Source organism: Acidovorax sp. AC410, from assembly GCF_979253235.1.
Genome location: NZ_CEEDCG010000001.1, coordinates 1437501 through 1549044, shown reverse-complemented (window position 1 = coordinate 1549044; position 111544 = coordinate 1437501). Strand labels below are relative to the sequence as shown.

The 111544-nt window shown below is 67.8% G+C and carries 108 protein-coding genes (2 of these 108 only partly in view); 67 read left to right on the top strand and 41 right to left on the bottom strand.

Annotated elements, in window-relative coordinates; genetic code table 11:
- Together AC0IZS_RS07205 and AC0IZS_RS07200 are read left to right on the top strand one after the other, a co-directional pair.
- Positions 1-294: the 3' portion of a glutathione S-transferase family protein gene (locus tag AC0IZS_RS07205; protein ID WP_471635000.1), read on the top strand. Its footprint begins 351 nt before the window's first position; the window shows 294 of its 645 coding nt (coding positions 352-645); its start codon lies off the left edge, out of view; its stop codon occupies positions 292-294.
- Entirely contained in the window at positions 291-1262 is a 972-nt protein-coding gene (locus tag AC0IZS_RS07200) for a flavin-nucleotide-binding protein (RefSeq protein ID WP_471634999.1), read from the top strand. Before AC0IZS_RS07205 ends, AC0IZS_RS07200 begins: the two co-directional genes overlap by 4 nt.
- On the opposite strand, the gene AC0IZS_RS07195 is transcribed toward AC0IZS_RS07200, so the two are convergent.
- The 9 genes from AC0IZS_RS07195 to AC0IZS_RS07155 all read right to left on the bottom strand — a co-directional run bounded on the left by AC0IZS_RS07195 (position 1231) and on the right by AC0IZS_RS07155 (position 10877).
- Entirely contained in the window at positions 1231-2091 is an 861-nt protein-coding gene (locus AC0IZS_RS07195; RefSeq protein ID WP_471634998.1) for a TIGR03915 family putative DNA repair protein, read from the bottom strand. The genes AC0IZS_RS07200 and AC0IZS_RS07195 overlap by 32 nt on opposite strands.
- Positions 2092-2103: 12 nt before the next feature.
- Complete coding sequence (locus tag AC0IZS_RS07190) at positions 2104-3381, bottom strand: putative DNA modification/repair radical SAM protein (RefSeq protein WP_471634997.1); 1278 nt, start codon at positions 3379-3381, stop codon at positions 2104-2106.
- 71 nt (positions 3382-3452) lie between these two features.
- On the bottom strand, positions 3453-4415 hold the full coding sequence (locus AC0IZS_RS07185; protein ID WP_471634996.1) for a Csu type fimbrial protein: 963 nt from the start codon (positions 4413-4415) through the stop codon (positions 3453-3455).
- Positions 4412-6799 carry a fimbria/pilus outer membrane usher protein gene (locus tag AC0IZS_RS07180; RefSeq protein WP_471634995.1) on the bottom strand — a complete coding sequence of 796 codons (2388 nt, stop codon included), beginning with the start codon at positions 6797-6799 and terminating at the stop codon, positions 4412-4414. The genes AC0IZS_RS07185 and AC0IZS_RS07180 overlap by 4 nt, the downstream gene beginning before the upstream one ends.
- Entirely contained in the window at positions 6768-7523 is a 756-nt protein-coding gene (locus AC0IZS_RS07175; protein ID WP_471634994.1) for a fimbrial biogenesis chaperone, read from the bottom strand. Before AC0IZS_RS07175 ends, AC0IZS_RS07180 begins: the two co-directional genes overlap by 32 nt.
- 65 nt (positions 7524-7588) lie before the next feature.
- Positions 7589-8134 carry a spore coat protein U domain-containing protein gene (locus AC0IZS_RS07170; protein ID WP_471634993.1) on the bottom strand — a complete coding sequence of 182 codons (546 nt, stop codon included), beginning with the start codon at positions 8132-8134 and terminating at the stop codon, positions 7589-7591.
- A gap of 157 nt (positions 8135-8291) precedes the next feature.
- Complete coding sequence (locus tag AC0IZS_RS07165; protein WP_471634992.1) at positions 8292-8903, bottom strand: Csu type fimbrial protein; 612 nt, start codon at positions 8901-8903, stop codon at positions 8292-8294.
- Positions 8904-9218: 315 nt separating this feature from the next.
- Positions 9219-9776: a response regulator gene (locus tag AC0IZS_RS07160; RefSeq protein WP_471634991.1), complete on the bottom strand. Its 558-nt coding sequence runs from the start codon at positions 9774-9776 to the stop codon at positions 9219-9221.
- A gap of 207 nt (positions 9777-9983) precedes the next feature.
- A complete protein-coding gene (locus tag AC0IZS_RS07155; protein ID WP_471634990.1) occupies positions 9984-10877 on the bottom strand; it encodes a gamma-glutamyl-gamma-aminobutyrate hydrolase family protein in 894 nt (297 codons plus the stop codon).
- A 304-nt stretch (positions 10878-11181) separates the two neighbouring features.
- Between AC0IZS_RS07155 and AC0IZS_RS07150 the strand changes: the two genes are divergently transcribed.
- The 3 genes from AC0IZS_RS07150 (at position 11182) to AC0IZS_RS07140 (ending at position 17231) form a co-directional block, all read left to right on the top strand.
- Positions 11182-14796 carry a TonB-dependent receptor domain-containing protein gene (locus AC0IZS_RS07150; RefSeq protein WP_471634989.1) on the top strand — a complete coding sequence of 1205 codons (3615 nt, stop codon included), beginning with the start codon at positions 11182-11184 and terminating at the stop codon, positions 14794-14796.
- Positions 14777-16756: a CHASE2 domain-containing protein gene (locus AC0IZS_RS07145; protein WP_471634988.1), complete on the top strand. Its 1980-nt coding sequence runs from the start codon at positions 14777-14779 to the stop codon at positions 16754-16756. Before AC0IZS_RS07150 ends, AC0IZS_RS07145 begins: the two co-directional genes overlap by 20 nt.
- A 124-nt stretch (positions 16757-16880) precedes the next feature.
- Complete coding sequence (locus AC0IZS_RS07140) at positions 16881-17231, top strand: HPF/RaiA family ribosome-associated protein (protein WP_322591096.1); 351 nt, start codon at positions 16881-16883, stop codon at positions 17229-17231.
- A gap of 5 nt (positions 17232-17236) precedes the next feature.
- Here the strand turns inward: AC0IZS_RS07140 and AC0IZS_RS07135 are convergent, their stop codons facing one another.
- Together AC0IZS_RS07135 and AC0IZS_RS07130 are read right to left on the bottom strand one after the other, a co-directional pair.
- Positions 17237-18205, bottom strand: coding sequence for a PDR/VanB family oxidoreductase (locus AC0IZS_RS07135; protein ID WP_471634987.1), 969 nt, complete (start codon positions 18203-18205; stop codon positions 17237-17239).
- Entirely contained in the window at positions 18202-19233 is a 1032-nt protein-coding gene (locus AC0IZS_RS07130) for a Rieske 2Fe-2S domain-containing protein (RefSeq protein WP_471634986.1), read from the bottom strand. Before AC0IZS_RS07130 ends, AC0IZS_RS07135 begins: the two co-directional genes overlap by 4 nt.
- Positions 19234-19496: 263 nt before the next feature.
- On the opposite strand from AC0IZS_RS07130, the gene AC0IZS_RS07125 reads away from it, so the two are divergent.
- From AC0IZS_RS07125 to AC0IZS_RS07095, 7 genes are all read left to right on the top strand, one after another.
- Positions 19497-20273: a GntR family transcriptional regulator gene (locus AC0IZS_RS07125; RefSeq protein ID WP_471634985.1), complete on the top strand. Its 777-nt coding sequence runs from the start codon at positions 19497-19499 to the stop codon at positions 20271-20273.
- Positions 20274-20408: 135 nt separating this feature from the next.
- A complete protein-coding gene (locus tag AC0IZS_RS07120; RefSeq protein ID WP_436176047.1) occupies positions 20409-21593 on the top strand; it encodes an ABC transporter substrate-binding protein in 1185 nt (394 codons plus the stop codon).
- 171 nt (positions 21594-21764) lie between these two features.
- On the top strand, positions 21765-22637 hold the full coding sequence (locus tag AC0IZS_RS07115) for a branched-chain amino acid ABC transporter permease (RefSeq protein WP_471634984.1): 873 nt from the start codon (positions 21765-21767) through the stop codon (positions 22635-22637).
- On the top strand, positions 22637-23608 hold the full coding sequence (locus tag AC0IZS_RS07110) for a branched-chain amino acid ABC transporter permease (protein ID WP_471634983.1): 972 nt from the start codon (positions 22637-22639) through the stop codon (positions 23606-23608). The genes AC0IZS_RS07115 and AC0IZS_RS07110 overlap by 1 nt, the downstream gene beginning before the upstream one ends.
- Positions 23605-24390 carry an ABC transporter ATP-binding protein gene (locus AC0IZS_RS07105; RefSeq protein ID WP_471634982.1) on the top strand — a complete coding sequence of 262 codons (786 nt, stop codon included), beginning with the start codon at positions 23605-23607 and terminating at the stop codon, positions 24388-24390. Before AC0IZS_RS07110 ends, AC0IZS_RS07105 begins: the two co-directional genes overlap by 4 nt.
- Complete coding sequence (locus tag AC0IZS_RS07100) at positions 24383-25108, top strand: ABC transporter ATP-binding protein (protein WP_471634981.1); 726 nt, start codon at positions 24383-24385, stop codon at positions 25106-25108. The genes AC0IZS_RS07105 and AC0IZS_RS07100 overlap by 8 nt, the downstream gene beginning before the upstream one ends.
- A 28-nt stretch (positions 25109-25136) precedes the next feature.
- On the top strand, positions 25137-26063 hold the full coding sequence (locus AC0IZS_RS07095) for an NAD(P)-dependent oxidoreductase (protein WP_471634980.1): 927 nt from the start codon (positions 25137-25139) through the stop codon (positions 26061-26063).
- Here the strand turns inward: AC0IZS_RS07095 and AC0IZS_RS07090 are convergent.
- On the bottom strand, positions 26048-26980 hold the full coding sequence (locus AC0IZS_RS07090; RefSeq protein ID WP_471634979.1) for a LysR substrate-binding domain-containing protein: 933 nt from the start codon (positions 26978-26980) through the stop codon (positions 26048-26050). The two genes, AC0IZS_RS07095 and AC0IZS_RS07090, sit on opposite strands and share 16 nt — an antisense overlap.
- Before the next feature lie 174 nt (positions 26981-27154).
- On the opposite strand from AC0IZS_RS07090, the gene AC0IZS_RS07085 reads away from it, so the two are divergent.
- From AC0IZS_RS07085 to AC0IZS_RS07045, 9 genes are all read left to right on the top strand, one after another.
- Entirely contained in the window at positions 27155-27814 is a 660-nt protein-coding gene (locus AC0IZS_RS07085; RefSeq protein ID WP_471639475.1) for a substrate-binding domain-containing protein, read from the top strand.
- A gap of 33 nt (positions 27815-27847) precedes the next feature.
- Entirely contained in the window at positions 27848-28882 is a 1035-nt protein-coding gene (locus tag AC0IZS_RS07080; protein WP_471634978.1) for an amidohydrolase family protein, read from the top strand.
- A 1-nt stretch (position 28883) separates the two neighbouring features.
- Positions 28884-29567 (top strand): 4-carboxy-4-hydroxy-2-oxoadipate aldolase/oxaloacetate decarboxylase, encoded by a 684-nt coding sequence (gene ligK, locus AC0IZS_RS07075; RefSeq protein ID WP_471634977.1) that lies wholly within the window; start codon positions 28884-28886, stop codon positions 29565-29567.
- A 101-nt stretch (positions 29568-29668) separates the two neighbouring features.
- Positions 29669-30664, top strand: coding sequence for a Bug family tripartite tricarboxylate transporter substrate binding protein (locus AC0IZS_RS07070; RefSeq protein ID WP_471634976.1), 996 nt, complete (start codon positions 29669-29671; stop codon positions 30662-30664).
- A 23-nt stretch (positions 30665-30687) separates the two neighbouring features.
- Positions 30688-31611, top strand: a complete 924-nt coding sequence (locus AC0IZS_RS07065; RefSeq protein WP_471634975.1) for an amidohydrolase family protein — start codon at positions 30688-30690, stop codon at positions 31609-31611.
- Positions 31612-31615: 4 nt separating this feature from the next.
- Entirely contained in the window at positions 31616-32056 is a 441-nt protein-coding gene (gene ligA / locus AC0IZS_RS07060) for a protocatechuate 4,5-dioxygenase subunit alpha (RefSeq protein ID WP_471634974.1), read from the top strand.
- 2 nt (positions 32057-32058) lie between these two features.
- Positions 32059-32925, top strand: coding sequence for a class III extradiol dioxygenase subunit beta (locus AC0IZS_RS07055; protein ID WP_471634973.1), 867 nt, complete (start codon positions 32059-32061; stop codon positions 32923-32925).
- A gap of 1 nt (position 32926) precedes the next feature.
- Positions 32927-33889 carry a Gfo/Idh/MocA family oxidoreductase gene (locus tag AC0IZS_RS07050; protein WP_471634972.1) on the top strand — a complete coding sequence of 321 codons (963 nt, stop codon included), beginning with the start codon at positions 32927-32929 and terminating at the stop codon, positions 33887-33889.
- Positions 33890-34089: 200 nt separating this feature from the next.
- Positions 34090-35097, top strand: a complete 1008-nt coding sequence (locus AC0IZS_RS07045; protein WP_471634971.1) for an aldo/keto reductase — start codon at positions 34090-34092, stop codon at positions 35095-35097.
- Positions 35098-35136: 39 nt separating this feature from the next.
- On the opposite strand, the gene AC0IZS_RS07040 is transcribed toward AC0IZS_RS07045, so the two are convergent.
- The 4 genes from AC0IZS_RS07040 to AC0IZS_RS07025 form a co-directional block, all read right to left on the bottom strand.
- Positions 35137-35517, bottom strand: coding sequence for a DUF4398 domain-containing protein (locus AC0IZS_RS07040; RefSeq protein WP_471634970.1), 381 nt, complete (start codon positions 35515-35517; stop codon positions 35137-35139).
- A gap of 340 nt (positions 35518-35857) precedes the next feature.
- Positions 35858-36799: an OmpA family protein gene (locus AC0IZS_RS07035; RefSeq protein WP_471634969.1), complete on the bottom strand. Its 942-nt coding sequence runs from the start codon at positions 36797-36799 to the stop codon at positions 35858-35860.
- A 66-nt stretch (positions 36800-36865) separates the two neighbouring features.
- Complete coding sequence (locus AC0IZS_RS07030; RefSeq protein WP_179683045.1) at positions 36866-37249, bottom strand: DUF4398 domain-containing protein; 384 nt, start codon at positions 37247-37249, stop codon at positions 36866-36868.
- Between the two features lie 228 nt (positions 37250-37477).
- Positions 37478-38509: a LacI family DNA-binding transcriptional regulator gene (locus tag AC0IZS_RS07025; protein WP_471634968.1), complete on the bottom strand. Its 1032-nt coding sequence runs from the start codon at positions 38507-38509 to the stop codon at positions 37478-37480.
- 118 nt (positions 38510-38627) lie between these two features.
- Between AC0IZS_RS07025 and AC0IZS_RS07020 the strand changes: the two genes are divergently transcribed.
- The 6 genes from AC0IZS_RS07020 to AC0IZS_RS06995 all read left to right on the top strand — a co-directional run bounded on the left by AC0IZS_RS07020 (position 38628) and on the right by AC0IZS_RS06995 (position 45866).
- Entirely contained in the window at positions 38628-39431 is an 804-nt protein-coding gene (locus tag AC0IZS_RS07020; RefSeq protein ID WP_471634967.1) for an SDR family NAD(P)-dependent oxidoreductase, read from the top strand.
- 301 nt (positions 39432-39732) lie between these two features.
- Entirely contained in the window at positions 39733-40770 is a 1038-nt protein-coding gene (locus AC0IZS_RS07015; protein WP_471634966.1) for a TRAP transporter substrate-binding protein, read from the top strand.
- Positions 40770-42641, top strand: coding sequence for a TRAP transporter large permease (locus AC0IZS_RS07010; RefSeq protein ID WP_471634965.1), 1872 nt, complete (start codon positions 40770-40772; stop codon positions 42639-42641). Before AC0IZS_RS07015 ends, AC0IZS_RS07010 begins: the two co-directional genes overlap by 1 nt.
- A gap of 73 nt (positions 42642-42714) precedes the next feature.
- Positions 42715-43266: a VOC family protein gene (locus AC0IZS_RS07005; protein ID WP_471634964.1), complete on the top strand. Its 552-nt coding sequence runs from the start codon at positions 42715-42717 to the stop codon at positions 43264-43266.
- A gap of 4 nt (positions 43267-43270) precedes the next feature.
- Positions 43271-44557 (top strand): ribulose-bisphosphate carboxylase large subunit family protein, encoded by a 1287-nt coding sequence (locus AC0IZS_RS07000; RefSeq protein WP_471634963.1) that lies wholly within the window; start codon positions 43271-43273, stop codon positions 44555-44557.
- A 7-nt stretch (positions 44558-44564) separates the two neighbouring features.
- On the top strand, positions 44565-45866 hold the full coding sequence (locus tag AC0IZS_RS06995; protein WP_471634962.1) for a four-carbon acid sugar kinase family protein: 1302 nt from the start codon (positions 44565-44567) through the stop codon (positions 45864-45866).
- Positions 45867-45910: 44 nt separating this feature from the next.
- Here the strand turns inward: AC0IZS_RS06995 and AC0IZS_RS06990 are convergent, their stop codons facing one another.
- The 4 genes from AC0IZS_RS06990 to tkt form a co-directional block, all read right to left on the bottom strand.
- The gene (locus AC0IZS_RS06990; RefSeq protein WP_471634961.1) at positions 45911-46615 is read right to left on the bottom strand and encodes a hypothetical protein; all 705 of its coding nucleotides are present in this window, start codon (positions 46613-46615) and stop codon (positions 45911-45913) included.
- Between the two features lie 212 nt (positions 46616-46827).
- The gene (gene gap / locus AC0IZS_RS06985; RefSeq protein ID WP_471634960.1) at positions 46828-47826 is read right to left on the bottom strand and encodes a type I glyceraldehyde-3-phosphate dehydrogenase; all 999 of its coding nucleotides are present in this window, start codon (positions 47824-47826) and stop codon (positions 46828-46830) included.
- Positions 47827-47853: 27 nt separating this feature from the next.
- Positions 47854-48558: a hypothetical protein gene (locus AC0IZS_RS06980; protein ID WP_471634959.1), complete on the bottom strand. Its 705-nt coding sequence runs from the start codon at positions 48556-48558 to the stop codon at positions 47854-47856.
- 155 nt (positions 48559-48713) lie between these two features.
- Positions 48714-50771 carry a transketolase gene (gene tkt / locus AC0IZS_RS06975; protein WP_471634958.1) on the bottom strand — a complete coding sequence of 686 codons (2058 nt, stop codon included), beginning with the start codon at positions 50769-50771 and terminating at the stop codon, positions 48714-48716.
- Positions 50772-50906: 135 nt separating this feature from the next.
- Between tkt and AC0IZS_RS06970 the strand changes: the two genes are divergently transcribed.
- The gene (locus AC0IZS_RS06970; protein ID WP_471634957.1) at positions 50907-51299 is read left to right on the top strand and encodes an S-adenosylmethionine decarboxylase family protein; all 393 of its coding nucleotides are present in this window, start codon (positions 50907-50909) and stop codon (positions 51297-51299) included.
- Positions 51296-52054 (top strand): nucleotidyltransferase family protein, encoded by a 759-nt coding sequence (locus tag AC0IZS_RS06965; protein WP_471634956.1) that lies wholly within the window; start codon positions 51296-51298, stop codon positions 52052-52054. The genes AC0IZS_RS06970 and AC0IZS_RS06965 overlap by 4 nt, the downstream gene beginning before the upstream one ends.
- Before the next feature lie 12 nt (positions 52055-52066).
- Here the strand turns inward: AC0IZS_RS06965 and AC0IZS_RS06960 are convergent, their stop codons facing one another.
- Genes AC0IZS_RS06960 through AC0IZS_RS06940 form a run of 5 tightly spaced genes read right to left on the bottom strand, consistent with a single transcriptional unit; the run spans position 52067 to position 56510 of the window.
- The gene (locus tag AC0IZS_RS06960) at positions 52067-52885 is read right to left on the bottom strand and encodes a hypothetical protein (RefSeq protein ID WP_471634955.1); all 819 of its coding nucleotides are present in this window, start codon (positions 52883-52885) and stop codon (positions 52067-52069) included.
- 57 nt (positions 52886-52942) lie between these two features.
- Entirely contained in the window at positions 52943-54655 is a 1713-nt protein-coding gene (locus AC0IZS_RS06955; protein WP_471634954.1) for a flotillin family protein, read from the bottom strand.
- A gap of 49 nt (positions 54656-54704) precedes the next feature.
- On the bottom strand, positions 54705-55337 hold the full coding sequence (locus AC0IZS_RS06950; RefSeq protein WP_471634953.1) for a YqiJ family protein: 633 nt from the start codon (positions 55335-55337) through the stop codon (positions 54705-54707).
- Positions 55334-55999, bottom strand: a complete 666-nt coding sequence (locus AC0IZS_RS06945) for a PspA/IM30 family protein (protein WP_471634952.1) — start codon at positions 55997-55999, stop codon at positions 55334-55336. Before AC0IZS_RS06945 ends, AC0IZS_RS06950 begins: the two co-directional genes overlap by 4 nt.
- Before the next feature lies 1 nt (position 56000).
- Positions 56001-56510: a hypothetical protein gene (locus AC0IZS_RS06940; protein WP_471634951.1), complete on the bottom strand. Its 510-nt coding sequence runs from the start codon at positions 56508-56510 to the stop codon at positions 56001-56003.
- Positions 56511-56657: 147 nt separating this feature from the next.
- Between AC0IZS_RS06940 and AC0IZS_RS06935 the strand changes: the two genes are divergently transcribed.
- A complete protein-coding gene (locus AC0IZS_RS06935; protein WP_471634950.1) occupies positions 56658-58055 on the top strand; it encodes an aminopeptidase P N-terminal domain-containing protein in 1398 nt (465 codons plus the stop codon).
- Positions 58056-58088: 33 nt separating this feature from the next.
- On the opposite strand, the gene AC0IZS_RS06930 is transcribed toward AC0IZS_RS06935, so the two are convergent.
- Positions 58089-58994 (bottom strand): LysR substrate-binding domain-containing protein, encoded by a 906-nt coding sequence (locus AC0IZS_RS06930; RefSeq protein ID WP_471634949.1) that lies wholly within the window; start codon positions 58992-58994, stop codon positions 58089-58091.
- 105 nt (positions 58995-59099) lie between these two features.
- On the opposite strand from AC0IZS_RS06930, the gene AC0IZS_RS06925 reads away from it, so the two are divergent.
- The 3 genes from AC0IZS_RS06925 to AC0IZS_RS06915 are packed head-to-tail and all read left to right on the top strand — an operon-like array spanning position 59100 to position 60247.
- Positions 59100-59654 (top strand): flavodoxin family protein, encoded by a 555-nt coding sequence (locus AC0IZS_RS06925; protein WP_471634948.1) that lies wholly within the window; start codon positions 59100-59102, stop codon positions 59652-59654.
- 12 nt (positions 59655-59666) lie between these two features.
- Positions 59667-59870: a tautomerase family protein gene (locus AC0IZS_RS06920; protein WP_471634947.1), complete on the top strand. Its 204-nt coding sequence runs from the start codon at positions 59667-59669 to the stop codon at positions 59868-59870.
- Positions 59867-60247, top strand: a complete 381-nt coding sequence (locus tag AC0IZS_RS06915) for a nuclear transport factor 2 family protein (RefSeq protein ID WP_471634946.1) — start codon at positions 59867-59869, stop codon at positions 60245-60247. The genes AC0IZS_RS06920 and AC0IZS_RS06915 overlap by 4 nt, the downstream gene beginning before the upstream one ends.
- 110 nt (positions 60248-60357) lie before the next feature.
- On the opposite strand, the gene AC0IZS_RS06910 is transcribed toward AC0IZS_RS06915, so the two are convergent.
- Positions 60358-60651: a DUF4148 domain-containing protein gene (locus AC0IZS_RS06910; protein ID WP_471634945.1), complete on the bottom strand. Its 294-nt coding sequence runs from the start codon at positions 60649-60651 to the stop codon at positions 60358-60360.
- Positions 60652-60973: 322 nt separating this feature from the next.
- Here AC0IZS_RS06910 and pyk point away from each other — a divergent pair, with 322 nt between their 5' ends.
- A complete protein-coding gene (pyk, locus tag AC0IZS_RS06905; protein ID WP_471634944.1) occupies positions 60974-62410 on the top strand; it encodes a pyruvate kinase in 1437 nt (478 codons plus the stop codon).
- Positions 62411-62424: 14 nt separating this feature from the next.
- Here pyk and AC0IZS_RS06900 read toward each other — a convergent pair whose 3' ends face one another.
- Positions 62425-63159, bottom strand: coding sequence for a phosphatase PAP2 family protein (locus AC0IZS_RS06900; protein WP_471634943.1), 735 nt, complete (start codon positions 63157-63159; stop codon positions 62425-62427).
- Between the two features lie 60 nt (positions 63160-63219).
- On the opposite strand from AC0IZS_RS06900, the gene AC0IZS_RS06895 reads away from it, so the two are divergent.
- The 10 genes from AC0IZS_RS06895 (at position 63220) to AC0IZS_RS06850 (ending at position 73525) form a co-directional block, all read left to right on the top strand.
- Positions 63220-63927, top strand: a complete 708-nt coding sequence (locus tag AC0IZS_RS06895) for a response regulator (RefSeq protein WP_471634942.1) — start codon at positions 63220-63222, stop codon at positions 63925-63927.
- Positions 63924-65309 carry a histidine kinase dimerization/phospho-acceptor domain-containing protein gene (locus tag AC0IZS_RS06890; protein WP_471634941.1) on the top strand — a complete coding sequence of 462 codons (1386 nt, stop codon included), beginning with the start codon at positions 63924-63926 and terminating at the stop codon, positions 65307-65309. The genes AC0IZS_RS06895 and AC0IZS_RS06890 overlap by 4 nt, the downstream gene beginning before the upstream one ends.
- A gap of 81 nt (positions 65310-65390) precedes the next feature.
- On the top strand, positions 65391-66455 hold the full coding sequence (fba, locus tag AC0IZS_RS06885) for a class II fructose-bisphosphate aldolase (RefSeq protein ID WP_471634940.1): 1065 nt from the start codon (positions 65391-65393) through the stop codon (positions 66453-66455).
- A 184-nt stretch (positions 66456-66639) separates the two neighbouring features.
- Positions 66640-67755 carry a Re/Si-specific NAD(P)(+) transhydrogenase subunit alpha gene (locus tag AC0IZS_RS06880; RefSeq protein ID WP_471634939.1) on the top strand — a complete coding sequence of 372 codons (1116 nt, stop codon included), beginning with the start codon at positions 66640-66642 and terminating at the stop codon, positions 67753-67755.
- Positions 67752-68465 carry a hypothetical protein gene (locus tag AC0IZS_RS06875; protein ID WP_471634938.1) on the top strand — a complete coding sequence of 238 codons (714 nt, stop codon included), beginning with the start codon at positions 67752-67754 and terminating at the stop codon, positions 68463-68465. Before AC0IZS_RS06880 ends, AC0IZS_RS06875 begins: the two co-directional genes overlap by 4 nt.
- 28 nt (positions 68466-68493) lie before the next feature.
- A complete protein-coding gene (locus tag AC0IZS_RS06870) occupies positions 68494-69039 on the top strand; it encodes a phenylacetic acid degradation protein (RefSeq protein WP_471634937.1) in 546 nt (181 codons plus the stop codon).
- A 30-nt stretch (positions 69040-69069) separates the two neighbouring features.
- Positions 69070-69396: an NAD(P) transhydrogenase subunit alpha part 2 gene (locus AC0IZS_RS06865; protein WP_471634936.1), complete on the top strand. Its 327-nt coding sequence runs from the start codon at positions 69070-69072 to the stop codon at positions 69394-69396.
- Positions 69393-70817, top strand: a complete 1425-nt coding sequence (locus AC0IZS_RS06860) for an NAD(P)(+) transhydrogenase (Re/Si-specific) subunit beta (RefSeq protein ID WP_471634935.1) — start codon at positions 69393-69395, stop codon at positions 70815-70817. Before AC0IZS_RS06865 ends, AC0IZS_RS06860 begins: the two co-directional genes overlap by 4 nt.
- Positions 70818-70957: 140 nt before the next feature.
- On the top strand, positions 70958-72637 hold the full coding sequence (locus AC0IZS_RS06855) for a long-chain-fatty-acid--CoA ligase (RefSeq protein WP_471634934.1): 1680 nt from the start codon (positions 70958-70960) through the stop codon (positions 72635-72637).
- 144 nt (positions 72638-72781) lie between these two features.
- Positions 72782-73525: a 5'-methylthioadenosine/adenosylhomocysteine nucleosidase gene (locus AC0IZS_RS06850; RefSeq protein WP_471634933.1), complete on the top strand. Its 744-nt coding sequence runs from the start codon at positions 72782-72784 to the stop codon at positions 73523-73525.
- A gap of 164 nt (positions 73526-73689) precedes the next feature.
- On the opposite strand, the gene corA is transcribed toward AC0IZS_RS06850, so the two are convergent.
- From corA to AC0IZS_RS06825, 5 genes are all read right to left on the bottom strand, one after another.
- A complete protein-coding gene (gene corA / locus AC0IZS_RS06845) occupies positions 73690-74676 on the bottom strand; it encodes a magnesium/cobalt transporter CorA (protein ID WP_322591147.1) in 987 nt (328 codons plus the stop codon).
- Positions 74677-74873: 197 nt separating this feature from the next.
- On the bottom strand, positions 74874-75674 hold the full coding sequence (locus AC0IZS_RS06840; protein ID WP_471634932.1) for a uracil-DNA glycosylase family protein: 801 nt from the start codon (positions 75672-75674) through the stop codon (positions 74874-74876).
- 10 nt (positions 75675-75684) lie between these two features.
- On the bottom strand, positions 75685-76164 hold the full coding sequence (rimI, locus tag AC0IZS_RS06835; RefSeq protein WP_471634931.1) for a ribosomal protein S18-alanine N-acetyltransferase: 480 nt from the start codon (positions 76162-76164) through the stop codon (positions 75685-75687).
- A gap of 13 nt (positions 76165-76177) precedes the next feature.
- Positions 76178-76894 (bottom strand): tRNA (adenosine(37)-N6)-threonylcarbamoyltransferase complex dimerization subunit type 1 TsaB, encoded by a 717-nt coding sequence (gene tsaB, locus AC0IZS_RS06830; protein WP_471634930.1) that lies wholly within the window; start codon positions 76892-76894, stop codon positions 76178-76180.
- Between the two features lie 19 nt (positions 76895-76913).
- Complete coding sequence (locus tag AC0IZS_RS06825; RefSeq protein WP_471634929.1) at positions 76914-77906, bottom strand: DMT family transporter; 993 nt, start codon at positions 77904-77906, stop codon at positions 76914-76916.
- Between the two features lie 60 nt (positions 77907-77966).
- Here AC0IZS_RS06825 and dacB point away from each other — a divergent pair, with 60 nt between their 5' ends.
- The 4 genes from dacB (at position 77967) to AC0IZS_RS06805 (ending at position 82919) form a co-directional block, all read left to right on the top strand.
- Positions 77967-79445, top strand: a complete 1479-nt coding sequence (gene dacB, locus AC0IZS_RS06820; RefSeq protein ID WP_471634928.1) for a D-alanyl-D-alanine carboxypeptidase/D-alanyl-D-alanine endopeptidase — start codon at positions 77967-77969, stop codon at positions 79443-79445.
- 146 nt (positions 79446-79591) lie between these two features.
- Positions 79592-80896 carry a lipase family protein gene (locus AC0IZS_RS06815; RefSeq protein WP_471634927.1) on the top strand — a complete coding sequence of 435 codons (1305 nt, stop codon included), beginning with the start codon at positions 79592-79594 and terminating at the stop codon, positions 80894-80896.
- 165 nt (positions 80897-81061) lie between these two features.
- Positions 81062-82207, top strand: a complete 1146-nt coding sequence (locus tag AC0IZS_RS06810; RefSeq protein ID WP_471634926.1) for an SGNH/GDSL hydrolase family protein — start codon at positions 81062-81064, stop codon at positions 82205-82207.
- 40 nt (positions 82208-82247) lie between these two features.
- Positions 82248-82919 (top strand): OmpW/AlkL family protein, encoded by a 672-nt coding sequence (locus AC0IZS_RS06805; RefSeq protein WP_471634925.1) that lies wholly within the window; start codon positions 82248-82250, stop codon positions 82917-82919.
- 76 nt (positions 82920-82995) lie between these two features.
- Here the strand turns inward: AC0IZS_RS06805 and AC0IZS_RS06800 are convergent, their stop codons facing one another.
- The 4 genes from AC0IZS_RS06800 to purE form a co-directional block, all read right to left on the bottom strand.
- Positions 82996-83952, bottom strand: a complete 957-nt coding sequence (locus AC0IZS_RS06800; RefSeq protein WP_471634924.1) for an SGNH/GDSL hydrolase family protein — start codon at positions 83950-83952, stop codon at positions 82996-82998.
- A gap of 85 nt (positions 83953-84037) precedes the next feature.
- On the bottom strand, positions 84038-85054 hold the full coding sequence (locus tag AC0IZS_RS06795) for an L-threonylcarbamoyladenylate synthase (RefSeq protein ID WP_471634923.1): 1017 nt from the start codon (positions 85052-85054) through the stop codon (positions 84038-84040).
- An 18-nt stretch (positions 85055-85072) separates the two neighbouring features.
- Positions 85073-86170, bottom strand: a complete 1098-nt coding sequence (locus AC0IZS_RS06790) for a 5-(carboxyamino)imidazole ribonucleotide synthase (RefSeq protein WP_471634922.1) — start codon at positions 86168-86170, stop codon at positions 85073-85075.
- Positions 86171-86237: 67 nt separating this feature from the next.
- The gene (purE, locus tag AC0IZS_RS06785; RefSeq protein ID WP_057200768.1) at positions 86238-86735 is read right to left on the bottom strand and encodes a 5-(carboxyamino)imidazole ribonucleotide mutase; all 498 of its coding nucleotides are present in this window, start codon (positions 86733-86735) and stop codon (positions 86238-86240) included.
- Between the two features lie 154 nt (positions 86736-86889).
- Here purE and trxA point away from each other — a divergent pair, with 154 nt between their 5' ends.
- Entirely contained in the window at positions 86890-87795 is a 906-nt protein-coding gene (gene trxA, locus AC0IZS_RS06780; protein WP_471634921.1) for a thioredoxin, read from the top strand.
- Positions 87796-87856: 61 nt separating this feature from the next.
- On the opposite strand, the gene AC0IZS_RS06775 is transcribed toward trxA, so the two are convergent.
- A complete protein-coding gene (locus AC0IZS_RS06775; RefSeq protein WP_471634920.1) occupies positions 87857-88777 on the bottom strand; it encodes a phosphoribosylaminoimidazolesuccinocarboxamide synthase in 921 nt (306 codons plus the stop codon).
- A 203-nt stretch (positions 88778-88980) separates the two neighbouring features.
- Here AC0IZS_RS06775 and AC0IZS_RS06770 point away from each other — a divergent pair, with 203 nt between their 5' ends.
- From AC0IZS_RS06770 to hprK, 4 genes are all read left to right on the top strand, one after another.
- Positions 88981-90216, top strand: a complete 1236-nt coding sequence (locus AC0IZS_RS06770) for an MFS transporter (RefSeq protein WP_471634919.1) — start codon at positions 88981-88983, stop codon at positions 90214-90216.
- 242 nt (positions 90217-90458) lie between these two features.
- Entirely contained in the window at positions 90459-90794 is a 336-nt protein-coding gene (gene hpf / locus AC0IZS_RS06765) for a ribosome hibernation-promoting factor, HPF/YfiA family (RefSeq protein WP_007857535.1), read from the top strand.
- Positions 90795-90902: 108 nt separating this feature from the next.
- Entirely contained in the window at positions 90903-91370 is a 468-nt protein-coding gene (locus AC0IZS_RS06760; protein ID WP_007857534.1) for a PTS sugar transporter subunit IIA, read from the top strand.
- Between the two features lie 37 nt (positions 91371-91407).
- Positions 91408-92364, top strand: a complete 957-nt coding sequence (gene hprK, locus AC0IZS_RS06755; protein ID WP_305744518.1) for an HPr(Ser) kinase/phosphatase — start codon at positions 91408-91410, stop codon at positions 92362-92364.
- A 32-nt stretch (positions 92365-92396) separates the two neighbouring features.
- Here the strand turns inward: hprK and fur are convergent, their stop codons facing one another.
- On the bottom strand, positions 92397-92819 hold the full coding sequence (gene fur, locus AC0IZS_RS06750) for a ferric iron uptake transcriptional regulator (RefSeq protein ID WP_471634918.1): 423 nt from the start codon (positions 92817-92819) through the stop codon (positions 92397-92399).
- Between the two features lie 85 nt (positions 92820-92904).
- On the opposite strand from fur, the gene AC0IZS_RS06745 reads away from it, so the two are divergent.
- The 6 genes from AC0IZS_RS06745 to AC0IZS_RS06720 all read left to right on the top strand — a co-directional run bounded on the left by AC0IZS_RS06745 (position 92905) and on the right by AC0IZS_RS06720 (position 98839).
- Complete coding sequence (locus tag AC0IZS_RS06745) at positions 92905-93477, top strand: outer membrane protein assembly factor BamE (protein WP_471634917.1); 573 nt, start codon at positions 92905-92907, stop codon at positions 93475-93477.
- 60 nt (positions 93478-93537) lie between these two features.
- Complete coding sequence (dapB, locus tag AC0IZS_RS06740; protein WP_471634916.1) at positions 93538-94368, top strand: 4-hydroxy-tetrahydrodipicolinate reductase; 831 nt, start codon at positions 93538-93540, stop codon at positions 94366-94368.
- Between the two features lie 19 nt (positions 94369-94387).
- Positions 94388-95089, top strand: coding sequence for a MotA/TolQ/ExbB proton channel family protein (locus tag AC0IZS_RS06735; RefSeq protein ID WP_471634915.1), 702 nt, complete (start codon positions 94388-94390; stop codon positions 95087-95089).
- A complete protein-coding gene (locus AC0IZS_RS06730) occupies positions 95086-95526 on the top strand; it encodes an ExbD/TolR family protein (RefSeq protein ID WP_471634914.1) in 441 nt (146 codons plus the stop codon). Before AC0IZS_RS06735 ends, AC0IZS_RS06730 begins: the two co-directional genes overlap by 4 nt.
- Before the next feature lie 98 nt (positions 95527-95624).
- The gene (gene leuS / locus AC0IZS_RS06725) at positions 95625-98336 is read left to right on the top strand and encodes a leucine--tRNA ligase (protein WP_471634913.1); all 2712 of its coding nucleotides are present in this window, start codon (positions 95625-95627) and stop codon (positions 98334-98336) included.
- Between the two features lie 2 nt (positions 98337-98338).
- Complete coding sequence (locus tag AC0IZS_RS06720) at positions 98339-98839, top strand: LPS-assembly lipoprotein LptE (RefSeq protein WP_471634912.1); 501 nt, start codon at positions 98339-98341, stop codon at positions 98837-98839.
- Positions 98840-98841: 2 nt separating this feature from the next.
- On the opposite strand, the gene rocF is transcribed toward AC0IZS_RS06720, so the two are convergent.
- Entirely contained in the window at positions 98842-99711 is an 870-nt protein-coding gene (rocF, locus tag AC0IZS_RS06715; RefSeq protein WP_471634911.1) for an arginase, read from the bottom strand.
- A gap of 319 nt (positions 99712-100030) precedes the next feature.
- On the opposite strand from rocF, the gene holA reads away from it, so the two are divergent.
- The gene (gene holA, locus AC0IZS_RS06710) at positions 100031-101086 is read left to right on the top strand and encodes a DNA polymerase III subunit delta (RefSeq protein WP_471634910.1); all 1056 of its coding nucleotides are present in this window, start codon (positions 100031-100033) and stop codon (positions 101084-101086) included.
- 18 nt (positions 101087-101104) lie between these two features.
- Here the strand turns inward: holA and AC0IZS_RS06705 are convergent, their stop codons facing one another.
- Positions 101105-101386 carry a hypothetical protein gene (locus tag AC0IZS_RS06705; RefSeq protein ID WP_471634909.1) on the bottom strand — a complete coding sequence of 94 codons (282 nt, stop codon included), beginning with the start codon at positions 101384-101386 and terminating at the stop codon, positions 101105-101107.
- A 284-nt stretch (positions 101387-101670) separates the two neighbouring features.
- Between AC0IZS_RS06705 and AC0IZS_RS06700 the strand changes: the two genes are divergently transcribed.
- The 7 genes from AC0IZS_RS06700 to AC0IZS_RS06670 form a co-directional block, all read left to right on the top strand.
- Positions 101671-103245: an RCC1 domain-containing protein gene (locus AC0IZS_RS06700; RefSeq protein ID WP_471634908.1), complete on the top strand. Its 1575-nt coding sequence runs from the start codon at positions 101671-101673 to the stop codon at positions 103243-103245.
- Positions 103246-103381: 136 nt separating this feature from the next.
- Entirely contained in the window at positions 103382-104662 is a 1281-nt protein-coding gene (locus AC0IZS_RS06695) for a glutamate-5-semialdehyde dehydrogenase (protein ID WP_471634907.1), read from the top strand.
- Positions 104663-104731: 69 nt separating this feature from the next.
- A complete protein-coding gene (gene trkA / locus AC0IZS_RS06690; protein ID WP_471634906.1) occupies positions 104732-106186 on the top strand; it encodes a Trk system potassium transporter TrkA in 1455 nt (484 codons plus the stop codon).
- A 5-nt stretch (positions 106187-106191) separates the two neighbouring features.
- Positions 106192-107658: a TrkH family potassium uptake protein gene (locus tag AC0IZS_RS06685; protein ID WP_471634905.1), complete on the top strand. Its 1467-nt coding sequence runs from the start codon at positions 106192-106194 to the stop codon at positions 107656-107658.
- 89 nt (positions 107659-107747) lie between these two features.
- Entirely contained in the window at positions 107748-109043 is a 1296-nt protein-coding gene (gene gshA / locus AC0IZS_RS06680; RefSeq protein ID WP_057205271.1) for a glutamate--cysteine ligase, read from the top strand.
- Between the two features lie 296 nt (positions 109044-109339).
- Entirely contained in the window at positions 109340-111208 is a 1869-nt protein-coding gene (locus AC0IZS_RS06675; RefSeq protein ID WP_471634904.1) for a potassium transporter Kup, read from the top strand.
- A gap of 79 nt (positions 111209-111287) precedes the next feature.
- Positions 111288-111544, top strand: the beginning of a protein-coding gene (locus AC0IZS_RS06670; RefSeq protein WP_471634903.1) for a benzoate/H(+) symporter BenE family transporter. 931 nt of this gene lie beyond the right edge of the window; the window shows 257 of its 1188 coding nt (coding positions 1-257); it begins with the start codon at positions 111288-111290; its stop codon lies beyond the right edge, outside the window.

The following is a 111544-nucleotide window of genomic DNA, read 5'->3' as shown; positions in this document are numbered from 1 at the left end:
CGCTTCGCGGCCATCACGGGCCGCGAACCGAGCGAGGCGGCGCTGGCCATCGGCCGCCGGCTGTTCGACTTCATGGAGCCCGCGCTCGAAGGCCGTGACTGGCTGCTGGGTGGCGCAGCCCCCACGCTGGCCGACATCGCCATGGTGAGCTACACCTCGCAGGCGCCGATCGGCGGGCTCTCGCTGGCCGCCTACCCGCGCATCGCCGCCTGGGTGGCGCGCATGCAAGCCCTGCCGGGCTATGTGCCGCTGGCCGACCGCCTGCCAGCCCCTGACGCCGTGGTGCCGGCATGAGCGCCGCGCCCGCCGCCGCCTTCCACGTGGGCGAGCAGGCCCTACAGGAGCGTGTGGGCGTGCGCGAGCGCATGGCCGCCGTTGGCCCCGTGGTGTTGCGCGACCACATGCCCGACCAGCACCGCGAACTGTTCGAAAAGCTGCCCACGCTGCTGCTGGGCGCGCTCGACGACCAGGGCCAGCCCTGGGCCACGATGGTGGCCGGGCCGCCCGGGTTCGTGCAGACGCCCGATGCCGGTGCCATGCACCTGGCCGTGGCGCCCGATGCGGCCGACCCGGTGCTGGCCCGGCTGGTACCCGGTGCGCCGCTGGGCGTGCTCGGCCTGGAGCCGCACACGCGCCGGCGCAACCGCATGAACGGGCGGGTGGCGGCCTTCGGTGCCCACGGGTTGGAAGTGGGCGTGGTGCAGAGCTTCGGCAATTGCCCCAAGTACATCCAGGCCCGCTTGCCCGGCCTGCGCGCGGTGGTGACGCCCGCCGCGCCGGCGCAGGTGCTGGGCGCGGGGCTCGATGCCGCGGCGCTGGGCCTGATCGCGCGCAGCGACACGATGTTCATCGCCAGCGCCTCGGCCGCACACCCGGGCACACGGCGCAACGAAGGCGTGGATGTGTCGCACCGCGGCGGCGAGCCGGGCTTCGTGCATGCCGAACACTCGGAGCAGGGACTGGTACTGACCCTGCCCGACTACCCCGGCAACCTGTTCTTCAACACCCTGGGCAATCTCGCGCTGCACCCGCAGGCCGGGCTGCTGTGGGTGGACTACGAGGACGGCGGCCTGCTGCATGTGGCCGCCCGCGCCGAGCTGCTCTGGGACGAGGCGTCGCGTGCGCGCTGGCCCGGCGCGCAGCGCGTGCTGCGGCTGCAGGTGCTGGGCGGTGTGTGGCGTGCCAATGCGCTGCCCTGGCGCTGGACGGTGGCCGAGCCCGCACCGCAGTTCAGTGCGATGCGTGCGCGTGCGACGGGATGAGCGGCGCGATGGCCTTGCGTGGTGTGGTGGGCTCGGCCTGCACCATGCGCGCGCTGCGTTCGTGGGCGCCCCGGGTCAGCTCGGTGATCAGGGAGGCTTCGGGCAGGTTGTGCCAGTAGCGTTGCGGCATCTCCTTGCGCATCATGTCGGTCTTCAGGCGCGCGGGATTGAAGATGTGGCGGTAGTAGGTGAGCCACAGGGCCTCGCCCGCATCGGGCGGCGGCGCATCGCTGCGCTGGCCGCCCGGTCCGGTGTGCAATTGCGTGCCGTCCCAGCGCACGCTGGCATCGGGCGTGAGGATGGCCCAGTGCATCTGTGTGAAGCGCCGCACGAAGAAGCCGGCATTGGCCTCGGTGATGAAGTGGTCGGGCTCGAACCAGGCCACCTGCACCGTCCGCCCCTCGCTGTCGGTCACCGGGCGAAAGCGCACGAAGGCGTGCATCTTGTGCATGTCGCGCGCCACGGCACGCACCATGTGGTGGGCCTGCATGCGGTCGGCATCGAGCGGGTCGTGGCGCAGGCCGCGCTCATGTGCGAGGCGCCACAGCAGCCGGTACATGAGTGCAAAGCGCGCCGGGTTGCGGTGCAGCACCAGGCGTTCGCACAGGCGCAGGAAATCCTCGGGCACCCGCGGTGCCGGACCGGCTGCCGGCTGTGACTGCGGGTCCGGTGAGGGGGATGGGGCGCCGAACAGGTCCTGTCCGGCCTCTTGCGGGGTGAACCACTCCACGTCCTGCGGCGGCACACGGGTCTGCACCAGCGTGCGTGCGGCCTGGCGAAAGCCTGCCCAGTCGGTGGCGTGTGCGAGGGTGACGGTGTGCTGGCCCATGGGATCTGCCTCTCAGTCGAACAGCCCGCGCTGCGCGGGAGGCGGGGCCATGCGGGCGGCCAGGTCGGCCGCATCCAGCGTGCGGCCCGGCCGATAGTCGGCCGCCTCCACGAAGGGCAGCACCTTCTTGAGCGGCACGCGCAGCCGCGCCAGGTCGGCATGGCGCAGGCGGCGCACACGGCGCGCAGCCAGCAGGCGGTCCACGGTCTGCACGCCGAAGCCGGGCACGCGCAGCATCAGCTCGCGCGGCGCGGTGTTCAGGTTCACGGGGAAGCGCTCGCGGTGCGCAATCGCCCAGGCGAGCTTGGGGTCCATGTCCAGCGCCAGCATGCCGTCCTGGCCGGCGGGCACGATCTCGCCGTGTGCGAAGCCGTAAAAGCGCATCAGCCAGTCGGCCTGGTACAGGCGGTGCTCGCGCACGGTGGGCGGTGCGACCAGCGGCAGCGCGCGCGCCGCATCGGGAATGGGGCTGAAGGCCGAGTAGTACACGCGCCGCAGCCGGTGTACGCCATACAGCCCGGCGCTCGTGGCCAGGATGGTGCGGTCGTCGGTGGCGTCGGCGCCGACGATCATCTGCGTGCTCTGGCCGCCCGGCGCAAAGTGCGGGGCCGGGGCCCGGCGGGTGCGCGCCGAGGCAGGCATGGACACCGCCTTGGTGGCCGCCTGCTCCTTGCGCGCCTGCCGCGCGTCCTCGATGTGTACCGCCATGCGCGCCATGGAGCGTGCGATGGCCGCCCCGTCCTTCTGCGGCGCCAGGGCCGTGAGCCCTTCGGGCGTGGGCAGTTCCACGTTGATGCTCAGCCGGTCGGCATGGCGGCCCGCGCGCTCCATGAGCTCGGGCGAGGCATCGGGAATGGTCTTGAGGTGGATGTAGCCGCAGAAATCGTGCTCCTCGCGCAGCACGCGCGCCACCTCCACCACCTGCTCCATGGTGTAGTCGGGGCTCTGGATGATGCCGCTGGAGAGGAACAGCCCCTCGATGCAGTTGCGCCGGTAGAAGTCCAGCGTAAGGTCCACCACTTCCTGCACCGTGAATCGGGCGCGCGGCACATTGCTGCTGAGCCGGTTCACGCAGTACAGGCAGTCGTACTGGCAGAAATTGGTGAGCAGGATCTTGAGCAGCGAGATGCAACGCCCGTCGGGTGCATAGCTGTGGCAGATGCCCATGCCCTCGGTCGAACCCATGCCGCGCCCGCCCACGGAATCGCGCGGCGCGGCGCCGCTCGACGCGCAGGAGGCGTCGTACTTGGCGGCGTCGGCCAATATGGCCAGTTTGGATTGCAAGATCACTGGATGAATTTACAGTGATTTGCAGGGTTTGACCAGTGCAGGGGTATTGCGGCCTCCCCCGGCGGTGCGGTTCAGAACTCCACGTCCACCTTTACGCTGTCGGTGTAGGTGCCCACGGGCACGTTCGGCTGGTCCGCATAGACGCTCGCGCTGTAGGGCATCACCTGCAGCGTCTGGCCGTCGGCCACGCCCAGGCCTGCAGCGCGCGCCGTGCCGACGCTGCCCCAGACACTGGTGTCGGGCTTGAAGATGTTGTATTGCAGCCGGTTGCTGCCACTGGCCATCTGGCGCCGTGTGCCATTGGCGTGGCCGCCCATGTCCAGCCCCACCGAGTAGGTCATGCCCTTGGTGCACAGCAGGGAAATGCTCTGCGAGACGGTGCTGAAACCGCTGGGCAGGGGGGCCGAGCCGAAATGGATGTCCGGCGCCGTGATGGTGCAGTCGTTGATGACCACCAGCGTCACGGTCAGGGTGCGGTCCTCATTGCCGTTGCGCACATTGCCCACGCAGGCGGAGCCCACGGCAATGCCTTCGCAGATGTTTGCATAGGTCCAGTTGACGGTGATGCTGTCCGTGTAGGTGCCTGCCGGCACGTTGGCGCCCGCCAGCGTGCTGATCTTGATGCCGATGGTGGCGCTGTTGTTGCTCAGCAGCGAAACCGCGTTGATGCCGTTCAGGTCGATGATCAGCAGTCCCGAATTGAAGGTGCCGCCGCCCACCGGGCTGATCTCGTAGGGAATCGTGATGGCGGTGTTCAGGGTGTTCTTCAGGGCCAGGCCCGAGGTGGCGGAGGTGATCTTCGCCTTGAGCGTGGGCGTTGCAAACAGCGCCAGCACCACCGCTCCGCAGCCGAGCTTGAAGTCCGCCGTGGTGGTGATGGGCGAGCCGCTGCGCACCCGCTGCGAGGGGTGGGTGCCCAGTGCGCCGCTGGTCTCGGAGGTGGCGCAAATGGCAAGCGCCTGCATCGGGCAGCAGGCCAGCACGAGGCAGGCCCACAGGCGGCGCCAGCACCGCAGTGGGAGAGGGGTTGTCATCGCACGGCTCCTTCCTGGGGGCGGGACGCGGCAGGCAGGCACCGGACGATCAGGTCGCGCGCCGATGCATACGCTGCTTCGGAAAAATCGGCCCTGCAGGTAGCACCCTCGGGCGTGCGCACCTGCAGGGCGTTCTGGGGGCGCAGCACGGTGAGGTACACCACACCGTCCCAGCCCACCACGGTCTGCATGTTCCCCGGTGTGTGGAGCACGGCGCTACCGGCCTTCACGGGCGTGCCCTGCGCATCGACCAGCGTGATGGTGGCCGTGCGCAGCTTGAGCACTGGCAGCTCCACCAGCATGCCCGCATTGCGCGAGACGGACATGCGCCGCTCCAGTGCCGGAATGTCCACGTCCGCCGGCAGGGTGAGCGGGTCCACTGCGTAGCGCCCCGGGTAGTAGGCGGGTACGCTGGGCACCAGCAGGTAGCCCTGGGCGTTGGTGTGGCCGGCCAGCTGGTTCTCGTACAGGATGGGCACGCCGGGCATACCCTGGGTGGAGACAAGCGCGAAGCCATCGTAAACGCGATTGGCCGCAAACAGGTGGCCGTCGATACTGCCCAGCGAGCCCGACAGCGTGCCCCACTGCAAAGTCTGTCCCGGGCTGGCGCTCACGCCCCCTTCCATGCTCAGCGTGCTGTTGCGGTACTGCAGCGCGGCCTGGCTGTAGCGCTGCGGGCCGCCCGAGAGCGTCTGGGCAACATTCCAGCCATAGCCGCCTTCGGTGGGCATGGTGCGCTGGTAGCTGGCGTAGGTCCGGGTGGTCTCGCGGTTCTTCGACGTGGCCAACTGGGCCGTCGAGCGGTCACCGAGGAAGTAGGTGAGTTGCAGCCGCAACTGGTTTTCCCCGGTTTCCACGGTGCGCCCCGCGGTGACCGACAAGAAGGCGTTGGTCGTGACCGGCATGTTGTAGCTCGCGAAGGCCAGGCGGCTGCGCTCGTTCCTGGCATTGCGCAGGTCCAGCCAACCGCCCGTGACCGAGCCCGTGCCCAGGTTCCAGCTCACGCTCAGCTGGCGCGAGCGCCGGGGCAGCTGGTAGCCATCGTCGGCATAGGTGCTGGCATCGCCGAAACGCGCGTCGCGCCCGGTCTGCTGAAAGGAGACGCCGGCGCGCGGCGTGTTGTACTGCCATCCTGCGGTGTACTGCCAGCCGCTGCCCACGCTTGCCGTGGTGCCGCGCGTGAGCGACGCGTTGGCAAGGCCCAGCATGCCCAGGCCGGCCATGCCACCGATGCCCGCCACGCCCAGCCCCTTGCCCAACTGGGCGTGCGCTTCGATGGTGAAGCGGTCCGACAGGCCCTGCCGGTACACACCCGTGGCAATGGGCCGGCCGTACGCAAAGCTGCGCAGCCCGTAGGCCCGCCGCAAGGCGCCGAGCGAAACCGAATAGTCGGTCCAGCCGGGGCGCAGCAGCTCCCGGTTCACATAGAACGGAATGGTGGCGTAGACCTGCCGGCCCAGGGCATCCGTGGTCACCACGGATGCCGTACCGGCACCGCTGACCACGGGCAGCTCGCCCAGCGTGAACGGGCCTGGGGCCACACGGTGGCTGGCGGCCTTGAAGCCGTTGACGAACAGGTCCACGGCCGAGGGCAGGGCCGCCTGGCCGGCGAACTCGGGCAGCGGGTAGGTGATGAGGTCGGGGCGCACGCCGAAGTTGCGCGCCCATTGCACGCCGGCCATGCGCACGGACGTGGTCCAGGGCAGCGAGTCGCTCACCAGGTCTCCGTAAGTGGTTTCCGTGGCTTGGGCCGTATCGGCGCTGGTCCAGCGCGTGTCATGGCGCAGGTAGCCCCGGGTGCCACCGGTCGACTGCAGGCGCACGATGCCAGTGTTGGAGATCACGCCGCGAGGACCGAAATAGCGCTGCTCGGACCACAGAGAGGTGATCGACTGCACGCGCGAGTGGCTGGTGTAGAGGTCATAGTTGAACAGCATGCCGCTGCCCGCAGCGCTGGTGGGCGTCTCTTCGGGTGTCTCATCGGCCAGGCGCTGCATGGGCAGCCACTGCGCGGGCACCGACAGGCGCAGCCGTTGGCCCAGGGCGTCGTAGTCGGCCGTGACACCGGGCAGTGCATCCACCGCGACCCGCGAACCCGCGGGCTGGCCGTTTTGCACATGCATCTGGCGCAGGGTCTGCGCCTCGATCTCGAAATGCGGCCCGCGCTGCTGCACCTCCACCAGCGCCCCGAAAGCCTGGCCGTTGACCTCGACGTCGAGGTACAGCACCGTGGGTTCCAAGACTGCGGGCGGCGCCGGTGGCGGCGATGGATAGGTGCCAGCGGACAGCTGCGCAGGGAGGAAGGCGCCGAGCACCAGGGCACGGCCAGCGCGGGTCCAGAAGCCAGGGCGTTCATCGCGGCGCACGGGGAACCAGGGTTTCAACCCCGTTGATCGTGGCCTTGAGCTCCGGGTTGGCCGGCGGCGGCGCCTCCAGCGCCCACTGCATCTGGCTGCCGGGCAGCACATAGCCCATGAGGCCTTCGTTGATGGGGATGGCGCCTCGGCTGCCGGCGTTCCATTGCACGGAGGTCAGGCGGGCGTGGCCTGTCCCCTGGTTGCGCACCACAAGCTGATGCCGGTGGCCCTGTTTCGTGGCATGCCAGGTGAGGGAGGGTGGCAAGGGCTTGCCCTTGCCACCGGCGAGCAGGGGCTTGGTCGGCCGAAACGGCTGCGCCCCCTCGCCATAGACGAACAGCGGGATGGCGTAGCGCACGTTCAGGCGGATGCCCATGCCGGTCTCGGTGCCGGTGGGCTTTTGCGCCGAATCGTCGGGGGCGGGCAGCTCGTCGATCACCACCCGATAGGCCTCCTCCAGGCCCATGGGAGGGCGCCGGGCGGCGATCAGGCGCACCATCTGCCGCTTGCCGGCCGGCACCACGCTGATGGGCGGGCTGGCCACCACGTCCTTTTGCGCCGAGAAGAATTCCTCGCCCTCGTTCTGGCTCCAGTCCAGCACCCGGACCTGCAGGGAGACGGAGGCGGTGCCGCGGTTCTCCAGCCAGACGGCCACGGCCTGCTGTTCCTCGGTGATCACGGGATCGACCGGCCAGATCATCAATGGGGTCGCCGCCTGCGCCCAGCCGGCGCAAGCGGCGAGCGTGAACACCACACGGCTTGCGGTGCGAAGCAGCCGGGCAGCTGCAGAAGGAAAAGCCGGGAAGTGGTGCGCCCTCACCATGTCACGGTCACCTGCACCGTGTCCACATAGGTTCCGGCCATGGCGGCGGAGCCGGGCAGGACCAGGTCGCCCCGGATGGGCAGGGCCGTCGGGGCCGTGCCCATGGTGATGCCGACCGGCACATTGGGTGCGAGGGCGGTCACCGTGCCGGCCACCAGTGACAGCGTGTAGGGAATGAACTGGCCGCCCCCGTTGGACAGGCGGCGCTGTGCGCCCTGCAGATTCAGGCCACCGTTCACGCTGACCTGCACCGCCGTGCCGGCCGTACACACCAGCTTGGCCTGCATGCCCATGTCGTTGCTGGCCACGGCGGTGACCGTGCCGGTGCTGACCGCAGAGTGCGCACCGAAGTTGACGGAACCGAAGGGCACACCCGCCACCTGCGACGAGTTGCCTGACACGATGCAGCCGCTCACGACGGAGGCGTTCACCGCAAAGGAGGGACTGGTGGGCACCGTTGCGGCCATCGCTGCCAGCGAGGTGCATAGCAATGACAGCGCGATGGCCGCCTGCGGGTGGGCCCGTCTTTCGGCGCGCAAACCTCTACCTGCACGTGCATGCATTTCTTGAACCATTGATGATGCTCCCTCGGCCGCCCGCCACGGCCTGGTGTGAGCGCTCCCGCGCTCTTTGCACACCCCCTCCCTGCTGCCTCTGTCTCCTGGTGGTTGCGGCCGGTGGTCCGGCGCCCGGAGATCAGTAGGTCAGCGTGATCTGCAGCGTATCCGTGTACATCCCCGCCGGCAGCGCCGAGGGGTCTGACTTGTTGATCTGGCCATAGATGGGCAGCGCAAAGGCCACGCCATTGGCCGGCACCGTGATGCCCGTGACCGCCGCCCCGGTCGGGTAGGCCTGGCTGTGCCCCGCGTCGCGGAACACGTCATACGGGATGTAGGCGGCCGTGGTGCCGTTGCGCATGGCACGGTTGCCTGAGCCGATGGAGCCTCCCTGGCCGGCATACGAGCCTGGGCCCACCTGGATGCTGATGCCCAGCACGTCGGGCGAACACACGATCTGTGTGGGGCCCGAGACGCCTTCGCCGCCCGATGCCGTGGCAGTGACGATGCCCGTGAAGGTGCTGGGCCGCGTGCCGAAGTCCAGCGTACCGAAGTTCACCCCGGCAGCGTTGCCCGAGCTTCCCGCGATCACGCAGCCCGCCGTGAGCTGTATCTGCGACTGCAGTGTGCCGGTGAGCGTGCCTGCCAGCGCCGGCCAGGCCAGCATGCCGGCCGCCAGGGCCAGCGCCGCTGCGTACCGCTTTCGATGGGACAGGGGCCCGCTGGCAGGGGATGGGCGCAGGTCCTCCATCGGGTGTCGCCTCTGTCGCTTTCGCAAGGTTGCTCGCATGGTGTCCTCCTCTCAAAGCCGGAAGAAAAGCAAAGGACGCCGTGCTGGGGGCCCCCTTTTGCCGAAGCTACGGGGCAACCTTGCACGGTTGTTGGGCGAACGTCCAGTTTTTTTTGACCCGGTGGGAATGACGGTACGTGAGAGGCACGCGCGCTGCTGTTCCTCCAAGGACGACGCATGCGATCTGAGGGTTTTGAGCAGCCCGGGGTTCTTGGTCGGCTGTGGCGACCGCCAGAGCCGTCAGAGCCAGGCGGGTGGCTCAGTGCTGCTGAGGGATCAGAAAGGGGCGGGTGGCCCGTCTGCCGCAGCGCCGCCCGGCGCGCCACCGCTGCGCCGGGGAATGAGCTGCGCGTCGAGCAAGGCCTCGATGCGGGCGAAGATCTCATGGCGCGAGAACGGCTTCTTCATGAAATCGTCTGCGCCGATCCGATTGGCATAGAACTGTTCGGTGGCGTGCTCGTTGCCGCTGATCATGATCACCGGGATGTGCTGCGAGGCAGGCGTCCTGCGAATGGCGCGCAGTGCATTGAACCCGTTCATGCCCGGAAGGATGATGTCGAGAAAGATCAGTTCGGGCGGTTCCTCGGCGATCAGCGCCAGGCCCTGCTCGGCATCCAGCGCCTCGCGGGTTTCATAGCCCGCCGACACCAGCGTCTTGCGCAGGACGGCGACCACGGTCGGCGAGTCGTCAATGATCAGCACCCTGGTGCCTTTTCGCGCATTGACACGCCTGTGCTTGCGCCGCTCCAGAGGGTCTGCGGCACGCGCAGGGGGTGCGTCGGGACGGTCCGTTGTCTTGCGCATGCCGCCCAGAAGGCGGTCGAAGATACTCATGGTGCGGGCTCGCTTCTCGCTGGATGGGGGCTCAACAAGCGCCAAGTATCCAGGATGTTGGGCTGGGGCAGAAGATGCGGGCGTTTCGCACGCCTCACCCCGGGAGGCCATCAGGCGCTTTGGCTGCTTTTCAGCGCCTGGTGGCGATGGGACGTTGTTGCCGTCGTGACCACTGGTGCTGCCGCACCACGCGTGCAAGGCACTGCCTCACGACTGTGACTCCCCGGCCTTCTGCCGGTCCTTGCGCAACGCCCGCTGCAGCAGCCGGGTGGCGCGGTCACGCAAGGGTGAAACACGGTGCTCCATGGGGGCCTGCGCCTTGGCCTTGGTGCATGCGGCGAGAAAATCCTCGAGGATGGCGGTGTCGTCCAGTGTGTCCGAGCCCACTTTGTGGAACTCGGGGTGCCATTGCGTTGCAGCAATGTAGCCGCGCCCCGGAGCGGGTTTGAGGCGGATGGCTTCGGGCACGCCATCCGGTTCGCTCAGGGCCTCCACTTCGAAGTCCGGTGCCACCCGCTTGATGCCCTGGTGGTGGATGCTGTTGACCCTTGCGCGCGGGCTGTCGGGGTACAACTGGGCAAGGCGTGAGCCGGGCACGATGTGGATGTCGTGGAAATGCTGGTCGTAGGTCGTGGCGTTGCGGTGCTGCTGCGCGCCAGGGTGCTGGAATTCGATGTCCTGGTACAGCGCACCGCCGAAGGCCACGTTGATCAACTGCAGGCCCCGGCAAACGCCGAAGATGGGCTTGCGCACTTCGGCGAACGCCTTGACCACGGCCAGGTCGTACAGGTCGCGCACGCGGTCGCCGACCCATTCTTCGCGCAGCGGCTCCTCGCCGTAGTTGCCCGGCCAGACGTCCGCACCGCCGTGCATCACCACGCCATCGAGCCATTCGGCATAGTGGGCCAGTGTGACGTCGCCGCGTGCGGTTTCACCCGTGGGGCAGGGCACCATCACCACCATGGCCCCGGCCGACATGAGCCAGTGCGCGATGGACTGCTCGACATACTGCAGGGTCTTGTTGGTGAACAGGGAGCGGGTGGGGTCGGCATGCTGAAAACAGGCGGACAGGCCGATCTTGAGGCGGGGGGCGGCGGACATGGGTGGGAGCTCCATAGGCATGCGAATGAAGGGCTGCGCATGCAAGGCAATAGGTATTTACGTTGTAGCACCCGCTCCCGGTGCCGTCTGTAGGAAAGGGCCGTGCATGCCTGTGGCTGCGCCACGTGGTGCTATGAAATGTGGCTTTCTTCATGAAATGGCAGGGTGGTGTGGAGGTGCCGTGCCCTGCGCTCAGCCTTGCTCACGATAATTTCGGAAACCGGGTGTGACGGGCTGCGGGTCGCCCGTTGTGGGCCGCCCACGCGTCGGCCGCTGCCCGCTCCACCGTTAACAAGGCACCTCCATGCGCCACCCCTCGATGCACCTTTCTGCCTTGGCAGCGCTCATGGCGCTGGCCTGGCCCTGCAGCCATGCCGCCGTACCGCCGGGCGCAGCGGCCGAGATCGTGGGGCTGCAGGGACCCGGCGATCAGCGCGCAGCCAGCGTGCAGGACTGGAAGCCCGCGCGCCAGGCGCAGGCATTGGCCGCGGGTGATTTCGTGCGCACGCGCGAAGCCGCACGCATGGCCCTGCTGTTTGCCGACGACACCCAGCTGCGCCTGCACCAGAACACGGTGCTGCAGGTCAAGGCCGTGGCCACACCCGCGCAGCCGGTGACCACGCTGATGCTCAGCGCCGGCCGTGCCTGGACGCAGACGCGCCGCGCCGACGGCAGCCGCCTCACGCTGGAAACACCCGCCGCCACGGCCGCGATCCGTGGCACGGACTGGGACATCGAGGTCGCTGGCGACGGCCGCACGCTGATCACCGTGCTCTCGGGCACGGTGGAGTTCGGCAATGCCCAGGGGCAGGTGTCGGTGGCGGCCAACGAGGCCGCCTACGCCGATGTGGGCCAGGCACCGGTGAAGATGGTGCTCACCCAGCCGCGCGACCGCATCCAGTGGGTGAATGCGCTGCGCGCCGACCCGCTGCCTTCGCTCGCGGCGCAGGGCAATACCGATGGTGGCATGTCTGCCGCGCTGGAACCGGTGCGACGCGCTCTGGCCGCCCGCAATGCGGCTGCTGCAGCCACTGCCCTGGCGCAGGCGCGCAGCCAGGTGCCCGCAGGCTGGGCCGCTGCCATGGAGTCCGCCGTGGCACTGCAGGCGGGCGACCTGCAGGCGGCACGCAGCCAGCTGGCGCGCCAGATCGGGGACGCTGGCCAGCCGCCCGTGCTCGCCGCCTGGCTCATGCAGTCGGATCTGCAATTGCTGGACGGCGATGGGCCCGCCGCCGTGAACACCCTGCGCGCCGCGCTTGCACGGCACTGGCCTGCGCACCCGGCCCTGGTGGCCCAGCTGGCGCGCGTGCAGTTGCTCACCGAGCGGGTGGACGAAGCGCAGGCCACGCTGGCGGGCGCCGGCACGGGCGATGGGGGCCTGGCGCTGGTGCGCGCCGAGCTGTCCCGCCGCCAGGGCGATGGGCCGGCGGCCATTGCGGCCTACACGGAGGCCACGGTACGCATGCCCGGCGACGCGCGGGCCTGGCAGGGCCTGGGCAGCGCGCACGTGGAGCGCGAGGAGACAGGCCCCGCGCGCAAGGCACTGGGCCAGGCGCTGGCGCTCGATGCGCAGGCGCCGGGGGCACAGGGCGAGCGGGGCACGCTGGCGACCTTCGTCAACCAGTTCACCGAGGCGGGGCAGGCGTTCGAGACCGCCCTGCACGACAACCCGGCCGACTACGTCGCGCTGACCGGGCAGGGGCTGATGCACCTCAAGCAGGGCCAGCCGCAGGCCGCGCTCGACGACTTCCTGCGCGCGGGCGTGATGGAGCCGCGCTATGCCCGGGCCAAGGTCTGGACGGCGGTGGCCTACTACCAGCTCGGGCGCACGCCCGACGCGCTGGCCACGCTGCGCCAGGCCAGCGCCCTCGACGACAAGGACCCCTTGCCCTACCTGCTGCTGGCGCAGATCCAGACGGATCTGTTCCAGCCCGGGGATGCCGTCGCCTCCGCGCGCGCGGCCCTGCAGCGCATGCCCTACCTCAAGTCGCTCAACCAGGTGGCCAATGACCAGAAGGGCAGCGCCAACCTGGGTGCCTCGCTGGCCTTCTTCGGCATGGAGGACTGGGCGCTGGAGCTGGCGCAAAAGAGCTTCTCGCCCTACTGGGGCGGCAGCCACCTGTTCCTGGCGGACCGCTACCGCGGCGAGTTCAACAAGAACTCGGCGCTGTTCCAGGGCTTCCTGACCGACCCCATGGCCTTCGGCGCCAGCCAGCTGCACTCTTCGCTGCTGCAGCGCCCGGGCAGCCATGGCGCCCTGGGCCTGCTGCTGGACCGCGACTTCTACCGCATGCGCGCGCCCTCGGTCACGCTCAACGGCATGGACAACAGCCGCCTTCCGGTGTCGTGGTTCCTCAAGGCACAGAGCGCACGGGCCAAGCGCTCCCCGATCGACGTCGGGGTGTTCAATGCGCCGGCTTTCCACGATCCCTCGGGGACCGGGGACATCGGCGCCGACGTGCTCACCTTCGGCCTGGGGCTGCAGCCCAGCGAGCGCCTGAACCTGTTCGCCTACGCCAACCAGTACGACGTGTCCCTTCGGGGCCGCAACCAGCTCGACCTGTGGGGCGATGGCTCCGAGGTGCGGCAGACCACCGCAGACAACCGGGCGCGCCTGGGCGTGGCCGGGCTGTCGTACCGCTGGAGCCCGGTGGAGCAGACCTGGCTCAAGATCGGGCGCAGCCGGGAGAGCAACCGCGCCGACAACTTTCCCACCCTGTTCCTCTTTCCGCCGCTGGCAGCCCTGGGCGGGCTGCAGGCCTCTCCCGAGAAGGCCTTCACCGATCTGCAACTGCGCCACAGCGTGGACCCGCAACCCGGGCAGCGCTGGAGCGTGGCCCTGGAGCATGTGGCAGAAAAGCAGTCCAGCGAGGTGAGCGGCTACGGCCCCCTGATCCGCCAGGACAGCGGCGCGGTGCCGGACATCCTGGTATTCGCCGGCGTCAACGAGATTGACCGGCGCTACACCGGCCTGACCCTGGCGGGCAGCCAGCAGTTCACGCCCGACCTGCTGCTCGATGGCGCCCTGGGGCTGCAGCAGATCCGCCACCGGGTGCGCGGCGGCAATGCGGTGGGCCTGCTGATCCGGGACGTGAGCGAATCGAGCCAGGCCCGGCGCACCGACACGGAAAGGGTGGTGACCCCGCGCGTGGGCGTGGTGTTCAGCCCCGCGGCGGGGACCACGCTGCGCATGGCCTACCAGGACTGGTTGCGCCCGCTGAGCGCGTCCACCCTCACCAGCGTGGAGACGGCCGGCATCCCCGTCGAGGACCGCATGGTGGAGGCCGGCGGGCGCCATCGCCGCACGGTGGCGCAACTGGGCATGGAGATCGACGGGCACACCTTCCTGAGCCTGCGCGCCGACCACCTGCGCGTGCGCAACCCCGGTGTGATCGGGGTGGACCTGCGCACACCGAGCATGCCTTTTCTGGAAGAGATGCGCAACGCGCAGCTCATCAACCTCTCGACCACCGACGTGCTCGAAGGCACGCCGGGCTTCGAGGAAGGCACGCTGCAGGCCCTGGGGGCCGGCCTCAACCGCATGTTCAGCCGCCAGTGGTCGGGCTATGCCAAGTACCTGTACCAGCACAGCAGCAGCCAGTACCTGGACAGCACCAGCAACAGCATGGTGCGCGACCTGCGCATCCCCTACATCCCGCGCCATACCGCCGTGATCGGGGCCACCTGGGCCAGCGCGCAGCGCGTGTACCTGAGTGCCCGCGCGGTCTACCGGTCCGAGCGCTTCGAGGATAAGCAGAACCTCACGCGCCGCCCTGCGGGCTGGAACCTGGACCTCGTGGGCTACTGGGAGACACAGGACAAGCACTGGGTGGTGGGCGCCGGGGTGCTGAACCTGTTCGGAGACCGGACACCGCGCCAGACGGTCCGGTACGTGATCGATGCGCGCTACCGCTTCTAGGGGCTTCTGGCGCGAATCGGTGCTGGCGCTGGCGGCCAGCGCGCTGGTGCTGCTGCTGGCCTGGGCTGCCACGTTCACCCGGCCCTGGCATGCGCTGGAGTTCAAGACCTTCGACGTGCTCACGGCGCTCTCGGCGCCCCGGCGGAGCGTCTATCCGGTGGTGATCCTTGCGATCGACGAGCCCAGCTTCCAGGAGCTGCAGCAGCACTGGCCTTTTCCACGCAGCCTGCACGCACGCCTGATCGAGCGCGTGCATGCCGATGGTGCGGCGGTGATCGGCATGGACGTGGTGTTCGCCGACCCGAGCGGTGAGGAGGAGGACGCTGCGCTGGAGCGTGCGGTGGCCACGGCCGCGCCGGTGGTGCTGGCCTCGGCGCGCGAGAAGATCGACAGCGGCAATGCCACGCTGTGGACCGAGGTGCCGCCGCTGCAGCGGCTGCTGGCCGCGGGTGGCCAGGCGGGCAGTTCGCTGGTACAGCCGGACGACGACTTTGTGGTGCGCCGTGCATTTGGCGACGAGGACAGCCTGGCCATGCACATGGCGCGGCGCGTTGCGGGCGTGGGGGCCAAAGACCTGCGATCGGCCGAGTGGCTGGCCTACCGCGGCCCGCGCGGCAGCTTCGACACACGCTCGTACTACCAGGCACTGGAGCCGGGGCTGCTGCCGCCCGGCTTCTTCAAGGACAAGATCGTGCTGGTGGGACGCTCTGCGCTGAGCGCCTCCGACCTGGAGAGCCGGCGTGCCGACATGTTCAACTCGCCCTTCGGTTCCGCTGGGGGGGATCGCCTGTTTCCCGGTGTGGAACTGCAGGCCACGCAGGTGGACAACCTGCTGGCAGGCGATGGCCTGCGCAGTGCGCCAGGGCACTGGACTCCCGTGCTGCTGCTGCTGATGGTGCCGCTGGTGATCCTGGCCGGTCGACGCCTGCACACGGGCTGGGCGGTCGTGCTGATGGCGGCCCTGGTGGCGGCCATGGCGCTCGCCTCGTGGCTGTTGTTCGCCCACGCACGGCTGTGGTGGCCGCCGTTGATGCCCATGGCCGCGGCCCTGGGGTTGACGGGCGCCACCGCACTGGTGATCTACGCCACGGTGCGCCAGCGGGCCCAGCAGACCCGGGCCATGTTCGCCCAGTATGTGCCGCCCGAGGTGGTGGCACGCCTGGTGGCTGAGCCCGAACTCATGCGCCTGGGCGGCGAGGTGCGTGAGGTGACCATCATGTTCACCGACCTGGCCAACTTCACCACCCTGTCGGAACAGCTCAGCGCCGAGCAGACGGTGGAACTGCTCTCCGGCTACTTCGACGCCATGACGCCCATCATCCACGCCAGCGGCGGCACGGTGGACAAGTTCATCGGCGATGCCGTGATGGCCTTCTGGGGCGCGCCGCTCGACGATGCCCAGCACGCCGAGCATGCGGTGCATGCGGCGCTGGACATGCAAAAGGCCATGGAACCGCTGGTGGCCGCCCTGCGCGCGCGCGGCCTGCCGCCGCTGCAAATGCGCATCGGCTTGCACACCGGTCGGGTGGTGGTGGGCAACGTGGGCTCGCAGCAGCGTTTTTCGTACACGGTGATCGGCGATGCGGTGAACCTTGCGGCGCGCCTGGAGGGCGCGAACAAGGCCTTCGGCACGGGCATCCTGCTGTCGCAAGCCACGGCGCGGCAACTGCCGCCCGTCCTGCTGGTGCGCGTGCTGGACGAGGTCATCGTCAAGGGCCGGGCCGAGCCGGTGCGCGTCTTCACGCTCTGCGCGGACCACGAGGTCTGCGCGCTGTCTGCCGCAGCCCTGGATGCCTTCCACGGGGGCGATGCGGCCACGGCCGCGGCTCTCCTCGACCAGTTGCTGCAACGCTGTCCCGGCGACCCGGCCGCCCTGCGCTTGCAGAACCGCGTGGCCGAGGCGGCGGCGCTGCCTTCGGGCATGCCCTGGCCCACCGCCGTCGCGCTGGACAAGTTGTAAGAACCTGTGTTTAACAGGTTCTTACCCGGCCGATTCGCGCTGTGGCGGCTTTGGTGCCACCATGGAGCCATGGCTGCGGTCCTGCACCGCCGCCTTTCTCTCGCAACCACCCAAGGAGCCCAGCATGCAAGTACAAGTCAACACCGACGACCACATCAACGGCAGCGAATCCCTGGCCCAATGGGTGACCGACGAAGCCAAGAGCCGGTTGGCGCGCTTCCAGGACCATGTGACGCGGCTGGAAGTGTTCCTGTCCGACGTCGACGCAGGTAAATCGGGGGCCAAGGACAAGCGCTGCCGCATCGAGGCGCGCGTGACCGGTCGCCAGCCCGTGACGGTGACGGACGAGGCCGACAAGATGGCCAACGCCTTCATCGGCGCCACCGACAAGCTGGCGCGCGCGCTCGACACGGACCTGGGCCGCGCCAAGGACCGCCATGGCCGCGACACCATCCGCACGGCCGAAGCGGAATAGATCGCCTAGAGATCCAGCACCAGCAGCTTGCCCTTGGCCCGTGAGCAGCAGGGCATGCACTGCTCGTTCGACGCCTTCTCCTCGTCGGTGAGGTACATGTCGCGGTGGTCCACCTCGCCTTCGAGCACGCGCGTAAGGCAGGTGCCGCACACGCCTTGCTCGCATGAGGTCATGATGTCCACGCCCTGGGTGCGCAGCGCATCGACGATGGAGATGTCGGCCGGTATGGTGTAGGTGCTGCCGGTGCTGGCAATGCGCACCTCGAACGCGCCGTCGCCCGAGGTGTCCTGCGCGGGCGCGCCGAAGTATTCGAGGTGGATGCGGTCCGCAGGCCAGCCCAGGTTCTTCGCGGTGTTCACCACATGGTCGATGAACCCGGCGGGGCCGCAGACGTACAGGCGCGCATCGGGCGCGATGTCGGCCAGCACGGCCATGAGGTCGAGCTTCTGCTCGGGCCCGCCTTCGTCGGTATGCACCTGCACGTGGGGGGCCATGGCCGATGCCGCAATCTCCTCGGTGAACGCCGTGCGCGCCAATGAACGCGTGCAGTAGTGCAGCGTGAAGTCGGCGCCGGTGTGGGCCAGGCGTTCGGCCATGCACAGCAGCGGCGTCACACCGATACCACCCGCCAGCAGCAGGGTGCGCGGCGCGGGGTGCAGTTCGAAATGGTTGCGCGGCGTGCTGATGGTGAGCGTGTCGCCTTCATGCACGGCGTCGTGCATGCCGGCCGAGCCGCCGCGCGAGGCCGCGTCGCGCAGCACGGCGATGCGGTAGCGGTGCTGCTCGCTGGCGCTGTTGCACAGAGAGTACTGGCGTGTGAGTCCGCCGGGCACATGCACGTCGATGTGCGAGCCGGCGCTGAACGCGGGCAGCGGCGCGCCGTCGGTGCGGGCCAGTTCGAAGCTGGCAATGCCCTCGGCCTCGGCGTGCTTGCGCACCACGCGCACCTGCAGGGTTTCCTGCGCGGTTGTCATGCTGCCTGCTCCGCCGCCAGGGTGCGGTCGATCACCTTGCGCGACTGCACGCCGCCGGCGTCGATGTTGAGCATGAGCAGCTTGCGCTCGGGGTGGCGCAGCAGGTTCAGCTGCTGCAGCTCCAGCATTTCGCGGTCTTCGGAAAAGATCTTGCCCTGGCCTTCGCGGATCTGCGCGGTGAGGGCCGGATCCTCGGGCTTGAAGTGGCGCGCCATGCCCCAGAAGTAGTGGATCGAGGTCTCGGTCTCGGGCGTGATGAAGTCCACCACGATGCTCGATGCCTTCTTGTCGGCCGGGGCTTCATAGCCCCCATGGCCGGCAAGCGCCACGCCGACCTCGATCAGCACGTGGCTTGGCGGCGTGAAGTGGCAGATCTGCCAGCGGTCCACGGGCTGGTCGTCGGGCAGGCCGTTCATGCGCAGCGCCATCTGCCAGAACGGGGGCGCCTGGATGCCCTCCATGAAGCGGCTGGTGATGACCTCGTCGCCCTCGACCCGGGTCTTGCACGGCACCTCGTCGATCTCCTTTTGGCCGATGCTGTTGGAATGCACGTAGGTCTCGTGCGTCAGGTCCATCAGGTTGTCGACCATCAGCCGGTAGTCGCAGGCAATGTGGTACAGCCCGCCGCCATAGGCCCACTCGGGGCTCTCGGCCCATGCGAGGTGGTGGATCTTGGCGGGGTCGGCCTGTGCGGCATCGCCGGGCCAGACCCAGATGAAGCCGTAGCGCTCGACCACCGGAAAGCTGCGTGTGCGCGGAAAGCCCTGCACCCGCTGGCCCGGCATCGAAACGGCCTTGCCGTCGCAGCCCACGCGCAGGCCGTGGTAGCCGCACATCAATTGGCCATCGCAGACGGTGCCCAGCGACAGGGGCGCGCCGCGGTGGGGGCAGAAGTCGTCGAGGGCGGCGACCTGGTCGGGTGCCGGGCGGTAGAAGACCATCTTCTCGCCGCAGATGGTGCGGCCCAGGGGTTTGTCGGCAATCTCGTCGGGGGTGCAGGCGACGTACCAGGCGTTCTTGGGGAACATGATGCTTGTCTCTCTCCGTGGGGGAAGGATGTGTCGCGCCGCAGGCTTGTATACAGCCAGCCTGCGAATCGCTGTATTTGCAGGGGGATTGTGCGAAAAAGCCAGATTCCTGTATACATAAAAAAGCCATAAACCAGTTATCGCGTGCTGGCATATCCCGTAAGCTGTTGTTTTGTATGGAGCGAGGCCCGTCATGGGATGGAGGTTCGGCTGATTTCTGTATACATTCGGCCATACGCCAGAACTCCCGCTCCGCACCAACCATGAACCATCCCGAACCCCAGGCCCTGGCCGCCCTTGGCGACGCTGCAGAAGCTGGCGCCTCGCAGTCGGTCAAGGCCCAGTTGCGGCTGCGCGAGATGATCCTGGCCGGCGAACTGGCCGGTGGCGCGCGCATTGCCGAGCTGCCGCTGGTGGAGATGCTTGGGGTCTCGCGCACCCCCATCCGGGCCGCACTGATGCGGCTGGAGCAGGAAGGGCTGCTGCACCGCCTGCAAGGTGGCGGCTATGCCGTGCGCACCTTCTCGGAAACCGACGTAGCCGATGCCATCGAACTGCGCGGCACCATGGAGGGGCTGGCCGCGCGGCTGGCGGCCGAGCGCGGCGTGGACGCGGGCGTGATGGCCGAAAGCGTGCAGTGCCTGGACGAGATCGACGCCGTGCTGGCGCCGCGTTCGCTCGACGACGAAGGCTTTTCGGCCTATGTGGCGCTGAATGCGCGATTTCACCACCTGCTCAGCCGCATGGTGGGCAGCGAGGTCATCGTGCGCGAACTCGACCGGGTCAAGGGCCTGCCGTTCGCCTCGCCCTCGGCCTTTGTGGTGGTGCAGACGCATTCGCCCGCCGCGCGCGACATGCTGGTGGTGGCGCAGGACCAGCACCGGCAGGTGCTCGATGCCATCGAGCGGCGCGAGGGCGCGCGGGCCGAGGCCATCATGCGCGAGCACTCGCGCATCACACGGCGCAACCTGCTCGCGGCCGTGCAGGCATCTCAAGGTCAGGGTTTACCCGGGGTACAACTGATCAGGGAAAGCGCCTGACCCATAACTGTTGCAAGTTATCACAATCGGCGATATCTAAAAGTCCGAAATCCCGCTTGTGCGTTGCCCTGCGCCGTACCAGACTCCGGCCAGCACACGCTGTATACAACGACATTCCACAGGAGACTAAGCACCATGCACAAACGCCACCTTCTGCGCGCCTCGGCCGCTGCCGCCCTGACCCTGGCCGGCGGCCTGGCGGCCCTGCCGGCCGCGGCCCAGGACAACGTCTTCAAGATCGGCCTGGTTCTGCCCATGACGGGGCAGCAGGCGACCACCGGCCGCCAGATCGAGGCCGCCGCGCGCCTGTACATGGCGCAGAACGGTGACACGGTCGGTGGCAAGAAGGTGCAGCTCATCGTCAAGGACGACACCAGCCTGCCGGACGTGACGCGCCGCCTGGCCCAGGAGCTGGTGGTGAACGACAAGGTCAACGTGCTTGCCGGCATGGGCATCACGCCTTCGGCCATGGCCACGGCACCACTGGCCACGCAGGCCAAGACCCCGCTGGTGGTGATGGCTGCCGCCACGTCCAGCATCACCGAGGCGTCGCCCTATGTGGTGCGCACCAGCTTCACCTTGCCCCAGGTGTCGGTGGCCCTGGCCGACTGGGCGCCCAAGAACGGCATCAAGAAGGTCGTGACGCTGGTGAGCGACTACGGCCCGGGCATCGATGCCGAGAAATTCTTCAACCAGCGCCTGACTTTCAACGGCGGCCAGGTGACCGAGGCTTTGCGCGTGCCGCTGCGCAACCCGGACTTCGCCCCCTTCCTGCAGAAGGTGCGCGACGCCAAGCCCGATGCGCTGTTCGTCTTCGTGCCCTCGGGCGCGGGCGCGGCGGTGATGAAGCAGTTCCTGGAGCGCGGCATGGACAAGGCCGGTATCAAGCTCATCGCCACCGGCGACGTGACCGATGACGACCAGCTCAACGACATGGGCGACGGCGCGCTGGGCGTGGTCACCTCGCACCACTACTCGGCCGCGCACCCCTCGCCGTTGAACAAGAAGTTCGTCGAGGCCTTCGAGAAGGCCAACAAGGGCCTGCGCCCCAACTTCATGGCCGTGGGCGGCTACGACGGCATGCGCGTGATCTACGAAGCGCTCAAGACCACCAAGGGCGCGGGCGGCGGCGACGCCCTGCTGGCCGCCATGAAGGGCCAGGTCTTCGAGAGCCCGCGCGGCCCGGTGTTCATCGACGCGCAGACCCGTGACATCGTGCAGAACGTGTACCTGCGCAAGGTCGAACGCGTCAACGGCCAGCTCTACAACGTGGAGTTCGACGTGATCAAGGACGTCAAGGATCCGGGCAAGACGAAATAGGTAACCCCCTGAGTCGCTTCGCGCCATCCCCCTAGAGGGGGACGCCACCCCTGGCCTGGCGAAGCCAGTTCCACGGTGGCGCTGGCGTCGGGCACGCCAGTATCGAAGACGGGTGTTCCTCTGGCCAGTGGACGGCGCCGTGCCCGTGCTGTGTTCTATTGAAGTGATTGCATGCTGACCATTCTTTTCGACGGTGTTGCCTACGGCATGCTGCTGTTCATCCTGGCGGTGGGGCTGGCCGTGACCATGGGGCTGATGAACTTCATCAACCTCGCGCACGGGGCCTTTGCCATGGCCGGCGGCTACATCACCGTGCTGCTGATGCAGCGGCTGAACGTGCCCTTTCTGTGGTGCCTGCCGCTGGCCTTCATCGGCACGGCGCTGCTCGGGGCGGTGCTCGAACGCACGCTGTACCGCCCGCTGTACCACAAGGCCCATCTGGACCAGGTGCTGTTCTCCATCGGCCTGGTGTTCATGGCGGTGGCCACGGTGGACTACTTCGTGGGCTCCACGGGGCAGATCATCCAGCTGCCGGCCTGGCTCAAGGGCCGCACCGAGATCGGCAGCGGGGCCTTCATGCTCGGCATGGGGCACTACCGGCTGTTCATCATCGCGGTGTGCGCGGCCCTTACCGTCGGCCTGCAGTACGTGCTCACGCGCACGCGCTTTGGCAGCCGGCTGCGCGCCTCGGTGGATGACCAGCGCGTGGCCGCCGGCATGGGCATCAACGTGAACATCGTGTTCCTGTCCACCTTCGCCTTCGGTTCGGGCCTGGCCGGCCTGGGGGGTGCGCTCGGGGCCGAGGTGCTGGGGCTTGATCCGAGCTTTCCGCTCAAGTTCATGATCTATTTCCTGATCGTCGTGGCCGTGGGCGGCACCTCGTCCATCACCGGGCCGCTGCTGGCCGCGCTGCTGCTCGGCATCGCCGACGTGGCGGGCAAGTACTACATCCCCAAGCTCGGCGCCTTCATCGTCTACAGCCTCATGATCCTGATCCTGATCTGGCGGCCCCAGGGCCTCTTCGTGCGCAAGGGGGGCAAGTGATGGACCGCTCCTCCCGCTCCAATGTGCTGCTGCACAGCCGCCGCATGCGGCCCTGGGAGCCTGTGCTGTGGCTGCTGGCCTTCGCCGCGCCGGCGGCCCTGCCCAGCCATGCACTGATCATCAACGAGATCGCTATCGTGGCGCTGTTCGCGATTTCGCTGGACCTGATCCTGGGCTACACCGGCATCGTCTCGCTCGGCCACGCGGCCTTCTTCGGCATGGGCGGCTATGCGGCGGCCCTGTTCGCCAAGCACGTGATGCCCGACCCGCTGGTCGGCCTGGCAGTGGGCATCGCCGCTGCCACGGTGCTGGGCGCGGTGGCCTCGTTCACCGTCATGCGCGGTACGGACCTCACGCGCCTCATGGTCACGCTGGGCGTGGGCCTGATCATGCTGGAGCTGGCCAACAAGCTCGACTGGCTGACCGGCGGTGCCGACGGGCTGCAGGGCGTGGTCATGGGCCCGGTGCTTGGCAAGTTCGAGTTCGACCTGTTCGGGCGCACGGCGGCCTGGTACTCGATGAGTGTGCTGCTGGTGCTGTTCCTGCTCGCGCGGCGCGTCGTGCAGTCGCCCTTCGGCGCCACGCTCAAGGCCATCCGCGACAACCGGCTGCGCGCCATGGCCATCGGCATCCCGGTGACGGCCAAGCTGGCCCAGGTGTACACCCTGGCGGCCGCGCTCGCGGGGGCGGCGGGCGCCCTGCTCACGCAGACCACGGGCTTTGCCTCGCTGGACCTGTTCGAGTTCCACCGCTCGGCCGACGTGATGCTGATCCTGGTGATCGGCGGCGTGGGCTGGCTCTATGGCGGCGTGGTCGGTGCCATTGGCTTCAAGCTGCTGCAGGACGTGATCTCTGCCGTGACGCCGCAGTACTGGACCTTCTGGATCGGCCTGTTCCTGGTGGTGCTGGTGCTGGTGGGGCGCGAGCGCCTGATCCGCCCCTGGACCTGGTTCGGAGGGCGCAAGGCATGAACACCGCCGCAACCCACAACGACGCTCCCGTCGTGCTGGCCGCGCACGGCCTGGTCAAGCGCTTCGGCGGCATCACCGCCACCAACAATGTCACGCTGAACCTGCGCCAGGGCGCACGCCACGCGCTGATCGGGCCCAACGGCGCGGGCAAGACCACGCTGATCAACCTGCTCACGGGCGTGCTGGAGCCTACCGAGGGCTCCATCGTGCTCGAAGGCCAGGACATCACGCGACTGGCACCGCACCTGCGTGTGCAGCGCGGCATGGTGCGCACTTTCCAGATCAACCAGTTGTTCGACTCGCTCACGCCGCTGGAGACGCTGGCGCTCACCGTTTCGCAAAAGCAGGGCCTGGGCGGCAAGTGGTGGCAAAAGCTCGGCGCGCGCAACGCCGTGAACGAGCGCTGCGAGCAGTTGCTCGAACAATTCCACCTCACGGCCGTGATGGCCGAGCCCACGCGCGTGCTGGCCTACGGCAAGCGCCGCCTGCTGGAGATCGCCATCGCCCTGGCCTGCGAACCGCGCGTGCTGCTGCTCGACGAGCCCGTGGCCGGCGTGCCTGCAGGCGAGCGCGAAGAGTTGCTGCAGACCGTGGCCGCCCTGCCCGCCGATGTCTCGGTGCTGTTGATCGAACACGATATGGACCTGGTTTTCAGCTTTGCCAAGCGCATGACGGTGCTGGTCAACGGCACCGTGCTCACCGAGGGCGACCCCGACACCATCGCCCGCGACCCGCAGGTCAAGGCGGTGTACCTGGGGCATCGGGAGGATGCGCATGTCTGAGCTTTTGCGCATTGAAGGACTGAGCGCGGGCTATGGAGAGGCGGTGGTGCTGCAGGGTGTATCCCTGGCGCTGGCCGAGGGCGAGACGCTGGCCCTGCTGGGCCGCAATGGCACCGGCAAGACCACGCTGATCAACACCCTGGCCGGCGCCACGCGCCAGCATGCGGGCACGGTGGCTCTGGGCTCCGTGCAACTGCACCGCCTGCCGTCGCACGAGCGCGCGGCCGCCGGCATCGGCTGGGTGCCGCAGGAGCGCAACATCTTCAAGTCGCTCACGGTGCATGAGAACCTGACTGCCGTGGCGCGGCCCGGCCGCAAGGGCGCCACGGCGGCGCCGTGGACACCCGACAAGGTCTACGCCATGTTCCCGCGCCTGGCTGAGCGCAAGACCAACCTGGGCACGCAGCTGTCCGGTGGCGAGCAGCAGATGCTGGCCGTGGGCCGCGCGCTGGTGCTCAACCCGCGGCTGCTGCTGCTCGACGAGCCGCTGGAAGGCCTGGCGCCCATCATCGTCGAGGAACTGCTGCGCGCCATCCGCCGCATCACGCGCGAAGAGGGGCTCTCGGCCATCATCGTCGAGCAGCACCCGCAGGCCATCCTGGCCATCTCGGACCATGCCGCGGTGCTGGACCGGGGCACGGTGGTGCATACCGGCACCGCAGAGGATCTGCGTGCTCAGCCCGAACTGCTCGACCGGCTGCTGGGTGTGGCCCGGTAGCCAGCGATCCCCACCACCGAGGCTCACCATGGACCTGCAGCACATCGGCCTGATCGGCTACGGCGAAGTCGGCAAGACCTTTGCCCTGGGGCTGCAGTCGCAGCCCGGCGTCACTGGTGTCGGCGCATGGGACCTGAAGTTCGCGCAGGCCACTACGCGCGATGCCGAGCGGGCGCATGCCGCGCAGCACGGGGTCACGGCCCACGCTTCTGCGCAAGCGCTGTGCTTGGCCAGCGACCTGATCATCTCGGCCGTCACCGCATCGCACACGCTGGAGGTGGCGCAGCAAGCAGCTGCCTACCTGCGCCCTGGCACGGTGTTCCTGGACCTCAATTCGGCCTCGCCCGGCACCAAGCAGCAGGCCGCTGCGCTGGTCGAGGCGTGCGGCGCGCACTATGTGGAGGCGGGTGTCATGACCTCGGTGCCGCCCTATGGCATCCGCGTGCCCATGCTGCTCGGGGGCGCTCAGGCGCAGGCCCTGGCGGCGGTGCTGCAGGCCTGGGGCATGGATGCCACGCCGGTCAGCGAGAAGCTCGGCGTGGCCAGCGCCATCAAGATGTGCCGCAGCGTGATGATCAAGGGGCTCGAAGCCCTGGTGATCGAAAGCTATGCCACCGCTCGGCAGTACGGTGTGGAGGCACATGTGCTGCCCACGCTGGCCGAGACCTTTCCCTCCATCGACTGGGAAAGGCAGGGCAGTTACTTCTTCAGCCGCGTGGTGCAGCACGGCCAGCGCCGCTCCGAAGAAATGCACGAGGCCGCGCGCACTGTGCGCGAGGCCGGCGTGGAGCCGTTGATGGCCAGCGCCATTGCGCACAAGCAGTCGGCGGTGGCGGCCCTGGCGCGCGAGGGCGTGTTCGCGGGCCTGCCCAAGGATGCGCCCTGGCAGGACTACGCCGACCGGCTGCTGGCGCACCTGGATGCTGCACCGAAGAGGGATCAAGGCGCCTTGTAGATCGTCTGCAAGGTAGTGCGGATGAGCTCTGCCATGGCCTGCTGCGTCAGCGTGGCCGGGCGCTGCGAGCTCACGGCCATCGACAGCTTGCTGCGCAAGCGGGGCTCGCCGGCCTGACCGATGGGCCGGGTGCCGAACACCTCGGGCTTGCCCGAGGTGGTCACCGCATTCATCGGCAGCACCGCGCTGCCCGCGCCATCGGCCACCAGGTCCAGGATGGCGGCCACGCCGTCGATCTCCAGGCTGATCTGCGGGCGCAGGCCGAGCGCGGCCAGTTCCGACTCAACCAGCATGCGGATGGAGTTGGGCCGGGTGGGGATCACCAGCGCAAAGCGCGTGAGTTCCTCCAGCCCCACGGGCTGCCGTGCCTGGGCATCGGCCTCGGCGTCGCTCTGGCCCACGGGCCGGCGCTGCACCAGGAACAGGTCTTCCTCCAGCAAGGGCGTGATCTCGATGCCCGGCGAGGCCGGCGTGTTGTAGAGCAGCGCGATGTCCAGCAGCCCGGTGGTCAGCGATTCGCGCATGGCCACCGTGAGCCCTTCGCTGATGGCCAGGGCCGCATCGGGCATCTGCACGCGGAAGGCGCGCGTGAGCGGCACCGTGAGCACCTTGGCCATGGTGGGCGGCAGGCCGATGGCCACGCGCCCCGCCAGCGCCCCGCGCACGCGCCCGAGCTCCTCGCGCGCACGCTCCACCTGGTGCAGGATGCCGCGGCCATGCTCCAGCAGCAGCTTGCCCGCCTCGGTCGGTATGGCCCCGCGGCCATTGCGCACCAGCAGGTTCTGGCGCAGCTCCACCTCCAGCAAGCGCACCTGGCGGCTCAGGGCCGGCTGGGCGATGTCCAGCACCACCGAGGCGCGGGTGAAACTGCCCAGTTCGGCCACGCGCACAAAGTACTCGATCTGCTTGAGGTCCATGGGGGTGTGCTCTCTGCTATTTGCAATAGCTCCAATTCGACAATAGAAGAATGATATATCTGGTAGTGCCCCTGCCGGCTTTATGTCGCGCCCGGCACTGCCCACAATCGGCGGCATGTATACAGCGACTGCCAACCTCCCATGAGTGCATCCACCCTTCGTGGAATCTCGTCCATGGCCACGCGCCAGGTGCTGGCCGAACTGTTGGCTACCTACGAGCAGCAGACCGGCCAGCGCGCGGTCATCGAAGCCGTGGGCGGCGTGGACGCCGCCAAACGCGTGCAGGCCGGTGAGGCCTTCGACGTGGTGGTGCTGGCCTCCGACGCCATCGACAAGCTCATCGCGGCCGGTGCCATCGACCCCGCGAGCAAGACCGACTGGGTGCGTTCCGGCGTGGCCGTGGCTGTGCGCGCGGGTGCAGCGCTGCCCGACATCGGCTCCGAAGACGCAGTGCGCAGTGCCGTGCTGGCCGCGCACAGCATCAGCTACTCCACCGGCCCGAGCGGCGTGGCGTTGGCCAGGCTGTTCGAGCGCTGGGGCATTGCCGACGAGGTGGCGGGCCGCATGGTCCAGGCCCCGCCGGGCGTTCCCGTGGGCTCGCTGGTCGCGCGCGGTGACGTGGAACTCGGTTTCCAGCAACTGAGCGAGTTGCTGAACGTCGAGGGCATCACCGTGGTGGGCCCGCTGCCGCCCGCCATCCAGATCACTACCATCTTCTCGTCGGGCGTGGGCACTGCCAGCAAGCAACCCGTGGCTGCAAAGGCGCTGCTCGACTTTTTGGCCTCCTCAGCTGCCACCGAGGCCAAGCAACGCCAGGGCATGGACCCCGCCTGATTCCGCATACCAAGATCCAAGGAGCACACCACAATGAGCCTCATCATCGACTGCCATGGCCACTACACCACGGCACCCAAGGCGCTGGAGAACTGGCGCAACCAACAGATCGCCGGCATCAAGGACCCGGCCGCCATGCCCAAGGTGGCGGACCTCGTGATCAGCGACGACGAGCTGCGCGAATCCATCGAGACCAACCAGCTGCGCCTGATGAAGGAGCGCGGCAGCGACATCACCCTGTTCTCGCCGCGCGCGAGCTTCATGGCCCACCACATCGGTGACTTCAACGTCTCCAGCACCTGGGCGGCCATCTGCAACGAGCTGTGCCACCGCGTCTCGACGCTGTTCCCCGAGCACTTCGTGCCTGTGGCCATGCTGCCGCAAAGCCCGGGCGTGGACCCCGCGACCTGCATTCCCGAGCTGGAAAAGTGCGTCAAGGAATACGGCGCCGTGGGCATCAACCTGAACCCCGATCCCTCGGGCGGCCACTGGACCAGCCCGCCGCTGACCGACCGCCACTGGTATCCCATCTACGAAAAGATGGTGGAGTACGACCTGCCCGCCATGATCCACGTGAGCACCAGCTGCAATGCGTGCTTTCACACTACGGGCGCGCACTACCTGAACGCCGACACCACGGCCTTCATGCAGTGCATCCAGGGCGACCTGTTCAAGGACTTCCCCACGCTCAAGTTCCTCATCCCGCACGGCGGCGGTGCCGTGCCCTACCACTGGGGGCGCTTCCGTGGCCTGGCGCAGGAGATGAAGAAGCCGCTGCTCGAAGACCACCTGCTGAACAACATCTTCTTCGACACCTGCGTGTACCACCAGCCCGGCATCGACCTGCTGAACACCGTGATCCCGGTAAAGAACGTGCTCTTCGCCTCGGAAATGATCGGCGCGGTGCGCGGCATCGACCCCACCACCGGAAACTACTACGACGACACCAAGCGCTACATCGAGGCCAGCAAGATCCTGAGCGGCGACGACAAGCACCAGATCTATGAAGGCAACGTGCGCCGCGTGTTCTCCCGACTCGATTCACGCCTGAAGGCAAAGGGGCTCTGACATGTATGAACTAGGCGTTGTCTACCGCAACATCACCCGCGCCGACCGCAGCGCCGCCGACGGCCTGGCCGCGCTGGGCTCGGCCACCGTGCACGAGGCCATGGGCCGCGTGGGCCTGCTCAAGCCCTACATGCGGCCCATCTACGCCGGCCAGCAGGTCTCGGGCACGGCGGTCACGGTGCTGCTGCAGCCCGGCGACAACTGGATGATGCACGTGGCGGCCGAGCAGATCCAGCCCGGCGACGTGGTGGTGGCGGCCGTCACCTCCGAATGCACCGACGGCTATTTCGGCGACCTGCTGGCCACCTCGTTCCAGTCGCGCGGTGCGCGCGCGCTCATCATCGATGCCGGCGTGCGCGACGTGAAGACGCTGCAGGAGATGAACTTCCCGGTGTGGAGCCGCGCCATCTCGAGCAAGGGCACCATCAAGGCCACGCTGGGTTCGGTCAACATCCCTGTGGTCTGTGCCGGCATGTGGGTCACTCCGGGCGACGTGATCGTGGCGGATGACGATGGCGTGGTTTGCGTACCTGCCGCACGCGCCGCCGAAACGCTCGAAGCCGCGCGCAAGCGCGAGAGCTTCGAGGGCGAAAAGCGCGCCAAGCTCGCCTCGGGCGTGCTCGGCCTCGACATGTACAACATGCGCCCCGGGCTCGAGAAGGCCGGGCTCAGGTACATCGACTGAGCGCCACCACGCGTTAACCGCCCCAGTGACGTCTGCCGTGCGGCGGATGTCATACCGCTGCGCACGGCGCAGCACCTATTTTGATATTGACGATACCTACCATGCGCCTTCTTTCTTCCTCCCTCTCCCGCCGCGCCGCCCTGGCACTGGGCCTGGCCGCCGCCGGCATGGCGCCGCAGTTCGCGGCCGCCCAGCAGTTCCCCACCAAAGCCGTGCGCATCATCACGCCCTTCCCGGTGGGCGGCGGCCCGGACGGCGTGGCCCGCATCGTGGCCGAGAAACTCGGCCGTGCCTGGAACCAGCCCGTGGTGGTGGAGAACCGCCCCGGCGGCAATGGCTTCATCGCCATCGACGCGTTCAAGCGCGGCGCCAAGGACGGCCATGACCTGCTCGTGCTCGACAACGTACACCTGGCCGCCTACCCCAGCCTGTTCAAGAAGCTGCCCTACGACGTGGCCAAGGATTTCGACACGCTGCTGCCGCTGTTCAAGACCCACTTCTTCTTCACCGTGGGCACGGACAGCAAGTACAAGACCGTGGCCGACATCGTGGCCGATGCCAAGGCCCGCCCGGGCAAGCTCAACTACGGCTCGTGGTCCGTCGGCAACCCCGTGCACCTGGGTTCGGAGCTGTTCGAGTCCGCCACCGGCACGCAGATGGAGCATGTGATCTTCAAGGAGACCACGCAGCTCTACACCTCGGTCGCCACGGGCGAGATCGACTTCGCCCTGGGCAGCGCCGCCACGGCAGGCCCGCTGTACCGCGCTGGCAAGCTGCGCCTGCTGGCCTTTGCAGGCCCCAAGCGTTCGGCCGAATTCCCCGACGTGCCCACCGTGGCCGAAGCGGGTGGCCCGAAGGACTTCGCCGTCACCGGCTGGAACGCCATTGCCGTGCCGCCTGGCCTGCCTGCTGCCGTCACCGACAAGATCAAGCGCGATATCGAGCAAGCGCTGACGGGCGCCGACGTGGCCGAGAAGTTCAAGACCTTCGGCTACGAGCAGTTCCCGACCACGCGCGCGCAGTTCTCGCAGTTCGTGAAGGACGAGAGCCAGCGCTTTGGCGACGTGATCAAGAAGGCCAACGTCTCGCTGGACTGAGCAGCCAGACAAGGAGCACGCACATGAGCGAATTTACCAAGACCCCCGGCTGGCTCGACTGGTACGCCGGCCCGAGCAAGCCCCGCTTCCAGGTGCCTGCGGGTGCCGTGGACGCGCACTGCCACGTGTTCGGCCCGGGTGCCGAATTTCCCTACGCGCCAGAGCGCAAGTACACCCCGTGCGATGCGAGCAAGGCCCAGCTCTACGCCCTGCGCGACCACCTGGGTTTCGCCCGCAACGTGGTGGTGCAGGCCACCTGCCACGGCGCGGACAACCGCGCCATGGTCGATGCGCTGGTGCACTCGGGCGGCAAGGCGCGCGGCGTGGCCACCGTGCGCCGCTCGGTGAGCGACGAGGAGCTGCAGGCCATGCACGACGCCGGCGTGCGCGGCGTGCGCTTCAACTTCGTCAAGCGCCTGGTGGATTTCACGCCCAAGGATGAGCTGATGGAGATCGCCGCGCGCATCCACAAGCTGGGCTGGCACGTGGTGATCTACTTCGAGGCGGTGGACCTGCCCGAGCTGTGGGACTTCTTCACCGCACTCCCCACCACCGTGGTGGTCGACCACATGGGCCGTCCCGACGTGTCCAAGCCCGTGGACGGGCCCGAGTTCGAGCTGTTCCTGAAGTTCATGCGCCAGCACCCCAACGTGTGGAGCAAGGTCAGTTGCCCCGAGCGCCTGAGCGTGGCCGGCCCCAAGGCCCTGGATGGCGAGCAGGCTGCCTACCGCGACGTGGTGCCGTTCGCGCGCCGTGTGGTCGAGGAGTTCCCCGATCGCGTGCTCTGGGGCACCGACTGGCCGCACCCCAACCTCAAGGACCACATGCCCGACGATGGCCTGCTCGTGGACTTCATTGCGCACATTGCGACGACGCCCGAGTTGCAGCGCAAGCTGCTGGTGGACAATCCCATGCGGCTGTACTGGCCGGATGAAGCAAAAGGCTGACGCCATGTCCCTCGACAAACCCTACCTGGACGTGCCCGGCACGACCATCTTCGACGCAGAGCAAAGCCGCAAGGGCTACTGGCTCAACCAGTTCTGCATGAGCCTCATGAAGGCCGACAACCGCGCCCGCTTCAAGGCCGATGAGCGTGCCTACCTCGACGGGTGGGCCATGACCGAGGAGCAGAAACAGGCCGTGCTCGCGCGCGACCTCAACTGGTGCATCCGCCTGGGCGGCAACATCTATTTCCTGGCCAAGATCGGCGCGACCGACGGCAAGAGCTTCCAGCAGATGGCCGGCTCCATGACCGGCATGACGGAAGAGGAATACCGCAACATGATGATCGGCGGCGGCCGCTCGGCCCAGGGCAATCGCGTGGTCGGCGAAGACGGCGATGCCCAGGCGCACCGCCAGCCGCAGGGTGCTGCGGGAAAGAAAGGAAACTGAACATGGCGCGTATCACCGCCTCCGTCTTCACCTCGCACGTGCCCGCCATCGGCGCCGCGCTCGACCTGGGCAAGACGCAAGAGGACTACTGGAAGCCGCTGTTTGCCGGCTACGACTTCTCCAAGCAATGGATGAAGGACAACCAACCCGACGTCGTCTTCCTGGTCTACAACGACCACGCCACGGCCTTCAGCCTGGAGATGATTCCGACCTTTGCCATTGGCACCGCGGCCGAGTACCTGCCGGCCGACGAAGGCTGGGGCCCGCGCCCCGTGCCCAAGGTCATCGGCCACCCGGACCTGGCTTCGCACATCGCGCAGTCGGTGATCCAGCAGGACTTCGACCTGACCATCGTCAACCGCATGGACGTGGACCACGGCCTCACGGTGCCGCTGTCGCTGATGTGCGGCCAGCCGGACCCGGTGGCCGGCGCCTGGCCTTGCCCGGTGATACCGTTCGCGGTGAACGTGGTGCAGTACCCCGTGCCCAGCGGCCGGCGCTGCTACAACCTGGGCCAGGCGATCCGCAAGGCCATCGAGAGCTACGACGAAGACCTCAACGTACACATCTGGGGCACGGGCGGCATGAGCCACCAGTTGCAGGGCCCGCGCGCGGGCCTGATCAACAAGGACTTCGACAACGCCTTCCTTGACAAGCTCATCAGCGACCCCGAGGCCGCCGCCAGCATCCCGCACATCGACTACGTGCGCGAGGCGGGCAGCGAGGGCATCGAGCTCGTGATGTGGCTCATCGCACGCGGCGCCATGGCCGACGTGGCCGGCGGCAAGCCGCCCAGGCTCATGCACCGCTTCTACCATGTGCCTGCGTCCAACACGGCCGTGGGCCACCTGATTCTGGAGAACTCCTGACATGACTGCGAACAACAAGACCATCAAGGTCGCCCTGGCGGGCGCCGGTGCCTTCGGCATCAAGCACCTGGACGGCATCCAAAATATCGACGGCGTGGAAGTCGTCTCGCTGATCAGCCGCGACCTCGACAAGACCAGGGAAGTGGCGGCCAAGTACGGCATCGGCCATGTCACCACCGACCTGGCCGACAGCCTGGCCCTGCCCGAGGTGGACGCCGTGATCCTGTGTACGCCCACGCAGATGCATGCCGAGCAGAGCATCGCCTGCATGAAGGCGGGCAAGCACGTGCAGGTCGAGATCCCGCTGGCCGACAGCCTCAAGGGTGCGCAGGACGTCGTTGCGCTGCAGAAAGAGACGGGTCTGGTGGCCATGTGCGGCCACACGCGCCGCTTCAACCCCAGCCACCAGTACGTACACAAGAAGATCCAGGCCGGCGAGTTCAACATCCAGCAGATGGATGTGCAGACCTACTTCTTTCGCCGCACCAACACCAACGCGCTGGGCCAGGCACGCAGCTGGACGGACCACCTGCTGTGGCACCATGCAGCGCACACCGTGGACCTGTTCGCTTACCAGGCCAATAGCCCTATCGTGAAGGCCAATGCCGTGCAAGGCCCGATCCACCCTGTGCTGGGCATTGCCATGGACATGAGCATCCAGCTCAAGGCGGCCAATGGTGCCATCTGCACGCTGTCGCTCTCGTTCAACAACGATGGCCCGCTGGGCACCTACTTCCGCTACATCGGCGACACTGCGACCTACCTGGCGCGCTACGACGACCTGTACAACGGCAAGGATGAGAAGATCGACGTAAGCCATGTCGACGTGTCGATGAACGGCATCGAGCTGCAGGACCGCGAGTTCTTCGCCGCCATCCGCGAAGGCCGCGAGCCCAACTCCAGCGTGGCCCGCGTGCTGGCCTGCTACCAGGTGCTGCACGACCTGGAGCAGCAGCTTCAGTAAGAGCGGCTAACAAAACTCTTCTGGCGTCGTTGCCGCGTCTTGTCGTATTGCTCGTACTGCCTGCAATGCATCCGACGTATAGCGCCTAGCCAGAACCGCTTCGCTGAGTTTTGTTATCCGCTCTAAGATCATCCCGATCAACCAATCAATCCGCCCGCAGACGGAACGCTGTGGGCGTTTTTCATGGAGCAATGACCCGCATGCAGACACGCAAAATTGGCCCCTTCGATGTCAGCGCCATCGGCCTGGGGTGCATGAACCTGAGCCACGCCTATGGCGCCCCGGTCTCGCCCGAGCAGGGCGAGCGCGTGCTGCTGGCCGCACTCGACGCGGGCGTGACCCTGTTCGACACGGCCACGCTCTACGGCTTCGGCGCCAACGAGAGCCTGGTGGGCCGCGTGATGAAGCCGCACCGCCAGCGCTTCACCCTGGCCAGCAAGTGCGGCATGCAGGGCGTGGACCTGGTCGGCGACGGCAAGCTGGTGCGCGTGATCGATGGCCGCCCCGCCACCCTGCGCCAGACCTGCGAGGACAGCCTGCGCCGCCTGCAGACCGACGTGATCGACCTGTACTACCTGCACCGCTGGGACAAGCAGGTGCCTATCGAGGACAGCGTGGGTGCGCTCGCGGACCTGGTGCGCGCGGGCAAGATCCGCAGCATCGGCCTGTCCGAGGTATCGGCCGCCACGCTGCGCCGTGCGCATGCGGTGCATCCCATTGCCGCCGTGCAGACCGAGTATTCGTTGTGGACGCGCAATCCCGAGATCGCGGTGCTCGAAGCCTGCCGTGAGCTGGGCGTGGCCTTCGTGGCCTTCAGTCCGGTGGCACGCGGCTATCTGTGCGGCGATCTCACGGATGTGTCGGCCCTGGATGCCAAGGACATCCGCCGGGCGATGCCGCGCTTTGCCCCCGAGGCCTATGCGGCCAACCTGGCGCTACTGGACCGCTACTTTGCGATAGCCCGCCAGGTCGGCTGCAGCCCGGCGCAGCTGGCGCTGGCCTGGCTGCTGCACCAGGGTGAGCACATCATCCCCATCCCGGGCACGACCAGCGTGGAGCATCTGCACGACGACCTGGGTGCTGCCCGCGTGCAGCTCGACGCGGAGACCATGGCCGCACTCGACAGTGTCATCGGCCAGCACAACGTCGTGGGCCCCCGCTACAGCGCCCAGAGCGCCAGCGAGGTGGATACCGAGACGTTTGCCTGAAACAATGCAACGCCCTGCACCATCGCAGGGCGGGTCGCATCAGCGGCGCGTCTGGGCGTCGGTGTGCAGGCTGATCTGGGCGGTGCCGGAGTTGGCGGTGCGGATGTTGGCCGCCAGCATGCGCGTGCGTGCCGCAGCCGTGGCGGCTTCGGCTTGCAAGGCTGCCATGTAGGCGATGTGGTTGGTTTCCGCCTCGTCGCTGGTCTTGCTCCAGATGCTGTTGGCCTGGGCCAGGGCATCGGTGGCCTGCTTCAGTTCCAGGGCCGCGTGCCGGGCGACAGCCGGATCGGCGCTGGCGGTGCTGACCGCCGTGCGGGCCCTTTCGAGGGCCATGGACGGAGCAGTGGCGCAGGCGGACAGAAACCCTGCGGCCATCGCGCTGATGGCGAGAACGGTGGTGCTGCGGAGCATGGGATGCATGGTGGCTGTTTCCTTCAAGACGCTGGTAGGCGTGGTCTGCATCGGCTCCATATGTAACAGATGCATGTGACCCGCCCGTGGCAGAAATTGAACAGCAAAAGCTGTGCCGCCCCGCATGGGGCTTACCCTGGTGGGGTATTGGTGTTACCAGCGCGCAGTGCCTGCACCATTCCAATGCACCATAGGCAAAGCGAAAAATGTTACATGTGGGTGACCGCTTACTTAGACGAGTCCACCTTGTAGTTGAGGTGGTCCAACGGCAGGCATGCAAAAGACCGCACGGTGTCAACGGTGCGGTCCTGGTGAAGGCCGAAGCGGCGAGCCGCTCCAGAAACGGGCGTCAGCGGCCCTTGAGATTGCCCTTGTCGTCGGCGATCACGATCTCCACACGGCGGTTCATGGCGCGGCCCTCGGGCGAGGCGTTGTCGGCCACCGGGTAGACCTTGCCGTAGCCACGCGCCGCGATGCGGCTGGTGTCCACGCCCCGCGCCACCAGCGCATCGCGCACGGCGCCGGCACGGCGTGCCGACAGTTCTTGGTTGTACACGTCCGAGCCCACGCTGTCGGTATAGCCCTCGATCAGCAGCTTGCGCTCGGGAAACTGCTTGAGGAAATCGGCCAGCTTGTCCAGGCGAGGCCCGGCTTGCGCAGACAGCTCGGCCTTGTTGAAGGCGAACAGCACGTCACCCAGGGTCACGAGCAGGCCGCGTTCGGTCTGCTGCGCCTCCATCTCGCGCAATTGCGCTTCGAGCATGCGCACGCGGTCCTGTGCGGCGCTGGCCTGGGCCAGGGCGGCATTGGCCTGTGCCTGCTGTTGTGCAGCGCGTTGTTCGGCGCTCAGGGCCTGGGCCTGGGCGATCTGGGCGTTGCGGGCCTGGGCGTCGGCACGCAAGCGCGCTTCGTCGGCCTCGCGGGTGCGTGCCTGCAGGCGGATGCGGTCGGCTTCGGAACTGGCGCTCTGGATGCTAGCATCGAGCATGCGTGCCCTCGCCGCATTGTTGGCGATCTCGGCGCGCTGGGTGGCGATATAGGCCAGGTGGTTGGTCTCGGCCTCATCGTGCTTGTCGGCCCAGAAACGGTCGGCACGGGCCAGGGCATCGCTGGCCTGTTTGAGCTCCAGGGGGGCGTATTGGGCCACCGCAGGGTCCGTGCCGGCACGGCTCACTGCCGTGCGGGCTTGCTCCAGTGCGGCGGACGGTGCGGTACTGGCGCAGGCGGCCAGCAGGCCCGCAGCGATCAGGCTGGTGGCCAGGGCAGTGGTACGGCGAAGAATGGGGTGCATGGTGGGTATTCCTTCAAGATTCGGGGTCACGGGGGCGTGACAGCAGGCGCAGTGGGGCTGAGGCGATCAGCGGGTGGGCGCGGCGCGGCGGTTGATTTCTTCCTGCAGCGCGCGGATACCGTCCTGCACCTGGGCCAGGCTGGCGGCATTGCGCTCGGCATCGGCGCGGGTTTCTGCCACACGGGCGTCCACTTCCGCCTCGGCGGCCAGGCGGCGGGCGGCGGTGTAGTCTTGCGCCCCCATGGCCTTCTCGGCGGCCATGAGCTTGTCGCGGGCACGCTGCAGTTCGACGGGTGCCGTCGCGGTCACGCTGGGTGCTGCGGACACGCGGGTCAGCGTGGTGCGGCTCACGGCCATCTGTTCCGTGGGCGGTGGCGTGGAGGAGCAGGCGGCCAGGGCGCCCAGGGCGAGGACGGCGATGGCAAGACGGATGGGTGCGGATGAAGGCATGGTGTTCTGAACTCCTGTGGAGGGGGATGGGATCTGCCCTCCCCGATGCCGGTATGCCGGGCGAGGGGGCGACCAGGAGACGGTGCTGGTACAGGTGCATTGTTCGTGCGGGGACCTTCAAGCCGCGTAGTCCCTGCCTCAGTTCGCCTGTGGGCCAGGTCTTACATCGGCTTACGTGTCAGGGGCCGCAGCGGGCCGCCGCAGGCCAGGGTCCCGCTGGCACCAGAGTCAGGGCAGGTTCTCGCGAAAGACCACCTGGCTGCGCGTGGTCTCCACCCCGGACAAGGCGGGCCGCCCGTCGCGCAGATTGGCGAAGATGCGCACGCAGCTGGTGATGGTGACCAGGGGGTTCTGCGTGATCACTGCGTCCATGCTGCCGTCGATGAGCTGGGCGCGCGTGTCGGGCGTCAGGCCATGGCCGATGAACACCACCTTGTGCTGCATGCCGCACTCCTGCAGTGCGCGGGCGATGCCGTCGGAGGCGCCACCGATGTTGTAGATGCCGGCCAGGTCCGGGTGGCGTTCGAGCAGGGTGCGTGTCTGGCGGTAGTTCTTCTCGGTGTCGTCGAGCCCCTCGCGCAGGCCGACCACGGTGAGCTGGGGGAACAGCTCTTCGAGCACGTGCAGGAAGCCGGCCTCGCGTTCCTGGTGCGCCGCATAGCGCAGGCTGCCCGCAACCAGCGCCACCTTGGCATCGCGCGCACCGATGAAGCGGCCGATCAGGTAGCCGGCTGTGCGGCCCGCAGCCCGGTTATCCAGGCCCACGTAGCCCACGCGCTGCGAGTTGCCCAGGTCCGAGATCACCGTGACCACGGGCACGCCGCGCCCGGCCAGAGTGGCCACGGCCTCGCGCACCTGGGGGTGCTCCAGCGCCATCATCACCAGGCCGTCGCAGCGCTTGCCATGGTGCAGCAGCGCCTGGGCCAGGGCCTCGGGGTTGAAGCTGTCCACCGTCTCGGCGCGGCACTTGACGTGGAAGGGCGCCCAGTGCTCCTGCGAGTAGCTGACCATGTCGCCCAGCATGGTGAGGAAGCGGCTGGTATTGCGCGGCAGCAGGAACATCACGCGCAGGGGCGCAGGCGCCAGCGTGGCGGCCAGGCCGTCCGCCGGCAGGTAGCCCAGCTCGCCTGCGGCCTGCACCACGCGCTGCGCGGTGGCCTGGCGCACGCCGCCGCGCCGGTTGAGCACCCGGTCCACGGTGGCAGTGGACACGCCGGCCCGTGCGGCGACTTCGGCCACGCCGGGCAGGGCGCGGCTCACGGCCGCCCTCCGAAACCATCAAAAACCATCACGTTTGGCGATTGGTGTATCACGGGCCCGAGGCTATCGTAAGTGCCTGCAGCGTGCCAGAGGGGCGCGGCCCAGACAAGGAACAATGATGGAGACAAACAACAAGCGGCTCACGGGCCGCGTGGCCCTGGTGTTCGGTGCCGGGTCCGACGGGGACGGCTGGGGCAATGGCAAGGCCGCGGCTGCGGCCTATGCGCGGGCCGGGGCCAGGGTGGTCGCCGTGGACCGCGATGGCGCCGCCGCCGAGGTGACGCGCGAGACCATCCGCAGCGAGGGCAATGAAGCCCTGGCCGTGCAGGCGGATGTCACGCAATGGGCCGATGTGCAGGCGGCCGTGCAGGCGGCCACGGATGCCTACGGCCGCATCGACATCCTGCACAACAACGTAGGCATCACCTCGCAGGGCGGGCCGGTGGAGACCAGCGAGGACACCTGGGACCGGGTGATGGCGGTCAACGTCAAGAGCATGTTCCTGACCTGCAAGGCCGTGCTGCCGCTGATGCAGGCGCAGCAGTCGGGCGCCATCGTCAACATCGGCGCGTTGGGCGGCGTGCGCTGGACGGGCTATGCCTATTGCGCCTACGCGGCGTCCAAGGGGGCGGTGAACTCGTTCACCCAGAGCGTGGCGCTGCAGTACGCGGCCCAGGGCATCCGTGCCAACTGCATACTGCCAGGCGTGATGGACACGCCGCACATCTACCGCCAGATCTCGGGCTTCTACGCCAGCCACGAGGAGATGGTGGCCGCGCGCCACAAGCTCTCGCCCACAGGGCGCATGGGCGATGGCTGGGACGTGGCCAACGCTGCGGTGTTTCTGGCCTCCGACGAAGCCCGTTACATCAACGGCGTGGAGTTGCTGGTGGATGGCGGCATGCATGCGCGGTGCAACTGAGCAGCGCCTTCAAATCAATCAAAAGCCATCACATTTTCGATTTGCGCGGGGCGCAGACCACCGATAAGGTCTGCCCTTGAACTAGTGTCCTGTCCCGCAAATAAATGCCAATAAAACCGCGTCTTTCACGCCAGGGGCGCGTTGCAAATCCTCGCGATAGCTACGGCTATCGCTGCGGTTTGCGCCTTGCCCCGGCGCGAAATCCATCGGCTTTATTTTTGGCATCTATTTACGGGACAGAACACTAGCCGCCCCGCGCGTGCCGATTCCAACGATTCCATAAAGACAGGAGACAAAGACCATGGCCCATTCGAATCACTCATCCTCGCGCCGCAGCCTGCTGCGCGGCCTGTGCGCGTTGCCCGCGGCATCGGTCGCGGGCGCCTGGCCGGGGCTGGCGAGCGCTGCTGCGCCGGAGTACAGCTTCAAGTTCGGCAACAACCTGCCTGTGTCGCACCCGCTCAACGTGCGCGCCAACGAGGCGGCGGCGCGCATCCTGTCCGAGAGCAAAGGGCGGCTCGAACTCAAGGTGTTCCCCAACAACCAGCTTGGCGGCGACACCGACATGCTCTCGCAGGTGCGCAGCGGCGGGCTGGAGATCTTCAATGCCGGCACCATGGTGATCGCCACGCTGGCGCCCATCAGCGCCATCACGGCCCTGGGCTTCGCCTTTGCCGACTACGAGCAGGTATGGAAAACGGTCGATGGCAAGCTGGGCGACAGCATCCGTGCGGCCTTTGCCAAGGTGGGCCTGTACACCTTCCCGCGCATGTGGGACAACGGCTTTCGCCAGGTGACCACCAGCACCAAGGCCGTCAACAGTGCGGCCGACCTGGGCGGCATGAAGATCCGCGTGCCCGTGAGCCCCATGGGCATCTCGATGTTCAAGGCGCTGTCGGCATCACCGGCGAGCCTGCAATTCAGCGAGGTCTACTCGGCCCTGCAGACCAAGGTGGTCGATGCGCAGGAGAACCCGCTGGCCATCGTGCAGACCGCCAAGCTCTACGAGGTGCAGAAGTTCTGCTCGGTCACCAACCACAGCTGGGACGGCTACCACATGGTCGTCAACGGACGCGCCTGGCGCGGCCTGCCGGACGACCTCAAGCTGATTTTGGGCCGGGCCTTCGATGAAGCCGGGCTGCAGCAGCGTGCCGACCTCGCCAAACTCAACGAGACGCTGCGCAGCGACCTCGCCACCAAGGGCATGGCCTTCAACGATGCCAACCCGCAGAGCTTCCGTGAGCAACTGCGCAAGGCCGGTTACTACACCGAGTGGAAGGGCAAGTTCGGCGACGAGGCCTGGGCGCTGCTGGAAGCCTCCGTCGGCAAGGTGTCCTGATGCTCGCAGCTGCCGTGTCCGCGCCCGTTCCCACGGGCTGGCGTGCCGCGCTCGGTCCCGTGGACCGGGGCATCGGCGCGGTGGTGGAGTCCGCTGCCGCGCTGCTGGTGCTGGTGGAGATCTGCCTGTTGTTCTGCGGTGTCGTGTCGCGCTACGTGTTCCATGCGCCGCTGGTCTGGTCCGACGAACTGGCCTCGATCCTGTTCCTGTGGCTGTCGATGCTGGGCGCGGTGGTGGCGCTGCGCCGCGGCGAGCACATGCGCATGACGGCCTTCGTGGGCAAGGCATCGCCGGCCACGCGCGCCTTTCTGGAGGCGCTGGCCATGGCCGCGTCGTTCGCCTTCCTGCTGCTCATCCTGCACCACGCGTACGAGTACGCGGCCGAAGAGGCCGTGATCGTCACGCCGGCGCTGGAGATCAGCAACGCCTGGCGCGCCTCGGCGCTGCCGGCCGGCATGGCATTGATGCTGCTGGTGTGTACCCTGCGCATGCTGCGCGAGGGCGGCCTGGCCGTGATGCTGGCGGCCGTGGCCACCGTGGGGGCGCTGGTGCTGGCTTTCTGGCTCGCGCAGCCGCTGTTCCCGCCGCTGGGCAAGCTCAACCTGGTGATCTTCTTCGTGGTGCTGGTGGCGGCCTGCGTGTTCTCGGGCGTGCCCATCGCCTTCTCGTTCGCGCTGGCCACCTTCGGCTACCTGGCGCTCACCACGCGCGCGCCCATGCTGGTGCTGGTGGGCCGGCTCGACGAGGGCATGTCGCACCTCATGCTGCTGGCCGTGCCGTTGTTCATCTTTCTCGGCGCGCTGATCGAGATGACCGGCATGGCCCGCGCCATGATCCAGTTCCTGGCCAGCCTGCTCGGCCATGTGCGCGGTGGGCTGTCGTACGTGCTGATCGGTGCCATGTACCTGGTCTCGGGCATCTCGGGCTCCAAGATCGCCGACATGGCGGCGATTGCGCCCGTGCTCTTTCCCGAGATGCAAAAGCGCGGCGCCAAGCCTGGCGACCTGGTGGCGCTGCTGTCGGCCACGGGCGCGCAGACCGAGACCATCCCGCCCTCCATCGTGCTGATCACCATCGGCTCGGTCACGGGCGTGTCCATCGCGGCGCTGTTCACGGGCGGCATGCTGCCGGCCGTGGTGGTGGGCGCCTGCCTGTGCGCCGTGGTCTGGTGGCGCTACCGGCGCGAAGACCTGTCGCAGGTGCAGCGCTTCGGCCGTGCGCAGATCGTGCGCTTCCTGGTCACGGCCCTGCCGGCCATCGCGTTGCCCTTCGTGATCCGCGCGGCCGTGGTCGAGGGCGTGGCCACCGCGACCGAGGTCTCCACCATCGGCATCGTCTACGCGGTGCTGGTGGGCCTGTTCATCCACCGCCAGTTCGACTGGCGCCGGCTGCGGCCCATGCTCATCGAGACCGCTTCGCTCACGGGCGCCATCATCTTCATCGTGGGCTGCGCCACGGCCATGGCCTGGGGGCTCACGCAGTCCGGGTTCTCGCACGACCTGGCCGAGGTGATGAAGCAGTTGCCCGGTGGTGCCTGGGGCTTCATGGCGGTTTCGATCATTGCCTTCGTGGTGCTGGGCAGCGTGCTCGAAGGCATTCCGGCCATCGTGCTGTTCGGGCCGCTGCTGTTCCCGATTGCCAAGGCCGTGGGCATCCACGAGGTGCATTACGCCATGGTCGTGATCTTCGCCATGGGCATCGGCCTGTTCGCTCCGCCTTTCGGCGTGGGCTACTACGGCGCCTGCGCGATCAGCAAGGTACATCCCAACGAGGGCCTGTCCCATATCGGTGGCTACGTCATGGCGCTGTTCGTGGGCCTGGTCATCGTGGCCGCGATTCCGTGGTTCTCCACGGGTTTCCTGAACAAGTAGCGCATTCCATCCATTCCCCTGGTCCGGCCCCGGGTGCGCCGGGCCCTCCTTCCCTTTCTGAAAGCAGCAAACCATGAGCCGATTCTTTGGTGAAATCCGCCAGGTGGCCTACCTCGTGCCCGACATCGAGGCCGCCATGGACTACTGGGCCAATGTGCTGGGCGTCGGGCCCTGGTACTACAACCCGCGCGTGCCGATTCAAAACTACACCTACCGCGGCGAGCGCCACGAGCCGCACAATTCCGTGGCCCTGGCCAATGCGGGCGGCGTGCAGATCGAGCTCTTGCAGACGCGCAACGACGTGCCTTCGATGTACCGCGACTTCCAGCAGGCCGGCCACGTGGGTGGGCAGCATGTGGCGTACTGGACGGAGGACTTCGACGCCGATCTGGCGCGCGCCGAGGCCGCGGGCTTCAAGGTCTGCATGAGCGGCGAGGTCGGCGAGAACGGCCGCTTCGTCTACTTCGAGGACGGCAAGCACCCGGGCCTGCACCCAGGCGCGCTGATCGAGTTGTCCGAAGTGGCGGGGCCCAAGGGCCGGCTGTTCACGCTGATCCGCGAAGCCGCCAAGGACTGGGACGGTAGCGATCCGGTGCGGCCTTTCCCCGACCTCAACACGCTCTGACCCCATGGACGCCCAGCATTTCGAAGCCCGCTACCTGATCGAGACGCCACTGGACCCGGCCCATGTGGCCGAGGTGCTCGCGGGCGAGCAGTCGTGCGGCACCTTCACGCGCGTGGAGGGCGAGACCGATGCGCTGCGCGATCGCGCGCGCGCCACGGTGGAATCCATCGAGGAGCTCGAATCCATGGCTGCGCCCAGCCTGCCCAATGGCTGGCTGGAGCGCCGCGCCGCGGCGGGCAAGCCGCTGCCCGGGCCGTTCCGCCGTGCGCGGCTCACGGTGCGCTTTCCGGTGGCCAATGTGGGTGCCAACCTGCCCACGCTGGCGGCCACGGTGTCGGGCAATCTGTTCGACCTGGGCGAGGTCACGGGGCTGCGCCTGGAGTCGTTGCACCTGCCCGCCGAATACCGCCGGCGCTTCGACATGCCGCGCCAGGGCATCGCGGGCACGCGCGCGCTCACGGGGGTGCAGGGGCGTCCGCTCATCGGCACCATCGTCAAGCCCAACGTGGGCTTGTCGGCCGAGGAGACCGGGGCGCTGGCCGCCCGGCTGTGCGCGGCGGGCGTGGACTTCATCAAGGACGACGAGGTCTGCGCCGACCCCGTGCATGCCCCGCTGCAGGAGCGCGTCAAGGCCGTCATGCGCGCCGTGCGCGCGCACCACGACCGCACGGGCAAGCATGTCATGGTGGCCTTCAACATCACCGACGAGACGGATGCCATGCGCCGCCATGCCGACCTGGTGCAGGCCGAGGGTGGCAGCTGCGTGATGGCCAGCCTCAACTGGTGCGGGTATTCGGCCGTGCAGACCCTGCGCCGCCACACACCGCTGGCACTGCATGGCCACCGCAATGGCTATGGCGCGCTGTCGCGGCATCCGCTGCTGGGCTTTTCGTTCCAGGCCTGGCAAACGCTGTGGCGCCTGGCGGGCGTGGACCACATGCACGTGCATGGTCTGCAAGGAAAGTTCTCGCAGACCGACGACGAGGTGGTCGAGTCGGCCCACGACACGCTGGCGCCACTCGCTCCGGGCCTGGATGACGCCGTGCTGCCCGCCGTGTCCAACGGGCAGTGGGCCGGCACCGTGCCGCTGACCTGGGAGCGCCTGCGCAGCACCGACCTGCTGTTCATGTCGGGCGGCGGCATCCTGGCCCACCCCGATGGCCCCGCAGCCGGTGTGGCAAGCATCCAGCAGGCCTGGGAAGCCGTCGCGGCGGGAATCCCCTTGGCTCACTTCGCCCGGCATGCACCCGAGCTGCAGCGCGCGCTCGGCTTCTTTGGCTCCAGGGTCTGAGCGCACCATGATGGCTGCATCCACTGCCCGCCTGGGCTGGTATGGCGACGACTTCACCGGAGCGACCGACACCCTGGCCACGGCCGCCCAGGCGGGGCTGCGGGCCCTGCTGTTCATGGGCGTGCCCACGGCTGCGCAGCTGCAGCGTGCAGGCCCGCTCGATGCCATCGGCATCGCCGGTGCGGCGCGCGCCATGGCGCCCGAGGCCATGCGTGCCGAGCTGGAGCCCGTGGGCCGCTTCTTCGCGCAGATGCGCGTGCCGGTGCTGCACTACAAGGTCTGCTCCACCTTCGACAGCGCGCCGCAGGTGGGCAGCATCGGCGTGGCCGTGCATACCCTGCGCCAGCACGTGGAGAACCGCTTCGTCCCCATCGTCGGCGGCCAGCCCAGCCTGGGGCGCTACTGCGTGTTCGGCCACCTGTTCGCCCGCGCAGGGAGCGAGCCTGTGGTGCATCGCATCGACCGGCATCCGACCATGAGCTGCCACCCGGTCACGCCCATGCAGGAGAGCGACCTGCGGCTGCACCTGGCCCAGCAAGGTCTGCAGCCGGTGCCGGGCATGGACTACCCGCTGTACGCCCAGCCGCTGGCCCGGCAGGAGGCAGCTCTCGATGCGGTGCTGGCGGCGCAGCCCGCTGCCGTGCTGATGGATGCCAGCCGGCCCGAGGACCTGCAGGCCGTGGGTCAGTTGGTTTGGCGCCGCGCCCAGCAGGCACGGCTGCTGGCGGTAGGGCCGAGCAGCGTGGTGCAGGCGCTGGCGACGCAGTGGCCGCATGCGGCGGCGGCTACGGCAGCGCCGTTGGCGGCCGCCCAGGGGCCTGTTTTCGTGCTGGCGGGCAGCCTGTCGCCGGTGACGGCGCAGCAGGTGCGCGCTGCGGTGTCCTACGAGCGGGTGTCTATCGACGTGGCCGCCCTGGTCCAGGGCGGCGATGCCGCTGCACAGGCGATGGCCGACCGCCTCGGTGCCTTGCTCCGGGCCGGCCACAGCGTGCTGGCCGTGACCGCGGGCAGCGCTGCGCAAGGTGCCACGGCGCACCAGGTGGCCGCGGCCGGCGGGCGGCTGCTGGCCCAGGTGTTGGCGCAGGTGCCGTTGCGCCGCATCGGCATTGCGGGCGGCGATACGTCCAGCCTGGCGGTGCAATCCCTCGTGGCCTGGGGTCTGATGTACGGGGCCTCGCTGTCGCCTGGCGTGGCACTGTGCCGCTTGCACAGCGACCACCCGGGGCTCGACGGCCTGGAGATCATGCTCAAGGGTGGGCAGATGGGGCCGGAAGACCTCTTCGAGCGGCTGCTGCACGGCGGCCCTTGAAGCCCTGCCGGCGCGCGGTGCAGCAGCTCACCCCGCAGTGGGGATCACCGGCATTGGGCCGCTTGCGCATAGCCCGAAAGGTCTCCAAGGCGCTGCAGCGGGGGGGTGGCCTGTGGCTGGTAGGCGTACACGCCCTTCACGTTGAGCGCCATCGACGCTGTATCGGCACCCAGGCAGACCGCGCCGTTGGCGTAGCAGCGCAGGTGGTACGGAGAGACCGTGAACGTGCCGGTCGGGGCGGTCAACAGCTGAGGAAAGGTTTTTTCGGCCCAGTCGAGCACGCAGTCGGTAAGGGGCGCGACGCCCGTACCCTGCAGAATGCGTCGTGCACCCACCGCACCATCGCTCAGCGGGACGATCAGCTGGGACAGCCGTGCGCCCGGCTCCGTCGGTGAAAAGCCCACCAGGGTCGAGCAACTCTGTCCTGGCTGGAGCACCGCATTGCTGCATCCGTCCGAGCCCGCAACGATGACAAAGTCGGATGCCGAGACAACAGGGCATCCCAGACCGGCACAGGTGGCTACCTCGGAGCCGTTGGAGGTCACGGGACCCAACTGCACAGGGAAGGTACTGCGGTTGACCACAAAGAAATACCGGATGGTCGACTTGTCGAGGAGAGGGGCTTTGCCGAAGCTGTATCCCGCTGGCGGGTCGGTGATCTCTACCTGGGCATGCGCCGACAGGCTGGCGAGCGAGAGCACGGCCATGGCGGCCAGGGATTTGAGCAGGGGTTGTGGGTTGGGAGGCATGGCTGTTCCTTGAGGGTGAAGTCAATCGACACAGCAGAGGGTGCCTGCCGGCGAGGCGTACGTCAAGCAGACAAAGGGTGCCGGACAGTGCGATATGTCACGCCAACAGCCGCTGTCTGTGCCATGGCATGCATTCATCTGCATGCGGGCAAAGAAAAAGGCCGGCCACCCTTGCGGGCAGCCGGCCTTTGTGTTGGCCAGGGCCTGGAGGCTTACTTGGCCACCACGCGCACCATTTCCAGGCACTTGTTCGAGTAGCCCCATTCGTTGTCGTACCAGCTGACGATCTTCACGAAGGTGCCATCGAGGGCGATGCCGGCGTCGGCGTCGAAGATCGAGGTGCGGGTGTCGCCGCGGAAGTCGGTGGCCACCACCTTGTCTTCGGTGTAGCCCAGCACGCCCTTGAGCGCGCCTTCGGACTGGGCCTTCATCTCGGCCTTGATCTCTTCGTAGGTGGCGGCGTTTTCCAGTTCCACGGTCAGGTCCACCACGGAGACGTCGCTGGTGGGCACGCGGAAGGACATGCCGGTGAGCTTCTTGTTGAGCGAGGGAATCACCACGCCCACGGCCTTGGCAGCGCCGGTGCTCGATGGGATGATGTTTTCCAGGATGCCGCGGCCGCCGCGCCAGTCCTTGTTGGACGGGCCGTCCACCGTCTTTTGCGTGGCGGTGGCCGCATGCACCGTGGTCATCAGGCCGCGCTTGATGCCCCACTTGTCATTGAGCACCTTGGCCACGGGGGCCAGGCAGTTGGTGGTGCACGAGGCGTTGGAGACAATGGCCTCACCCTTGTAGCTCGTGTGGTTCACGCCGTACACGAACATGGGGGTGTCGTCCTTCGACGGAGCCGACAGGATGACCTTCTTGGCGCCGGCGTCCAGGTGCTTCTGGGCCGTGACCTTGTCCAGGAACAGGCCGGTGGATTCGATCACCACGTCCGCGCCGACCTCGTTCCACTTCAGGTTGGCGGGGTCGCGCTCTTGCGTCAGGCGGATCTTCTTGCCGTTGACGATCAGGGTATTGCCGTCCACCGACACCTCGCCCTTGAAGCGGCCATGCACCGAGTCGTACTGCAGCATGTACGCCAGGTACTCGGGCTCCAGCAGGTCATTGATCGCAACGACTTCGATGTCGCTGAAATTCTGGATGGCGGAGCGCAGCACGTTGCGGCCGATGCGGCCAAAGCCGTTGATGCCAATCTTGATCGTCATTTCCAAGGTTCTCCAAACGTTAAGGAATCAGGGTTGACATTGCGCCGCCTGTGCGAATGTCGAGAGGTATCCCAGGCGCTGCACCGAGGGGGTGGGCTGCGTCTGGTAGAAGTAGACACTGGGCTGGTCGAAGGTGGGCACGGCCGTGTCGGCACCCAGGCACATCGTGCCGTTGGCATAGCAGCGCAGGTGGAAGGGCGATACGGTGGCCGTGCCGGTGGGCGTGGTCAGCATCTGCGGGAAGCTCTTCTCGGCCCAGTCGAGCACGCAGTCCAGCGGCGTCGATGTGCCGGTGCCGTGCAGCGGGTAGGTCGCCAGCGACCCGCCGGTGCGGGACTGGACGATGAGCTGGGAGATGCGCGACCCCGGGGCGGTGGGGGTGAAGGCCACCAGGGTCGAGCAGCCCTGTCCGGGCTGCAGCACGGCGTTGGAGCAGCCGTCCGAGCCAGCCGGGATCAGGAAGTCCCCCTGGGCCACAACCGGGCAGCCGATGCCGGCGCAGGTCGCCAGGGCCGCGCCGCTGGAGATCACCGAGCCCAGCTGCAGCGGCGCACTGCTGCGGTTGAACACCGAGAAGTACTGCGTGGCAAACGTGGCGTTGAGCGGAACCTTGCCGAAGTTGTGGTCGGCCGGCGGATCGGTGATCTCCACCTGGGCATGGGCCGACAGGCCGGCCAGCGACAGCACGGCCATGGCGGCCAGGGACTTGCGGGAGAACAGGGTCGGGATCATGGCAGCTCCTTGAAAAGGGGGACGTCAATGAAAACGACTAGCGTGCCGGCCACATGTAACGGCGTCAAGCATGCAAAGAGGCCGCAACGTGCTGTAAGTCACGCGAAACCTCTGCATATTTGCACAATGTTACGTTCCTGCTCCGCCGCGCCCTGTCAGCGGCCGCCCTTGAGCACGGTCTGAACGGTGGCAGCCACGTTCTCTTCGGTGAAACCGAAGTGCTTGAACAGCACGGGGGCCGGGGCCGATTCGCCGTAGGTGTCGAGACCCACGACTGCGGCGCAGCCGTACTTCCACCAGCCGTCGGTGACACCCATTTCCACCGCCACGCGGGGAATACCGGCGGGCAGCACGGACTTCTTGTACTTGGCGTCTTCGCGGTCGAAGGTGGTATTGCTGGGCATGGAGACCACGCGCACGGCGATCTTGCGGTCGGCCAGCAGGCGCTGGGCCTTCAGCGCCAGTTGCACTTCGGAACCGGTGGCGATGATCACGGCCACGGCCTTCTTTTTGAGGCCCACATCGGCGGGCTCGCTCAGCACATAGGCGCCGCGGCTGATGTCGCCCAGGTCGCGCTTGGGTGCGTAGGGCAGGTTCTGGCGCGACAGCAGCAGCGCGGTCGGCTTGTCCCTGTTGGACAGGGCCACACTCCAGGCCACGGCGGTCTCTGCCGTGTCACCAGGGCGCCACACGTCCAGGTTGGGGATCAGCCGCAGGCTGGCGGCGTGCTCCACCGACTGGTGGGTCGGGCCGTCTTCGCCCAGGCCGATGGAGTCGTGCGTGAACACGTGGATCACGCGCTGCTTCATCAGCGCGGCCATGCGGATGGCGTTGCGGCTGTAGTCGCTGAAGGTCAGGAAGGTGCCACCGTAGGGGATGAAGCCGCCATGCAGCGCAATGCCGTTCATGATCGCGGCCATGCCGAATTCGCGCACGCCGTAGTTGATGTGGCGGCCGCCGATCTTCTGGCCTTCGGCCACTTCGGTCTTGACCACGTTGCCCTGCATGTCGAAGCGCAGATTGGGCGTGCTCTTGGTGTTGGTCAGGTTGGAGCCGGTCAGGTCGGCGCTGCCGCCCAGCAGTTCGGGCAAGGCAGCGGTGAAGGCCTCCAGGGCCAGCTGGCTGGCCTTGCGGCTGGCCACGGTTTCGCCCTTGGTGTGGGCGGCGACCACGGTGTCCACAGCCACCTGGGCGAAGTTGGCCGGCAGATTGCCCTGCATGCGGCGCGTGAGCTCGGCCGCCAGCTCGGGGAAGGCAGCGGTGTAGGCGGCAAAGCGCTCATTCCAGCTGGCTTCGGCGGCCTGGCCGGTGTCCTTGGCATTCCAGGCACCGTACACGTCCTCCGGGATCGTGAAGGGCTCGTGGCTCCAGCCCAGGGCTTCGCGCGTCAGCGCGATTTCCTCGGCACCCAGGGGCTCGCCATGGGCCTTGGCGGTGTTGGCGCGGTTCGGGCTGCCCTTGCCGATGTGCGTCTTGCAGACGATCAGGGTGGGGCGCTCGGTCTGCTTCTTGGCGTCGGCGATGGCGGCGGCGACCTTCTCGGCGTCGTGGCCATCGATAGGGCCGATCACGTTCCAGCCGCTGGCCACGAAGCGCAGGGGCGTGTTGTCGGCGAACCAGGGGGCGACCTGGCCGTCGATGCTGATGCCGTTGTCGTCGTACAGGGCGATCAGCTTGTTGAGCTTCCAGGCGCCGGCCAGCGACACAGCCTCATGGCTGATGCCTTCCATCAGGCAGCCATCGCCCAGGAAGACGTAGGTGTTGTGGTCCACGACGGCATGGCCGTCGCGGTTGAACTCGGAGGCCAGCAGCTTCTCGGCCAGTGCAAAGCCCACGGCATTGGTGATGCCCTGGCCCAGCGGGCCGGTGGTGGTTTCCACGCCGGGCGTGATGCCCACTTCGGGGTGGCCGGCGGTCTTGCTGTGCAACTGGCGGAAGTTCTTGAGCTCGCCGATGGGCAGGTCGTAGCCCGTGAGGTGCAGCAGGGCGTACAGCAGCATGGAGCCATGGCCGTTGCTCAGCACGAAACGGTCGCGGTCGAACCACTGGGGGTTGGTCGGGTTGTGCTTGAGGTGGCGACCCCACAGGGCCACAGCCATGTCGGCCATGCCCATCGGGGCGCCGGGGTGACCGGAGTTGGCTTGTTGAACGGCGTCCATGGCCAGCGCGCGGATCGCGTTTGCCATTGGTTGGTTTTGCAGGGTGTTGGCCATGGAAAGAGCGGCTCCGGGTGGGGGAGGTTCAGGGGAAACCCGCTATTTTACCGGTGCCCGCCCCAGCGCCTGTTTCCATGCTGGTAAACACGTTCCTGTGCCTGGGTTGGCAGCCGATGCACTACAGTGCGGCTGATGCAAGGACTGCACCTCACCGCCGACCTCCATGGCTGCCGCTGCGCCTCCGAATGGCTGCTCGATCCCGCCGCCCTGGGCCGCGCCTGCACGAACGCCGTGCGCGCTGCGGGCCTGCAGCCTGTGGGCCAACTGTTCCATGGTTTCCCGGCCACCGCCCAGGGGCCCGGTGGGGTCACGGCCACGGTGCTGCTGGCCGAGTCGCACCTGTGCGTACACACCTGGCCCGAGCAGCATGCCGTGACGCTGGACGTCTATGTCTGCAACTTCGGCGCCGACCATTCGGGCCGGGCGCGCGCGCTCATGGATGCGCTGCTGGCCCTGTTCGAGCCCACCAGCGTGCAGCGCCATGCGCTGCAGCGTGGTGCCGTCTCCCATGGGGTGCCGGCATGAGCGCCGCCGCCCAGGTACCCGCCCTGCTGCTGGCCGCCGGCCGCGGCGAGCGCATGCGGCCACTGACCGACACCACGCCCAAGCCCCTCTTGCCGGTGCAGGGCCAGCCGCTGCTGATGTGGCACCTGCAAGCGTTGGCCGAGGCCGGTGTGGGGGAGGTGGTGATCAACACCGCCTGGCTGGGCGAGCAGATCGAAGCCCATTGCGGCACCACCTTCGGCACGCACCACTCGCGCCGGGGCAACCACCGCGTCGAGATCGCCTACTCCCGCGAGGGACGCGATTTCGGCGGCGCGCTGGAGACGGCAGGCGGTATCGCGCGCGCGCTGCCGCTGGTGGAGTCCGATGTTTTCTGGCTCGCGGCCGGGGACGTGTACGTGCCGGACTTCGTGTTCGACGCCCGGGCGGTGCAGGCCTTCAAGGCCAGCAGGCAACTGGCCCACCTGTGGCTGGTACCCAACCCGGAGCACAACCCGCGTGGCGATTTCGGCCTGTCGCCCGAGGGGCTGGCGCTGAACCTGCCAGCCGACGACCCGGCACCGCGCTACACCTACAGCACCATCGCGCTGCTGCATGCGCAGTTGTTCTTTACGCCCTGGTGCGATATTCCGGTGGGCAACCCAGGCGGCCTGAAAGCGCCACTAGCGCCGCTGCTGCGCCGGGCCATGGACGCGGGCCGCGTGGGCGCCTCGCTCTACACGGGTCGCTGGACCGACGTGGGTACCCCCGAGCGCCTGGCCGAACTCAACCGCTGAGCCCTCGTCGGGTCATTGGCTGGCCGCGGCCGCGTGGGCAGGCTGCACGGCAATGGCGGTACCGTTCTCGCAGGCACGCAGCAGCCATTCGCTGGGCCGAAAGCGCGCCTCGGGCCCATCGGGTGCGGGCTTGCCCACTTCCGCCTGCACATCGTAGGCAATGGGTGGCACCTGGAACACAGCCATCTGCCCCTTGCGGCAGGCCAGCGCCGGCACCAGCTTGTGCTCCACCCAGCCCTGGGTGTTGCTGTCGAAGCGGTAGACGGGGCCCAGCGTCTGGTCCTGCGCCAGCTCCAGGCGCAGGGGCGTGGTCTGCAGCGCGCTGACCCAGGCGCCGGCAATCTCCACGGGCTGCGCAAAGCGCACGGCTTCCAGCCCATGCAGTGCAACCGGCTTGCCGGGTTCGCCCTTGTCGAAGGGGTCGTTGCGGTTGACGAGGCTGCCCGCAGGGATCAGCAGTTCACCGTACTGGAAGTCCTGCGGCAGCACGAACCGCTCCCTGCTGGCACGCACGACGGCGCCGTCCAGCCGCGCCTGCCGGGCGCTGTTCGACAGGTACCACTGCAGCACGATCAGGGCATTGCACAGGACGGCCACGGCGCACAGCACCTGGAGCGCGCGCCGGGTCAGCAGCCACTTGTGCGGGACGTTGATCCAGCGTGCATAGACGCCATAGGCCAGCAGGGCCGCAGTCAGGACCAGGCCCAGCAAGGGCAGCAGCATCGTCAGGATGAAATTCAGCAGGGACGCAAGCAGGTTGAGCATGGTGCCCGAGTCTGCCACGCCCATGGCCAGAGCGGCCTGGCCTGCAGGGATTGGCGTGGCGCACAAGCCACGCGGTCTGTGCGGACAGCCTGGCCAGGTCAGGCGGTCCCTGTCGCAGCCAGCTTACTCGGCCGCGTGGCCGGCAGGCGCCTGCGCGGCCTGCGGGGGCGTGCCCAGCATGCCCGCCAGGCTGTGCGCCAGGCCGGTGATGCCTTCGTTGGACAGGCCGGCGTCCTTCATCACAGCGTCCACGATGGGCTTGGCGATCTGGTACTGCAGGGCCGAGTTCATGACCTGCTCGGGGAAGGTGCCCTGTGCCCCGTTGCCGCCCTGCCCCCCACCCTGGCTGCCCGAGCCGCCGGGCAAGCCACCCACCTGCACGATGCGGATCGAGTCGATCTTTTCCATGGGGCGCACGGCCTGCTGGATGATCAGCGGCAGTTGCTGCAGCAGCAGGCTGCGCACCTGCAGGTCCACCTGTGCGGCCGACAGCGTGTTGAGCGCCTCGTTCAGCGCGCGCTTGCCTTCGGCCTCGGCCAGGGCCGCCGCCTGGCGCGCGCGGGCCTCGATGGTGATGGCCTCGGCACGGTCCAGGGCGGCTTCCTTCTCGGCCGATGCCGACACCTTGACCGAGATGGCGCTCTGCTCGGCGTCCTTGGACGCCTCGATCAGCTGGATGTTCTTGTCGCGCTCGGCCACGGCCACCTGGCGCGCGGTGTTCACGGCTTCCTCGGCCTTCACGGCCTCGGCGCGCGCCAGGTTGGCGGCGGCATCGGCGTCGGACTGCTCGCGCGACTTGTTGGCGATCGCGATCTGCGTGTCCTGGCGCGCGATCTCCACCTGCTTGCGCTGCTCGGCGCGCTTGGTCTCGGTGTGGCGCTCGAGCTCGATCTCGCGCGTCTGGATCACCAGGTTCTTCTCGATCTCGGCGGCCTTGATCTCGCGCTCGGCTTCGATGCGCTTTTGGCTCACCTGGCGCTCGGCCTCGATCTTGGCGGCCTCGGCTTCGCGGCTGCGCTCTGCCTGCTGGGTGGCGATCAGGGCCGCCTGCTCGGCGCGGGTGTTCTCGATCTCGCGCTTTTGCGACAGCGAGGCGAACTCCTGGTCTTTCTCGATCGTGAGCTTCTGGCGCGTGGCCTCCAGGTCCTTGGTGCGCACCTGCACCTCGGTGTCCTGCTCCACGTCGTTGCGCTGCTTGCGGCGTGCCTCGGTCTGCTCGGTCAGGCGTGTCAGGCCCTCGGCGTCGAAGGCGTTGTTGGGGTTGAAGAACTGCTTGTCGGTCTGGTCCAGGCTGGTCAGCGACACGGATTCAAGCTCCAGCCCGTTCTTCTCCAGGTCTTCGGCCACGGCGTTCTGCACCGCCTGCACGAAGTCGCGGCGCTTGTCCTGCAGCTCCTGGATGGTCATGGTGGCGGCCGTGGCGCGCAGCGAGTCCACGAACTTGTCTTCCACCAGCGCCTTGAGCTCCTCGGGGCTCATGGTGCGCGCGCCCAGGGTCTGCGCGGCGATGCTCACGGCTTCCTCGGTCTGCTTGACGCGCACGAAGAAGGCCGCCGTCACATCCACGCGCATGCGGTCCTTGGTGATCAGGCTTTCCTTGGCGCGGCGCACCACCTCGAGCTTCAGGGTGTTCATGTTCACCAGCACGCGCTCGTGGAACACGGGCAGCAGGATGGCGCCGCCATCCATGATGACCTTCTGGCCACCCAGGCCGGTACGCACGAAGGCGGTCTCCTTGGTGGAGCGCTTGTACAGGCGCGCAAAGACGATGCCGATGGTCAGCAGCGCCAGCAGGGCAATGCCGGCAATGGCGCCCAGTTCGAACAGGTTGGTCATTTTCAGTGGCTCCCTCGGTTGGTGTTGGTATGTTGCTGGGAATGGGCTGCTACATCAACCCCGGGTGCGGGTTGGCAATGCAGCGGTAGAAGGCCCCGGCCTTGCGCACGATGAGGATCTGCGCGCCTTCATCGAAGACCTCGTCGTCCACATCGGGCTCCACCATCAGGTAGTGGGTGCGGCCGTGGGCGTCGCGCACCCGCGCCTGCGCCGCGAGACCGCGGCGTGCGGCCCCGGCAGAGACGACGCCGGCCCGACCGATCAGCGACATCTCGCTCACGGCCGAGGTCTCGTCGCGCGGGATGATGTGGGCGATCAGCGCGCCCAGGCTGCGCACCGTGGCCATGCCGGGCGCCACGGCCACCAGGCCCGCCAGCCACACAGGCAGGTAGCCGCCCAACAGGCCGTTGGCCACCTTTTGCAGGCTGTAGCCGAACACCGCATAGCCCATGAGGAACAGCACCAGCAGCACCAGCGAGGGCACCTTGCCGATGTACAGCCAGCCCAGCACCCGGTCCAGGCCGGTGTCGCCGTCGATATCGGGCAGCAGGTCATCGAGCCAGTTGCTCGGGCTCAGCGAGACCAGCATGCCCAGGCCCTCGATCAGCGCGATGCCAACGATGAGCGCAAAGGCCACGCCGAAGGGCCAGGTCTGCGGGGCGGTGAACAGGCCGACGATCACGGCTGGCCCGTCTTCAGGCGCGCCATGCGCTCGGCGATCTTGTGGTCGCGCACCAGGTCGTCGAGCTCCTTGAGCTTGGCGGCCTGGTCCAGCGTGTGGCTGCGGTCGGTGCCCGACAGGCCCGTCTGGCGTGCATACAGGCGGTCGAAGGCGCCGGTGACGGCATCCATACGGCTGGCGGCGCTGCCCGGGGGTGCTGCGGGGGCTTGCGCCGCACTGGCGCGGCTCTGGCGAAAGCCTTCGAGGGCATCGACCATCTCGCGCTGCTTGGCCAGCAGGGCGGCCACGTAGCCGGTGAGTTCGCTTTCCTGCCGGGCGAAGTCGGCCAGCGTGGTCTCCAGCACCGGAATCTGTGCCTCGATGTCGAGCTGGCGCGCCACGGCGGCACGCGCCAGGTCGTCGCGGCCGGCCGCCAGTGCCTGGTCGATCTGCTCCGCGAGCTTGCCGTGCTGCCCGTTGAGGTGGGCATGCTGCTGCTGGGCCAGGTGCCGGTTGGCACTGGTGCGGCCCAGCTCATGGCGCACTTCGCCGATCACGGTGTCGGCCTCGCGCAGGGATTGCTCCATCACCGCCAGCGGGGCATGGTTCTCCAGGTGGTCCACCAGCGCATGCACGCTGCCGGCAATGATGCGGCCTACGCGTGTCTTGAGCGAATCTGCCATCTCAGGCTCCTTTCGAAAGAGGGGATTGAATGGTCTGGGCCAGCTCCAGGGTCGCGGCGGCATGGCGCTGTACGACGCCTGGATCGTACGCGCTGGCCTGCGCGGTGGTTGCCTGGCGCAGCAGCATCTCACTGAGCGCAAAGCCCCGGCGCACCAGCAGGTCTTCGAGCCGCGCGGCTTCCTGCTCCGAGGCGGGTGCGTTGCTCACCACGATGGCCAGGCAGGTGGTGACATGGTCGAGCATGGCGTTGAGCACGTCCGAATGCCGGCCCGTCTGGCCCTCGGTGCGCACCAGGGATTCACGCAGCCGGCCCGTGATGTCGCGCGCCCAGGCATGGGCCGCCACATAGTCCAGGGCTCCGTCGTGGTGGCGCTTGAGCTGGCCTAGCAGCACGCGCAGCTTGTCGCTGTTGGTCGTGGCGCCTTCGACCTGCAGTTGGGCCAGCCAGAGGTAGAGGTCGCTGGGAATGCGGGCGGAGAGGGGCTCCATCGTGGTGGAGGTGGTGACCATGGCGTCCATCCGAAGTGGTGTTGAATGCGATAGTATTCATGTGAATACGTTTGTCAACATCACTTTGGGGCCACGGGTTTGGGAATTGTTTGCACGCCGGATGGCCTGCGGCACCGAGGGGCGGTGGATTCGCGATAAAAATAGCGGATGAACTCAACGTCCTCGCATTCCATCTATGCCCAGCGCCGCGCGCGCCTTGCTGCCCAGTTGGGTGCCGGGGGCATTGCCATCATCCCCACGGCACCCGAGTACCCACGCAACCGCGATACCGATTTTCTGTACCGCCACGACAGCTACTTCTACTACCTGACCGGTTTTGCCGAAGCGGGGGCTTGCCTGGTGATCACGGCCGAGGGGCAGAGCACGCTGTTCTGCCGCCCCAAGGACCTGGAGCGCGAGATCTGGGACGGCTACCGCCTGGGCCCGGATGCAGCGCCTGGTGTGCTCGGCGTGGACTCAGCCTACTCCAGCGCTGTGCTCGATGCGCAACTGCCCCGCCTGCTCGAGAACCGCCAGAGCGTGTGGTACCCGCATGCCATCCACAACGGCCTGGCCGCGCGTGTGGAAGGCTGGCTCAACGCCGTGCGGGCGCGGGTGCGCTACGGCGCGCAGTGCCCTGCCGTGCAGCAGGACCTGTGTGGGCCGCTCGACGAGATGCGCCTCATCAAGGACGCGCACGAGCAGGACATCATGCGCCGCGCCAGCCAGATCAGCGCCCAGGGGCATATCCGCGCCATGCAGCGCTCGGCCCGCATGCTGCGTGCCGGCGAGGACGTGCGCGAGTACCACCTCGACGCCGAGCTGCTGCACGCCTTCCGCGATGGCGGTTCGCAGTACCCGGCCTATGGCTCCATCGTGGCGGCAGGCGCCAATGCCTGCGTGCTCCACTACCGGGCCGATGCCGCACCGGTGCGCGACGGCGAGCTGGTGCTGATCGACGCGGGCTGCGAGCTCGACGGTTATGCCAGCGACATCACGCGCACCTTTCCGGCCAATGGCCGTTTCACCGGGCCGCAGCGCGCGCTGTACGACCTGGTGCTGGCCAGCCAGGTCGCGGCCGTGGACGCCACCCGTGCCGGCGCCCGCTTCAACGACCCGCACGATGCCACGATCGCCGTGCTGGCGCAGGGCCTTCTGGACCTGGGCCTGCTCGACGCCAACAAGGTGGGCACGGTGCAGGACGTGATCGACAAGCGTGCCTACTTCCCGTTCTACATGCACCGCACCAGCCACTGGCTGGGCATGGACGTGCACGACTGCGGCAGCTATGTGGAGCCTGGTGACGCCGACAAGGTGACCGAACGCAAGGATCCCCTGTCGGGTGAAACCATCCTCAACCGCCCGAGCCGCGTGCTGCAGCCCGGCATGGTGCTGACCATCGAGCCGGGCCTGTACGTGCGCGCAGGCGAGGGCGTGCCCGAGCAGTTCCACGGCATCGGCATCCGCATCGAGGACGACGCCATCGTCACCGCCACCGGTTGTGAGCTGATCACGCGCGGCGTGCCGGTGGACGCGGACGAGATCGAGGCGCTGATGCACGCCTGACGAGGCAGGCGTCTGCGCCATGAACCGCCGCGGCTACACGCTGGCAATGAGGTGGTCGATGAAGGCCCGCATGCGCAGCGGCATGTGGCGGGTGGCCGGGTAGAGGATCGAAAACGGCCGGGAACGGCCGCCCAGGTTCTGCAGCAGCTCCACCAGCCGGCCCTGCCGCAAGTCGTCCTCCACGATGAAGCGGTAGGTCTGCAGCAGCCCTGCGCCATGGCGTGCCAGGGTGGCCACGCCCAGCAGATCGTCGGAGCAGGTGAGGTTGCCAGCGGTGCCGACCTCTACATCCTGCCCATCCTGGCGAAAGACCCAGGGAACCGCCTGCCCGGTGCTGGGCAGCACGAACTGGATGCACTCGTGCGACGCCAGATCGCCGAGGCTGCGCGGCACGCCTGCCGATTGCAGGTAGCCCGGCGTGGCGACGATGACCAGTTCCGCATCCATCAGCTTTCGGGCGACCAGGCCTGAGTCGGCCTGCGCCCGTGCCCGCACAGCCAGGTCGAAGCCATCGGCCGTGAAGTCCACATTGCGGTTGCTCAGTTGCACCTCGACCTGCACCTTGGGGTAGCGTGCGCGAAACCCCACCAGCGCCGGCAGCACCCGGCAGTGCCCCAGCGTGGTGGGCACGCTGATGCGCAGCTTGCCGGCAGGCTCGGCCTGCGTGCCAGTCAACTCCCGCTCGGCCTCGCTGAGGCGGTTGAGCGCCTGCCGGCACTGGTCGAAGTAGGTCCGGCCGCCGTCGGTCAGGCGGATCTTGCGCGTGCTGCGCACGAACAACCGCACCTGCAGGCGCTCCTCCAGCCGCGCGATGGAGCGGCTCACCGCGGCCGGGGTCAGCCCCGCCTCCCGGGCGGCGGACGTGAAGCTCTGGGCTTCTGCGGCCAGGCAGAACAGTTCGATGCTTCCGAGCATCACATCGCCGAATTCACGGGCCATGCATTACTCCATGTAATGGATGAAGTTAGTGATAGGCAGTTTATCAACGCAAGCGTATTCAATAACCTGTGGTTTCCTCTTTTTTGTGCAGATCAGGAAGCCCCCATGACCTCTCCCATCTCCATCGTTTTCCACAGTGGCTACGGCCATACCCGCGAAATCGCGAAGGCCGTTGCCGCAGGCAGCGGCGGTGCGCTGCTGGCCATCGACGACCAGGGCGAGCTCAGCCCCGAAGGCTGGGCGCAGCTCGGTGCCTCGCGCGCCATCGTGTTCGGCTCGCCGACCTACATGGCCAACGTGAGCTGGCAGTTCAAGCGATTCGCAGACGCCAGCTCCGCCGTCTGGGCGCGCCAGGGGTGGAAGGACAAGCTGGCCGCCGGCTTCACCAACAGTGCTGGCATCAACGGCGACAAGCTCACCACGCTCTACACCCTGTTCTCGCTGTCGCAGCAGCACGGCATGCTCTGGGCGGGCACGGCCATGGCGCCGAGCAACACCAAGGCCGCCGTGCGCAACGACCTGAACTACCTGGCCTCCTTCGCCGGGCTGATGACCGCCACGCCCTCCGATGCCTCTCCAGACGAGATGGTGGCCGGCGACTTGGCAACGGCCCGGGCCTTCGGCGAGCGCATCGCGCAAGTCGTCGGCCGCATCGGCTGAACGGGAGCCGCCATGCCCTACGTGAACATCCAGGTCACCCGCGAAGGCGTGACGCGCGAACAGAAGGCTGAACTCATCGCCGGCGTCACCGAGCTGCTGGTGCGGGTGCTGCACAAGAACCCCGCGACCACCCACGTGGTGATCGACGAGGTCGATCTCGACAACTGGGGCGTGGGCGGCTTGCCCGTGGCCGAGTTCCGAAAGCGCAAGCCATGAGCGCCGCCTCCGATTTCAGCGGCGTCACCGCCGCGCTGCACACCTACTTTGAGGGCCTGTACCACAGCGACACGGGCCGGCTGGCGCAGGTCTTCCATCCGCAGGCGATCTATTGCTGCGCCACCGAGGGACAGCTGCTGCACCGGAGCATGGCAGAGTACTTTCCCATCGTGGACCAGCGGCCATCGCCCGCGAGCCTCGGGCAGCCGCGGCGCGATCGCGTCCTGTCCATCGAGTTCGCTGGCCCGGTCACGGCCTTTGCACGGGTGGAGTGCGCGATTGCGCCGCGCTTCTTTACCGACTTCCTGACGCTGGTGCGGCTCGATGGGCGCTGGCAGATCGTGAGCAAGGTCTTCCACTTCGACGTGGTGGAGTGAGGGCGCGCCTGCTGGGCGTGCTCGCCAATGGCAAAGGCCGGGACTCCTTGCGGAGTCCCGGCCTTTTTTGTGCATGGGGCTGCAGTGCGGTCTGCAGCCTTGCCTGTGGATTACAGCGCGCCGACTTCGCCGTAAGAGATCTGGCCGGTGCGAACAGCATCAGCAGCCTGGGCACGCACGGCAGCGCGGTCAGCCGTGGACTTGTAGGTCACGACACGCGAACCAGCAGGCTCGATGCTACGCGTCTGTGCCACGGTAGCGGCTTCAGCGGCCACTTCGGCGCGGGTGCGGTTGGTTTCGAATTGGCTGGCGAATTGCGAAGCATCGGCTTCGTCGGCTTGGGCGCCGAAAGAAGCGAAAGCGGCAACAGCGGCGATGGAGAGGAAGCGTGCGGTCGTGTTCATGATGAAATCCTTGATAAAAGAAGCGTCTCAAAAAAACCGGGACAAAACCATTTCGAACCGGGTTCGGTGAGTCGCCTTGCGGGTTCGGCTCATCGATGGGTTGAACTGTACGCCGCAGGGGACCAAAGAAAAACCACCGAGTCGCGAACTGACTGTTCCAGTTTCGGAAACAGTCAGGCGTGTTGGGCAGCCCCCCATCCCGACAGGCATCCCTGCGCAGCGCCCAGGCGATTGGCCCGGCCAGCCGGCTGGTAATCGGCATGTAACCGCTTTCGTGTGAAAATTGAAATTCGATTACAAAACCGACGAAAGAGACAAGCCCATGCAAACCCGCCGCGCCACCAAGATCGTTGCCACCCTGGGCCCCGCTTCGAGCGACCCGCAACTGCTGGAGGCGATGATCCGTGCGGGCGTCAACGTGGTGCGCCTGAACTTCAGCCATGGCAAGGCGCAAGACCACATCGACCGGGCCACCACGGTTCGCGCTGCCGCTCAGCGCGCCGGGCGTGAGGTGGCCATCATGGCCGACCTGCAAGGCCCCAAGATCCGCGTCGGCAAGTTTGCCGAGGGCAAGGTGCAGCTGGTGTCGGGCGCCCCCTTCGTGCTCGACGCCTCGCGCACCGAGCCGGGCGACAACGATGGCGTGGGGCTCGACTACAAGGAGCTGCCGCGCGATGTGAAGGCCGGTGACGTGCTGCTGCTCAACGACGGCCTGATCGTGCTCACCGTGGATGCCGTGCGCGGCGAAGAGGTACACACCACCGTGAAGATCGGTGGCGAGCTGTCCAACAACAAGGGCATCAACAAGCAGGGCGGTGGCCTCACGGCGCCGGCCCTCACGGCCAAGGACATGGAGGACATCCGCACCGCGATGAGCTTCCAGGCCGACTATGTGGCCGTGAGCTTTCCCAAGAACGCGACCGACATGGAGATGGCGCGCCAGCTGTGCAACGTGGCGGCCTCCGAGTACCGCCACAAGCCGGGCCTGATCGCCAAGATCGAGCGCGCCGAGGCCATCCCGCACCTGGAAGCCATCCTGCGCGTGAGCGACGGGATCATGGTCGCGCGCGGTGACCTGGCCGTGGAAGTCGGCAACGCGGCCGTGCCGGCGCTGCAAAAAAAGATGATCCGCATGGCGCGCGACCTGGACAAGGTCGTGATCACCGCCACGCAGATGATGGAGAGCATGATCACCAACCCCGTGCCCACGCGCGCCGAGGTCAGCGACGTGGCCAACGCCGTGCTCGATGGCACCGATGCCGTGATGCTCAGCGCCGAGACCGCGGCCGGCAAGTACCCGCTGGAGACGGTGATGGAGATGGCCACCATCTGCGCCGCCGCCGAGGCCGCCGAAGACCACCCGCTGGACGCCGACTTCACCGGCCAGACCTTTGGCCGCATCGACCAGTCCATCGCCATGGGCGCGCTGTTCACGGCCCACCACCTGGGCGCCAAGGCCATCGTGGCCATGACCGACAGCGGCGCCACGGCGCTGTGGATGAGCCGCCACCGCATCCACATCCCCATCTACGCCCTCACCCCCAAGGTGGCCACGCAGCGCAAGATGGCCATGTACCGCAATGTGCGCCCGCTGCTCATGGACACCAGCGCCGACCGCGACACCGCACTCGAGCAGGCCGAAGGCCACCTCAAGACGCGCAACATCGTGCAGACGGGCGACGTCTACGCCATCACCTGCGGCGAGCCCATGGGGGCGCCGGGCGGCACCAACATGCTCAAGATCTGCCGGGCCAGCTGACCGGCCGGCTTGCGTCAGGAGGCCGCCGGTGCGGCGTGCGCGGCCGGCTGCCCGAAGCGCCCGCGCAGCAGGCTGGCCCCGATGTCGCACATCCACGCCGTCGTCCAGCACAGCCAGCCCGACCAGAGGGTGTGGCTCATGAAGTGCGCGCCCCGGGCCTGCTGGGCCAGGCCCAGCAGCAACCCGGCGGCCAACGAGGCGGCCAGGCAGATGCGTGCGGCCCTGGGCTGCGCACGCAGCAGCGCGAAGTAGCCGCCGATGAAGGCGAATCCGGCCGAGGCGTGGCCTGCCGGAAAGCACCGCCCACCGCCGCCATCCACCATTCCCCACGCCCAGTGCGAGGTGTAGCGCGCCACGCCACCGAACTCGGCCATGTCCCAGGGGCAACTGCTGTTGCTCAGGTTCTTGGCGATGCTGACCGCTGCCAGGGCCAGCAGCGCGCTCACGGCCCCTTGCAGGCGCTCGCCCGTGTCCAGCCGGCGCAGCACGCCCAGGGGCCACCACACGCCCAGCGCCAGCAGCAGCACCAGCAGCCAGCCCAGGCGGCGTGCCCCTTCGTGCGCCACATGCACGAAGAACCACTGGTCACGCAGCGGAAAGCCCGATGCGCTGCCGAACAGGCGGGCGAGCGGCTGGTCCTGGCCCAGGGCATCCCACAGCACCAGCAGTGCCAGGGCCGCCAGGGTCCAGAGTGCCCGGTAGCGTTGGCGGTGGGAAGGCTGCGGGCGGAGAGCGGGTGGCAAAGGCATGGCGCGACGATAGAGGCGGGCTCTTAAGGCCGTCTTAAAGTCCGCAGGCACAATCCGCGCATGCGAATCCTTGTCGTGGAAGACGATGCCGGCATTGCCAGTGGCCTGCGCACCAACCTGCAGCAGCGCGGCTATGCCGTGGATGTGTGCGATGGCGTGGCCGGTGCCTGGGCGGCGCTGCGCGCCGAGCGCTTCGACGCCGTGCTGCTGGACCTGGGCCTGCGCGATGGCGATGGCAGCGAGGTGCTGCGCCGCCTGCGCGCCAGCCCGGCTGCGACGGCCGGCGCACAGGCCGCAGTGGCGCTGCCGGACCCGGCCACACCGGTGCTGATCCTCACGGCGCGCGACCATGTCACCGAGCGCATCGCGGGCCTGGACCAGGGGGCCGACGACTACCTCGTCAAGCCCTTCAATGTGGACGAGCTCGAAGCCCGGCTGCGTGCCATGCTGCGCCGTGCCACGGGCCGCGCCGCGCCCACGCTGCGCCATGCCGACATCGAGCTCGACCCCGGTGCGCGCACGGTGCAACAGGCGGGGCAGGCGGTGGAGATGTCGCCGCGCGAGTTCTCGGTGCTGTGGGTGCTGATGGATGCGCGCGGGCGCGTGCTGTCGCGCCAGCAGATCGAGGAGCGCCTGTACAGCTGGGACGTGGCCATCGAGAGCAATGCCATCGAGGTCTACATCCACCACCTGCGCCGCAAACTGGGCAGCACCTGCATCCAGACCATGCGCGGCGTGGGCTATTTCATGCCCCAGGAGAAGCCATGAGGATGAAGGCCTGGGGCCGGCGCCTGCTGCGCGTGGCCGGCAGTTCCTCGCTCACGCGCCAGCTGCTGCTCTGGTCGCTCGGTGCCCTGGTGCTGGTGTGGGCCAGCTTCGTCTACCTGGGCTACCAGACCGGCATCCACGAGGCCGATGAGCTGACCGACGGCCACCTGGCCAGCGTGGCCGCGCTGCTGCTCAACCTGCGTGCGTCGGAATCGGTGGAGTTGGAGAACACCACCCAGCGCGCCACGATGCCCTGGCTCAAGGCGCACGACTACCAGCAATCCCTGAGCGTGGTGCAGTGGGATGCAGAGGGCCGTCTTCTGGCCCACACGGGCAGCGCACCCCTGCCCGCCTTCGGTGCGGCCGAGGGCTTCTCCAACCTGGCGCTGGGGCCCAAGGCCACCGTGTGGCGCAGCTTCTCCCAGTGGTCGGCCGACCGCAGCCGCAAGGTGGTCGTGCTGCTGGAGCTGGGCGAGCGCGATGACCTGGCCGAGGACATTGCCGAACAGATGGTGGAGCCAGGCCTGTGGTTGCTGCCCGTGGTGGCCATCGCACTGGGCCTGGCGCTGTGGCGCGGCCTGCGTCCGCTGTACCTGCTGTCCAGCGACGTGGCCGCACTCGACCCCGCCAGTGCCGAGCGACTGACGGCCCGCCACGCCTGGAGCGAGTTCGAATCGGTGGTGGCTTCCATCAACACCCTGCTGGAGCGCCAGCAGGCCGCCATGGCGAGGGAGCGGCGCCTGGCCAACGAGGTGGCGCACGAGTTGCGCACCCCGCTGTCGTCCATTGCGCTGCAAGCCGGCGCGCTGGAAAAGGGGCTGGACGCCCCGGGCCAGGCCCAGGCCGTGGCACGCATCGGCCAGGACGCACTGCGAGCCGGCCATGTGCTCAACCAGTTGCTTGCCCTGGCGCGGGCCAGCCGGGCCGAGCTGCACGAGGCCAAGGGGCCCCTGGACCTGGCAGCCATCAGCCGCGCCGTGTGCGCGGACTATGCCCAGGCCGCCTGGCAGCGCGGCGACGAGATCGCGCTGGCCGGGCCCGAGCAGATGGCCGTGCTGGGCCACGCCGTGCTGCTGGACCTGGCGCTGCGCAACCTGATGGAGAACGCCCTCAAGCACACACCCGAGGGCACGCACGTCGCCGTGCAGATGGGGTGGACCGATGCCGGCGCCGCCTGGCTGCAGGTCTGCGACGACGGGGCCGCCGGTGCGGGTGCGGAACGTGCCGCGGCACCGGCCGACAGCCTGCACCTGGGGCACGAGATCGTGCGCCGCGTGGCCGAAGCCCATGGCGCGCATTTCGGGCCTGCGCCGGCGCCGGCGCCCTTTACCACCTGCTACCGGCTGGAATTCGCTGCAACGTCGGCGGCGACGGCCGGGTAAAATCACGGGTTACCAAGCGGTTACCACCGCCCGCTGCCTGTATCCATGGCGCCCCATCAACCCTGAACGGACCTCACGACCATGCCCCTCGTCTCGATGCGCGAACTGCTCGACCACGCCGCTGCCAACAGCTATGGCATCCCTGCCTTCAACGTCAACAACCTGGAACAGGTCCAGGCCGTGATGGCGGCTGCCGACGAGGTGGGTGCGCCGGTCATCCTGCAGGCCAGCGCAGGTGCCCGCAAGTACGCCGGCGAGCCCTTCATCAAACACCTGATCCAGGCCGCCGTCGAAGCCTTCCCGCACATTCCCCTGGTGATGCACCAGGACCACGGCACCTCGCCCAAGATCTGCTCGGGCGCCATCGACCTGGGCTTCGGCTCGGTGATGATGGACGGCTCGCTGATGGAAGACGGCAAGACCCCCTCGTCCTTCGAATACAACATGGAAGTCACCCGCAAGGTGGTCGACATGGCGCACAAGGTGGGTGTCACCGTCGAAGGCGAACTCGGCTGCCTGGGCAACCTGGAAACCGGTGAAGCCGGCGAGGAAGACGGCATCGGCGCCGAAGGCAAGCTGGACCACAGCCAGATGCTGACCGACCCCGAGGAAGCCGCCATTTTCGTCAAGGCCACGCAGCTCGATGCCCTGGCGATCGCCATCGGCACCAGCCACGGCGCCTACAAGTTCAGCCGCAAGCCCACGGGCGACATCCTGGCCATCAGCCGCGTCAAGGAAATCCACCAGCGCATTCCCAACACCCACCTGGTGATGCACGGCTCCTCCTCGGTGCCTGCCGAGCTGCTGGCCATCATCAACCAGTACGGCGGCAAGATGAAGGAAACCTACGGCGTGCCCGTCGAGGAGATCCAGGAGGCCATCAAGTACGGCGTGCGCAAGATCAACATCGACACCGACATCCGCCTGGCCATGACCGGCGCGGTGCGCAAGTTCCTGGCCGAGAACCCCGACAAGTTCGACGCGCGCGAATGGCTCAAGCCCGCACGCGAAGCCGCCAAGCAGGTCTGCAAGGCCCGCTACCTGGAATTCGGCTGCGAAGGCCAGGGTTCCAAAATCAAGGGCCTGAGCCTGCAGCAGGTGGCCCAGCAGTACGCCGCAGGCACGCTGGCGCAAGTGGTGCACTGAACCACGGGCCCCTGTCCACAAGCCCGCAAGCCCTGTGCTTGCGGGCTTTTTTGCGCCCGGAGTGTCTCCTTTGCGATGGGGAGTTCCCTCTACATCAGCCAAATGCAACAGCCATCAAAGTTTCTTCATGTAAGCTCGCGGTCAGTAAGTAAGTAAAACCACTGACCTTGAGCAAGGAGACGACATGCTGATTGGTGTGCCTGCAGAGTCCATGGCAGGAGAGACACGGGTTGCCGTGACCCCCGAGACGGTCAAGAAGCTCAAGGCCCAGGGCCATGCCCTGCGCGTCGAAGCCGGCGCCGGCATTGCCGCCAGCGTCACCGATGCGGCGTACGAGGCTGCCGGTGCCGAGATCACCGATGCTGCGGGCGCCTGGGGCGCCGACCTGCTGCTCAAGGTGCGCTGCCCGTCCGAGGCCGAGACGCCGCGCCTGCGCGCAGGCAGCACGCTGGTGGGCATGCTCAATCCCTTTGACGCCGCGGGCCTGCAGCGCCTGGCCACGGCCGGCGTGACGGCCTATGCGCTCGAAGCCGCACCGCGCACCACGCGTGCCCAGAGCATGGACGTGCTGTCTTCCCAGGCCAACATCGCCGGCTACAAGGCGGTGATGATCGCCGCCGACCGCTACCAGCGCTTCTTCCCCATGCTCATGACGGCGGCCGGCACCGTGAAGGCCGCGCGCGTGGTGATCCTGGGCGTGGGCGTGGCGGGCCTGCAGGCCATTGCCACGGCCAAGCGCCTGGGCGCCGTGATCGAGGCGTCGGACGTGCGCCCCAGCGTCAAGGAGCAGGTCGAATCGCTGGGCGGCAAGTTCATCGACGTGCCCTACGAGACCCAGGAAGAAAAGGACGCCGCCGAAGGCGTGGGTGGCTATGCCCGCCCCATGCCGCCCAGCTGGCTGGAGCGCCAGAAGGCCGAGGTCGCCAAGCGCGTGGCCCAGGCCGACGTGGTCATCACCACCGCCCTGATCCCCGGCCGTGCAGCCCCCGTGCTGGTGACCGAGGACATGGTCAAGTCGATGAAGGCCGGCTCGGTGATCGTCGACATCGCCGCCCCCCAGGGCGGCAACTGCCCGCTCACCGAGCCCGGCAAGACCGTCGTCAAGCACGGCGTGACCCTGGTGGGCGAGACCAATCTGCCGGCGCTGGTGGCGGCCGACGCTTCGTCGCTCTATGCGCGCAATGTGCTCGACTTCCTCAAGCTCATCGTCAACAAGGAAGGTGCGCTGCACATGGACCTGCAGGATGACATCGTGGCCGCCTGCCTGATGGCCCACGAAGGCACGGTGAAGCGCGCATGAGGGCGCTGCTGCCCCGCGTGCTGGCTGCTGCGGCGGCGCTGGCGGTTCTTTCCGCCTGCGCCCCCATGCCTGCCGGCCCTGCCGAGTTCAGCGCCGGGCGCACGCGCGTGGTGCTGCCGTCTTCCGCGTGGGAAGACCTGGGCAGCTTCGATGATGCTCTGGCGGCACTGCCGCCACCGGCCAGCCTGCCCTTGCAGACCCGCGCCGTGGCCCTGCGCGGCGCCCGCAACGAGGTGCTGGCGGTGATGCTGGTGCAATCCCACCAGCGCAGTGACCCGCGCGAGCGCACGCTGTGGACGGCCTCCTGTGCGCAGGAGCAGGGTCTGTGGGTGAAAGATGCCGCCGCCGGCAGCCCGGTGCGCGTGGATTGCCTGCGCTTCAAGCGCTGGGCGCACACCAGCGACCGCTTTCTGGACAAGGCCAACCCGGGCCTGGTGCGCTGGATCGGTGAGCGCGGCGTGGCGCTCACGCAGCCCTACTCGCATCTGAACTACCGCTATGCCACCGAGGGCGGCGCCTACATCGAGGTGAATGCCCTGGTGGACCTGCGCTTGCTGAAGCTGCCTGCAGGCAATACGCCCGACTACCTGCGCGCCGGCCTGCCGGCCGAAGCCTGGAGCCAGCAGATGGCCCGGGCGGCGCGCGTGAGCGTCGGCATGCTCGATGGATTCCTGGCCGTGCCGCCGTTCCCCGCTGCACTGCCGCAATAAGTAAAAAAAGCCAAGGGAGGCACGGAACATGGGGACCATTTTGCAAATCCTGGGCCTGGTCATCACCTTCACCATGGCCATGGAGGCCCTGCGGCGCTTCGGCATCGACGTGGGCTGGCTCAATCCGCTGACCTTCTTCCACCGGCGCGCCTGGCGGAAAAAGGTCACCACGCCACCGCTCTACGCGCTCGACCACCCGGTGGACGTGGTCGCCGTGCTGGCCCTGGCCACGGTGCAAACCACGGGCGCCATCACCGTGCAGCAAAAGACCGGCGTGCAGGCGCTGCTGCGTGAGCACCTGGCGCTGACCGATGGTGATGCCGGCAGCCTCTGGGTGGCCAGCGCGCACCTGCTGCGCAACCGCGCCCTGGCGCTCTCCGAGCTGCCCGAGGTACTGGCGCGCAGCGCCGACAAGTTCACCGATTACCACGTGCAAACGCTCAAGACCGTGATGCGATCGGCAGCTCTGATCGAGCCGCCCGTCAACGCGGCCCAGCAGCAGCTGATCGACGCTGTGGATGCCTATTTCGCCAGGAAGAACGCCGCCAAAGGCCCCTGGTCTGCCGGAACCTAACGCCAATTGAAGAAAGAAGGACACATTTCCATGGATGCCGTCTCTCCCACCCTCATCAACCTCATCATTTTCGTGCTGGCCATCTACGTGGGCTACCACGTGGTCTGGACGGTGACGCCCGCGCTGCACACGCCCCTGATGGCGGTGACCAACGCCATCTCCGCCATCGTCATCGTGGGTGCCATGCTGGCGGCCGCGCTCACCGAAACCACCTTGGGCAAGAGCATGGGCGTGCTGGCCGTGGCACTGGCCGCGGTCAACGTGTTCGGCGGCTTCCTGGTCACGCGCCGCATGCTCGAAATGTTCAAGAAAAAAGAGAAGAAGTCCGCTTCCAAGGCTGAAGGAGGCCAGGCATGAGCATGAATCTCGTCACGCTGCTGTACCTGGTGGCCAGCGTCTGCTTCATCCAGGCGCTCAAGGGGCTGTCGCACCCCACGACCTCGATCCGCGGCAATGTCTTCGGCATGACGGGCATGGCGATTGCCGTGCTCACCACCGCCGCGCTCATCGTCGAGCTGTCGGGCGGCAAGGCGCAGGGCATGGTCTACGTGCTGGGCGCACTGGTGGTGGGCGGCGCGGCCGGCGCCATCATGGCCAACCGGGTCGAGATGACCAAGATGCCCGAGCTCGTGGCCTTCATGCACAGCATGATCGGCCTGGCCGCAGTGTGCATCGCTGTCGCCGTGGTGGCCGAGCCCTGGGCCTTTGCCATCGTGCCCAAGGATGCGCCCATCCCTGGCGGCAACCGCATCGAACTGGCCCTGGGCGCCTTCATCGGTGCGGTCACCTTCAGCGGCTCGGTGATCGCCTTCGGCAAGCTCTCGGGCAAGTACAAGTTCCGCCTGTTCCAGGGCGCGCCGGTGCAGTTCCCCGGGCAGCACAAGCTCAACCTGGTGCTGGGCCTGGCCGTGCTGTTCTTCTGCTTCGGCTTCTGGCACTCGCAAAGCTGGATCGACATCGTGCTGGTGATCGCGCTCGGCTTCATCCTGGGCGTGCTGATCATCATCCCCATCGGCGGTGCCGACATGCCGGTGGTGGTGTCCATGCTCAACAGCTACTCGGGCTGGGCGGCTGCGGGCATCGGCTTCTCGCTCAACAACTCGATGCTGATCATCGCCGGCTCGCTGGTGGGCAGCTCGGGCGCGATCCTGAGCTACATCATGTGCAAGGCCATGAACCGCTCGTTCTTCAACGTGATTCTGGGCGGCTTCGGCGGCGACACCGCCACGGCGGCCGGTGGCGCCAAGGAGCAGCGGCCGGTCAAGAGCGGCAGCGCCGACGACGCCGCCTTCGTGCTCGGCAATGCCGAGACCGTGGTCATCGTGCCCGGCTACGGCCTGGCCGTGGCGCGCGCCCAGCATGCGGTCAAGGAACTGGCCGCCAAGCTCACCGAAAGGGGCGTGACGGTGAAGTACGCGATCCACCCGGTCGCAGGCCGCATGCCCGGCCACATGAACGTGCTGCTGGCCGAGGCCGAGGTGCCGTACGACCAGGTGTTCGAGATGGAGGACATCAATGGCGAGTTCGGCCAGGCCGACGTGGCCATCATCCTCGGCGCCAACGACGTGGTGAACCCCGCTGCGCACACCAAGGGCAGCCCCATTTACGGCATGCCCATCCTGGAGGCCTACAAGGCCAAGACCGTGATCGTCAACAAGCGCTCCATGGCGGCAGGCTATGCCGGCCTGGACAACGAGCTGTTCTACATGGACAAGACCATGATGGTCTTCGGCGATGCCAAGAAGGTCGTCGAGGACATCGGCAAGGCCATCGAGTAATCCTTCCCGCGGCGAAAGACCCTTTTGGCGCTACGGCAAAAGCCCTGCGGCCTAGGGGAAACTAACCACCCACGGAACCCGCACCGGCAGAGACAATGCCGGGGTTCCATTGCAATGAGAAGTTTGGAGAGACACGCACCATGACCGACCGCCCCTGGCTGGCCGCCTATCCGCAAGGCGTCCCCGCAGATATCGATACCTCGCAGTACCCCTCCCTGGTGGCGCTGATGGATGAGGCGTTCACCAAGTACGCCAGCCGCGTGGCCTACAGCTTCATGGGCAAGGACGTGAGCTATGCCCAGACCGACTCGCTGAGCGCTGCCTTCGCGGCCTACCTGCAGGGCCTGGGCCTGGTCAAGGGCGACCGCGTCGCCATCATGATGCCCAACGTTCCGCAGTACCCCGTGACGGTGGCGGCCATCCTGCGCGCCGGCTTCGTGGTGGTCAACGTGAACCCGCTGTACACCCCGCGCGAGCTGGAACACCAGCTCAAGGACTCGGGCGCCAAGGCCATCGTCATCATCGAGAACTTTGCCAGCACGCTGCAGCAGTGCATTGCCAATACGCCCGTCAAGCATGTGGTGCTGGCGGCCATGGGTGACCAGCTGGGCCTCGTCAAGGGCACGCTGGTGAACTACGTGGTGCGCAACGTCAAGAAGATGGTGCCCGCCTATGACCTGCCTGGTGCCGTGCGCTTCAACGATGCCGTGGCCCGCGGCACGCGTGGCAGCTTCAAGAAACCCGACATCCGCCCCGACGACATCGCCCTGCTGCAATACACCGGCGGCACCACCGGCGTGAGCAAGGGCGCCGTGCTGCTGCACCGCAACGTGATCGCCAACGTGCTGCAGTCCGAGGCCTGGAATGCGCCGGTGATGGCCAAGGTGCCTTCGGGCGAGCAGCCCACCAGCGTCTGCGCGCTGCCGCTGTACCACATCTTCGCGTTCACGGTGAACATGATGCTGTCCATGCGCACCGGCGGCAAGACCATCCTGATCCCCAACCCGCGCGACCTGCCGGCGGTGCTCAAGGAACTGTCCAAGCACACCTTCCACAGCTTCCCGGCCGTGAACACCTTGTTCAACGGCCTGGCCAACCACCCGGACTTCAACACCGTCAACTGGAAGAACCTCAAGGTCTCGGTGGGCGGCGGCATGGCGGTGCAGGGTGCCGTGGCCAAGCTCTGGCTGGAGAAGACCGGCTGCCCCATCTGCGAGGGCTATGGCCTCTCGGAAACCAGCCCCTCGGCCAGCTGCAACCCGGTGACGGCCAAGGAATACACCGGCACCATCGGCGTGCCGATCCCCGGCACGTCGATGAAACTGCTGGACGACGAAGGCCACGAAGTCACCACGCTGGGCCAGCCCGGCGAGATCGCCATCAAGGGCCCGCAGGTCATGGCCGGCTACTGGCAGCGCCCCGATGAGACCGCCAAGGTCATGACCGATGACGGCTACTTCAAGTCCGGCGACATCGGCATCATGGATGAGCGCGGTTACTTCAAGATCGTGGACCGCAAGAAGGACATGGTGCTGGTCAGTGGCTTCAACGTCTACCCCAACGAGGTCGAGGAAGTGGTCGCCAACTGCCCTGGCGTGCTCGAATGCGCGGTGGTCGGTGTGCCCGACGAGAAGACCGGCGAGGCGGTCAAGCTGGTCATCGTGAAGAAGGACCCGGGGCTCACCGAGGCCCAGGTCAAGGAATACTGCAAGGCCAACCTCACGGGCTACAAGCAGCCGCGCGTGATCGAGTTTCGCACCGAGCTGCCCAAGACCCCCGTGGGCAAGATCCTGCGCCGCGAGCTGCGCGACAAGAAGTGAGCAAGTAAAGAAGAAACGGGCAACTCTGTTCTCACCCGAGGCACCGCGAACCGGTGCACCGAGTGGGGCCCGGCAGGGCTTTCGGCTGGAATAATCGCAATACTGCGTGTCCAGCCGCAAGCCCTTTTTTTTGCCTGAAGCTCCATGACCACTGCCATCCTCAGCGCCCTGCCCGAAGAGCAGGCCAGCCTCGTTGCCCGGCTCGAGCGCGCACAGCGCCTGACCCACGCTGGGCGCTCCTTCTGGCGCGGCGAGTTGTGCGAGCGGCCCGTGGTGCTGGCGCTCTCGGGCATCGGCAAGGTGGCCGCTGCGACCACGGCCACCGCGCTCATCGAGCATTTCGGCGTGGCGCGCATCGTCTTCACCGGCGTGGCCGGTGGCCTGGGGGATGGGGTGAACGTGGGCGATGTGGTGGTGGCAGAGACCTTTGTGCAGCACGACATGGACGCCTCGCCGCTGTTCCCGCGCTGGGAGCTGCCCGGCTACGCGCGCACGCGGCTGGACTGCGATCTGCACCTGTCCACCCTGCTGCGCGACGCGGCCCGCGATTGCCTGTCCGGCGCCGGCCGCCTGCCGGGGCTGGACGATGGAGCGCACCGCGTACACCACGGCCTCGTCGCCAGTGGCGACCGCTTCGTCGCGAGTGCCCAGGAAGCCCGGCAATTGCGCGAAGGCCTGGGCCTGGCTGGCCACAACGCACTCGCCGTCGAAATGGAAGGCGCCGCCGTGGCCCAGGTCTGCCTGGACTACGCCATCCCCTTCGCTGCCATCCGCACCATCTCCGACCGCGCCGACGACACCGCCCACGTCGACTTCGCCCACTTCGTCCAGACCGTCGCCAGCCGCTACGCGGAGCACATGGTGCGGGTGCTGATGCAAACCTTGTGATGCGACGAGTGCGCCTTCGCTGTACGAAGGTGCGAAGCACCTGAAGTACGCTCGCAAGCCGTCAAAACTGGCACACCCCACACCAGCGCCACCGTGGATCCGGCTTTGCCGGCCCACCGGAGGCGTCCCCCCTCGGGGGGAAGGCGCGGAGCGCCACAGGGGGGCTATTTCAGCCAGCCGCGTTTGCGAAAGTACCACATGGGCCCCAGCGCACTGGCCAGCATCAGCCCCAGCGCATAGGGGTAGCCCAGCGACCAGTCCAGCTCAGGCATGAACTTGAAGTTCATGCCGTAGACGCTGGCGATCAGCGTGGGCGGCAGCAGGGCCACGCTGGCCACCGAGAAGATCTTGATGATCTTGTTCTGGTTGATGTTGATGAAACCGACCGTGGCGTCCATCAAGAAGTTGATCTTGTCGAACAGGAAGGCCGTGTGGTTGTCCAGCGACTCGATGTCGCGCAGGATCTGGCGCGCCTCCTCGAACTGCTCGGAGTTCAGCATCTTGCTGCGCATCATGAAGCTCACCGCGCGGCGCGTGTCCATCACGTTGCGGCGGATGCGGCCGTTCAAGTCTTCCTGGCGCGCGATGGCGGCCAGCACCTCGCCGGCGCGGGTATCGGTCACGTCGCCGGCCAGCACCTGCTTGCTCACCGCTTCGAGTTCGTCGTAGATGTTCTCCAGCGTGTCGGCCGAGTACTCGGCGTCCGCGTCGAACAGCTTGAGCAGCACTTCCTTGGCGTCCTCGATGAGGCCCGGCGCACGCCGCGCGCGCATGCGCAGCAGGCGAAAGACGGGCACATCCTCGTCGTGGATGGAGAACAGTACGCCCCGGCTCTTGAGGTTGGCGTTGTGCTGGTTCAGGATGAAGGCCACGCGCACCGAGCGCGGGTTCTCGTCGTCGTCGATCAAAAAGTCGCTGCGGATGTGCAGCTCGCCGTTGTCTTCCTCGTAGAAGCGGGCGGATTCCTCGATGTCCTCGTCCATCGCATCCTCGGGGATGGACAGGCCGTAGTGCTGCTTGATCCAGCGTTTCTCTTCGAGCGTGGGGGCTTCCAGGTCCACCCAGATCGGCTGGAACCTGGCGAGCTCTTCCAGGGATTCGATCTCTTCCTGGAACAGCCGGCCATTGGCGAGCGTAAAGATGTTGAGCATGGGCTCACTCCCTCTGTAATTGGCGTCTGCGGTGGGGGGTCAGGGGTTGCTTTCAACCCCACGGCAGGCCGGGGAGCTGAAAGCTACCAACTCGGGTAGGTTTCCAAGGAGCTTTCTCCGTTAAAAGTGCAAGCGCCGGATTATCGCACCGGGCCACGGGCGTGTCTGTGACAACGGACGCGGGGCCTGGCCGCAGCTCAGGCGGCGGTGGTGGCTGCGCGAACGATGGCCAGCGCCCGGCACAGGTCGGCCCAGGCGGCGGCCTTGTTGTCCTGCGAGCGCAGCAGGAAGGCGGGGTCGTAGGTGACCACGGCCGGGCAGCCCGCCAGGGTGTGAGGCCCCGCGCGCAGGCGGCCCAGGGGCTCGGTGCTGGCCAGGGCAGCGCGAGCGGCCACATGGCCCAGCACCAGCACCATGGCCGGCTGCAGCGCGGTGACGGCTTCGGCCAACTGCCCAGCCACGTCGGCATCGCCGCCGTGGCCGCCAGGTGCAACGCGCTCCAGCGCCGCCAGGAAAACCCGCGGGTGGCGATGCAGCTGCATGGCACGCAGCATGTTGTCCAGCAGCTTGCCGGCGTCGCCCGATAGCGGCTCGGCAGGGTGGGGTATCTCGGCCACGATGAGCCAGCCGCCGCCCAGCGCTGCGGGCGTGCGTGCCGGGTCGGCCGCGGGGTACAGCGCCTGGGGGGCGTGCAGGGACAACAGACCAGCCGCGGCCGCTGACCCGGTGGCCGCAGAGGGGGCGACCGGTGCCGGTGTCGGCGCGCGCGGTGCCGCTGGCGCCGGGGCGGTGGCCCTGGGCGGCTGCGCAGCGGGAACGGGGGCCACCGGGGCCGATTGCGGCGCCGTGGCCACCGCGCCATCCGGTACCGGGGTTGTGCGCATGGAGGGGGCTGCAACGGTGGCAGGCAAAGCGGCCACTGCCTCTGCGGGGGCCCACACGGTCACCCCCATCTCCTGCAGCATGGCGCGCTGGCGCGCATCGAGGGAAAGGCTCATGGGGTGGTTCTCACAATGGCAGGCTCATGACCACCGCGTCCTCGCGCTGGCCATGGTGGGCCGGGTAGTAGCGCTTGCGCTCGCCCACGCGGCGAAAGCCATGGGTCTCATAGATCTGCTGGGCGCGCAGGTTGCTCACGCGCACCTCCAGCCACAGCCACTGGGCACCCTTGCCGCGCGACCACAGGGCCAGTGCGTCCAGCAGCACGCGGGCCCAGCCCTGGCGCTGGAACTCGGGCGTGACGGTGAGGTTCAGCAAATGCACTTCGTCCACCCCCATCATGGCCACGAAGTAGCCCAGCAGGTGGTCGCCGCCCATCAGCAGCTGGCACTCGTAGCGCGAAGCCATGGCATCGATGAAATTGCCCCGCGTCCAGGGGTGGGTGTAGGCGCGCAGCTCCACGTCCAGCACGGCATCGAGCTGTGCCAGCGTGAGGGCTTCCAGGCGCGCCTCGGGGGCATCGGCAGAAGGGGTGGGTACGGCGCTCATGGAGGCGGTCGGTTCAAGGAGGGTTGGACGCCGCCTGGGCGGCGCGCAAGGCGTCTCGCTCGGCAGTGGTTTTCGCCACTTTATCGCGGATATAGCGCGGCAGGGCATCGCTGGCGGGCACGGCGCCCCCTGCGGCCAGCAGGGCCGGCGCCAGGCGCAGCAGCGCGGTGGCCGTGGGCAGGGCCCGTACATGTACAGCAAGGGGGGCCAGGCGCTCAGCATAGGGCGCCTGCGCATTGCCGGCCACGCTCCAGCCGCCAGGCACCTCCACGGACTCGGGGGCCCCGAGTCCGAAGTCGGCATCGGCCTGCCAGCGCTTCTCGGCGGACCGCCATTCGCAGCGGGCGCTGTAGACCTCGTCCATGCGCGCGTCGAGCACCGCCACCACCTGCTTGCAGCCATGCTGGTGGCGCGCCTCTTCGGCCACGGCCAGCAAGGTGTCCACCGGTAGCACGGGCACGCCTGCACCACCGCGCGCGCCGAAGGCCAGGCCCTGGGCCACGGCGCAGGCGGTGCGCAAGCCCGTGAACGAGCCCGGCCCCCGGCCGAAGACGATGGCGTCGAGCGTGGCGAACGACAGGCCGGCCTCTGCCAACAGGCGGGTGACGGCCGGGATCAGCGTGGCCGAGGCCTGCGCGCCCCCCGGGCCCGTGTGCTCGCGCACCAGGTCCCCGTGCTGCACGGCGATGGACAAGGTGTCGGTGCTGGTATCGAAGGCGAGCAGGTTCATGGCAGGGGCAGGCGGGACATCAGGCCGCAGATTTTCCGGAAGCGGTGGGCAGGGAGGTGGGCGCGGGGTTCTTGCGCAGCACGCCCAGCAGGATACCCGCGGTCACGAGCGCCAGGCCCGCACCCAGATTCCAGTGCATGGGCTCGTCCAGGAGCAGCACCGCGCCGATGGCCGACAGCCCCGGCACCAGCGCCGTGATCATGGTGCTGCGCACGGGGCCGTAGTGCTGGATCATCCGCGTGAACGCAATCCCTGAGATGACCACCGAGCCGCCGCCCTGGAAGACCAGCTGGAAGAGAATTTCGCTCCACGGCGCCAACCCCAGGTGGCTGGTGACCGTGCCCAATGCCAGCAGCACCCCGTACACGGGTGCGTACACCAGCAGCGCGAAGGCGGTGATGGCGATGGTGGCCTGCACCGCATCGACGGCCAGGCGCCGGGCCTGCACGCTGTAGGCGGCCCAGCTGGCGGCGGCGAGCATGAACAGCACATCGCCCTTCCACACATCCCCGCCCGAAAAGCCGGCCAGCAGGCTGCGCCCGCCGACCAGCAGGTCGCCGGCCACGATGAGCACCAGGCCCATCGCGCGCAAGGGCGTGATGCGGTCGTGCAGCACGAGCACGGCCAGCAGCGCCGTCCACAGCGGCAGGCTGCCGGGCATGAGCACCGCGGCATGGGTGGCCGGGGCGTGGAAGAAGCCGGCGTAAGCCAGCACGGCATACAGGACGCCGCCAAAAATACCCAGCAGGGCCGTGGTGGACAGCGGCAGCGGCGAGATGCCGCCCAGGCTGGAGGCGGGGGCGCCGGCACCCATCTGCACCCGGCGCCGGCGCACCAGCCACCAGCCCCAGGGCAGCAGCACCAGGCTGGCGCCGACGATGCGCAGCAGCGTGATGTCCAGGGGCGTGAGGCTGCGCTGGGCCGAAGCACGGGCGATCACGATGAAGCTGGTCCAGAGGGTGACGGTCACCAGGGCTGCCAGCAGGCCCATGGCCCGGGGAGAAAAGCGCATCCGGGGATTATCGGCGGGCCGGGCAGGCCGTGCCGGCGGTGGGCGATAGACTCCCCGTCCATGTTGTCCGTACGCCCGCTGAGCTGTCTGCCCCTGCCATCCTTTGCGCCACCGTGGCGCCTGGTCGCCCCGCTGGCCCTGCTATGGAGCCTGGCGCTTCCCGGTGCCCAGGCCCAGGCGCCCAGCCCTTCGCCGTTGCCGCCCGAGGTGGAGGCCGCGCTGTCCCGTGCCCGCCTGCCGCGCGAGGCGCTCTCGGTGCTGGTGGTCGATGCGCAGGGCGGCCCGCGCCAGGCCGCGCGCCTGGCGCACCGCGCCCAGGTGCCCATGAACCCGGCCTCGGTGATGAAGCTGGTCACCACCTACGCGGCGCTCGACCAGCTGGGGCCGGCCTACGCCTGGAACACCCCCGTCTACGTGCAGGGCTCGGTGCAGGACGGCAGCCTGCGCGGCAACGTCTACATCCAGGGCCAGGGCGATCCCAAGCTGGTGATGGAGCGCCTGTGGCTGCTGCTGCGGCGCCTGCAGGGCCAGGGCATCCAGGTCATCGTGGGCGACATCGTGCTCGACCGCACGGCCTTCGACGTGCCCGAGCAGGACCCCGGCAGCTTCGACAACGAGCCCCTGCGGCCCTACAACGCATCACCGGATGCGCTGCTGGTGAACTACAAGTCCCAGGTGATGACCTTCGTGCCGGATGCCGCCGCCGGCCTGGCGCGCATCCAGTACGACCCCCCGATGGCCGGCGTGCAGCGCCAGGCCTCCGTGGCGCTGGCCGCGCCCGGGGCGGACTGCGGCGACTGGCGCGGCGCCTTGAAGGCGGAGCTGACCGACCCCGCGCGCATTGCCTTCCAGGGCGTGTTCCCGGCCAGCTGCGGTGAGCGCGTGTGGCCGATTGCGCCGACGGACCCGCGCGGCTTTGCGGCGCGCGCAGTGGAGGGCATGTGGCGTGAACTGGGCGGCAAGCTCACGGGCAGCGTGCGCGACGGCAAGGTGCCGGCCGGTCTCAAGCCCGCTTTCGTGGCCACCTCGCCCGCGCTGGCCGAGGTGGTGCGCGACGTGAACAAGTACAGCAACAACGTCATGGCACAGCAGGTGTTCCTCACCCTGGCCCTGGGGACCAAGGGGACGCCGGCCACCTTCGACGGCGCGCGCGAGGCCCTGCGCCGCTGGTGGCAGCTGCGCTTTGGCGATACCGACCAGCCCGTGGCCGACAACGGTGCCGGCCTCTCCCGCGATGCGCGCATCACGGCCCAGGGCCTGGCGCGCATGCTGCAGTCGGCCTGGGCCTCGCCGGTGATGCCCGAGCTGGTGTCCTCCCTGCCCATCGCCGGGGTGGATGGCACCCTGCGCCGCAGCCAGGCCCGGGGCGCGGCCCACCTCAAGACCGGCAGCCTGCGCGACGTGATGGCCATCGCCGGCTATGTGCATGGCGCCAGCGGCCGGCGCTACGTGCTGGTGGCCATGGTCAACCATGCCAATGCCGGTGCCGCCCGCCCGGTGCTCGATGCGCTGACCGACTGGGCCGCGCGCGACCAGTAGGCGGCGGTTGTGGGCAGGAACCCGTGTCGCCCAGGCGTCCGCAGGCCCTCGTATTCCCTAATGGCGGCTCTGGCGCTGGTGCGCGCACGATGCGGCGTTACCATCGACCGACCAAACCACATACCTATAGACCGGAGGATGCGCCCATGAAGTATTTTCGCCTGACCTGTGTCGCCGCGGTAGCGGCTCTGCTTGCCGCCTGCGGTGGCTCCGACGACCACGGGCGCGGGGACCTGGTGGAGATCCCCACCGTCCTGACCACGCTCACCGCCGATCAGATCGACGCGGGCACCACGTCCAGCGGCCTGCGTGCCATTGCCGGCAAGGCCCGCTGCGATGTGAAGGTGGTGGCGATCAACTACTACACGGCAGGCGTCAAGGCCGGCGAGCTCACCAACGCCTCGGGCGTGATGCTGGTGCCCGCGGGCAGCTGCAGCACGGAAAAGACCGCCCTGCTGGCCTACGCCAAGGGCACCGACGTGCAAAAGCCCCGCACCCTGGCCAACCCGCAGGACAGCGAGACCTTCCTGCTGGCCGCGATGTACGCCTCGCAGGGCTATGCCGTGGTCGCCACCGACTACCTCGGGTTTGCCAAGTCGGGCTACAGCTACCACCCCTACCTGCATGCCGATTCGGAAGCCACCTCGGTGATCGACTCGGTGCGCGCCGCACGCCGGGCCGCCGCCTCGGTGGGGGGCAACCTGTCGGGCCGCGTCCTGTTCACCGGGTACTCGCAGGGCGGGCATGCCTCCATGGCCGCGCACCGCGCCGCCGAGCGTGACTATGGCAACGAGTTCGACGTAGCGGCCGGCGCCCACCTGGCAGGGCCCTACAACCTGTCGGGTTCGCTGCGCATCCCCGATGCGATTGCGGGTGTGCAGTTCTTCGTGCCCTACCTCGTGACGGCCTGGCAGAAGGTCTACGGCAACATCTACAGCGACGTGAAGCTCGCCTTCAAGGCGCCGTACTCGAACTACATCGAGACCCTGCTGCCCAACCCGACGATGAACTACACCACGCTGGTGACCTCGGGCACCTTGCCGGCAGGCACGCCCAACCAGGCGCGCGATGCGCTGTTCCAGCCGGCCTTCATTGCCAGCAGCCAGACGAATGCGAACGATCCACTCTATCTGGCAGCGCAGAAGAATGACATCCTGGGCTGGACGCCCAAGTCGCGCGTGCTGTTGTGCGGTGGCTCGGGTGACCCCACGGTGCCGCCTGCCGTGCACCAGCGCGTGATGGCCGCCGACTTCGCTGCACGCGGCGTGACCAACGTGATCTCAGTGGACGTGGACGGTGCCATCCAGGCCGCCTTCGGCCCCGGTGGCGCAGCGCCCACCGACCCGACTTCTGCGGCCTTTGCCACCTACTACGGTGCCTACCACGGCACTTATGAGCCACCGTTCTGCCACGCCCAGGCGCGTGCTGCGTTCGACATCATCGTGAAGTAAGCGAGGCCCCTTGCCAGCATCCAAAGCCGACCTCCGGGTCGGCTTTTTTCATGGTGCGTGGCTTGGTAGTTTCCCGGGCGGGCAAGAAGCGCATGCGGAGTTAGGATGGTTGTTGCAAAAAAGCACGGTCGTGCTTTTTGTAATCTTCTTTCCTGGAGAACTCCCTTGAACACAAGACAATGCAAGGCCGCCCTTTCGGTGCTGGCAACGGCCTGCCTTCTGGCGGCATGCGGTGGTGGCGGCTCGGACACCGCGCCTGCGGCCCGCGTGACCTCGGTGAAGGTGGCTGGTGACAGCCTGGCCGACAGCGGCACCTTCGGCTACAAGTTCACCGTGCAGGGCTCGGCCGCGACGGGCACGGGATCGACGCCGATCTGGCCAGAGCGCGTGGCGACGAGCTATGGCCAGTCGCTGTGCGCGCACTATGTCTTCAATGGCACGGCGTTCTCGGCGAATGCCGCCTGCTCGAACTATGCGGTGGGCGGCGGGCGCATCAACAACTTCACGGCACCCACCTCGCCCGTGTCCATCACCCAGCAGCTCAAGGACCTGGGCAATGGCGGCTACAGCGCCTCGGACCTCGTGCTGGTCGATGGAGGCGGTAACGATGCCGCTGATCTGATCGGTGCCTACCTCAAAGCTGTCAGCGACGGTGGCCAGGCCTATGCCGCCGTGCTGGGATCGGTGCTGCCCGCAGCCACGGTCAATGCCGCCCTGGCCGGTGGTGCCGCCAGCCAGGCGCAGGTGGGAGGCGCCTACATGCAGGCATTGGCGCAGCAATTCGCGGCCACCGTCAAGGCCAACACGGTCGCCAAGGGAGCGCCCCGTGTGGCCGTGCTGAATGCACCCGGCATCACCCGCACCCCCCGCTTCCTGATGGTGCTGGCCTCCATCTCCGCCCAGCGTGGTGCGGAGGCCGCCAAGCAGGCCGAGGCCCTGTTCGATGGCTGGGTTCAGGCCTTCAATGCACAACTCGCCACCAGCCTGGCCGGTGACGAGCGCATTGTCGTGGTGGACTTCTACACCTCCTTCAAGGACCAGTCGAGCAACCCGGCCCAGTACCAGCTCACCAACCCCACCACGCCGGCGTGCCCGGCCACGGGCGTGGGCAGCGATGGCCTGCCGACCTACAGCTTCCCCACCTGCACGGCCTCGGCGCTGTCGGCCATGGCGCCACCTGCCGGCGCGACCGGCGGTGCGGACTGGTGGAAGAGCTATGGCTTCTCCGACAGCTTCCACCCCACGCCCTATGGCCACCAACTGGTCGGGCAACTGGTGTCGCGTTCGCTGTCCCAGGCGGGCTGGCTGTAAGCGGCCGGCTGTGCGCCAACCCCATTCCAAGGAGTCTTCCATGCACCATTTTTTTAAGCCGGGCCTGGCGGCTGCGGCGCTCTTGCTGGCGGCCAGCGCCTCGGCCCAGGTGGCTGGCACCTTCAGCGTGCGCGCCGGTTTCACCCACATCGCCCCGCAGGTCAAGAGCGGCAACCTCAGCGCTCCGAGCTTCCCGGGCACCACGATCGACGTGGGCAATGCCACCTCGCTGTCTGGCGGCGTGAACTACATGCTGACCAACCACTGGGCCGTTGACGTCCCCCTGGCGCTGCCGTTCAAGCACGAGATCGAGGGCGATGGCGCCATCGCGGGTGTCGGCAAACTCGGCGAGACCAAGGTCCTGCCGGTCACCGTCTTCGCCCAGTACCGTTTTGCCGAGCCCGAGGCGCGCTTTCGCCCCTACGTGGGTCTGGGACTGACCTACAGCCGCTTCTTCAAGACCCGCACCACGGCCACCTTGAGCGGCCTGACCGGTGGCACCCCGTCCAGCCCCACCACGGCATCGGTGGACAACAAGTGGGGGCTGACTCCCCAGATCGGCTTTGTCTGGAGCTTCAACGACCGCTGGTCGCTGGATGCCGCCTACTACAAGAGCTTCCTCAAGACCACGACGCACCTGTCTTCGGGCCAGTCGATCAGCAAGCGGCTGAACCCCGACGTGATCGCCATCGGCGTGGGTTACCGCTTCTGACAGCGGAACGCCAATGAAAAGGCCGACCCCTTGGGTCGGCCTTTTTTTTGTGGGCCAGAGCCCGGCAGAAACCCGCTTACCAGCGCGCGCGCAGGCGGTCGTAGGCGTAGTTGCCGAACTGGCGGTGGGCGTTGGGCGTCAGGTAGACGCTGTCGGCGAACACGTAGGCGTCCTGGTTGGCGCCGGTGAGGAGGGTCGAGGTCGTACACAGAGCCGAGTTGACCTGGCCCGCGCCGATGCCGATGCCGTTGGTGGTGTCCAGCGAGGTACACACGGGCGTGGTGGCGTTGTTGAAGCCGTAGTTGGCAGGGGTGCCGACGTACAGGTTCACATAGTAGGCAGAGTCCACGTAGAGCACGTTGGCGCCCAGGTCGACCACGCTCACCAGCAGGCCTTCGTTGAAGCGGCTGCTGGCGTCGCTCAGCAGGGCTTCGCGGTTGATGGCCTTGGCCCAGGGCGTCTTGCCCAGGTCGTAGGTGCCGGTGACGACCACGTTCTTGGCGCCCGCTGCGACCAGACGGCGCACCTGGGTGGCAAGGTCCTGACCGGCCTTGCGCGCTGCGGCCACCATGTCGGTGGTGCTCTGGGTGCCGGCCGTCACGGCGGCCATGCCGGCGATCACGTCGCTGGGGCCTCCGTTGATGACGATCAGGTCGTTCGCAGCAACGCCGCCAGCGGCCAGGAAGGCGTCGATCTGCTCCGTCACCGTGGGCGTGGTCGCCACGCCGGCGGCATCGGGCTTGATCGCCACGCGTGCATTGCCCACGGCATAGCTGCGGCCACCGGCCGTGGACGATGCCGCCAGGGTCTTGCCATAACGCGAGGCGATCTGCAGCGTCCAGTTGTTCACGCTGCCATCGTTGACCGAGTAGCGCGTTCCCTTCTGGCCGACGTCGTTGTAAGCGTCGCCAAAGGCCACCAGGCGTTCAGGGTTGAAAGCCGACTCCGTCGTGCTCGAACCGCAGGCCGCAAGCAATGCGGCCGACGCGCATGCGGCCACCAGTACGGTGCGGCGCATCCAATTTGCTGCCATGTATTTCTCCAGAAAATGGGGGGTTAGTTTAACGACGCCATGTCAAGCCATGTAAAGCATTGTCACAGTGCGGCCATATTGGTACTCAGGCTGCTGCGGCGCGCTGCAGGCGGTCGCGCACGCCCTCCCATTCCGGGGTGGCAGGCGGGGCTTCGATCCAGATCAGCTTGACTCCGGCATCGTCGAAGCTGCGCAGCACGGCAAACAGCTGTTGGGCCGTGGCCGACGCGTCATCGGGCATGCGCCGAATGACCAGTCTGGACGAGCGCGTGCGCAGGGCCGCGCGGGCATAAATGGCCATGTTGGCGGCATCGGCGCCGAGCAGGTCCAGGCCTGTCTGCAGCGCCTTGGCATCCATCAGCCGTACCTTGGCGTTGGGCGCGTAGTGGGCTTCCAGCGTGCCCGAGGCGCGCGGCGTGTGCGCGGGCAGGTCTTCCTTGGACAGCGGGGCGATGCCGCAGGCGCGGGCGATCTGTGCGCGCGTGATGGCCCCGGGGCGCAGCAGCACCGGCGTGCCGCGCGTGCAGTCGACGATGGTCGACTCGATCCCCACCCCGCAGGGGCCGCCATCGAGCACCAGCAAGTCCTCCCCCAGCTCGTCGGCGACATGCCGGGCGGTGGTGGGGCTCACGCGGCCGAAGCGGTTGGCGCTGGGCGCGGCCACGCCCCATACAGGCGGGCCACCGAGTCCGCTGCCATCGCCAGGGGCCGCGCACGCGGTCAACAAGGCATGTGCCACGGGATGGGCCGGGCAACGCAGGCCCACACTGTCCTGGCCGCCAGTGGCGGCTGTGGCCACACCAGGGCGGCGCGGCAGGATGATGGTCAGCGGCCCGGGCCAGAATGCGTCGACCAGGGCCTGCGCAAAGGCCGGCACCTCGCTGGCGAAATGGGCAATGCCCGAGGCATCGGCCACATGCACGATCAGCGGGTGGTCGCTGGGGCGGCCCTTGGCGGCAAAGATCTGGGCCACGGCGGCATCGCTGCTGGCGTCCGCCGCCAGGCCATACACCGTTTCGGTGGGCAGGCCCAGCAGGGCGCCGCTGCGCACCGCACGGGCGGCGGCGGCGATGGATTCGGGCTGGGTACCGTCGAGAATCATGGCGTGCGGTCCGGCCGGTCAGAAGGGCGCAATGCCCAGCAGGGCCGCGGCCTTGAGTGCGGTGGCGCGGGCCGCATCGGCGCTGTCGGCCGTGATGTTCAGGTGCCCCATCTTGCGCCCGGGCTTGGCGTCGCGCTTGCCGTACAGGTGCAGGTGGGTGCCGGGCAGGGCCAGCACCTCGGCCCAGGGCGGGGTTTGCCCGCTGCCATCGGCGGCAAACCACAGGTCGCCCAGCAGGTTGAGCATCACCGCCGGGCTGTGCTGGCGCGGCTGCGTGAGCGGCAGGCCGGCCATGGTACGCACCTGCAGCTCGAACTGCGAGACATCGCAGGCGTTCTGGCTGTAGTGGCCGCTGTTGTGCGGGCGCGGCGCGATCTCGTTGACCACCAGGCTGCCGTCCTGCAGCACAAAGAACTCCACGCACAGCACGCCCACGTACGACAGGCCGGTGGCAATCGAGATGGCACCCGCGATGGCCTGGCGTGCCAGGTCGTCGGGCAGGTTGCCGGCATGCACCTCGGTCACGGCCAGGATGCCGTCGCGGTGCAGGTTGCGCTGCACCGGCAGGTGCACGCAGGCGCCGTCGGCCCCGCGCGCGACGATGACCGAGCATTCGAGCGCCAGTGGCAGCATCTTTTCGAGCACGCAGGCCACCTGGCCCACCGAATCCCAGGCGGCCGCGAGTTCGGCCGCGGTCTTCACCCGCACCTGGCCCTTGCCGTCGTAGCCCATGCGCGCGGTCTTGAGGATCCCGGGCAGGAGGTCGGCAGGCACAGCGGCCAGTTGCGCGGCCGTCTCGATCACCGCATAGGGCGCGCACGGCACGCCGCAGCGCACGAAATGGGCCTTTTCCTGCGCACGGTCCTGGGCCACGGCCACGGCACCCGCAGCGGGCGACACCGGGCGTAGCGCGCCCAGCGCCGCGAGGGCGGTGGCGGGCACGTTCTCGAATTCGGTGGTCACCGCATCGGCCACGCGGGCCAGCTCGGCCAAGCCGGCTGGGTCTTCGTAACCCGTTTCAATGTGGTGGTGGCTCACCAGCCCGGCAGGGCTGGTGGGGTCGGCATCGAGCACGGCGGTGAAGTAGCCCATGGCCTGGGCCGTGTGCACGAACATGCGGCCGAGTTGGCCGCCGCCAAGGACGCCCAGGGTCGATCCTGGAAGGAGGGGGCAGACAGCGTGGTCATGCAGTAGCGGGGGGCAGGGTCATATTGCGCGCCACCTCGGTCTGCTCGGCACGGAAGGCTTCCAGGCGCTGGCGCAGTTCGGGGCTCTCGCTGGCCAGCAGGGCCACCGCGAACAGGGCCGCGTTGGCGGCGCCGGCCGTGCCGATGGCGAAGGTCGCCACGGGGATGCCCTTGGGCATCTGCACGATGCTGTGCAACGAGTCCACGCCCTGCAGGTGGCGGCTGGCCACGGGCACGCCCAGCACGGGCACGGTGGTCTTGGCGGCGATCATGCCCGGCAGGTGGGCGGCACCCCCGGCTCCGGCGATGATGGCCTTGAGGCCCCGGCCGACGGCGGCTTCGGCATAGGCGAACATGTCGTCGGGCATGCGGTGCGCCGACACCACGCGCGCTTCGTGGGAAATGCCGAATTGCTCAAGAATCTGCACTGCATGCTGCATGGTCTCCCAGTCGCTGCTGGAGCCCATGACCACGCCGATCTGGATGGGTTTCATGGTGTGTGTGGGGGCGCTGCGGCGGACTCGGGTCTGCTTCGGCGCTGTAGGTGGAACCCCCGATTTTACGATTTGCGATGGCCCCCCTGCCACGGGGTTGTTTCAATGCGCCAAAATAGCGCCAACTTGCTTCACCGGCCCTGGGCCCCAGACCATGATTGACGTCACCGTAGAAAATTTTGAAGCCGAGGTGATTGCCGCCTCGATGGAAGTGCCCGTGCTGGTGGATTTCTGGGCGCCCTGGTGTGGCCCCTGCAAATCGCTTGGCCCGGTGCTGGAGAAGCTGGAGACCGAGTACGACGGTCGCTTCAAGCTCGCCAAGATCGACTCCGACCAGGAGCAGCAGCTGGCTGGCATGTTCGGCATCCGCAGCATTCCCACCTGCGTGCTGCTCATGAACGGCCAGCCCGTGGACGGCTTCATGGGCGCCCTGCCCGAGGGCCAGGTGCGCGAGTTCCTCGACAAGCACGTGCCCACGGCCGAGGTCCTGGAAGCCGAGGAACAGGAGGAAGAAGCCCTGGACGCGCTGGCAGAAGGTGACACCGGCACTGCCCTGGAGAAGCTGCAGCACGCCGTGGCCACCGACCCGGGCAACGACGACGCGCGCTTCGACTACGTCAAGCTGCTGCTGCAACTGGGCCGCGACGACGACGCCAAGGTGGCCTTCGCCCCGGTGATCGCCAAGGCCCCCAATGCGCGCAAGATCGCCGCGCTCAAGGTCTGGATGGATGCCATCGATACCGTGGCCACCACCGAGGGCGCGGGCGACACCGCTGCCTTCGAGGCGAAGATCGCGGCCAACAAGCGTGACTTCGACGCCCGCCTGGCCCAGGCGCGCTGGCTCATCACCGAGCAGCGCTGGACCGACGCCATGGACGAACTGCTCGAGATCCTCATGCGCGACAAGGCCTGGGGCGAAGAGGTGGCGCGCAAGACCTACGTGGCCATCCTCGAAATCATCGAGCAGCCCAAGGCCAAGGTGGCCGACGGCCAGATCCCGCCCGATGACCCGGTGGTGGCCACCTACCGCCGCCGCCTGTCGAGCGTTGTGCTCAGCTGACCGGCACCCTGCAACGACAAAGGCTCCCTCGGGAGCCTTTGTCGTTGCAGGGACCGGGAAATCAGCCGATCAACCGCTCCAGCGCCTCGCGGTACTTCGCAGCGGTCTTCTCGATCACCTCGCGCGGCAGGCGCGGCGAGGGCGGGGTCTTGTCCCAGGGCTTGCCGTTGACCTGGGCCTGCTCCAGCCAGTCGCGCACGAACTGCTTGTCGTAGCTTGGCGGGTTCTGGCCGGCCGCCAGGGCCGCTTCGTAGCCTTCGACGGGCCAGTAGCGCGAGCTGTCGGGCGTGAGCACCTCGTCCATCAGCACCAGCGTGCCGTCGGGCGCGAGGCCGAACTCGAATTTCGTGTCGGCAATGATCATGCCCTTGGTGAGGGCGATCTCGGCGGCGGCCTGGTAGATGGCGATGCTCAGGTCGCGGATCTGCGTGGCCAGGGGCAGGCCGATCATTTCCACGGTGCGCTCGAAGGTGATGTTCTCGTCGTGCTCGCCCGCTGCGGCCTTGGCGGCCGGGGTGTAGATCGGCGCGGGCAGCTTGGCCGCGTTGGTCAGGCCTTCGGGCAGGGGCACGCCGCAGACCGAGCGCGACTCCTGGTATTCCTTCCAGCCGCTGCCGGCCAGGTAGCCGCGCACCACGGCCTCGACCGGAATGGGTTGCAGGCGCTGCACCAGCATCGAGCGGCCGCGGATTTGCGGGGCCTCGGCCGGGGTGACCACGCTCTCGGGGGCGTCGCCCGTCAGGTGGTTGGGGCAGATGTGGCCGAGCTTGTCGAACCAGAACAGCGCCATCTGCGTGAGCAGCTCGCCCTTGCCCGGGATGGGTTCGCCCATGATCACGTCGAAAGCCGAGAGGCGGTCGCTGGCCACCATCAGGATGCGGTCGTCGCCCACGGCGTAGTTGTCGCGCACCTTGCCGCGCGCCAGCAAGGGCAGCGAGGTCAGGGCGGAGGTGTGCAGGGCGTTGGAGCTTGGCTGGGTCATGGTGTCGGTGTGGGGCAGTCGATGTCCGCTGCGGTCAGGCCCTGGGGAAGGGGCGGGCGCGCACCCGCGCGGCCACGTTCTCTGTACAGCACGCCGATTTTACGCGCCGGGGCCGATGTTCTGGTCGGCAGGGGCTTGTGGGGGCCTCCGAGGGACGGCACACTGCCGGGCTCGCTTCTCCACGCCCTTGCCGGCAATCCCTTGTGCCCACGTCCCATCCCCTTTCTCCCCGCCGCGAACTGTGGCTGCTGCTGACCCTGGCGGGCGTGCAGTTCACGCACATCCTGGATTTCATGATCATGATGCCGCTGGGCCCGCAGCTCACGCGCATCTTTGCCATCAGCGATGCCCAGTTCGGGCTGCTGGTGTCGGCCTACACGCTGTCGGCAGGCGTGTCCGGCCTGCTTGCCTCGACCTACATCGACCGCTTCGGCCGCAAGCGCCTGCTGCTCGTGCTGTACGCGCTGTTCGGCCTGGCCACGCTGGCCTGCGGCCTGGCCCCCACCTATGCCACGCTGATGGTGGCTCGGGTGCTGGCCGGCATGTTCGGCGGCGTGCTCTCGGCCCTGTGCCAGACCGTCGTGGCCGACGTCGTCCCCTTCGAGCGGCGTGGGCGGGCCATGGGCATCGTGATGACCTCGTTCTCGGTGTCCACGGTGGCCGGGGTGCCGCTGGGGCTGGTGTTCGCCGAGTACGGGGGCTGGCACATGCCGTTCTTCGCCATTGCCGCCATGTGCCTGCTGCTGCTGGTGTTTGCCGCGCGCACGCTGCCCACCATGAACGCCCACCTGGCGGCAGGCCAGCAGCGCACGGCCCTGGGCGGCATCGCCGAGGTGCTCAGGGACGCCAACCACCGCCGGGCCTTCGTGTTCTCGGGCCTGCTGATGTTCACCGGCTTCACGGTGATCCCCTACATCACGATCTACATGCAGGCCAATGCCGGCGTGCGCACCGACCAGGTACCGCTGATCTACCTGTGCGGCGGGGTGGTGACCTTGTTCACGGCGCGCCTGTTCGGACGCCTGACGGATGCGCGCGGCAAGGTCCGCACCTTCCGCTGGCTGGCCCTGGCGGTGGGGCCGTGCCTGCTGGGCATCACCACGGTGCATGGGGTGCCGCTGTGGGCGGTGCTCACGGTGTCCACGCTGATGTTCGCCTTCATGAGCGGGCGCATGATCCCCGGCATGGCCATCATCACCTCGGCCGCCAATCCACAGCTGCGCGGCACCTTCATGACGCTCAATGCCTCGGTGCAGTCCGCAGCCATGGGCGTCGCGTCGCTGGTGGGGGGTGTGCTGATCAGCCGCGATGCCCAGGGGCTGGTACAGGGCTACTGGATGGCCGCGGTGGTGGGCACCGTTGCCAGCGTGCTGTCCATCGTGGTGGTGGGGCGGCTGGTGCTGCATGGCGCAGCGCCGGGGACTGCCGCCAAGGCCTGACAGGTCGCTTGGCGAGTGGCCAAGGGGGGAGGGGCTCCCCCTGCCAACTCAGCCATTGTGCGCCCTTTTCGGGCCGCTGGCACCTCGCCGGGCATAACCCAGTGGGCAGGGGCGGTATGGGATTGCATTTCGATGACAGCAGGGGCATAGTGAACCCGTCAATGGATGCATCCAAGTTCGCCGGGCCGTCCCTCTGATCCAGGGCGGCATTTGTTCCACCGAGAGCCACAGGAGACTTATTTATGAACTTGACGATCAGCGGTCACCACCTCGAAGTTACCCCAGCCCTGCGCAGTTATGTGACCACCAAGCTGGACCGGATCAATCGCCATTTCGACCAGGTAGTAGATGTCAAGGTGCTGCTGACAGTAGAGAAGCAAAAGGAAAAGGAAAAGCGCCAGCGAGCGGAATGCAATATCCATGTGAAGGGCAACGACCTGTTTGCCGAGAGCTCCCATTCCGACCTGTATGCTGCGGTGGATGAGCTGGTCGACAAGATGGACCGCCAGGTGGTGCGCCACAAGGACCGCCTGCAGGACCACCACCACGAAGCTGCCAAGCGCGAAATGCACGCCTGAGCGTTGCATTGCGGGCCACAGCAACCGCCCCTGGAGGCGGTTTTTTTGTGGCCCCTTGTAAATTGCTCAGGGTTTTTGCCAATATGTGCATAATTGTTACCTCTGACCATGAACCGACTCGCCTCCATCCTGCCTCCCGCCCAAGTGCTTGTGAGCGTGGACTCCACCAGCAAGAAGCGTGCTTTTGAAGAGGCGGGTCTGCTGTTCGAGAGCCAGCACGGGCTCTCGCGTGCCCTGATCACGGACAGCCTCTTCGCGCGCGAGCGCCTGGGCTCCACGGGTCTGGGCCATGGCGTGGCCATCCCGCACGGCCGCATCAAGGGCCTCAAGGCCCCGATGGCCGCCGTGTTCCAGCTGGCCCACCCCATCGGTTTCGACGCCCCCGACGAAATGCCGGTGGCGCTGCTGATCTTCCTGCTGGTGCCTGAGGCGGCCACCCAGAAGCACCTGGAGATCCTCTCGGAGATCGCCGAACTGCTGAGCGACTCGGTGCTGCGCGAAAAGCTCAAGGCCAGCACCGATGCGGCCGAACTGCACGGCATGATCGCCGGCTGGCAGTCCACCCAGGCCGCCTGAGCCCCACGGCACCGCGCATTCCCCCCGCAGCCTTGCCGTGAAACCCAATGTTGTCAGCGCCGACGTCCTGTTCGAGGAGTTCCGTGGCCCCCTGAAATGGGAATGGGTCGCGGGCCTCGGTGCCTCCGAGCGCCGCTTTGACGAAGTCGCCGTGCGCTCCGCCCGTTCGGGCGCCGATCTGGTCGGCTACCTCAATTACATCCACCCCTACCGGGTGCAGATCCTCGGTGAGCGCGAAATCGCCTACCTGAGCAGCGCCTCGCCCGACGATTGCAAGCGCCGCATCGCCCGCATCGTGACGCTGGAGCCGCCGGTGCTGGTGCTGGCCGACAACCAGACCGCACCCGATGCGCTGGTCTCGATGTGCGAGCGCGCGCAGATCCCGATGTTCTCCACGCACGAGTCCTCGGCCTTCGTGATCGACGTGCTGCGGGCCTACCTGTCCAAGCACTTTGCCGACCGCACGACCATGCACGGCGTGTTCATGGACATCCTGGGCCTGGGCGTGATGATCACCGGCGAATCGGGCCTGGGCAAGAGCGAACTCGGCCTGGAGCTGATCTCACGCGGCAACGGCCTGGTGGCCGACGATGCAGTGGACCTGTTTCGCATCAACCAGACCACCATCGAGGGCAAGTGCCCCGAGCTGCTGCAGAACCTGCTCGAGGTGCGCGGCATCGGCCTTTTGGACATCCGTGCCATCTTTGGCGAGACGGCCGTGCGCCGCAAGATGCGCCTCAAGCTCATCGTGCACCTGGTGCGCAAGGAGACGCTGGAGCGCGACTACGAGCGCCTGCCCTATGAGCCACTCACGCAGGACGTGCTCGGCGTGCCCGTGCTCAAGGTGGTGATCCAGGTGGTGGCCGGCCGCAACATCGCCGTGCTGGTCGAGGCGGCCGTGCGCAACACCATCCTGCAGTTGCGCGGCATCGACACCTACCAGGAGTTCGTCGAGCGCCACCGCCGTGCCATGGAGCGCGACACCGGAGGCTGACGCCAGGAGCGGCCCTGCAGGGCCGCGAGAGGTCAGGCGTTCTTGCTGGCGCAGGCGGCGCACTGGCCGTACAGCGCCATGGTGTGGTCCTGCACCAGCCAGCCCTTGGACTTGGCCACGATCTGCTGGCGCTTTTCGATCTCGGGGTCGTAGAACTCCTCCACCTTGCCGCAGGACGTGCAGACGAAGTGGTCGTGGTGCTGCCCTTCGTTGAGCTCGTACACCGCCTTGCCGCTCTCGAAGTTGCTGCGGATCAGGATGCCCGCCTGCTCGAACTGCGTGAGCACGCGGTACACGGTGGCCAGGCCGATGTCCGAGCGCTCTTCCAGCAGCACGCGGAACACGTCTTCCGCCGTCATGTGGCGCTGTGCGCCTTTCTGGAAGATCTCCATGATCTTCAGGCGGGGCAGGGTTGCCTTGAGGCCGGTGCTTTTGAGTTCGTCGATGTTGGTCATGGATTGGTCCTGGTTGCCGGTGGCCCGGGAAGGGGAGAGAGGCTGCCGCTACAATGGTTTGATCATATCCTCTGCTCTTTCCCCCATGCCAGTCAAAGCCCGTATCAATGCCCGCCTGGGCTGGATCCTGTTGGTGGGTGCCGCCATCGGTACCCTGGCAGGGTGCGGCAGCCTGGACGGCGCCAGCCGCCGCCTGGCCACCGTGGTCACGCCGTACAAGATCGACGTCGTGCAGGGCAATTTCGTCTCGCGCGAGCAGGTCGAGGCCTTGAAGCCTGGCCAGAGTCGCCAGCAGGTGCGTGAAATCCTGGGCACCCCCCTGGTGACCAGCCTGTTCCACTCCAACCGCTGGGAATATGTCTTCACCCTGAAGAAGCCCTCGGCCGAGCTGCAGACCCGCAAGCTCACGGTGTTCTTCGAGGGTGACGTGCTGGCCCGTTCGGAAGGCGACGAGATGCCCTCCGAGGCCGAATTCGTGGCCTCGCTGGACGGCGGCCGCGCTGGCAAGGGCAAGGTGCCCGTGCTCGAAGCCACGCAAGACCAGTTGGCACGCTACCCCGCACGCAAGGCCGAAACACCGGCCGAGAAGGCGGCCGACGCCGCTCCGCAGGAAATGGCGCCGACCCGCTACCCGCCCCTCGAAGCGCCCGGGCGCTGACCGGGCGGCCCCCCATGGGGGCTTTTTTCATCGTCACCCCTTAGCGAACCCAGGAATCACATGGCAGGGAATACATCGACAGCCCCCACCCCCGTGCGCGTGGCCGTTGCCGGCGCATCGGGCCGCATGGGCCGCATGCTCATCGAGGCCCTGCGCGCCACCGATGACTGCGTGCTCGCCGGCGCACTGGACGTGGCCGCCAGCCCCGGCATCGGCTCGGATGCCACCGCCTTCCTCGGCCATGCCAGTGGCGTGGCCATCACCTCGGACATCAAGGCCGGCCTGCAGAACGCCGACATCCTGATCGACTTCACCCGCCCCGAAGGCACGCTGGCCCACCTGGCGGTGTGCGCCGAGTTGGGCGTGAAGATGGTCGTCGGCACTACCGGTTTTTCCGACGGGCAGAAGGCCGAGATCGCCGCCCTGGCGCAGCGCACCGCTGTGGTCATGGCGCCCAACATGAGCGTGGGCGTCAACGTCACGCTCAAGCTGCTGGAAATGGCCGCCAAGGCCATGGCCACCGGCTACGACATCGAGATCATCGAGGCCCACCACCGCCACAAGGTGGATGCGCCCTCGGGCACCGCGCTCAAGATGGGCGAGGTCATTGCCAAAGCCATGGGCCGCGACCTCAAGGAATGCGCCGTCTACGCCCGCGAGGGCATCACCGGCGAACGCGATCCGTCGAGCATCGGCTTTGCGGCCATCCGCGGTGGCGACATCGTGGGCGACCACACCGTGCTGTTCGCGGGCATCGGCGAGCGCATCGAGATCACGCACAAGTCGTCCAGCCGCAGCACCTACGCCCAGGGCAGTCTGCGCGCCGTGCGCTATCTGGCCGCCCACAAGACCGGTTTGCACGACATGTTCGACGTGCTGAACCTGAAGTAAACCGACAAGCCGGTCACGCATGGACGCATTCCACTGGTGGCGCCAGGGCGACGCGGTGACGCAGGGCACGGCCCTGCTGCTGCTGGGCATGTCCGTCGCCAGCTGGGTGGTGATCGTCTGGAAGCTGCGCCTGCTGCGCCGCGCCAGTGCCGACGTGGCGCGCTGCGTGGCCGCCGTCTGGCAGGCCCCTTCGCTGCCCGAGGCCGCGCTGCGCCTGCAGGGCTTTGACCGGCTGGCCCTGGTGCTGCCCATGGTGGCCGCCGTCAACACCGTGGCCGACCAGGCCTCCCCGGCAGCGCTGGCCTCCATGGGCAGCCTGTCCCAGCGCCTCACGCGCGTGCTGCGCGACGCCTTGCACGCGGTGCTGGGCCGGCTGCAGTTCGGCCAGGTGCTGCTGGCCACCGTGGGCTCCACGGCGCCGTTCGTGGGGCTGCTGGGCACAGTGTGGGGCATCTACCATGCGCTGTCGGCCATGGCCGGCGCCGGGCAGATCACCATCGACCGCGTGGCTGGCCCCGTCGGCGAGGCCTTGGTCATGACCGCTGCCGGCCTGGCCGTAGCCATCCCGGCCGTGCTGGCCTACAACGTCTGTGGCCGGCTGATCGGCCGCATCGAAGCCGATCTGGAGGGCTTTGCGCGCGACCTGCGGGAGCTGCGCATCGATACGGCAGCCGGTGGCGCCCTGCAGGGCGGGACTTCCCGTCCGGGAGGCGGGGAATGAGCTTCGGCCGGTTGGAGCGCACCCAGGGCTCGGCGCCCATGAGTGACATCAACATGACGCCGCTGGTCGACGTGATGCTGGTGCTGGTGGTGATCTTCATCCTCACCGCGCCGCTCATGGCCAGCGCCATCCGCCTGGACCTGCCGCGCGCCGAAGGTACTGCCTCCGGTGCGCCCGCCCGGGCCCTGACCCTGGTGGTGGACCGCACGGGCCAGGCCTACCTCGATGACCAGCCGCTGGCGCAGGCCGCGCTGGCCGAGCGCCTGCAGCGCATCGGCGCCGCAGCGCCCGACACCGAAGTGCAACTGCGCGCTGACGCTGCCGTGCCCTATGGCCGCATCGTTGAAATCATGGGCGCGGCCCATGCCGCAGGCCTGCGGCGCATCGGTTTCGTGGCCGATCCGCAGGCCGCCGCCGCAGCCCCGAACACGCCCTGAAACCCGGCGTGCCGGGCCCGCCACCGCGGTGGCTCGCCCGACAGCCTAAAATCCGCGCAGCGCAGTCCTGTGGCTGCACCATCCTGACCCGAGCCTCCATGCAAGACAAATACTCTCCCCAAGAGGTTGAGCGCGCCGCGCAAGACCACTGGACCGCCCGCGATGCCTACCGCGTGGTCGAAGACGCGAACAAGAAGAAGTTCTACGCCTGCTCGATGCTGCCCTACCCCAGCGGCAAGTTGCACATGGGCCATGTGCGCAACTACACCATCAACGACATGCTCACGCGCTACCTGCGCATGAATGGCCACAACGTGCTCATGCCCATGGGCTGGGACGCATTCGGCCTGCCGGCCGAGAACGCGGCGCTCAAGAACGGCGTGCCGCCCGCCAAGTGGACGTACGAGAACATCGCGTACATGAAGACGCAGATGCAGGCCATGGGCCTGGCCATCGACTGGTCGCGCGAAGTCGCCACCTGCGACCCCGAGTACTACCGCTGGAACCAGTGGCTGTTCCTGAAGATGCTGGACAAGGGCATCGCCTACCGCAAGACCCAGGTCGTGAACTGGGACCCGGTGGACCAGACCGTGCTGGCCAACGAGCAGGTCATCGACGGCAAGGGCTGGCGCACCGGCGCCACGGTGGAAAAGCGCGAGATCCCCGGCTACTACCTGAAGATCACCGACTACGCCGAAGAGCTGCTGGACTTCGTCACCGGCGACAAGCTACCCGGCTGGCCCGAGCGCGTCAAGCTCATGCAGGAGAACTGGATCGGCAAGAGCGAAGGCGTGCGCTTCGCCTTCCCGCACGACATCCGCGGTGACGATGGCGCGCTGATCGGCGATGGCCGCATGTACGTCTTCACCACGCGCGCCGACACCATCATGGGCGTGACCTTCTGCGCCGTGGCGCCCGAGCACCCGCTCGCCGCCCACGCGGCGCGCAGCAACCCGGCGCTGGCGGCCTTCATCGAGGAGTGCAAGAGCGGCGGCACCACCGAGGCCGAATTGGCCACGCAGGAAAAGAAGGGCCAGCCCACGGGCCTGTTCGTGACGCACCCCATCACCGAAGAGCAGATCCCGGTGTGGGTGGGCAACTACGTGCTCATGGGCTATGGCGACGGCGCCGTGATGGGCGTGCCCGCGCACGACGAGCGCGACTTCGCCTTCGCCCTCAAGTACGACCTGGAAATCAAGCAGGTGGTGCTGGTGGACGGCGAGCACTTCAACTACCACCAGTGGAGCGACTGGTACGGCGACAAGCAGCGCGGCGTGACCATCAACTCCGACAGCTTCAGCGGCATGGGCTACAAGGAGGCCGTGGCCGCCGTGGCCCACGCCCTGCAGGCCAAGGGCCTGGGCGAGACCAAGACCACCTGGCGCCTGCGCGACTGGGGCGTTTCGCGCCAGCGCTACTGGGGCACGCCCATCCCCATCATCCATTGCGACGAGCACGGCGCCGTGCCGGTGCCCGAGAAGGACCTGCCGGTGGTGCTGCCCACCGACTGCGTACCCGATGGCTCGGGCAACCCGCTGCACAAGCACGAGGGCTTTCACGCCGGCGTGGTCTGCCCCGTCTGCGGCAAGGCCGCGCGGCGCGAGACCGACACCATGGACACCTTCGTGGACAGCTCCTGGTACTTCATGCGCTACTGCGACCCGAAGAACAACGACGCCATGGTGGCCGACGGCACGGCCTACTGGATGCGCGACCAGAAAGTCGCGACCGGTGGTGCCGGCATGGACCAGTACATCGGCGGTATCGAACACGCCATCCTGCACCTGCTGTATGCACGCTTCTGGACCAAGGTCATGCGCGACCTGGGCCTGGTGACGGTGGACGAACCGTTTGCCCACCTGCTCACGCAGGGCATGGTGCTCAACCACATCTACTTCACGCGCGACGAGAAGGGCGGCAAGAGCTACTTCCCGCCCGAGGGCGTGACGCCCGTGCTGGATGCCCAGGGCCGCATCACCGGCGGCAAGCTGAACGAGGCGGAAGGCCGGTTCGCCCAGGGCCTGCTGCTCGAATACGGCGGCGTCGGCAAGATGGGCAAGACCGAGCGCAACGGTGTCGATCCGCAGGACCTGATCGCCAAGTACGGCGCCGACACCGCCCGCCTGTACACCATGTTCACGGCCCCGCCCGAAGCCACACTGGAGTGGAACGATGCGGCCGTGGAAGGCAGCTACCGCTTCCTGCGCCGCGTGTGGAACTTCGGCTTCAAGCTGGCGGCCATCGACCGGGATGCGGCGCTGGCCAGCGTGGCCGGGGCCACGAGCCTGGCCGACGTGCAGTTCGGCAAGGAGGCCAAGGCCCTGCGCCTGGAGATCCACAGCGTGCTCAAGCAGGTGGATTACGACTACCAGCGCATGCAGTACAACACGGTGGTTTCGGGCGCGATGAAGATGATCAACGCGCTCGAAGACTTCAAGGCCACCGAATCGGCCGGTGCCCAGGTGGCGCTGATCGAGGGCTTCGGCATCCTGCTGCGCAGCCTGTACCCCGCCACGCCCCACATCGCCCACACGCTGTGGACGACGCTGGGCTATGCCGGTGCGCTCGGCGAACTGCTCGATGCGCCCTGGCCCCAGGTGGATGCCGGCGCCCTGGTGCAGGACGAGATCGAGCTCATGCTGCAGGTCAACGGCAAGCTGCGCGGCTCCATCCTCGTGCCGGCCCAGGCCGACAAGGCCGAGATCGAGCGTGTTGCACTGGCCAGCGAGGCCTTCATCGCCCAGGCAACCGGGGCTGTGCCCAAGCGCGTGATCGTGGTGCCCGGGCGCCTGGTGAACGTGGTGGTGTGACCATGCTGACCAAGCGCACCTTGCTCACGGTGGCACCTGCCGCATTGCTCACTGCCTGCGGTTTTCGCCTGCGCGGCGTGCCCGAGTTCTCGTTCGACGTGCTGTTCATCGCCGCGGCCCCCAGCTCCACGCTGGCGCGCGAACTGCAGCGCACGCTGGACGGCTCGGGCAGCAAGCTCACGGTGCTGCGCGACCTGGCCGACCTGCCCAAGGCACAGGTCGGGCTGGAGCTGCTGTCCGAGCAGCGCGAGCGCGTGGTGGTGGGGCAAAACGCCTCGGGCCAGGTGCGCGAACTGCAGCTGCGCCTGCGCGTGAAATTCCGGGTGCGCGGTGCCAATGGCGCAGAACTCCTGCCCGAGACCGAATTGCTGCAGCAGCGTGACATCAGCTACAACGAAACCATCGCCCTGGCCAAGGAGGCCGAAGAGGCCCTGCTGTACCGCAACATGCAGACCGACATCGTGCAGCAACTGCTGCGCCGCCTGGCGGTCGTCAAGCGCTGAGGTTATTTCAGCGGGGGCACGCGCATCAGGGTGCTTTTCCCGAACAGGGATTCCACGAGGTCCACGGCCACCTCGGCCGTCTGGTTGCGCACATCGAGGGCCGGGTTCAGCTCCATGATGTCCAGCGACGCCAGGCGGCCGCTGTCGGCAATCATCTCCATGCACAGCTGGGCCTCGCGGTAGGTGGGGCCGCCGGGCACGGTGGTGCCCACGCCAGGTGCAATGGCCGGGTCCAGGAAGTCCACGTCGAAGCTCACGTGCAGGTGGGTATTTTCGTCCATGCCCGCCAGCGCCTGCTGCATGGCCTGGCGCATGCCGATCTCGTCGATGGCACGCATGTCGAACACCTCCAGCCCTTGTTCATGCACCAGGCGCTTCTCGCCCGCATCCACGCTGCGGATGCCGATCTGGCGCACCTGCTGCGGCCGCAGGGCCGGGCCGCCGCCGGGCATGCCGGCCAGGCCCGTGAGCTCGGGCGGGCCCAGGCCGCACAGGCAGGCCACGGGCATGCCGTGCACGTTGCCGCTCGGGGTCAGGGCGCTGGTGTTGAAGTCGGCATGGGCGTCGAGCCAGAGCACGCGCAGCTTCTTGCCCGTCTCGGCACAGTGGCGTGCCACCGCGCTGATGCTGCCCAGGCCCAGGCAGTGGTCGCCGCCCAGCAGAATGGGCAGGCGGCCCTGCTGCAGTTCCGCGTACACCGCATCGAACACCAGCTGGTTCCACTGCACCACCTCGGGCAGGTGGCGGTAGCCTTCGACCGGGGGCTGCCACGGGTTGGCGGGGCCGTTCAGGTTGCCGCGGTCCACCACCTGCAGATCGTGCCGCTCCAGGGCGGCCTGCAAACCCGCCACGCGCAAGGCCTCCGGGCCCATGGAGGCGCCGCGGGCGCCCGCGCCGATGTCGGTGGGCGCGCCGATCAGGCTGGCGGCGGGATGGGGGCAGGGACGATGGTCATGCAGGAAGGCCTTTGTGGGGTGGGCAGAGGGCGAGACTGCAGCACGGGTAGCGCCGCAGCATGGCAGGGCGCTATTGTGGGTCGGTGCATGCGCAAAGGAAAGCCGCAGGCCTGTGCAATTCTTGGGGCATACCAGGCAATGTGTTCAGGTGGATTGGCACTTTGCTCTGCGCCTTCGGGGTATTGGATGGCCTTGGAGCCCGACGGAGCGCCCCGGGGGCGATAGACTTTGCCCCATGCAAGTCGCCCTGGCCCAACTCTCTCCCCACCTCCAAAAGGGCCTGTCGCCGCTGTATGTGCTGCATGGCGATGAAGCGCTTTTGCAGCAGGAGGCGGCAGACGCCATCCGCGCCACGGCGCGCAACCAGGGCTACACCGAACGCAGCTCGTATACGGTGGCGGGCGCTCACTTCGACTGGAGTGCCGTGCTGGCGGCGGGCGGCTCGCTGAGCCTGTTTGCCGACAAGCAGATCGTGGAGATCCGCATCCCCTCGGGCAAGCCCGGCAAGGACGGCAGCGTGGCCTTGCAGCAGATCGCCGAGGCCGCCCGGGGCAATGACAGCACGCTCACGCTGGTGATGCTGCCGCGCCTGGACAAGGCCACCCGCACCGGGGCCTGGTTCGCCGCGCTGGAGGGCAACGGCACCTCGATCCAGATCGACCCGATCGAGCGCGGCATGTTGCCGCAGTGGATCGCCCAGCGCCTGGCCACCCAGGGTCAGCGCGTGGTGGCGGGCGAGGAGGGCCAGCGCACGCTGCAGTTCTTTGCCGACCGGGTGGAGGGCAACCTGCTCGCCGCCCACCAGGAGATCCAGAAGTTGGCGCTGCTGCACCCGCCGGGTGAACTGACCCAGGCCCAGGTCGAGGCCGCCGTGCTCAATGTGGCACGCTACGACGTGTTCAAGCTGTCCGAATCGGTACTGGCCGGGCACACCGGGCGCGTGCAGCGCATGCTCGACGGCCTGCAGGCCGAGGGCGAGGCCGAGGTGCTGGTGCACTGGGCACTGGCCGAAGACATCCGTGCCCTGAAGCGCGTGAAGGACGCGATGAACGCCGGGCGACCCCTGCCCATGGCCTTGCGCGAGAACCGCATCTGGGGCCCCAAGGAGCGCTTGTTCGAGCGCATCCTGCCCAAGGCCAGCGACGCGGCGCTGGCGCGCCTGCTGCAGTCGGCCCACACGGTGGATGGCATCGTCAAGGGCCTCAAGGTACCCGACTGGCCCACCGATGGCTGGCAGGCCCTGCAGCGCCTGGCGCTGCAGCTGTGCAAGCTCACCAGCGCGGCCCGCTGATAGGTCGATCGGCGGGGCTCAGCGGGTGTCCAGCACCGTCTGGGCCTTGTCCACCCACATCTGCAGGTTGGCCACCAGGTCCTTCTGGCTGAACGAGCAGCTCTCCTCGGAAAACAGCGCGCTCGATTCGAGCCGGTCCAGCAGGTTCAGCAGCACCTCGCTGTAGCGTGGCGGCAGCGCCGCCAGCAATTGGGTCTGCCCGCGTGCCAGTTCGCTCAGGGACGCGGCACTGGCCGTGCCCTCGCTGAAACGTGCCAGGGTGGCTTGCAATGTGGTGAGTTGGTCGTGTTCGGCTGCCATGCCCCAAGTATCCGCGAAAGGCCCTGGCGGCCCGGCAGTAGCACGGCCGTGCGCTTTTGCGTGCCGGCTTCGTGCACAAGTTCACGCCCGGCCCGCCGGCCTGCGCCGCACACCATTGTTTGCAAAGCCGGCCGCCGTCAGACTCGCGGCCAAGCGGTTCGCAGCCATGCATCACAGAGATGGTGGCACGGCGCACACCGCTGGTTCATGGAGCCCTCCATGGGTTCTGAACGTTCTACCTGTCTTTGATTTTGTCTTTACTTACCGAACTGCTGAGAACACCGATGAAACAACAATTGCTGAAGAACAAGTATTTCCGCACCGGCGCAGCCCTGGGCGCTGCCGCACTGTGCTGCGCTTTTGCGATGGGCTCCGCGCACGCAGTGCAGCCGGCCATCTCCATGGGCTACGACCACGCGCTGGTGCTGCGCGCCGACGGCACCGTCTGGTCCTGGGGCTACGGCGGTGGTGGGCAACTGGGCCTGGGCAACACCAGCACGCGCACGGCGCCCACGCAGATCCCCACGCTGCAGAACGTGGTGCAGGTGGTGGCGCGCGGCTCGTTCTCGCTGGCCCTCAAGGCCGACGGCAGCGTTTGGGCCTGGGGCGACAACTCGGGCGGGCGCACCGGCGGCAGCGGCACCAGCGTACCGGTGCAGATCAACGGTCTGGCCAACATCGTGAGCATCAACGCCGGCACCGACACCGCCGCCGCCTTCGCCACCGACGCAGCCGGCCAGGTCTACGCCTGGGGCAGCAACAGCACGGCCCAACTGGGCACCGGCCAGAGCAGTGGCGGTGGCAACCCCGTGCCCCGCCTGGTGGCCGGCGCCCAAGGCGCCGTCGCCGTGAGCGCCTCGGACGCCGCGGCCCTCGCACTGCGCCAGGACGGCAAAGTCCTTGCCTGGGGCTCCAACGGCAACAAGGCCCTGGCCCCGGTGGCCGGCACCGCCACCGCACCCGTCGTGATCGACGCCCTGGGCAGCGTACAGGCCGTAGCCGCCACCTCCATGAACATCGCCGGCCAGTACTACGCCCTCAAGAACGACGGCAGCGTAGCCGTCTGGGGCCAGGCCTCCACCAACGCCACCTACTGCGGCCAAAAAGGCATCCAGAACGGCGGTTTTGCCCTGATCGACATCTCCCCCATCCTCGGCCTGTCGCGCATCCAGCAGATCGAGCCGGGCGATGGCCACACCCTGTTCGTCGACGCCGACGGCGCCGTGCATGCCTGCGGCGTCAACAGCGCCGGCCAGCTCGGTGATGGCACCCTGGTCAACCCCTCGACCGAAGTGCCCAAGATTGCGCACGTTGCGGGTCTTCCGCCCGTGGTCGCCGCAGCAGCGGGCTCTGCGATCTCCGGTGTGATCGGTGTGGACGGCAGTGTCTGGATCTGGGGCAAGGGCACGAACCTGGGTGGCACCGACAAGAGCACCGCCCCCGTGCGCGTGCTGGGCGGCAATGGCGCGGCCTTCGATGCCGGGCGGGTGGGCGACGCCAGCGGCACCTTCGCTGGCGGGCAGACCGGCCCTCTGAGCAATGTGACGGTGGACGTGGGCGCCACGGTCTCCACGCTGCACCGCGGCAAGACGGGCCGCGTCTACGTGGCAGCGCTGGCGGGATCGACGGTGCTCTTCCTGGGCCCGAACGGCTGGGCGCCCTACACCGGCGGTGCCTTTCCTGCCTACCTGTCGGGTGCGCTGCCGCGCACGGTCCCCGTGCGCATTGCCTCGGGCCTGAACTTCAGCGGCCTGGAAGGCGTGCAGCTGGTGGTGGGCTATGGCGTGGGCGACGATGCCTCTGCAGCTGCGGAGATGGTCCGCGCGGGCCGCTACAAGGTCGTGCATACGCTCAACTGAGTGCCTGTCAGCGGGTGCCGGGAGTCCCGGTCCGCCAGAGAGGCGGCGGGCGGGGAGCCCGGCACCCCATCCAGGCATTGCCGGCTGCCTTCCCTGGGGTGCGCAGGGGCCGGGCGCTTCTGCGAGAATCAGGGCCATGAACGCGCTCAATGTGGCTGAATACACGCACACCCTCGGATCCCAGGCCAAGGCCGCCTCCGCCCTCATGGCGCGCGCGCCGGCGGCCGTCAAGAACAAGGCCCTGCGGTCCCTGGCGCGCCTGCTGCGCGAACACACGGCGGCACTGCAGGTGGACAACGCCCGCGATCTGGAACGTGCCCGCGCCGCCGGCCTGGCCGAACCCCTGGTGGACCGCCTCAAGCTCACGCCCAAGGTGCTCGATACCTGCGCCGAAGGCTGCGAACAGCTCGCCGCCATGGCCGACGTGATCGGCGAGATCATCGGCATGAAGCAGCAGCCCAGCGGCATCCGCGTGGGCCAGATGCGCGTGCCCATCGGCGTCTTCGGCATGATCTACGAGAGCCGCCCCAACGTGACCATCGAGGCCGCCAGCCTGTCCATCAAGAGCGGCAATGCCTGCATCCTGCGCGGCGGCTCGGAAGCCATCGATTCCAACAAGGCGCTGGCGCGTCTGGTGCAGTTGGCGCTGGCCGAAGCCGGCCTGCCGCAGGACGCGGTGCAGCTGGTGCAGACCACCGACCGCGAGGCCGTGGGCCAACTGATCACCATGCCACAGTTCGTGGACGTGATCATTCCGCGCGGCGGCAAGGGGCTGATCGAGCGCATCAGCCGCGATGCCAAGGTGCCTGTCATCAAGCACCTGGACGGCAACTGCCACACCTACGTGGACGACCCCTGCGACGTGGCCATGGCCGTCAAGGTGGCCGACAACGCCAAGACGCAGAAGTACAGTCCCTGCAATGCCAGCGAAGGCCTGCTGGTCGCGCGTGGCGTGGCCGCCGAGTTCCTGCCGCGGATCGGAGCCGTCTACGCCGCCAAGGGCGTGGAAATGCGGGTCTGTTCCGAGAGCCGTGCCCTGTTGGCGCCGGTGGCCGGTGCGAAGCTGGTCGATGCCACCGAGCAGGACTGGTCCGAGGAGTACCTGGCGCCCATCATCAGCATCAAGGTGGTGGAGGGTGTGGACGAGGCGATTGCGCACATCAACCACTACTCGTCGCACCACACCGACGCCATCCTCACCACCAACCACGTACACGCCCAGCGCTTCCTGCGCGAGGTGGACTCGGCCAGTGTGATGGTCAACACCAGCACCCGCTTTGCCGATGGCTTCGAGTTCGGCCTGGGTGCCGAGATCGGCATCAGCACCGACAAATTCCATGCCCGCGGCCCCGTGGGCATCGAAGGCCTGACCTCGCTCAAGTACGTGGTGCTGGGCGAAGGCGAGGTGCGCGGCTGAACCCCCGCCCCGGCTGCCGCATGCGGCAGCCGGCTTGACGCGCCCGCCGCCTGTACCCATCATCCGCCTGTGAAAATCATCATCCTGGGTGCCGGCCGTGTCGGCCACAGCGTGGCCGAGAGCCTGGTCTCCGAGCGCAACGACATCACCGTCATCGACACCGATGCCGAGCGCCTGCGCGACCTGGAGTCGCGCTTCGACCTGCGCGGCGTGGTGGGCAGCGGCATCGATCCGGCCGTGCTGGCCGAGGCCGGCGCGCACGATACCGACCTGCTGATCGCCTGTGCGGCGCAGGACGAGACCAACCTGGTGTGCTGCAAGATCGCGCAGATCGTGTTCAACATCCCCACGCGCATCGCGCGCGTGCGCTCCTCGGGGTTCGACAACGACGAGCGGCTGGTGGGCCCCGAGGGCTTTGCGGTGGACCGCATCATCTGCCCTGAAGAATCGCTGACCCGCTACATCGGCAAGCTCATCGAGTACCCCGAGGCCATGCAGGTGCGCGAGTTCGCGGGCGGCCGGGCCTGCCTGGCCTCGGTGCGCGCGCGGACCGGGGCGCCCATGGTGGGCCACACCATTGCCGAACTGCGTGCCGGCGCACCCGACGTGGCGGTACGCATCGTGGCCATCTACCGGCGCTTTCCCGACGAGCCCGACCGCTTCGTAGCCTGCGACGGCAACACGCGCATCGAGCCTGGCGACGAGGTGTTCGTGCTCGCGGCCAGCGAGCACATCGCGCACGTGCTGGCCGCACTGCACCGGCGTGGCGCCACGGCCGTGCAGCCCGTGCGCCGCATCATGATCGCCGGCGGCGGGCGTGTGGGCCTGCGCCTGGCGCGCCAGTTGGCCAAGCAGGGCGGGCGCTTTCGCGTGAAGATCATCGAGGGCGACATGCAGCGCTGCACCGAGCTGGCATCCTTGCTGCCTGCCGACACCCTGGTGCTGCAGGGCGATGCCACCGACGAAGACCTGCTGGGTGACGAGAACATCGAGGAGATCGACCTCTTCCTGGCGCTCACCGACGACGACGAGAACAACATCATGTCCTGCCTGCTGGCCAAGCGCATGGGTGCGCGGCGGGTGCTGGCGCTGATCAACCGGCGCAGCTATGCCGACCTGATGCACGGCACGCAGATCGACATTGCGCTGTCGCCCGCGCAGGCCATGCTCGGCGAGCTGCTGGCCTATGTGCGGCGCGGCGACGTGCAGGCCGTGCACAGCCTGCGCCGGGGCGTGGCCGAGGCGCTGGAGATCGTCGCCCGTGGCGATCGCAAGAGCTCGCGCGTGGTGGGCCGCAAGGTCAGTGAACTGCAGTTGCCCGGCGAGGTGCACATGGGCCTCATCGTGCGCGGCCTGCCCGATTCGCCCGATGTCTCGCCCGAGGACCTGCGCGAGCCCGAGGTGATCATCCCGCGCAGCTCCACGGTGATCGAGAGCAACGACCACGTCGTGTTCTTCCTGCCGCACAAGCGGCTGGTGCGCGACGTGGAAAAGCTGTTCCGTGTGAGCGCTACCTTTTTCTGAACGCCATGGTGGACCTGTTTCCCGTCCTGCGCGTGCTGGGCATCCTGGCCATGATCTTCTCGCTGACCATGGGGCTGCCGCTGGCAGTCTCGCTGTGGACGCGCGATGGCATCTGGCAGGTGTACCCGCAGGCCATGGGCGCCACCTTCATGGCCGGCGCCTGGCTCTGGTGGCGCCTGCGCCACTTTCGCCATGAGCTGCAGCCGCGCCACGGGGTCATGCTGGTGTCGCTGGTGTGGATGCTGCTGCCGCTGGCTGCGGCCCTGCCGCTGATGCTGGCGGGGCACTACATCGGGCGCCCCATGTCGTTCACGCACGCCTATTTCGAGGCCGTGTCGGGCCTGACCACGAGCGGCTCCACGGTGCTCAGCGGGCTCGACACGCTGCCCGTGTCGGTCAACGTGTGGCGCACCTTCCTGCAGTGGGTGGGGGGCATGGGCATCCTGATCCTGGCGGTGGCCGTGTTGCCCCTGCTGGGCGTGGGCGGCAGCCAGCTGTTCAAGGCCGAGGCCGCCGGCCCGCTCAAGGACGCCAAGCTCACGCCGCGCATGACCGGCACGGCCAAGGGCCTGTGGGGGGTGTATGCGCTGTTCTCCGTGTCCTGCGGCCTGGCCTACTGGCTCGCCGGCATGGCGCCGCTGGACGCGCTGATGCACATGTTCACCACGGTGAGCCTGGGCGGCTTGTCTTCCTACGATGCCAGCTTCGGGCACTTCCAGTCGCCGCTACTCGAAGCCATCTGCATCTTCTTCATGCTGGTCGCCAGCTGCAATTTTGCGCTGTACTTCGTGGCCTTTCGCAAGGGGCACTGGCGCGGCTTCTGGACGGATCCGGAGCTGCGTGCCACGCTGTTCGCGCTGACCGGCGGCGGGCTGGTGGTGTCACTGCTGCTCTGGGCCAAGGGGGTGTACGCGCCGCTCGACGCCCTGCGCCATGGCATGTTCAACACCATCTCGCTGGCCACCACCACCGGCTACGCCACGGTGGACTACCTGGCCTGGCCGGTGTTCGCGCCCGTGTTCATGCTGCTGCTGTCGGGTGTGGCCACCAGCGCCGGGTCAACCGGCGGGGGGATCAAGATGGTGCGCATGCTGATCCTGGTCAAGCAGGCGCGCCGCGAGATGAACCGTCTGGTGCACCCGCGTGCCGTGCAGCCGGTGTGCCTGGGCGGCGGCGTGGTGGACAACCGCGTGATCTTCTCCGTGCTGGCCTTCATGCTGGTGTACGGCGGTACGGTCTTCGGGCTGAGCATGCTGCTGCTGCTGACCGACCTGGACCCGGTGACCGCTTTTTCGGCGGTGCTGGCCAGCGTCAACTGCGCGGGGCCGGGCCTGGGCGGCGTGGGGCCTGCAGGGAATTTTGCAGTGCTCACCGACTTCCAGATCTGGGTCTGCACCTTTGCCATGCTGCTCGGGCGGCTCGAAATCCTGAGTTTCATGGCACTGCTGACCCCGTCGTTCTGGCGGCGCTGAAAGAAAGCGGGCCCGGGCTTGCGAAGAACCGGTCACGCCCCAACCCTACAATGGATTGCAATCGTTACCGTCTCCTCTGAGGGCTCCCCATGGTTCCGCATCTCATCACGGCCCTCACCGGGCCGATCAACGAACTCGAGCAGCGCGTGCTCGACTCCATGCCCGCCATCGAGCGCTGGTTCCGGCTGGAGTGGATGGAGCACACCCCGCCGTTCTACACCTCGGTGGACATCCGCAATGCCGGCTTCAAGCTGGCCCCGGTCGATACCAACCTGTTTCCCGGCGGCTGGAACAACCTGACCAAGGAGATGCTGCCGCTGGCCGTGCAGGCCGCCATGGCCGCCATCGAGAAGATCTGCCCCGAGGCGCGCAACCTGCTGATCATTCCCGAGAACCACACGCGCAACACCTTCTACCTGTCGAACGTGGTGCAGTTGCAGCGCATCTTCAACATGGCGGGCCTCAACGTGCGCGTGGGCTCCATCAGTCCCGAGATCAAGAAGCCCACCCTGATCGAGCTGCCCAATGGCGACACGGTGACGCTGGAGCCCGTGGTGCGCACCAAGCGCCGCCTGGGGCTCAAGGACTTCGACCCCTGCACCATCCTGCTGAACAATGACCTCACCGCAGGCGCGCCGGGCATCCTCGAAGACATCCACGAGCAGTACCTGCTGCCGCCTTTGCATGCCGGCTGGAGCGTGCGCAAGAAGAGCACCCACTTCAAGAACTACGAAGAGGTGGCCAAGCGCTTCGGCAAGATGCTGGGCATCGACCCCTGGCTGGTGAATCCCATGTTCAGCCAGTGCGGCGATGTGGACTTCTCCGAAGGCGCAGGCATGGAGAACCTGCAGACCCACGTGGATGCGCTGCTGACCAAGGTGCGCCGCAAGTACAAGGAATACGGCATCAACGAAAAGCCCTTCGTGATCGTCAAGGCCAACAATGGCACCTATGGCATGGGCATCATGACCGTGCGCGACGCCAAGGAGCTCGACGCGATCAACCGCAAGACGCGCAACAAGATGGCCGTCATCAAGGACGGCCAGGTGGTCAACGACGTGATCATCCAGGAAGGCGTGCTCACCCAGGAGCGGGTGAACGACGCCGTGGCCGAGCCCGTGGTCTACATGATGGACCGCTACGTGGTGGGCGGCTTCTACCGCATGCATGCCGAGCGCGGCATCGACGAGAACCTGAATGCGCCAGGCGCGAGCTTCGTGCCCCTGGCCTTCGAGCACAGCACGCACATGCCCCAGCCGGGCATGCGCCCCGGGGTGAGCGCGCCCAACCGCTTTTACATGTATGGCGTGGTTGCGCGTCTGGCGATGCTGGCCGCCAGCTATGAACTGGAAGCCACCAACCCGGACGCCGAAGTCTACGACTGATACGGCTTTGCCTTCAACCGGCTAACGTCGTTGGGGAGCCTTGCCGTGCTTGCAGCACTGTCTGCGGCTCCCCGCCTAGTTATCCGGCTGAAGGCAAATCCGTATGGAGGCCTCTCTCTAAAGAGAGAGGCGAAGGCGCCTGACGCCTGCCTGCCACGTCTGCCATAGGCGCGCCAGGGGGCAGTTGCTGCGCTGCAACATGCCCCGGGCTGGTGCGCCGCTGCACCAGCGCAGGAGCACAATAGCGTTCCCAAACGTAACGGAACCCCGGTAGCCCTGTGCGCCGGGTGCGGTCAGTGCAAAGCTCCAAATCCTCGCTCGCAGCGCTCACGCTGGGCGCCATCGGTGTTGTCTACGGTGATATCGGCACCAGCGTGCTGTATGCGGTCAAGGAGGTGTTCGGGTCCGGCCATGTGCCTTTCACCCAGGACAACATCTACGGCATCCTGTCCATTCTGTTCTGGACGCTGACGGTCATTGTTTCCATCAAGTACGTGGTGCTGGTGCTGCGCGCCGACAACAACGGCGAAGGCGGGCTGATCGCCATGCTGGCACTGGCCTCCCAGGCCGTGAAGGACAAACCCCGGCTGCGCAGCGTGCTGCTGGGGGTGGGCATCTTCGGCACCTCGCTGTTCTACGGCGACGGCGTCATCACCCCGGCCATCTCGGTGCTGTCGGCGGTGGAGGGCCTGGAAGTGGTCTCGCCGCACTTCAAGCAGTATGTGATCCCGCTGACGCTGGTGGTCCTGTTCTGCCTGTTCCTGGTGCAAAAGCGCGGCACGGGCGGCATCGGCAAGTTCTTCGGGCCCATCACCCTGGTGTGGTTCGCCACCCTGGCCGTGCTGGGGGTGTCCCACATCGTCACCCACCCCGAAATTCTCTGGGCCATGAGCCCGCACTATGCGTTGGGCTTCATGCTCGCGAATCCGGGCACCAGCTTCATCATCCTGGGCGCCGTGGTGCTGTGCGTGACCGGGGCCGAGGCCTTGTACGCCGACCTCGGACACTTCGGCAAGCGACCCATCCGCCTGGCCTGGTTCTGCGTGGCCATGCCGGCACTCGTCCTCAACTACTTCGGCCAGGGCGCGCTGTTGCTGGCCCAGCCCGAGGCGGTAAAGAACCCGTTCTTCATGATGGCGCCTGACTGGGCGCTGCTGCCCCTGGTGGTGCTGGCCACCATGGCCACGGTGATCGCCTCGCAGGCGCTGATCACCGGCGCCTTCAGCGTGACCAAGCAGGCCATTCAGCTCGGTTACCTGCCGCGCCTCAATATCCAGCACACCAGCGTGCGTGACACGGGGCAGATCTACATCCCGCTCGTGAACTGGGGCCTGTTCGTGGCCATCGTGCTGGCGGTGGTGATGTTCCGCTCGTCGAGCAACCTGGCCGCTGCCTACGGCATCGCCGTGACGCTGGACATGCTGATCACCACCACGCTGACCTTCTTCGTGATCCGCTACGGCTGGGGCTATCCGCTGGCGCTGTGCATTGCGGCCACCGGCTGCTTCTTCGTGGTGGACCTGGCCTTCTTCGCCTCCAACCTGCTCAAACTGTTCGCGGGCGGCTGGTTCCCGCTGATGATCGGCGGCATCGTTTTCACGCTGATGATGACCTGGAAGCAGGGGCGCCACCTGGTCAACGACAAGCTGCGCGCCGATGCCATCGACCTCAAGGACTTCCTGGAGTCGGTGTTCATCAGCCCGCCCACGCGCGTCGGGGGCACGGCCGTGTTCCTCACGGCCGAGACCGGTGTCGTGCCCAATGCGCTGCTGCACAACCTCAAGCACAACAAGGTGTTGCACGAGCAAAACCTGTTCGTGACGGTCAAGAGCCATGAAGTGCCCTGGATCGGCATGGATAAGCGCCTGCAGGTGGATGCCCTGGGCCACGATTGCTGGCAGGTGGTGGTGCATTACGGTTTCAAGAACGACCCGGACCTGCCACGGGCGCTGGAGCAGCTGCGTGGCCGCGGCTGTGGCATGGAGCCCATGACCACGAGCTACTTCCTCTCGCGCGACACCGTCGTGCCCACCATCGGCAGCGGCATGGCCCCCTGGCGCGAGAAGCTCTTCGCCCAGATGCACCACAACGCCAGCGGAGCGGCAGACTTCCTGCACCTGCCCAACAACGCAGTCGTGGAGCTGGGATCGAAAATCGAGATTTGACGCTTCCCAGGGGGCGGGCCTCTTGGGGCGGATAGCCCCCGCCGCGCACCGCTTCGGTGCGCGATGCAGAATCCAGCCCATGCAGTTTTTCAAAGACCTGAGCCTGTCGGCTTTCACCGCGGGCTTCGTGGCGGTTCTCGTGGGCTTTACCAGTTCGGTGGCCATCGTCTTCCAGGCGGCGCAGGCCTTCCATGCCACGCCGGGGCAGGTCACCTCCTGGATATGGGCGCTGGGCCTGGGCATGGGGCTGTGCTCCCTGGTGCCCTCGCTGGTGCTTCGCATGCCGGTCATGATCGCGTGGTCGACCCCCGGCGCAGCGGTGCTGGCCACGGCGGG

Excerpts from the sequence above, each read along its gene's own strand:
- leuS (WP_471634913.1), top strand. The coding sequence starts at position 95,625 with ATGCAAGACAAATACTCTCCCCAAGAGGTTGAGCGCGCCGCGCAAGAC.
- corA (WP_322591147.1), bottom strand. The coding sequence starts at position 74,676 with ATGCTCAACATCTTTACGCTCGCCAATGGCCGGCTGTTCCAGGAAGAG.
- AC0IZS_RS06705 (WP_471634909.1), bottom strand. The coding sequence starts at position 101,386 with ATGGCAGCCGAACACGACCAACTCACCACATTGCAAGCCACCCTGGCA.
- AC0IZS_RS07200 (WP_471634999.1), top strand. The coding sequence starts at position 291 with ATGAGCGCCGCGCCCGCCGCCGCCTTCCACGTGGGCGAGCAGGCCCTA.
- AC0IZS_RS07100 (WP_471634981.1), top strand. The coding sequence starts at position 24,383 with ATGTCTGAGCTTTTGCGCATTGAAGGACTGAGCGCGGGCTATGGAGAG.
- AC0IZS_RS07000 (WP_471634963.1), top strand. The coding sequence starts at position 43,271 with ATGGACGCCCAGCATTTCGAAGCCCGCTACCTGATCGAGACGCCACTG.
- AC0IZS_RS07090 (WP_471634979.1), bottom strand. The coding sequence starts at position 26,980 with ATGGACCTCAAGCAGATCGAGTACTTTGTGCGCGTGGCCGAACTGGGC.
- AC0IZS_RS06760 (WP_007857534.1), top strand. The coding sequence starts at position 90,903 with ATGAACCGACTCGCCTCCATCCTGCCTCCCGCCCAAGTGCTTGTGAGC.
- AC0IZS_RS07070 (WP_471634976.1), top strand. The coding sequence starts at position 29,669 with ATGCGCCTTCTTTCTTCCTCCCTCTCCCGCCGCGCCGCCCTGGCACTG.
- AC0IZS_RS06895 (WP_471634942.1), top strand. The coding sequence starts at position 63,220 with ATGCGAATCCTTGTCGTGGAAGACGATGCCGGCATTGCCAGTGGCCTG.
- AC0IZS_RS06925 (WP_471634948.1), top strand. The coding sequence starts at position 59,100 with ATGACCTCTCCCATCTCCATCGTTTTCCACAGTGGCTACGGCCATACC.
- fba (WP_471634940.1), top strand. The coding sequence starts at position 65,391 with ATGCCCCTCGTCTCGATGCGCGAACTGCTCGACCACGCCGCTGCCAAC.
- AC0IZS_RS06940 (WP_471634951.1), bottom strand. The coding sequence starts at position 56,510 with ATGGTCACCACCTCCACCACGATGGAGCCCCTCTCCGCCCGCATTCCC.
- rocF (WP_471634911.1), bottom strand. The coding sequence starts at position 99,711 with ATGGGCCCGGAGGCCTTGCGCGTGGCGGGTTTGCAGGCCGCCCTGGAG.
- AC0IZS_RS07110 (WP_471634983.1), top strand. The coding sequence starts at position 22,637 with ATGGACCGCTCCTCCCGCTCCAATGTGCTGCTGCACAGCCGCCGCATG.
- AC0IZS_RS07165 (WP_471634992.1), bottom strand. The coding sequence starts at position 8,903 with ATGGAGGACCTGCGCCCATCCCCTGCCAGCGGGCCCCTGTCCCATCGA.
- AC0IZS_RS06840 (WP_471634932.1), bottom strand. The coding sequence starts at position 75,674 with ATGAGCCTTTCCCTCGATGCGCGCCAGCGCGCCATGCTGCAGGAGATG.
- AC0IZS_RS07045 (WP_471634971.1), top strand. The coding sequence starts at position 34,090 with ATGCAGACACGCAAAATTGGCCCCTTCGATGTCAGCGCCATCGGCCTG.
- AC0IZS_RS07040 (WP_471634970.1), bottom strand. The coding sequence starts at position 35,517 with ATGCATCCCATGCTCCGCAGCACCACCGTTCTCGCCATCAGCGCGATG.
- AC0IZS_RS06915 (WP_471634946.1), top strand. The coding sequence starts at position 59,867 with ATGAGCGCCGCCTCCGATTTCAGCGGCGTCACCGCCGCGCTGCACACC.
- tsaB (WP_471634930.1), bottom strand. The coding sequence starts at position 76,894 with ATGAACCTGCTCGCCTTCGATACCAGCACCGACACCTTGTCCATCGCC.
- AC0IZS_RS07005 (WP_471634964.1), top strand. The coding sequence starts at position 42,715 with ATGAGCCGATTCTTTGGTGAAATCCGCCAGGTGGCCTACCTCGTGCCC.
- AC0IZS_RS06860 (WP_471634935.1), top strand. The coding sequence starts at position 69,393 with ATGAGCATGAATCTCGTCACGCTGCTGTACCTGGTGGCCAGCGTCTGC.
- AC0IZS_RS07020 (WP_471634967.1), top strand. The coding sequence starts at position 38,628 with ATGGAGACAAACAACAAGCGGCTCACGGGCCGCGTGGCCCTGGTGTTC.
- AC0IZS_RS06685 (WP_471634905.1), top strand. The coding sequence starts at position 106,192 with ATGGTGGACCTGTTTCCCGTCCTGCGCGTGCTGGGCATCCTGGCCATG.
- ligA (WP_471634974.1), top strand. The coding sequence starts at position 31,616 with ATGTCCCTCGACAAACCCTACCTGGACGTGCCCGGCACGACCATCTTC.
- gap (WP_471634960.1), bottom strand. The coding sequence starts at position 47,826 with ATGACGATCAAGATTGGCATCAACGGCTTTGGCCGCATCGGCCGCAAC.
- AC0IZS_RS06720 (WP_471634912.1), top strand. The coding sequence starts at position 98,339 with ATGCTGACCAAGCGCACCTTGCTCACGGTGGCACCTGCCGCATTGCTC.
- fur (WP_471634918.1), bottom strand. The coding sequence starts at position 92,819 with ATGACCAACATCGACGAACTCAAAAGCACCGGCCTCAAGGCAACCCTG.
- AC0IZS_RS06875 (WP_471634938.1), top strand. The coding sequence starts at position 67,752 with ATGAGGGCGCTGCTGCCCCGCGTGCTGGCTGCTGCGGCGGCGCTGGCG.
- AC0IZS_RS06870 (WP_471634937.1), top strand. The coding sequence starts at position 68,494 with ATGGGGACCATTTTGCAAATCCTGGGCCTGGTCATCACCTTCACCATG.
- AC0IZS_RS06695 (WP_471634907.1), top strand. The coding sequence starts at position 103,382 with ATGAACGCGCTCAATGTGGCTGAATACACGCACACCCTCGGATCCCAG.
- AC0IZS_RS07135 (WP_471634987.1), bottom strand. The coding sequence starts at position 18,205 with ATGACAACCGCGCAGGAAACCCTGCAGGTGCGCGTGGTGCGCAAGCAC.
- AC0IZS_RS07185 (WP_471634996.1), bottom strand. The coding sequence starts at position 4,415 with ATGACAACCCCTCTCCCACTGCGGTGCTGGCGCCGCCTGTGGGCCTGC.
- AC0IZS_RS06815 (WP_471634927.1), top strand. The coding sequence starts at position 79,592 with ATGAAGTATTTTCGCCTGACCTGTGTCGCCGCGGTAGCGGCTCTGCTT.
- AC0IZS_RS06910 (WP_471634945.1), bottom strand. The coding sequence starts at position 60,651 with ATGAACACGACCGCACGCTTCCTCTCCATCGCCGCTGTTGCCGCTTTC.
- rimI (WP_471634931.1), bottom strand. The coding sequence starts at position 76,164 with ATGAGCGCCGTACCCACCCCTTCTGCCGATGCCCCCGAGGCGCGCCTG.
- gshA (WP_057205271.1), top strand. The coding sequence starts at position 107,748 with ATGGTTCCGCATCTCATCACGGCCCTCACCGGGCCGATCAACGAACTC.
- AC0IZS_RS07095 (WP_471634980.1), top strand. The coding sequence starts at position 25,137 with ATGGACCTGCAGCACATCGGCCTGATCGGCTACGGCGAAGTCGGCAAG.
- AC0IZS_RS06800 (WP_471634924.1), bottom strand. The coding sequence starts at position 83,952 with ATGGCAGCAAATTGGATGCGCCGCACCGTACTGGTGGCCGCATGCGCG.
- AC0IZS_RS06880 (WP_471634939.1), top strand. The coding sequence starts at position 66,640 with ATGCTGATTGGTGTGCCTGCAGAGTCCATGGCAGGAGAGACACGGGTT.
- AC0IZS_RS06730 (WP_471634914.1), top strand. The coding sequence starts at position 95,086 with ATGAGCTTCGGCCGGTTGGAGCGCACCCAGGGCTCGGCGCCCATGAGT.
- AC0IZS_RS07120 (WP_436176047.1), top strand. The coding sequence starts at position 20,409 with ATGCACAAACGCCACCTTCTGCGCGCCTCGGCCGCTGCCGCCCTGACC.
- AC0IZS_RS07160 (WP_471634991.1), bottom strand. The coding sequence starts at position 9,776 with ATGAGTATCTTCGACCGCCTTCTGGGCGGCATGCGCAAGACAACGGAC.
- trxA (WP_471634921.1), top strand. The coding sequence starts at position 86,890 with ATGATTGACGTCACCGTAGAAAATTTTGAAGCCGAGGTGATTGCCGCC.
- tkt (WP_471634958.1), bottom strand. The coding sequence starts at position 50,771 with ATGGCCAACACCCTGCAAAACCAACCAATGGCAAACGCGATCCGCGCG.
- AC0IZS_RS06945 (WP_471634952.1), bottom strand. The coding sequence starts at position 55,999 with ATGGCAGATTCGCTCAAGACACGCGTAGGCCGCATCATTGCCGGCAGC.
- AC0IZS_RS07080 (WP_471634978.1), top strand. The coding sequence starts at position 27,848 with ATGAGCCTCATCATCGACTGCCATGGCCACTACACCACGGCACCCAAG.
- AC0IZS_RS07140 (WP_322591096.1), top strand. The coding sequence starts at position 16,881 with ATGCAAGTACAAGTCAACACCGACGACCACATCAACGGCAGCGAATCC.
- AC0IZS_RS06955 (WP_471634954.1), bottom strand. The coding sequence starts at position 54,655 with ATGACCAACCTGTTCGAACTGGGCGCCATTGCCGGCATTGCCCTGCTG.
- AC0IZS_RS07195 (WP_471634998.1), bottom strand. The coding sequence starts at position 2,091 with ATGGGCCAGCACACCGTCACCCTCGCACACGCCACCGACTGGGCAGGC.
- AC0IZS_RS06930 (WP_471634949.1), bottom strand. The coding sequence starts at position 58,994 with ATGGCCCGTGAATTCGGCGATGTGATGCTCGGAAGCATCGAACTGTTC.
- AC0IZS_RS07065 (WP_471634975.1), top strand. The coding sequence starts at position 30,688 with ATGAGCGAATTTACCAAGACCCCCGGCTGGCTCGACTGGTACGCCGGC.
- AC0IZS_RS07145 (WP_471634988.1), top strand. The coding sequence starts at position 14,777 with ATGCGCGCTACCGCTTCTAGGGGCTTCTGGCGCGAATCGGTGCTGGCG.
- AC0IZS_RS06900 (WP_471634943.1), bottom strand. The coding sequence starts at position 63,159 with ATGCCTTTGCCACCCGCTCTCCGCCCGCAGCCTTCCCACCGCCAACGC.
- AC0IZS_RS06970 (WP_471634957.1), top strand. The coding sequence starts at position 50,907 with ATGCAAGGACTGCACCTCACCGCCGACCTCCATGGCTGCCGCTGCGCC.
- AC0IZS_RS06890 (WP_471634941.1), top strand. The coding sequence starts at position 63,924 with ATGAGGATGAAGGCCTGGGGCCGGCGCCTGCTGCGCGTGGCCGGCAGT.
- AC0IZS_RS06850 (WP_471634933.1), top strand. The coding sequence starts at position 72,782 with ATGACCACTGCCATCCTCAGCGCCCTGCCCGAAGAGCAGGCCAGCCTC.
- AC0IZS_RS06995 (WP_471634962.1), top strand. The coding sequence starts at position 44,565 with ATGATGGCTGCATCCACTGCCCGCCTGGGCTGGTATGGCGACGACTTC.
- AC0IZS_RS06865 (WP_471634936.1), top strand. The coding sequence starts at position 69,070 with ATGGATGCCGTCTCTCCCACCCTCATCAACCTCATCATTTTCGTGCTG.
- AC0IZS_RS06795 (WP_471634923.1), bottom strand. The coding sequence starts at position 85,054 with ATGATTCTCGACGGTACCCAGCCCGAATCCATCGCCGCCGCCGCCCGT.
- dacB (WP_471634928.1), top strand. The coding sequence starts at position 77,967 with ATGTTGTCCGTACGCCCGCTGAGCTGTCTGCCCCTGCCATCCTTTGCG.
- AC0IZS_RS06990 (WP_471634961.1), bottom strand. The coding sequence starts at position 46,615 with ATGCCTCCCAACCCACAACCCCTGCTCAAATCCCTGGCCGCCATGGCC.
- AC0IZS_RS06965 (WP_471634956.1), top strand. The coding sequence starts at position 51,296 with ATGAGCGCCGCCGCCCAGGTACCCGCCCTGCTGCTGGCCGCCGGCCGC.
- AC0IZS_RS07015 (WP_471634966.1), top strand. The coding sequence starts at position 39,733 with ATGGCCCATTCGAATCACTCATCCTCGCGCCGCAGCCTGCTGCGCGGC.
- AC0IZS_RS07150 (WP_471634989.1), top strand. The coding sequence starts at position 11,182 with ATGCGCCACCCCTCGATGCACCTTTCTGCCTTGGCAGCGCTCATGGCG.
- AC0IZS_RS07050 (WP_471634972.1), top strand. The coding sequence starts at position 32,927 with ATGACTGCGAACAACAAGACCATCAAGGTCGCCCTGGCGGGCGCCGGT.
- AC0IZS_RS07130 (WP_471634986.1), bottom strand. The coding sequence starts at position 19,233 with ATGTTCCCCAAGAACGCCTGGTACGTCGCCTGCACCCCCGACGAGATT.
- AC0IZS_RS07085 (WP_471639475.1), top strand. The coding sequence starts at position 27,155 with ATGGCCACGCGCCAGGTGCTGGCCGAACTGTTGGCTACCTACGAGCAG.
- dapB (WP_471634916.1), top strand. The coding sequence starts at position 93,538 with ATGGCAGGGAATACATCGACAGCCCCCACCCCCGTGCGCGTGGCCGTT.
- AC0IZS_RS07115 (WP_471634984.1), top strand. The coding sequence starts at position 21,765 with ATGCTGACCATTCTTTTCGACGGTGTTGCCTACGGCATGCTGCTGTTC.
- AC0IZS_RS07010 (WP_471634965.1), top strand. The coding sequence starts at position 40,770 with ATGCTCGCAGCTGCCGTGTCCGCGCCCGTTCCCACGGGCTGGCGTGCC.
- AC0IZS_RS06790 (WP_471634922.1), bottom strand. The coding sequence starts at position 86,170 with ATGTTCGTGCACACGGCCCAGGCCATGGGCTACTTCACCGCCGTGCTC.
- AC0IZS_RS06735 (WP_471634915.1), top strand. The coding sequence starts at position 94,388 with ATGGACGCATTCCACTGGTGGCGCCAGGGCGACGCGGTGACGCAGGGC.
- AC0IZS_RS06825 (WP_471634929.1), bottom strand. The coding sequence starts at position 77,906 with ATGCGCTTTTCTCCCCGGGCCATGGGCCTGCTGGCAGCCCTGGTGACC.
- AC0IZS_RS06935 (WP_471634950.1), top strand. The coding sequence starts at position 56,658 with ATGAACTCAACGTCCTCGCATTCCATCTATGCCCAGCGCCGCGCGCGC.
- AC0IZS_RS07035 (WP_471634969.1), bottom strand. The coding sequence starts at position 36,799 with ATGCACCCCATTCTTCGCCGTACCACTGCCCTGGCCACCAGCCTGATC.
- holA (WP_471634910.1), top strand. The coding sequence starts at position 100,031 with ATGCAAGTCGCCCTGGCCCAACTCTCTCCCCACCTCCAAAAGGGCCTG.
- AC0IZS_RS07125 (WP_471634985.1), top strand. The coding sequence starts at position 19,497 with ATGAACCATCCCGAACCCCAGGCCCTGGCCGCCCTTGGCGACGCTGCA.
- AC0IZS_RS06700 (WP_471634908.1), top strand. The coding sequence starts at position 101,671 with ATGAAACAACAATTGCTGAAGAACAAGTATTTCCGCACCGGCGCAGCC.
- AC0IZS_RS07055 (WP_471634973.1), top strand. The coding sequence starts at position 32,059 with ATGGCGCGTATCACCGCCTCCGTCTTCACCTCGCACGTGCCCGCCATC.
- AC0IZS_RS06805 (WP_471634925.1), top strand. The coding sequence starts at position 82,248 with ATGCACCATTTTTTTAAGCCGGGCCTGGCGGCTGCGGCGCTCTTGCTG.
- pyk (WP_471634944.1), top strand. The coding sequence starts at position 60,974 with ATGCAAACCCGCCGCGCCACCAAGATCGTTGCCACCCTGGGCCCCGCT.
- AC0IZS_RS06745 (WP_471634917.1), top strand. The coding sequence starts at position 92,905 with ATGCCAGTCAAAGCCCGTATCAATGCCCGCCTGGGCTGGATCCTGTTG.
- purE (WP_057200768.1), bottom strand. The coding sequence starts at position 86,735 with ATGAAACCCATCCAGATCGGCGTGGTCATGGGCTCCAGCAGCGACTGG.
- AC0IZS_RS06920 (WP_471634947.1), top strand. The coding sequence starts at position 59,667 with ATGCCCTACGTGAACATCCAGGTCACCCGCGAAGGCGTGACGCGCGAA.
- AC0IZS_RS07155 (WP_471634990.1), bottom strand. The coding sequence starts at position 10,877 with ATGTCCGCCGCCCCCCGCCTCAAGATCGGCCTGTCCGCCTGTTTTCAG.
- AC0IZS_RS06980 (WP_471634959.1), bottom strand. The coding sequence starts at position 48,558 with ATGATCCCGACCCTGTTCTCCCGCAAGTCCCTGGCCGCCATGGCCGTG.
- AC0IZS_RS06855 (WP_471634934.1), top strand. The coding sequence starts at position 70,958 with ATGACCGACCGCCCCTGGCTGGCCGCCTATCCGCAAGGCGTCCCCGCA.
- AC0IZS_RS07030 (WP_179683045.1), bottom strand. The coding sequence starts at position 37,249 with ATGCCTTCATCCGCACCCATCCGTCTTGCCATCGCCGTCCTCGCCCTG.
- ligK (WP_471634977.1), top strand. The coding sequence starts at position 28,884 with ATGTATGAACTAGGCGTTGTCTACCGCAACATCACCCGCGCCGACCGC.
- AC0IZS_RS07105 (WP_471634982.1), top strand. The coding sequence starts at position 23,605 with ATGAACACCGCCGCAACCCACAACGACGCTCCCGTCGTGCTGGCCGCG.
- AC0IZS_RS06775 (WP_471634920.1), bottom strand. The coding sequence starts at position 88,777 with ATGACCCAGCCAAGCTCCAACGCCCTGCACACCTCCGCCCTGACCTCG.
- hpf (WP_007857535.1), top strand. The coding sequence starts at position 90,459 with ATGAACTTGACGATCAGCGGTCACCACCTCGAAGTTACCCCAGCCCTG.